Genomic DNA, 112,232 nt, shown 5'->3' with positions numbered 1-112,232 from the left:
GCCTGGGGGAGCCGACTCCCAGCACTGGCTGCACCTGAACGCGAACAAGCGCAGCGTCACGGTGAATCTCGCGACCGCCGAGGGCCAGCAGCTCCTGCACCGTCTCGCGCGCACGGCCGACGTCGTCGTCGAGAACTTCGCTCCGGGCGTGACGGCCCGACTGGCGGCCGACTACCCCACCCTCGCAGACATCAACCCCCGCCTGGTCTACGCCTCGATCAAGGGCTTCGGAGCAGGTCGTTGGCAGGACTTCCCGGCGTTCGACCCCATCGGGCAGGCGGTCGGAGGTGCGCTGAGCATCACCGGCGAGCCCGACGCGGTCCCGATGAAGCCCGGGCCCAACCTCGCCGACACCGGGACCGGGCTGCACGCGGTCATCGGCATCCTGGCGGCTCTCCATCAGCGCGCCCGCACCGAGCGCGGCCAGCTCATCGAGGTCAACCTGCAGGACTCCATCGTCAACATGTCGCGGATGGCCTTCGCGAAGCAGGCCGACAGTGGCCGGCCGGCGACCCGGACGGGCAACCGCAACCTGCTGCGCAGTGCGCCTTCCGGCCTGTACCCGTGCGCGCCGGGCGGACCCAATGACTACTGCTTCATCTACACCTCGCGCGCGCCGGGGCGTGGCCACGTCCAGTGGGTCAACCTGCTCGACGTGATCGGCCGCGCAGACCTGGCCGGAGACCCGGCGTACGCCACGCCGGAGCTGCGGCGTGACCGGGCCGACGAGATCGACGCGATGATCGCGGCCTGGACGAGGACGCTTCCGAAGCTCGAGGTCATGGAGACCCTCGCCAGGCATGGTGTGCCCGCCGGCGCGGTACTGGACACCTGCGAGCTGGCCACCGATCCGGACCTGCGCGCACGGGGCATGGTGTTCGAGATCGAGCATCCCGAGCGGGGGAGCATCCAGCTGGTCGGCATGCCGATCCGGATGAGCGACTCGCCCACGACGTACGTCGCCCCGCCCCTGTTGGGCGCCCATACCGACGAGGTGCTCGGCGCCGCGCTCGGGATGTCGGGCGACGAGCTCGCGCAGCTGCGGGCGAAGGGCGTGCTGTGAGCCAGGACGAGGGGGCACGCGCGCAGGCGCCGCTGGTGGGCGTGAAGGTCATCGAGTTCAGCGCGCCCGGGCCGGTCGCGCACGCCGCGCGCACCCTGGCTCTCCTCGGAGCCGACGTGGTGCGCGTGGTGCGACCGGGCGCCGGGGCGCCCTCGGCGGCCGACTCCGGTCGCCCCTACGTGGAGCTCGACCTGAAGCAGGCTGCGGATCTCGCCCTCGCTCAAGGGCTCGCCACCCGGGCGGACGTCCTGATCGAGGGCTTCCGACCCGGCGTGATGGACCGGATCGGCCTGGGCGGACCGGAGTGCTGTGCCCTCAACCTGGGGCTGGTCTACGTCCGCGTGTCCGGCTGGGGCCGGGAGGGCGTCCTCGCCCAGTCCGCCGGACACGACCTGAACTACGTGGCCACCTCGGGGCTGCTCTCCATCATGGCGCCGGCGGGCGGGAGCGGCTTCGTCCCGCCGCCCATCCTCGCGGACATCGCGGGCGGCGCGCACCAGGTGGTGGTGGCGGCCCTGAGCGGTCTGGTACGCCGGGCGCACGGCGCCGGCGGCGTCGTCGACGTCGCGCTGATCGACGGCGCGGTCGCCCTCACCGCCCCCTTCTGGGCGCGCCGCGAGCGGCCGGTCGACCAGCAGCCGCTCGAGCGCCCCTTCTACCGGACCTATCCCACGGCGGACGGCTCCGACATCGCCGTGGCCTGCATCGAGGACAAGTTCTATGCGCGCTTCCTCGAGGGCCTCGGGCTCGCCGGCGAGGACGTCCCGGATCGGCGGGACAGCGCGAACTGGCCGCGGCTGACCGCTCTCTTCGGCGAGATCATCGCCGGACGCTCGCGTGCGGAGTGGATCACCGTGTTCGGCGCGCTGGACGCCTGCGTCTCGCCGGTCCTGAGCCCCGAGGAGGCGCGGCGAGATCCGCACCTCGTGGGCCGGGGCCTCCTGCCGACGACGCTGTCCGGGCGGGTCGAGCCCCCGCTGCCCATCCGGTACGACGGCGCCCCGCCCACGGGCGTCGACAGCGCCGCGGCGCGTGCGCTGGATCCGGGCGCCGTACTGAGCGCCTGGTCGCACGAGCAGGACCCGGCCTGACCGACCCCGCACCGCGGGCTTCCGCGGTGCGTCGACAGAAGGAGAATGAGCAGTGGAACCAGGCACCGAGCGCGCGTTGTCCGGAGTTCGCGTGGTGGACCTGTCGCAGTTCGAGGCGGGCCCCGCGGCCACCCAGCTCCTGGGCTGGCTCGGCGCCGAGGTCATCAAGGTCGAACGACCTGGCGGTGGCGAGCAGGGCAGGCGCGCGCGCCGCCGTCCCGACGGGAGCGACGGACTTCGCTGGATGCTGCTCAACGCGAACAAGTCGTCGCTCACCTTGGACATGAAGGAGCCGCGCGGCCGCGAGGTCCTGGAGGCCCTGCTGCGCAAGGCGGACGTGCTGGTCGAGAACTTCGGTCCAGGGGCGATGGAGCGACTCGGGTTCTCGGAGGAGCGGGTCGCCGAGCTCAACCCGGCGCTGGTCTATGCGCGGGTGAAGGGCTTCGGAGCGGGCGAGTTCGAGGGCTTCGTCTCGGTGGACCCGATCGCGCAGGCCACGGCCGGGGCGATGAGTCTCACCGGTCCGCCGGACGGCCCGCCCACGAAGGTCGGCATGAACGTGGCGGACGCGGGCACCGCCCTGCACGCGGCGGTGGGGATCCTGGCCGCGCTGCACCACCGCACCCGAACCGGGCTGGGCCAGGTGGTCAGGGTCAATCTCCAGGACTCGGTCGCGAACATGTGCCGGGTCGCGTTCGCTCAGCCGCTCGAGACCCAGGTCGCCTCGGCGCGCACCGGGAACTCCTACAACCAGAGCGCTCCCTCGGGCCTGTATCCCTGCGCTCCCGGCGGCGCGAACGACTACTGCCTCATCTACACCATCATCACCGAGCCCGAGGGCACTCGTCAGTGGCACGGCATCTTGCGCGCGATGGAACGCGAGGATCTGCGCGACGATGCCCGCTTCGCGACGGCCGCCGCCCGCCGGCAGCACTCCGACCTCGTCGATGAGCTCGTCTCCGCCTGGACCCGCGGCCGGACCAAGCGCGAGGTGATGCGGGAGCTGCTGGCGCAGGGCGTTCCCGCCGGAGCCGTGAACGACACGCTCGAGGTGATCCGCGATCCCGACTTCATCGCCCGTGACATGGTCGTCGAGGTCGAGCATCCGACGCAGGGACCCCTGACGACCGTCGGCATGCCGATCACGCTGACAGCGTCGCCGGCGCCGACCGCGCCCGCCCCTGAGCTGGGCGCGCAGACCGAGGCCGTGCTGGCCGGTCTCCTCGGGCTCGCGGCAGCGGACATCGAGAGCCTGCGGGCCGCAGGAGTCGTCTGATCGGCGTCGCGCTCCTTCGGCGAGCCGGCGGTCACCTCTGGGTGGCCGCCGGCTCGTTCGTCTGCGGGCCATGAAAGTTCGCGTTTCGTTGAACAACGAGATGGACGCGAGCGCAGATGGCGCTCATTATGAGATTTTCTCCAGTTATTGTTGAACGATCGGGTGACTGAACGCTACTCTCCTGTGAGTAAGGACACGGGTTAGGGAGTGCAAATGGCTCACCAGTCAGGACAGCGGCGGGGCACCGGCCGGCACGCGTGCGAGGACCACGCGAGGTCGTCCTCGTGAACCCGCGCGACGCCGTCGCCGAGCCGGCCGGACTACGGGTGATCGACGGGGCGGGCGCCCCGGTCGCGCCGCTGCTCGACGTCCGAGGCCTGACCGTCACGCTCAACCCGGACTCGCACCCGGTCACCGTCGTTCGCGATGTCAGCTTCGCCATCAACCCCGGCGAGATCGTCGGCATGGTGGGGGAGAGCGGCAGTGGCAAGAGCATGACCTCGCTGGCCCTGCTCAAGCTGCTGCCCGGCATCCCGCACCGCGTCGAGGGACAGGCGATGTTCGAGGGCGTCGACCTGGTGGGTGCCAGGCCCAAGACCATGAACCGGCTGCGCGGCAACCGGATCAGCATGGTCTTCCAAGAGCCGATGACCGCGCTCGACCCCGTGTTCACGGTGGGCTACCAGCTGGCGGAGACGGTCCGGGCGCACCGCGACATCTCCAAGAAGCAGGCACGCCAGCTGGCGATCGAGATGCTCGACGCCGTCGGCATCCCGCTGCCGGCCCGACGGGCCGATGAGTACCCCCACCAGCTGTCGGGAGGAATGCGGCAGCGGGTCATGGTCGCCATCGCCCTCATCTGCGAGCCGAGGCTGTTGATCGCCGACGAGCCGACGACGGCGGTCGATGTCACGATCCAGGCTCAGATCCTCGAGCTGATCAGGCGGCTGAGCCGAGAGATGGGCACTGCCGTCCTCTTCATCACCCACGATCTCGGTGTCGTCGCCGAGCTGTGCGAGAAGGTCGTCACCCTCTATTGCGGGGAGGCCGTCGAGGCCGGGCGAGCCGCCGACGTCCTCGCCTCGCCCCGACATCCGTACACCTCGGCGCTGCTGCAGTCGATCCCCAGGATGGAGGCACGCCATGCCACCCTGCAGCTGATCCCGGGCCGCGTGCCGCAGCTCGGGCATCTGCCGGAGGGCTGTCTGTTCCACCCGCGCTGTGCCTTCGCCACCGACGAATGTCGTTCCTCGGCCCAGGTGCTGCACGCCGCCGGTGACGCGGACCGGCTGGTGCGCTGCTGCCGCGCCGAGGAGCTCGACCTCCCCGGGAGTGAGGCACATGCGTGACGAGACCAGCCCCGCGCTCGTCGTCCAGGATCTCGAGGTCCAGTACAAGCCGCGTGGCGGCGGGCAGCCGATCCGGGCCGTCGACGGCGTCTCCTTCACGCTCAACCGTGGGGAGACCCTGGGCCTGATCGGTGAGTCCGGATCCGGCAAGACCAGCCTGGCGCGGGCGCTGATGCAGCTCGTCCCGGTCTCCCGCGGCCATGCGAGGGTGGGCGGCACCGACTTCGCGACCCTCAAGGGCGCGGCCCTGCGCGCCGCGCGGCCCAAGCTGCAGATGGTGTTCCAGGACCCGACGGCCTCCCTGGACCCGCGGATGAGGATCGGTGACAGCATCGCCGAGCCGCTCGTCGTCCAGCGCCGCGGCTCCAGGGCGGACCAGCGCGAGCGGCTCGCCACCGCTCTGTCCCTGGTCGGCCTCCACCCGGACCACGCCGAGCGGTACCCGCACGAGCTCTCCGGCGGCCAGAAGCAGCGCGCCGGCATCGCGCGCGCGCTGATCCTCGAGCCGGAGGTCATCATCTGCGACGAGGCCGTCTCCGCGCTCGATGTCGCGCTGCAGGCCGAGATCCTCGAGCTGCTCAAGCGCCTGCAGCGCGAGCTCGGCCTGTCCTACCTGTTCATCACCCACGATCTGGGTGTCGTCGCGAACGTGGCCGACCGCGTCGCCGTCATGTACCTCGGTCGACTGGCCGAGCTGGCGGACGTCGGATCGCTGATCGACCGGCCGCGACACCCCTACAGCGAAGCACTGATCTCCGCCCAGCCGCGGTTCGTCCCTGAGCCCGGCTGGGAGCGGATCGTGCTCAACGGCGACCTCCCGAGCCCTGCTGACCCACCCTCAGGATGCAGGTTCCGGACGCGTTGTCGCTACGTCGTCGAGAGGTGCGCAGCGGAGGAACCCCCGCTGCGTGAACTCTCCTCGGGCCAGTCCGCCGCCTGCCATCTGGGCGGAGAGCTGCACCTCCAAGGGCTCAAGGGCAACGGGACGGCTGCCACCCACGGCTCCGAGGAGCCGCCGCACCACCACGTCGCACCGACATTCGGGATAGCTCCCCAGAAAGGCTGATCAGTTCATGTTCAAGCGAGCAAGGAAGGGCACGGTCGCGGCTGCGGCTGCCGTCGCCCTCGTCGGCGCCCTCGCTGCCTGTGGCAGTGACGGCGACAGCGGTGGATCGGACGCCAGTGTGTTGAGGATCGCCTGGGAGAACCCAGGCTCCCTCGACCCGGTCAAGTCGATCTCCGGCGCCGACCTTCCCGTGCAGTACACGATCTACGACGCGCTTCTCGACTACGACCCCGAGACACTCGAGCTGAAGCCGGCTCTCGCCGAGTCCTGGGAGTTCACCACGCCCACGACCCTGGACCTGACGCTCCGCGACGACGTGAAGTTCCAGGACGGCACGGACTTCGACGCCGAAGCGGTCAAGTTCAACATCGAGCGCTCCCAGCAGGAGGGCTCGACCTCGGCCGCGGAGCTCAAGGGCGTTGTCGGCGTCGAGGTCGTCGACACCCACGAGGTGGTGCTCGACCTCGACAAGCCCAATGCGGAGCTGCTGGCCACCCTGGCCGGCAAGCCCGGCCTGATGGTCTCGCCGAAGGCGGCACAGGCCGACACCCTCGGTGAGCACCCGGTCGGCGCCGGACCGTTCGAGTTCGTCTCGGCCCGCAATGGCGCGGAGATCGTCGTGAAGAAGTACGACGGCTACTGGAACTCGGACCTGAAGCGGGCCGACCGCATCGAATTCAAGATCATGGCGCTCGGGGCCACGCCCGTGAACGCCCTGCTCACCGGCCAGGTCGACCTCATCTTCAAGCCTCCCTTCCAGGACCTGAAGACGATCAAGGCGGACTCGCGTTTCCAGGTTTCCGAGCCGCTGACCATGCAGTCGGACCGGATCTACATCAACGCCAAGCTGGCGCCCTTCGACGACGTTCGGGTGCGCCAGGCGCTCAACTACGCCGTAGATCGCGATGCTCTCCTGAAGACGATCTACGGCGGTACCGGAGAGACCGCATGGACGATCTTCTCCAGCAACCACTGGGCCGACAACGCCGACATCGTCCCCGACCAGACCCACGACGTCGCCAAGGCGAAGCAGTTGCTGGCCGAGGCCGGACACGCGGGTGGGATCAAGGTCAAGATGATCACGCGCAATGACCCGGTCGCCTCCCGGATGGCGGAGGTGCTGCAGGCTCAGCTCGCCGAGGCGGGCATCGACCTCGAGCTGGTTCCTCTCGACAAGTCCGAGGCCACGACGAAGTTCATCGAGGAGCAGAAGGTCCCACTCAGCCTTTCGGCCGCCTCGGGTCGCGTCGGTGCCGCGGACACGTTGACGGCTTACTACGGGGCGGATGCCTACCTGAACGCCGGCAAGTACGACATCCCCGGGCTGCAGGCCGCACTCGACGGTGCTCGTGCGAGCGACGACCGCGACGCGCAGCTTCCCTACCTGCTCGAGGCGCAGCGGCTGATCGCCGATGCCGCGATCGGCGTCGAGCTCGTGCATCCGCCGTACGCCGCCGCGATGACCAAGGAAGTCAAGGGATACACGCCCAGCATCGTCACCATCCCGAAGTTCGCGACGATCTACCGCGAGCAGTAGGAAGCAGCACGGACATGACCACCCCACAGATCACGGTGGCGCTGCCTCGGGGCAGCGCCACCCGGCGGGCCGCGTTGGCGCGGGCCACGAGCATCGGCCGCGGCATCGCACTGCGCCTCGTCCAGATCGTGCCGACCTTGCTCCTGGCGAGCATCATCATCTTCGGGCTCCAGGCGCTCATCCCCGGTGACGTGGCGACGGCGATGGCCGGCGACGACGCCTCACCCGAGACGATCTCCGCGCTGCGTGAGCAGCTCGGGCTCAACGACCCGATCTACGTCCAGTTCTGGCACTGGTTCGGCAACGTGCTGCAGGGCGATCTCGGGACCTCCGCCGTCAGCGGCATCTCGGTGAACCAGATCATGGCCGAGCGGCTTCCCGTCACGCTCACCATCACGGCGGCGTCGATGATCGTGATGGCGGTGGTCGGCGTTCCTCTGGGCGTGCTGGCGGCCCTGCGCAGGAACAGCCGGATCGACGGCTTCGTCACCGGTCTGTCCACCCTGGGACTCGCGATCCCCAGCTTCTGGCTCGGCATGATGCTGATCCTCGCCTTCTCGATCAGCCTGGCCTGGTTCCCCGCGACCGGCTACGTCTCGCCCTTCGACGATCCCGTCGCCGGGCTGAAGTCGATCGCCCTGCCCGCGTTGGCCCTGGGCGCGGCGGGCGCCGCCGAGGCCTGCCAGCAGACCCGGAGCGCGATGATCGAGGTGCTCGAGTCGGATGCCATGCGCACCCACCGCGCGAAGGGGCTCTCGACCGTGTCGATCGTGTTCAAGCACGCGTTGAAGAACGCCGGCATCCCCATCGTGACCATCATGGGCCTGCGCCTGAGCGAGGTGATCGGCGGATCCGTCGTGGTGGAGACGCTGTTCGCGCTGCCCGGGCTCGGCTCCGCGGTGATGCTCGCCATCACCCAGCGTGACTACATCGTGGTCCAGGCGGTGGTCCTCGTCACCGTGCTCCTCGTCATGGCGACCAACCTCCTCGTCGACCTGGTGTATCTGGTCGTCGACCCACGCATGTCCTCCGGAAAGCGGTGAGCCCGATGCCTCGTCGAGACAGGCTGCGTCTTCCCGCGGTGCTGGGCCGGATTCTCCAGGACCGGCGCGGCAAGCTCTGCGTCGCGTTCCTGGTGTTCATGGCCTTGGTGATGGTGGCCGCACCCCTCCTCGCGCCGTACCACCCGAACCAGCAGAGTCCGGACGCCCTGCTGGGTCCGTTCACCTCCGGTCACATCCTGGGGACCGACGACCTCGGCCGCGACGTGCTGAGCCGCCTCATCTACGGATCGCGGGTGTCCGTCACGGCAGCTGTGATCGCGCTGGCGTCGGCGCTCGTCGTCGGCTTCCCCATGGGCCTCGCCTCGGGATATCTGGGCGGCTGGGTCGATGCCGCGCTGATGAGGCTGGCGGACACCCTGCTGTCCTTCCCCGGTCTCATCTTCGCGATCGCCATCGCGGCTGTGATGGGGCCGAGCCTGCTGAACTCCATGGTCGCGATCGGCATCGTGTTCTCGCCGACGGTCGCCCGCCTGATCCGGGCGCAGCTGATGAGCCTGAAGAGCGAGCCGTACATGGACGCCGCGCGCACCTTCGGCAGCACCGACCGCCATCTGATCGTGCGCCACGCGATCCCCAACTCGATCCAGCCGCTGCTGGTCCAGTCGTCGATCCTGCTGGCTCGCGGCCTCATCGCCGAGGGCAGCCTGAGCTTCCTCGGCCTGGGGGCCCAGCTCCCCACGGCCAGCTGGGGCTCGATGCTCTCCCGGGCGTACGCCTTCATCAGGGAGGAGCCCGTGCAGATGGTGGTTCCAGGACTGGCGATCGTGCTGACCGCGCTCGCCTTCACCGTCCTCGGCGATGTCGTCCAGACCGCGCTCGACCCGAAGCGGCGCCGCTCCCGCCGAGCGACCCCGGCCGCACGACGACCCGCCGAGACGGCCAGCTGAGCCGGCAGCACTACTCGTCCTTCCACCGCCATCCACCACCAGGAGATGTTTCCCGTGCTCGACCTGCCCCGTCGATCCGTCGACGTCGACGGCGTCCAGACCTCGTACGTCGATCAGGGCGACGGTTCGCCGATCGTCCTCATCCACGGCGGTGACCCCGGTCGCGGGTCGACCGGAGCCTCGATCTGGCATCGCAACATCCCCGGCCTGGCCCGCACTCACCGGGTGGTCGCGCCCGACCGGCTCGGCATCGGCTGGACCGACAACCCCGCGTGCATCGATGACTACCGGATGTCCCGCATCTGCGCACATGTCGAGCGGTTCCTCGATGTCGTCGAGGTGTCCGGCGCGACCGTCGTCGGACAGTCCCGCGGTGCCTTCGTCGCGGCCCACCTGGCCCGCGTCCGGCCCGATCTCGTCGACCGGCTCGTCGTCGTCAACAGTGCCTCCTTCGCGCCCAAGCGAGCCGCCAAGCGCAAGGTCACCATCCAGAACTTCCAGGGCCTGCCCGAGACGGTCGAGGACGACGAGCGCTGGCTGTCGGTAGGACACGGGCACATCACCGCGGCCTGGGTCGCGGAGGCCCGGGCCATGCTCAGCACCGACAAGGCGACTCGCGCCCGTCGGCAGTTCGCCGAGGCGGCCGAGGCCTACTACGCCGAGATGGAGACGCTGAAGAGCGACCTGCTCGACTGGTACCGCGCCGGCAACGGGCATCAGTCGCGGCTCATCGTCTGGGGCGTCGGCGATCCGTCTGTGGGCATCCAGGACGGGCTCGACAGCTTCGAGGTGCTGCGCCGCAGCGAGGCCACGACCCGGATGTACGTCATCGACCGGGCCGGCCATCACTGCTTCGCGGAGCAGCCGGAGGAGTTCAACCGTCAGGTCCTCGACTTCATCCGGCACGACCGGGCGACGGTGCGGAGCAGGCGATGAGCGCCCTCGCCGCGACCGCGTCCGGTGAGGCGGTGCGGGCCATCGACCTCAACTGCGACGTCGGCGAGGGGTACGGCGCCTGGGCCTTCGGCAATGACGAGGCGCTGCTCGACATCGTCACGAGTGCCAACATCGCGTGCGGCGCGCATGCGGGGGATCCGTCGACGATGCGGCGTACGACCGAGCTCGCGGTCGAGCGCGGCGTCGCCATCGGCGCCCACGTCGGCTACCCCGACAGGCAGGGCTTCGGCCGGCGATCACTCGGTATCGACCACCGGGAGCTGGCCGACGAGGTGCTCGCCCAGCTGGGCGCCCTCCAGGTGTTCGCCCGCGCGGCGGGCGGGCGGGTCGCGTACGTGAAGCCGCACGGAGCTCTCTACCACGCCGACGCGGCGCACGCGGGCGCGGTCCTCGACGCCATGGAGGTCTTCGACCCCACCCTCTCGCTGCTCGCGGCCCCCGGCTCGGCGCTGCACCGCCAAGCGGGGGAGCGGGGGCTCGAGGTGGTGCCCGAAGGATTCGCGGACCGGCGCTATCTCGCCGATGGCCGCCTGGCCCCGCGCGGTGAGCCCGGTGCGGTCATCGATGATCCGCGTGAAGCGGCGAGCCAGGCGCTCCAGATCTGTTGCGAGCGCGGTGTCCGCGACATCGGCGGTGACTGGCTTCCCCTCGCCGTGGCCAGCATCTGCGTCCACAGCGACACCCCGGGAGCGGTGCGGATCGCGAGCTCGGTCGTCGCGGCGCTCACCGAGATGGGCATCGCATGCCGGACCATGGGGTGATGCGCGTGCTTCCCTACGGCGACCGAGCCTTCCTGCTGGAGTTCGACGACGTCCACCAGGTCATCGCGCACCACGCCGCGATCGTGGCCGCCGCCCCACCGGGCATCGTCGAGCTGGTCCCTGCGGCGCGGACCATCCTGGTCGAGGTCGATGTCTCGCTGCGCACCCTGGACGACGTCGTCCGCGAGGTCACCGCGCTCGACCCCCTCCCGCCGGACGCCGACAGAGTGACCCCGTTGGTCGAGGTCCCGATCAAGTACGACGGCCCCGACCTCGCCGACGCCGCGTCCGCCGTCGGGCTCAGCGTCGAGAGCTTCGTGCGCCGTCACGCCGACCAGGCCTGGGTCGCCGCGTTCACCGGCTTCGCGCCCGGCTTCGCCTACCTGGTCGGTGAGGACGAGTGGGAGATCCCGCGCCGGGCGTCGCCGCGGGTCGCCGTGCCCACGGGCGCGGTCGCCATGGCCGGGCCGTTCACCGGCATCTACCCCCGCGAGTCGCCGGGAGGCTGGCAGATCATCGGGCACACCGACGTCGTGCTCTGGGATCTCGACCGGGAGTCGCCGGCGCTGATCCCCGCGGGCCACCGGGTCCGGTTCCGGGAGCGCACGTGAGCGAGCACGCCCTGGAGATCATCGAGGCGGGCCCGTTGGCCACCACCCAGGACCTGGGCCGGCCCGGCCTGATGAGCATGGGCGTGCCGCGCTCCGGCGCCGCCGACCGCGACAGCCTGCGGCTCGCGAACCGGCTGGTCGGCAACCCGGAGGCGTCGGTCGGCATCGAGGCGACCTTCGGCGGCCTCAAGGTGCGGGCGCGTGGCCTGCTGACCGTCGCGCTGACCGGTGCCCCCGCCCAGGCGCGGCGCAACGGACAGCGGGTCGCCCACAACAGCGTGGTGCGGCTGAGGGACGGCGACGTGCTGGCGCTCGGCGCCCCGCGGGCCGGGGCCCGCACCTACCTGGCCGTACGCGGTGGGCTGCTGCCAGGGCTGGTGCTGGGCTCCGGCGCCACGGACGTGCTGTCCGGACTCGGCCCGCCGCCCCTGACGATCGGCGTGGTGCTCCGGGTCGGCACCTCCCCGAACGCCCTGCCCGACATCGACCTGGCGCCGCGGCCGCGACTGACGAACAGTGCGATCGAGCTGCCCCTCACCTGGGGCCCCCGGGCCGACTGGCTGACGACGGAGTCGCGTCAGCGGCTGCTGGACACCGCGTGGACGGTCACGCCGACCTCCAACCGGATCGGGCTGCGGCTCTCGGGAGACCCCCTCGACACCCACGCGGACCGCGAGCTGCTGAGCGAGGGACTGGGCCAGGGCGCGATCCAGGTGCCGCGCGAGGGTCGGCCCATCCTGTTCCTGTCCGACCATCCCGTCACCGGCGGCTATCCGGTGGTCGCCGTCGTCGACTCCACCGCGATCGACGCGGCAGGACAGGCCGTGCCGGGGCAGACCATCCGCTTCCGGCTCTCGCGGGGGCGGGCGACCCGGTGACCCGGCGCGCTCACGCCTGGTGGTGACGCAGCACCTCGTCGAGCCGCAGCCGGCCGGTGGGGATCGCGCTGGGGCCGGTCCGCGCCGGCCTCGGCCCGGGGCGACCGAGGGCGATGGCGTGGTCGGCGCGCCAGCCCGGGTCGGCGCCGACGAGGTCGGCGGCGGCCCGGCCGTTGGCCTCGGGGAAGAAGGTCACCGGGCAGCTGCCGAGACCCTCGCGGGCGGCGAGCAGGCAGACGGTCTGGGTGATCCGGCCGAGGTCGAAGGGGGTGTCGCGGCGGGCGGTGGGCTCGTGGTGCAGCTGGACGAGCAGGCTCGGCGCACCGGCCGCCGGTCCGGCGTAACCGCCCAGCCGGGCCAGGGCCGCGCGGGTGGCGGGGTCGGTGACGTGCACGAAGCGCCACGGCTGGGCGTTGCGGGCCGAGCCGGTCCACCGCGCGCCGTCGACGATCCGCTCGACGACCTCGCGGGGGACGGCGTCCGGCTGCCACCAGCGGCTCGCTCGCAGCGCCGCCCGGCCGAGGGGATCCTGGTCGTCCACCCGGCCATTGTCCCGTCGTACGCCGTCGCCGGTCTTCATCCGGCCTTCATCCACGCCGGCCTACGGTCCCGCCATGACCGCGCTCGTCGAGCACCTCCTCGCCGTCCCCGCCTGGCTGGCCGTGGTGGTGGTCTTCCTGCTGCCCGCCCTGGAGTCCTCGGTGTTCCTCGGCTTCGTCTTCCCCGGCGAGCTGGCGCTGCTGCTCGGCGGCGTGGTCGCGGGACAGGGACACGTGCCCGTCGCCGCGGTGGCGGCGGCGGGCATCGCCGGCGCCGCCGTCGGAGACAGCGTCGGCTACGTCGTCGGCAAGCGGTGGGGCCGGCGGATCCTGGGCTCGACGGTGGGTCGCTTCGTGCGCGCCGACCGGCTGGACAAGGCCGAGCACGCGCTGTCGCGCCGGGGTGGCTGGGCGGTCCTGATCGGCCGGTTCACGGTCGCGTTGCGAGTGCTGGTGCCGGGCCTGGCCGGGATGAGCCGGATGCCGTACCGCCGCTTCCTGCTCGCCAACCTCACCGGCGCGGTGCTGTGGGGTGGCGCGATGGTCGCGGCCGGGTACCTGGCCGGCAGCAGCTGGCAGCAGGTCGCCCACCAGATCTCCGACGCCGGGCTGGTGCTCACCGGCGCGGTCCTCGCGTTCCTGGTCGGACGCCACCTGATCGGTCGCCTCCGCCGCGGCCACACCACTACCGTGGAGTCGTGATGCGCGTGCTGGTCGCCGAGGACGACGTCCGCCTCGCCGACCTGCTCGACGAGTCGCTGAGTGAGGCGGGCTGGGACGTCGACGTGGTCCACGACGGGCGCACGGCGTACGAACGGCTCCTCGCCGGCACCGAGTACGACGTCGCGCTGCTCGACTGGATGCTGCCCGGCAAGGACGGGTTGAGCGTGGCGCGGCAGCTGCGCGGCCTCGGCCTGCTGACGCCGATCCTGATGCTCACCGCGCGCGGCGAGGTGCGCGACCGGATCGACGGACTCGACGCGGGCGCCGACGACTACCTGCCCAAGCCGTTCGACCTCGACGAGCTGCTGGCCCGGCTGCGCGCGCTGTACCGCCGCAACAGCCTCACCGGCGTGGCGCCGGTCCAGGTGGGCGACCTGGTCGTCGATCCCGGGGCGCGGCGGGTGACTCGCGCCGGCCGGGAGGTCACCCTGTCGGCCCGCGAGTTCGACATCCTCTTCCTGCTCGCCACCCACGCCGGCCAGGTGGTCACCCGGCTCACCATCCTCGACGAGGTCTGGGACGGCGAGACGGACCTGCGCAGCAACGTGATCGACGTCCACCTGGCCGCTATCCGCGCCAAGATCGACCGGCCCTTCGGCACCCGCACCATCACCACCCTGCGCGGCGTCGGCTACCGGCTCGACCCGCCGGACCGCGCTCCATGAGCCGGGGGCGACCACGCACCTGGCCGCTGCGGACCCGCCTGGTCGCGGGCTTCTCCGTCGCGACCTTCGTGGTGCTGGTGGCCGCGGGGGCGTTCGTCTTCTGGCGCGTCGACTTCGCTCTCGACCGCGCCCTCGACACCGAGCTGGCCCACGGCGTCAGCACTCTGGGGCCGCTCGTCGGCGACGACGGGCGCCTGAGTGACCGCGACGCGGCCGAGGCGGTCGGACTGGCCTGGCAGGTGCTGGACGCCGACGGTGCCGTCGTCGACCGCGGCGGCCCGGCCGGCACGACGCCGATGCTGGCCACCCACGGTTACGGCGAGCGCGACGTCGACGTGCGGCTGGTGACCGGGCGGGCGTCGTACCGGGTCCGGGTGGTGGGTCTGCCCCACCAGCGCCGGCTGCTGGTGGGCGTGCGGCGCGACCACGAGGACGAGGCGCTGCGCGAGCTGCTGGTCCAGCTGGTCCTCGCCGGCCTCGGGACCCTGCTGGTCACCGCCTTCGTGGGGGACCGGCTGGCTCGCGCGGCGCTGCGCCCGGTGGAGCGCTACCGCCAACAGGCCGCCGCGATCGCGGCCGGCGCGGCCGACCTGCGGCTGGAGGTGCCGGCCGGGCGCGACGACGAGGTGACCCGGCTCGGCCACACCTTCAACGACATGCTGGCCGGGCTGGAGCGGGCCCTGGAACGCGAGCGCCAGTTCGTCGCCGAGGCCAGCCACGAGCTGCGCACGCCGGTCACCCTGCTCACCGGCCGGATCCAGCTCGCGCGGCGCCGCCGACGGACCGTCGAGGAGCACGAGCGGATCCTCGGGGAGCTGGCGATCGACCTCGACCGGCTGGCGCGACTGGCCGACCAGCTGCTGCACGTGGGCGCCGGCCGGGCCGAGGGCACGAGCGACCTGGTCCAGGTGGTCGCGCGCGTGGTCGAGGAGCGCCGGGTCGCCGACCCGGCCGGCGCGACGACCTGGGAGGTCGAGCTGCTCGCGGACGCGGCGCCGGTCGCGGTCGCCGACCACGACCTCGAGCGGCTGCTCACCAACCTTCTCGACAACGCCGTCCGCCATGGCGCGCCACCGGTACGGCTCACGGTCGACCGCCCGGTGCCCGCGTTGACCCGGCTCCGGGTCGCCGACGCCGGGGCCGGGATGCCGCCCGAGCTGCTCGCCACCGCCACCCAGCGCTTCACCCGAGCCGAGGAGGCGCGGTCCCGGGTCGGGGCCGGGCTCGGGCTGGCCCTGGTCGCCGGACTGGTCGAGCGGGCCCGCGGCCAGCTGCGGCTGTGCCAGGCCGGGCAGCACGTCGCCCGGCCGGCGGGCGTGGTCGACCTCGCCTGTGACCACGGCCCCGAGCTGACGGTCACCGTGCTGCTGCCCCTGGCGGACGGCGACACCGCCGAGGTCACGGATTGATCACACTTCCCCTGCTCCGCGGGCCGGTCCTGGGGCCGAGGCGACACGGAGAGCGCGGATCGGCCTATTCTCCGGCCCATGCCGGAGACCGCTGAATCAGACGTCCGTCACCGCCGTCGCCGGATGACCGGTCGCGACCCCCACGAGAGCCACCGGGTCTCCAGCCCGCTGGAGCTGCTGTTCGACCTCACCTTCGCCGTCGCCTTCGGCACGGCGGCCAACGAGCTCGCGCACGCCCTCGCGGCGGACCACATCGTGCCGGGCATCGTCGCGTTCTGCTTCGCGACCTTCGCGATCTCGTGGGCGTGGATCAACTTCAGCTGGTTCGCCTCGGCGTACGACACCGACGACTGGGTCTACCGCCTGACCACGATGCTGCAGATGGTCGGCGTCCTGGTGCTCGCGCTCGGCCTCAAGCCGATGTTCGAGTCGGTCACCAAGCACGAGGACACGCTCGACAACGACGTGATGGTCTGGGGCTACGTCCTGATGCGGGTCGCGATGGTGCTGCAGTGGCTGCGGGCCGGCTCCCACGACACGGCCCGCCGCGACGTGGTGCGCGTCTACCTGATCTCGATCCTGGTGGCGCAGGTGCTGTGGATCGTCTTCGCGCTGACCGACCTCCCCGTCGGCCTCACCTTCGCGCTGCTGGTCATCCCGTTCCTCATCGAGATCGGCGGTCCGGTGTACGCCGAGACCCGCCTCGCCGGCACCCCCTGGCACGCCCACCACATCGCCGAGCGCTACGGCCTGATGGTGATCATCGCGCTCGGTGAGGGACTGATCGGGACCATGGCCTCGATCAACGTCCTCGCCGAGGGTGGCCTGACCTGGGAGATCGGGCTGCTCGCGCTGGCCGGCACCGCGCTGACCTTCGGCATCTGGTGGAGCTACTTCGTCGTCCCGGCCGGCGAGATCCTGCACGTCCACCGGGAGCGCTCGTTCGGCTTCGGCTACGGCCACCTGCTGGTGTTCGGCAGCATCGTCGCGGTCGGCGCCGGCCTGCACGGCGGCGCCACCTATCTCGAGCACCACACCCACCTGAGCCTGGTCGGCACCGTGCTCACGGTCGCCGTCCCGGTCGGGATCTATCTCCTGGTCTTCTACGCCGGCTACTCCTCGCTGACCCGGACCTTCGACGGGCTGCACGTCGCGCTGCTCGTCCTCAGCGCGGTCGTGATCGCGGCCTCGCTGGCGATGGCGGCCGCCGACGTCGAGCTGGTCTGGTGCCTGCTCGTGCTGTCCCTCGCGCCCTGGGTGACGGTGGTCGGCTACGAGGCGGCCGGGTTCCGGCACAACGCCGCCGTGCTGGAGGAGCTCGCCGAGTGACCCCCGTTCGGGGGGCAAATTGGTCGGTATCTGGCATCCTGGGGTCCGGTGGCCGGGACGACCGGCCTACCGTGAAGTGGGACAGGTACACCCAACGCTGACGAGTGGCTCCCCGCGGGCAGCACTGGTTGAGCCTGTCAGTTCGTCGATTCATCCGGCCGGTGGGGCCGATCAGGGTGGGGCGGTGGACCGTGCCGTGAGAGCGGCCGGGCGCCGGCTTTTTGGGGGAGCAATGGAGTTTCAGTCCGAGGAAGAGCTGCTGGAGCAGGTCCGGCAGGGGGACGAGGCCGCGTACGGCGTCCTGTTCGTCCGGCACCGCGCGTACGCCCTCGCCGTCGCGCGACGGGTCGTCGGGCAGCGCGACGCGGAGGACGTGGTCGCCGAGGCGTTCGAGCGGATCTTCGCGATCCTCAAGGGCGGCCGCGGGCCGACGACGACCTTCCGGCCCTACCTCAGCGTCACGGTCCACAACGTGGCGGTCAACCGGCTGCGCGGGCGCAGCCGCGAGGTCACCACCGAGCCGGCCGACCTGATCCCGCTGCTCGTCTCGGACGACACCTCGGGCAAGCACCTCACCAACCGGGTCGTGCGCGACGCGTTCACGACGCTGCCCGCCCGGTGGCAGCAGGTGCTGTGGCTCTGCGAGGTCGACCGGGTGCCCCACGACGAGGTCGGCGAGCTGCTCGGCATCAAGCCCAACGCCGTCGCGGCGCTGGCCCTGCGCGCCCGGCGCGGCCTGGCCGACGCCTACCTCGCGCAGTACGCCCGGTCCGCCGACTCGCTCGAGTGCAAGAAGGTGATCGGCTACCTGCCCGGGTACGTCAACGGCCACCTCACCCGGGCCCGCCAGGAGGCCGTCGACCGCCACCTGCGCACCTGCAACACCTGCCCGATCGCCATCCTCGAGCTCGGTGAGGCCCGTCGCGACGTGGGTGCGCTGCTCGCGCCGCTCGTCGTCTCGGTCGCCGCGACCGGCGCGGTCGGCGCCACCGCCGTGGGCGGGTTCGGCGCGGTCCTCAGCAGCACCTTCGGCAAGGCGGCCACCGGTGTCCTCGCTTCGACGGCGGTCGCCGGCGTGGTCGCGGGCGTCGCGCTGATGGCGATCCGCGCTCCCGAGCCGAGCGAGACGGCGGCCCCCGCGCCGTCGGTCCCGGCCCGCTCGAGCGCGGCCGTCGAGCCGGTCACGCCCGCCCCCACGCACCGGGCGAAGCAGAGGAAGCCGGCGCCGCCCGTAGCGACGCCCGTGGTGGTGGACACGCCGACGCCGAGCGCGGCCACGCCGCCGGTCCGCAAGCGTCCCACCGACCGACTCGAGTACGCCGACCCGACCAAGCCGGCCGGCACCTCCACGCCGCCGCGAGCCGAGTCCGCGCCGAACCAGCCGGCCGTGGAGCCGAGTCCGACCGACCCGACCTCGCCGACGGAGACCCCGACCCCGGTGCTCGGCGACCCGCGGCTCGGCACGCCGGCCGTGGCGAGCTCGCCGTCGGGCCCGGCCTGGCGCCGGGTCACCGTCCAGGTCGACGGCGACGGTCAGGCCGTCCAGGTCGCGCTCGGCGGCGTCGGCGCCATCAGCTACTGCGTCAGCGTCGGCGGCAGGACCGCCGACTGCGCGTCGCGGACCCAGCACAGCCCGTGGGCCGACGTGGTCGTCGCCGGGTCCGGGATCACCCAGCTGACCATCGACGTGAAGGCCGCGCACGCGACCTACCTCACCTTCGCGATCACCGGCGTCGACGGAAGCGACGCCGACCTCGGCAACAACAAACGGTCGGTCGCCGTGCCGTCGCAGGCCGGGTAGGCCGAGGGCTACTGAGGCCAGCGGGCCGAGGCGTCCAGCCACGCGCGGGCGGCCTCGGCCCGGACGCCACGGGCGGCGGCCTCGGCGAGCCGAGCCCCGGCGCACCCGCGCCGGAGCTGGTCCAGCAGATCGGCGTGTACCCGCAGCAGCGCGTGCCGGCGCTGTCGAGTGAGGCTGGGACTGAGCAGCGCGGCCGTGGTCCGCGGGTGGGTGAGCCCCAGGGCGTGCGCCAGCACGACGTCGTCGAGGAGTCGCGGCGCCTCGACGAGGCGTCGCAGCTGCAGGGCCGCGGGATGGAGGGCCAACATCTCGGCCGTCGCCGCGGCCTGCTGCGCCCAGCGTGGGAGGACGACGGTCGTCTCGGCCTGCTGCATCACGTCTCGTAGACAGTCCGCGAGCCGGGATCTGACGCGATCTGGTTTTTCGAGTTTTTCCTTGCTGGGCGCGTCATTCGCGGCATGGACGGGTGTCACCCAGGCATGGAAGCCGTCACCACGCACCACGGGTCGGACGACTCGTCACCCGATCGGGTGACAGGCCGTCCGACCGGAGAGACGCTGCAGCTGCTGCTCGACCATGTCGTCAGCGAGAGCGTCGCCGACCTCGACCGGCCACACGTCCTCACCATCACCGAGGGCGGCCTGACGTACGTCTCCGGGCCGTACGTCGATGCACAGGCCGCGCTGTGCGCGCTCGAGGACGACCGTCGGGTCAATGCCGACTTCGCCGCCGACAGGAGCTATCGCGTCTCGCCGCTCCTGCCGCCGTTCTGCCCCCACCTGGTGCCGCCGCCCGGCGGCAGCGGTGGGTGACGTCGGCGTGTCACCTGAACGGGTGTCATTCCGCCGGGATGCCAGCGCATTTGGTGGCCCGGCTCGTTTCGACTCCTACAGGATGCCCGCAACTGGGGTGGGGCCCCAGTCCGGGCCGGGAGACGTGCGGATCCATGTTGAACGACCCGCCGGCGCAGGGAGCGCCGTGGACATGAAGGGGACAAACCAGTGAGCAAGTGGAGTTGGAGCCACCGTGGGTGGCCGACGTGGGTGGTGGGCCTGGTGCTGGCCCTCGGCGCCACGCTGATGCCGTCGATGACGCCTTCGGCGTCGGCAGACGTCGTCCCGGGAGACACGCTGTGGGTCGGACCGAAGATGCAGGGATACGGCGGCAGTGGCATCCACGGCATCTTCAAGCAGACGCCCGCCGACACCAGCAACCCCGGAACCCCGGACTACTGGGGCTACTGCATCGAGCACGACGTCTCTGCCAAGTCGTACCGCGACGGCGAGGTCGTGGCTGACTCCGAGTACCTCGGTGCCAACCTCTTCAGCGACCCGGCCGTGCAGCAGAAGGTGCTGTGGGTGCTGGCGCACAGCTACCCGTACCTGAGCCTGGCGGACTTCCGCGCGGCCGCGGGCACGCCGAACCTGACGGTCAACGACGCGATCGAGGCGACCCAGTACGCCATCTGGCGTTACACCGACCTCGGCTTCGACGCCAACTGGAACTTCTCGAGCCCGGACGGTGGCACGGCCTACTGGTATCTCGTCAACGGCGCCAACGCCAGCAACGGCACGACCACCTTCCCGTCCGTGACCGCGTCGGTGACCGCTCCCGCGGGCGCGCAGCAGGCCGGCACCCTGGTCGGTCCGTTCACCGTGCACACCAACCAGCCGACCGTCGCCGTGACCGTCGCTCCCGGCGTCGCGGTGACCGATGCCTCCGGCACCGCGATCAACACCTCGGCCGTCGTCGACGGCCAGCAGCTCTACCTCGACCTGCGCGGCTCGACGACCGCCGGCTCCGCCACGGTCACCGTGACCGCCCAGGGCGCCGGTGGCAGCGGCAACATCATCTCGGTGCCGAACACCGCGGGGGGCACCCCGACGGCGGCGGACCACGCGCAGACGCTCATCCTGATCGAGCCGAGCGACGCCACGACCACCGGCTCGGCCGCGGTCACCTGGACCGCCGCGCCGACGCCGTCGATCGGCACCACGCTGGTCGACCAGGCCGACGGTGACCACACCATCCCCGCGGGCGGTGGCACGGTCGTCGACACGATCGCGTACCAGAACCTGACCCCGGGCACGTCGTACACGGTGACGGGTGAGCTGCGGAAGAAGTCGGACGGCTCGGCGACCGGGATCACCGGCACCCAGACCTTCACCCCGACCCAGGCCAATGGCACGGTGGACGTGACGTTCACGGTCCCGTCGGGCTACGCCGGCCAGCAGCTGGTGGCGTTCGAGGAGCTGAAGGTCACCGGGCAGAGCGCGGTGGTCGCGGAGCACAAGGACATCAACGACGCGGCGCAGACCGTCTCGGTCACGCCCAACCCGTCGATCGGGACCACGCTGGTCGACCAGGCCGACGGTGACCATGTGATCCCCGCCGGTGGCGGCACCGTGGTCGACACCATCGCCTACCAGAACCTGGTGGTCGGAACGTCGTACACCGTGACCGGTGAGCTGCGGAAGAAGTCTGACGGCTCGGCGACCGGGATCACCGGCACCAAGACCTTCACCCCGACCACGGCCAGCGGCACGGTGGACGTGACGTTCACGGTCCCGTCGGGCTACGCCGGCCAGCAGCTGGTCGCGTTCGAGGAACTGAAGGTCACCGGCCAGTCGGCCGTCGTCGCGGAGCACAAGGACATCAACGACACGGCGCAGACCGTGACCGTCTCGCCGGCCCCGGCGATCGGCACCACGCTGGTCGACGACGCCGACGGTGACCACACCATCCCCGCCGCGGGCGGGGTCGTGGTCGACACGATCGCGTACCAGAACCTCGTTCCGGGCACGTCCTACACGGTCACCGGTGAGCTGCGGCGCAAGTCGGACGGCTCGGCGACCGGGATCACCGGCACCACGACCTTCACCCCGACCCAGGCCAATGGCACCGTCGAGGTGGAGTTCACGGTCCCGGCCGGGTACGCCGGTCAGTCGCTGGTGGCGTTCGAGGAGCTGAAGGTCACCGGTCAGAGCGCTGTCGTCGCGGAGCACAAGGACATCGACGACGCCGCGCAGACCGTCTCGGTCGCCAAGAGCGTCCCGACGGTGAACACCCAGGCCTCCGCTGCTGCGGTGACCATGGACGGAGCCAGCGTCGCTCTGCACGACGTCGTGACCATCACCGGGTTCGTCGCTGGTGCGACGCCGGCCAGCACGGGCACCGCGACCCTGTACGGGCCGCTCGCCTCGGTCAACGACGAGGTGTGCACACCGGCCAACGCCGTGGGCACGGTGAGCTTCACTCCGGCCAACGGGACGATCACCACGCCGAGCATCACCGTCACCCAGGCAGGCACCTACACCTGGCAGGTCAACCTGAGCGCGGACGACCGCAACCAGGCGGCCGGCCACGCCTGCGGCATGGCCGAGGAGACCACCAAGGTCACCAAGTCCGAGGTCGGCGCGGGGGAGAGGTCCAAGGTCACCTTGACCACCGAGACCTCGCACGCAACGGTGACGCCCGGCTCGCGGCTCTCCGACAAGGTCACCATCACCGGCTTCATCGCCGGTCACGGCGCCACCGGATCGGCCACGCTGTACGGTCCCTTCGCGACCCGCGGCAAGATCGCCTGCACGCCGGCCCACGCCGTCGGCACGGTGACCTTCACGCCGGCCAACGGCACGGTCGAGACGCCCAAGGTGGAGGTGAACCGCACCGGGTACTACACCTGGGTCGCCTCGACCACCGCGGACAGCCACAACACGGCCGCGACGCACGCCTGTGGCCTGGAGTCGGAGACCACTCTGGTCCGCAAGGAGCAGTACGCGGCGCCGGTCGTCAGCACGGGCTACAGCAACGACGGCTGGACCCCGGCGCGGCGTACCGTCGACCGGATCCGGATCCCGTCGCTGGGCGTCAACGCTCGGACGTCGCCGGTCGGCATCAAGCGGGGCACCATGCAGGTGCCGGGCAATGTCGCCCGGACCGGTCAGCTCAGCCAGTCCGCGGCGGCCGGTGACCTGATCGGCACGACGGTCATCGCGGGCCACGTGTCCGACCGCCACGACCGGCCGGGTGCGTTCTGGAAGCTGACCAAGATCCGCAAGGGCAAGGTCGTGACCGTCTGGCAGGGCGGCAAGAAGCTGCGCTACCGGGTGACCGCGGTCGAGAGGTTCTCGCGCAAGGCGAAGCTGCCCGACCGGTTCTTCTCGACCACCGGTGAGCACAAGCTGGTCCTGATCAGCTGCGCCGACAAGGTGACGACCTCGGGTGGTGGCTTCCACTACCGCCAGAACGTGGTGGTCACGGCAGTACCGCTGGGCTGAGCCCGGCACAGACTCCGGCGGCGGTGGCGGTGGTGGGCATCATCCGCCACCGCCGCCGGACTCGCATTCGCTCCCAGCTTCATCTCCAAGAGAGAAGGAACAGACCATGCCACCACGTCCAGAGTTGGGGTATCTGGCCACCGTCTCGGGTGTCATGACCTTGAGCGTGCTGGCCGTGGGCTCCCAGGCCCAGGCCCAGCCCGAACCCGCCGCCGCGGCCCAGGACGGCGTCACCTGCGTGCTGCCGAGCGCGCCGGACGGCAAGGCCGGCGCCACCGGTGCAGCCGGCCCGGCAGGCGACCCGGGACCGGCCGGTGTCGCCGGCGCGGATGGTCCGCGCGGACCAGCCGGTCCCGACGGCGCGGCGGGCGAGCAGGGTGCACCGGGCACGCCGGGGGAGCCCGGTCCGATGGGTGCGCCGGGTGCGCCGGGTGAGCCAGGTCCTCCCGGGGCTCCCGGGCCCGGCGCGGCACGGCTGGTCCATGCTGCACCCGGCCCGATCGACTGTGCCGCCGTACCCGGAGTCTGTGTCGTGGTGCTCCCCGGCCCCGATGGCGCTCCCGGCGCGACCGGAACGAAGGGCGAGACCGGACCGGCCGGTCCCGACGGCGCCGTGGGGCCAGCTGGACCCGTCGGCGCCCCGGGCGTGCCCGGCATCCCCGGTCAGAAGGGCGACGCCGGCGAGCCCGGGCCCCAGGGCTCGGATGGGCCTCCCGGACCTCCTGGGCCTCCGGGCCCCCCGGGAGCCGGCTCGGCGCGCGTCGTTCATGCGGTGGTCGCGACCGACTGCGCCGCCTTCGACCCTGCCTGCGTCACGACCGTCACCGGCGCGCCCGGTCCCGACGGCGGGTCGGGGCCCCAGGGTCCGACCGGTGCGGCCGGTGCCGCGGGTCAGGTCGGGGCACCCGGCGCTGCCGGTCCGCGCGGCGCGGACGGCGCTCCGGGCGCCGACGGCACCAAGGGACCCGCCGGAGAGCCGGGGCCGGCCGGTCCGCCCGGAGAGCTCGGTCCGGCTGGGCCGCCTGGACCGTCGGGGGGCGGTCCGTCGCGGGTGGTGCACGCGGCGGCCGCGACCGACGGGACCGTGCACACCTTCCCGTCGTCCTGCGCTCCAGCGGTCGGCGGCCAGGTCGGCGGCCAGGATGACGGCGCGAGTGGGAGCAAGGGCGGCGGCAAGAAGGACGACGGCGACGTCGACGCGGCCGCGGCGGGCAACGGCTCGGGTGGCCTTCCGGCGACCGGCGCGGCGGGCAGCACGCTCGGCATGCTCGCGCTCGGCACCGCCATGACCGCCGCGGGCGTGGTCGTGATCCGGCGCTCCCGCCCCGCCCGGACCGCCGATGAGTGAGCTTCCGGTGGAGACGGGGGACGCCGCGGCGCCCCCGTCTCCGGCTCCCTCTCCCCGGAGCATCGTCTACCGGCTCTGGAACGGCGTGATCCCGCCGGCGGTGTGCCAGGCGGTGATCGACTCGTTCTCCGACGACGAGCTGTACCCCGCCACGATCCAGCTCGCAGACCGTCCCGTGGAGGTCATCTCCGAGTCGCGCAAGACGAAGCACACCTTCATCGAGCCCGGCCACTGGGCCGGGGCGCTGGTGTCGCACTTCGCCAACCTGGCCAACCTGCTGTGGCGGTTCGACGTGACCGGACTCGGCACGCTGAGCATCCTGCGCTACGACGTCGGCGACCAGTTCACCTGGCACGTCGACGCGCTGAGCTACGACCAGTCCGACTACGGCGAGCTCGGCACCGGGCTCGAGCGCAAGGTGAGCGTGACCGTCAACCTCTCGGACCCGAGCGGCTACGAGGGCGGCGACCTGGAGTTCATGAACGGCATCGGGCAGCTGCTGGCCCAGCCGCAGCTGCGCGACCAGGGCTCGGTCGTGGTCTTCCCGTCGACGGTCGGCCACCAGGTCACGCAGGTCACCTCGGGCACGCGGTACTCACTGGTGGGCTGGATGGTCGGGCCGCCTCTGCGGTGACGGCGGACACGAGACACCGGGGACGGTGGGTCCTGGCGGTGCTGGCGGCGATCGGCCTGCTGGCGCTGCCAGGACCGCTCCCCGGGAGCGCCGACCTCTCGGCACCCACGGGTGACCAGGACGTCATCGAGGTCTGGGTCTGCACGGTCCCGCTCGACACCCGCGCTCACGCCTACCAGCCCTCGCCGCTGCGGCTGGACCTCGACCCGGCCGCCATCGCGGGCCAGCTCGAGGCGCACGTCCGGCCCTGGTTCGCGACGCTGTCGAACGGCCGATACGCCCCGCGCTTCGTCGCGGGCGGCGTGCTGGCCCTGCGCACCGACGAGGGCGGCGAGGACTGCCTGGCGCGCGCCCAGGACCGATCGCGGCGCACCACGGACGCCGTCCTCGCCGTCGCGAACGCCGAGCACCGGGCCGATGCCCACGGCGGGCTCGGGAACCCCGGCGCCGGCTGCGCTTCGGAGGCCACCTCGTGCCCGGCGAGCGTCTCCCGGCGCGGCGCGTACGTCGGCGCCAGCGACTTCCATCCCGACTGGGGACCGCTGCCGGCCTTCGACCTGATCGAGCACGAGCTCGGACACACCCTGGGCTGGCCGCACTCCGGCGGCCCGGCGGGGGAGTACGACAGCGCGCTGGACGTGATGAGCGACAGCACCGCACCCCGGTCCGTGTTCCCCGACGAGCACCACGCCGGCGGCACCATCGGCATCAACCTGGTCGACGCGGGCTGGATCCCGGCCCGCGACGTGGTGCGGTCGCCTCGCGACGGCGGCAGGGCGACGTACCGGATCCACCGGTCGGCCGGCCCGAGCGGGACGCGCCTGCTCGAGCTGCCGCTCGCCGCGGACCGCTTCCTCACCGTCGAGCTGCTGACCGCCGACGGCCTCGACCGCCACCTCCCCGAGTCGGGCATCGCGATCACCCTGGTCGATGCGTCACCGGCGGCGTGCGGCACGCCCTGCGACCCGCTGCGGCGCCGGCACGTCGTACAGCGGAGCACGCCGCCGTACACCGACCTGCTGCAGCCCGGCGAGGTGCCCTGGTCGGGGCACGGGTGGCGGGTCCAGGTCGACAGCATCGCCGGCGGGACGGCGACCGTGTCGGTCACCGGTCCGGATCGGCGGTCCTGAGGAGCGTCAGAGAAGGCCGGGTGGCGTGTCTTACCACCGTGAGTGTCTTTCGCGACGTCGCCGCCTGGGACGAGCCCGACGAGTCCGACCGCCGGCTCGACGTGGTCCTCGACCGCTGGGCCCAGGAACTGCTGACCCGGATGGAGCAGCCGTACGTACTGATGGTCCGCAGCACCTGGCAGACCGAGTATCTCGGGCCCTTCCCACACGCGATGGCCGCGGCCGCCGCCGCCGAGGACGAGCTGGCCGGGAACCGCGTGCTGCCCCCGGAGGAGCACGTCGCAGTACGCCTGATCCCGCTCGTGCCGCCGATCGCGGACGAGTCCTGACCCAGCCTCGACCCAGGCTCAGGCGGGGATGTCGAGCAGGATCTCCGCGACGTCCTGATTGCCCACCGACAACACCTCGGCGCGCGCGGCGAGCGACCCCGGCGCCGACCGTACGCCGGTCGCGACGTGCGGGTGCGCGCCGACCAGGGTCATCCGGGCGCCGACGGGGTCCGGAAAGAGGGTGACGGTCAGGTCCGCGCCGGTGGGCGTCTCGGCCACGGCCGACAGCACGACGTCGCCGAGATCGGCCGCCAGGTCGGCCGGCAGGTCGGTGCCGCCGGCGCGCACCACCAGCCGCACCCCGCTGTCGTGGGCGTCGTTGAGCGCCCGCGCGAACCACTGGCCCACGTGGACCAGGTCGGGGTGGAGCAGGGTGAGCTGGCGCAGGTAGGCCTCCTCGACCGCGCACTGCTCGCGCAATGCCGGGTCACCGGGATCGCTCGCCGTGCGGACCGCCTCGAGCAGCTGGAGCGAGCGGTTCAGTCCGGCGTCGCGCCAGCGGGCCCGGGCCCGGTCGGCGGCCCGGCGCTCGGCGATCCGGGTCCGCGCGGTCCAGCGGGCCTGCTGGTCGGACGCGGCCCGGGTGCCGATCGCGCCGAGCGCGTTCTGGAAGCGGCGCCAGGCCGCCACCAGGCCGAGTCCGGTGCCGCCGGCGATCAGGGTGATCGTCTCGGCCTCCCCGGAGGACCGGCCGACGGCGACGGCGACCGCGACCACGGTGCCGGCGTAAAGCGCACCGGCCCACAGTACGGCCGACGGCCGCGGGCCCAGCTCGGCGATGACGAGGAGCAGGCCGACGGCACCGATCGCCTGCCAGAGCACCGGGTCTTCGCGTCCGTAGTCGACCGCGGCGGCCGAGAGCACGAAGGCCGTCGCCGCGGCCACGGACAGCGTGACCGCCACCCAGGCCGGCATCGTGTCGCGGTGCCGGGTGGTCTGCCAGCCGAGGGCTGCGCCGAGAGCCGCGAGCGTGGCCATCAGGTACTCCGGCGTGGCCTCCCCGGGGTGGTTGGCGATCGCGAGGTAGAAGCCGACGATGGCGATCCCGGCGCTGAGCAGCAGGCAGGCGTTGCGGCGCAGCACCCGGACCACGCGGGCGATGTCGTCGCCGGTGCTCGGCCCGCTGCTCGCCCGGCGGGTCAGCGGCACGGTGAGCGTGGCCCGAGTCCCGGCGCCCGGCGCGGTGTCGAGGTCCACCTCGATCCCGGCCTCCCGGGCGCGCGCGAGGACGGACGTCGCCAGGCCGCCCGCCTGAGCGACCCGCCCGTCGAAGCCGACGCCGTCGTCGGCGACGGTGACCACCAGCCGGCCGGCGCGCTCCTCGGCGCGCACCTCGACCTCGTCGACCCCGGCGTGCTTGGCGGCGTTCTGGACCAGCTCGGTGGTCGCCCGGCGCAGCGCGCGGAGCCGGGCCGGAGGCAGGCCGGCCTCGAGCCGGCTCAGCTCGTCCGACGGGAGGCCGTGGTGGTGCACCCGCACCCGGCCGTCGTACGCCGCCGCGCGGAGGCCGCCGTCGTCGGCGACGGGCTCGGCGCCGTGCTGCAGCGCGGCGACCGTCGCGATGTCGCGGGCGCAACGCTGGCGCACCGCGTCGACGTCGCTCACCGCGGCGCCACCGCTGGCCAGTGCGGCGAGGGTGTTGATGACGGTGTCGTGCAGCACCCGGGCGTCCTCCGCGGACGCCCGGCTGGCGGCCTCCTGGCTGGCGGCCTCCGCCCGCTCGCGCTGGGCGGCGGCGGCCTCCTCGTCGGCCCGCCCCGCGAAGTCGTAGAGATAGGTCTGGCCGATCCGGGTGCCCAGCATGATCGCCCAGTGGGTGACGAAGACGGCGACCGGGAGCGTGGCCGGCAGGTCGGGGCGGAGCAGCACCATCGCGGTCGGCACGACAACCGAGCCGATCGCGGGGAGCAGCAGCGCCAAGCGTCCGCGGAGCACGAAGGACGGGGTCGCGCCGCCGAGGTTCATCATCCAGCAGGAAGCGAACAGCAGCGGGTCGTTCATCGACTCCGACGCCGTCCAGTCGGCCACGAACAGCACGTAGACGCCCACGACGGGCACCCACGTCGGCAGCCGACCGGACTGGACCACGAGCGTCGCGACGAGCAGTGTCGCGTGGGCCGCGAGGAGCGGCAGCAGCGGCGCCAGCGGGCCGGAGGAGGCGAGGACGCCGCCGAGCATGACCAGCTGAGCCACGATCGTCGCGGTCAGGAAGACGCGCCGCACCGCGTCGGCGAGGGTCCGCGTCGCCCAGCCCTTGTCGGCGGGGGTGAAGGGTGCGGCCCGGCGCACCAGGTCGCGGGCCAGGGCGCCGACGCGGCGTGCCACCGCCGGTCGTCGAGACGTCGTCACGGGTACAGCCTCCCCTATCGGCGGCCGCGGGTTGCGACCAACCGTGAACAGGAGCGCGGCCGGCTGCCAGAATGAGAGCCGTGGGAGTGGGCGTGGAGGAAGACGCAGGGGTCTGGCAGGTCGCACTCGTCGAGGATCACCTGCTGCAACGTCGTCGGACCGAGGAGATCCTCGGCCGCGAGTCGGGGCTGGTGGTGGTGGCGAGCTGCAGCACCCTGCCCGAGTTCCTGGCCTGGCTGCAGCGTGCGCCGGCCAGCTCACGCCCTCAGCTGCTCGTCCTGGACCTCAGCGTCGACCGTGGCCCCAATGTCGACCCCGACATCGTCGCCCGGCTGGTCGACGCCGGACTGCGGGTGCTGGTGCTCTCGGCGCTCGCCTCGCCCGCGCTGGTCCGCTCGGTCATCAAGGCAGGGGTCGCCGGGATCGTCGGCAAGCGCGACTCCGAGCAGGACGTCATCGACGCGGTGTGGACCGTGCTGCGCCGCGGCGAGTGGATGACCCCCGAGCTCGCCGCCGTGATCGCCTCCGACGCCGAGCGTCCCCAGCTCAGCGACCAGGAGGAGCGCGCGCTGGTGCTCTATGCGTCGGGGCTCACTCTCAGCGCGGTGGCCGAGGCGCTCATGGTCAAGCAGGACACCGCGAAGACCTACATCGCGCGGGTGAAGTCGAAGTACGCCGCGGCCGGCCGGCCGGTGCGCTCGAAGGTGGAGCTGAGCCGGATCGCCATCGACGACGGCTACGTCGACGCGGGCTGAGCAGACTGTGCCTCTTCCGTCCGGCTGACCCCCGAACAGAGGACAATGCGGCACTACGCGGGCGAGGGAGCACCGCCCGGACCCGTCGGTGCCGCAACCTTCACCTGTGCTTCTCGGTGGTGATGTCACGCGGGCCCGCGACCTGCTCCGGGCCGCGTACGACGCCGAGGGCGCCGAGGGCGCCGTTCGTCATGAGCTCGCCGCTCGACTGGCGCTCGCCGACGCGGTCGCCGGCGACCACGCCGCCGCCGTCGAGACGATGGTCGCCATCGCCTCCGACGCGCCCGGACCCCGCCGGCTCGCGACCGCCGACGCCACCCGGCTGACCCGGGCGATCCTGCTGCTCGACCGGGGGCTGCCCGAGGCGGCCGGCCGACTCGTCGGCGAGCGCGCCGCATCGACGTACGGGAGCCTCGCGCCGATCGCGCTGTGGCTGCAGGTCCAGCTCCGGCTCTGCGCGGATCAGCCCAGGGACGGCCTGGCCCTGCTCGACCGGGCCGTGACCGAGCACGCCGTGGAGGAGGGCGCCGTGATCGCCCGGGCGGTCCGCGCGGAGGTCAACGTCGCGCTCGGCGATCTCCGGGCGGCCTGGGACGCCGTCGATCCGGGTGGCCCCCGGGCCGCGTGGACCGCCGTGGCCGAGGCGACGGTGCTCTACGTGGCGGGCGAGTTCGAGACGGTTCGGTACGCCGCCCGCGTGGCCCGCGCCGGTCACGCGCTCACCCCCCGCGAGTCGACGCGGCTGCGGATGCTCGAGGCGGGGTCCTTCGTCGCGACCGGGGACCAGGACGGCGCGGTCCGGCTGCTCGGTGCCGTGCTCGGCGAGTCCCGCGACGACGGCTGGCATCCGCTCGGGCTCGGGCTGCCGCGTCCGCTGGTGAGCTTCGCGCTGGACCATGGTCTGCTGCCCGCCGAGCTCTCCGAGCCGCTCGGGTGGATCCCGGGGCCGGTGTTCACGGCGCCGCTGTCGCCGCGGGAGCGCGCCGTGCTGCGGCTGCTCATCGAGGGCGCCGACCGGACCGGCATCGCCGTGCGCCTGGGGGTCTCGCTCAACACCGTCAAGACCCAGCTCCGCGGCCTCTACGCGAAGTTCGGCGTCACCAGCCGCAGTGAGGTGCTGCGCAAGATCGAGCTGCTGCCGGCGACCTGGGCCTCGGGCCTCCCCGACCACGCCGCGCCGTGATCGGCTCCGGAAGTGGGCTCAGCCGGCGCGGCTCGGGCCGAGGCAGACCGCGACCAGCTCGCCCTCGACCTCGCCGCTGAACACCGCCCAGCCCCGGTCGAAGCTGACCAGCTCGGTGCTGCCCTGGGGGGTGCGGACGATGGCCTTGCTCGGGATCACCCCGCGCTCGAAGCCGGTGACCGAGCAGCGGTTGTGCTGCATCATCGCGTCGAGCGGACCCGACGACATGTCGAGGCGCCGGGTCGGGTCGACCGGCTGCAGCGGCGACACCGTGGAGGCCGCGCCGAGACCGACCAGCAGGGTGAGCGCGGCCACCGTGGTCGACGTACGCAGGGCGTGGGCGGTGATCCGCAGCCAGGCCGGGGACATCGCCGAAGCACTCATGACGCCCCCCTCTCCACGTTCCGATCACCCGTTCGCCGGGCCTGTCCACTGCCCGTCTCAACGACGGCGGGGCGGCCGGGTCACGACCGCGTGACGTGGCCGACACCCCGCACGGCAGGATGGGTCCATGACCTGGTTCGACGCTCCGGCCGACGCGGCCGCCCGGCTCGCGACGGCGGGCTACCTCGCGGATGCCGCCACGGCGACCACCACCTATCTCGCCGGTGCGCTCGAGAAGCCGCTGCTGTTGGAGGGCCCGGCGGGCGTCGGCAAGACCGAGCTGGCCAAGGCGGTGTCCCGTGCCACCGGGGCCGACCTGGTCCGGCTGCAGTGCTACGAGGGGCTCGACGAGGCACGCGCGCTCTACGAGTGGAACTACAAGAAGCAGCTGCTCCGGATCCAGGCCGCGAACGCCGGCTCCACCAGCGGTGTCGACTGGGACGCCACCCACGACGACATCTTCAGCGAGGAGTTCCTGCTCACCCGGCCATTGCTGACCGCGATCCGACGCGAGGAGCCGACGGTGCTGCTCATCGACGAGGTCGACAAGACCGACATCGAGGTCGAGGGCCTGCTGCTGGAGGTGCTCAGCGACTTCCAGGTCACCATCCCCGAGCTCGGCACCGTCGCCGCCACCCGCCGGCCGTTCGTCGTCCTCACCTCCAACGCCAGCCGGGAGCTGTCCGAGGCGGTCAAGCGCCGCTGCCTGTACCTCCACATCGACTACCCCGACGCCGAGCGCGAGCGACAGATCCTGCAGCAGCAGGTCCCCGGCCTCGACGACCGGATCGCCGAGCAGCTCGTCGCCACCGTCGGGAGGCTGCGGGAGCTGGAGCTGAAGAAGGCGCCGTCCATCGCCGAGTCCGTCGACTGGGCCCGCACCCTGATCGCGCTGGAGATCCGCGACCTCGACGCGAAGGCGATCACCGACACCCTCGGCGCGGTGCTCAAGCACCAGTCCGACCACGAGCGCGCGGTCAAGGAGCTCAAGCTCGCCCGGGCTTGAGGCCGTGATGACCGAGTACGCCGACCAGTCGGGTCTCCTCGAGCGCCACCTGGCGTTCGTCGAGGCACTGCGCGGCGCCGGGCTGTCGGTGTCGCTCGCCGAGGACCTCGACTCGCTGGCCGCGCTCGGCGCGGTGCGCTGGGGCGAGCGGGCGATGGTGCGCGACGCGTTCGCCGCGACCATGGTCAAGAAGCAGGCGCAGCGCACCACCTTCGACGCGCTCTTCGACGTCTACTTCCCCGCGATGGTCGGCGACGGCGCCGCCGCCGAGCAGGACGTCGCGGCCGGCGACTCCCAGGTCCGCGACAACGCCTCCGCGCTCGTCGACTTCCGCGACCGCCTCGCCGAGGCGCTCGAGGCGGCCCAGCTCGACGAGGCCGAGCTGCGCCGGATGGCCGCCGAGATGGTCGGGGTCTTCGGGTCGATGCCCGGCCGCGGGCCCGGCCTGTCGTCGTGGTCGGCGTACACCGCACTCCAGCGGGTCGCGCCGCAGGAGCTGGTCGACAAGCTCATCGCCGGGCTGATGGGCCAGGGCGTCGACGAGGACGACGCCCGACGCCAGGCCAACCGGCGGATCGGCTCGTTCACCGCGCTGGTCGAGGACGACGCCCGGCGCCGGATCGCCGAGGAGAAGGGGCCCGACCATGTCGCCGACGTCGCGGTCCGGCCCAGCATCGACAAGCTCGCGTTCATGGCCGCCCGGCGTACCGACCTCGACGAGATGCGCAAGGAGATCTTCCCGCTCGCCCGCCGGCTCGCGACCCGGCTCGCGAAGGAGCAGCACTCCCGGCACGCGCGGACCGCGCCCCTCGACTTCCGGCGCACCGTCCGCGCCTCGATCGCCACCGGCGGCGTGCCCATCACCACCCACCACCGCCCCAAGCGGCCGCATCGCACCGACCTGGTCGTGCTCTGCGACGTCAGCGGCTCGGTGGCCAACTTCGCCCAGTTCACGCTGCTCTTCGTGTTCGCACTGCGCGAGGTCTTCCAGAGCATGCGGGCGTTCACGTTCATCGACCACGTCCACGAGGTCACCGGCCACTTCCGACCCGGCGCCGACCCCGTCGACGTCCTCACCGACCTCGCGGCCGCCACCTCCCACGCCGCGCTGTGGGGCCGCACCAACTACGGCCGGGCGTTCACCAAGTTCGAGGAGAACCACCTCGACGCGCTCACCCCGAAGACCACGCTGCTGATCCTCGGCGACGCCCGCTCCAACTACAGCGACCTCCACGAGGACGCGCTGCGCCGGCTCGCCGGCTCGGTGAAGCGGACCTTCTGGCTCAACCCCGAGCACCAGCGCAACTGGGGGACCGGCGACTCCGCCGCCCCGGCGTACGGCGAGATCGTGCGGATGATCGAGTGCAGGAATCTCACCCAGCTCAGTGAGTTCGTGCACGACCTGGCCTGGTGAGGGCGCAGGAATCGCCGGTCGACCGGCGATTCCGTCACTTGACGGGTGTTGCAACGCCCGTCAAGTGACAGTTCTGCGCGTCAAGTGCCGACCTGGCCCGATGAGTACGACGAACGCCGACCACCCCCCATGGTGGTCGGCGTCCGTCGGATCAGGTCCGGTCGATCAGGGCCGGTTGGGTCCCGAGAGGGTCCGGGTCGGGTCCGCCTTCTTGGCGACCTCGCGGCCGTCGGAGGCGCCACCCCGGTCGGTGTCGAAGTCGACCGGGCTGCTCTTGCGCTTGCCGAACCGCTTGGTCGGGTTGCCCTTCAGCTCGTTGCTGTCGGACAGGCCGTCACCGTCGGTGTCCGGGTTGACCGGGTTGGTGATGAAGGAGCCGATCTTGAAGACCTTGACGACCTTGCCCTTCTTGGCGATGTAGACCTTGGTCTTGAGGTTGTAGCCCTTCAGCTCGGCGTCATCGCGCAGGCCGTCGCCGTCGGTGTCGGCGGCGCAGGGGTTGGTCGACACATGGCCGATCGCCAGGCCCTTGCCCTTGCGGTTCTTGCTGGTCCGCACCTTCTGGGTCAGGTCCCAGCCCTTGACCTCGGCGCCGTCGGACAGGCCGTCGCCGTCGGTGTCGGCCTTCAGCGGGTTGGTGCCCGCCTTGCAGGAGCCGACGTTGCCCGCGACCTCGACGCCGTCGGACAGGCCGTCGCCGTCGGTGTCGGCCTTGTTCGGGTCGGTGCCGAGCGCGGCCTCCTGGGCGTCGGTGAGACCGTCGCCGTCACTGTCGGTGGCGTTGGTGATCTCGGCGCGGCCGGAGTACTGCGACACGTAGCCGCTCGCACCGCCCTCGGTCTGGACCCGGATGAAGCCGTCGGTGTGCGTGGTCGGGATCGAGACCCGGCCGGCGGCGGTGACGTCCTCGATAGTGCCGAGGTACTCCTCCGCGTGCTCGCCGGCGGTCCAGTAGACGTGCAGGGTCAGCGGCGGCGTCGGCTGCTGGTTGGCTCCCTCGGCCGGGTCCACCTTCGCGATGTCGAAGGAGACCTTGCCGCCCGCGAAGGAGGCGTTGGCCGGCCGCCAGGTCTGCAGCTTGGCGTTCGAGAGCCCGTTGTTCCACACGAACCACTGTCGTCCGGCCTCGGACTCGGCCGCGACGGCGGTACCGTCGGTCCGCGTCCCGAAGGTGTTGCCCCAGACCTTGGTGCGGGCATAGCCCTCACCGATGACGATCGGCGCGTCCGTGGTGCCGTCGTAGCCGTCGATGTCGTTGCGGGTGATCGCCCATCCGGAGTCGTCGCCGTTCGCGGCGACGGCCACCTCGAAGAACACCGCCCAGCGGTCGGCGTCCTCACCCTCGTTCTGGAGGAAGGTGTTGCCGTCGATCACGTTGCCGGCGTCCGTCCGGGCGGCTTGCCGGGTGAGCCAGATGGTCGCCTGCGCGTTGCCCCGCTGGTCGACGAACTCGTTGCCCGAGATGACGTTGTCGATGTGGTTGGCCTGGCGCATCACCAGGGCGTGCAGCAGCTGACCCGTGAACACGTTGTCGATGATCTGGGTCCCGGTGTGGGTCGTGCGACCGGCCTCCTCCCAGGCGTAGCCGGTGCCGGTGAAGGTGCTGTTCTTCACCACGAGGCCGTTGGTGAAGGAGTCGTTCCCGAGGTACATCGCCCGGTTGTCGGCGCCGTCGAAGGTGGAGTCGTCGATGACCAGGTCGTCGACGTCGGTGAAGAAGTCCAGCGCGACGTTGCCGACGGACTGGCCGGTGCTGCTGAACGTCGAGCCGGTGATGTCGAGCCCGTTGATCTCGGTCGGGTCGGCGGTGCTGCAGCCCTGCTCGGCGTAGACGTCGCCATAGGCGCCGGGGTTGTCGAACGTGGAGTCGGAGATGGTGGTGTCAGCGACGGTGGTGCAGTCGTCGAAGTAGACGCCGAAGCCGTGCATGCCCTCGAAGGTGACGTTGTCGATGGTGGCGCCGGTCGCGCCGTCCGTCAGGCCGACACCTACCTCCGCGATGATGGAGTCCGGGTCGCTGAAGGCGCCATTGCTGACTGTCGCGTTGGCCGCGCCGATCGTGACCCCGCCCTCGCCCGCGCGGATGTTCGTGAAGTTGGTGATCGTGACGTCCGCGGACTTGATCGCGAACGCGCCGTAGGCCGCGTCGCCCTGGGACACCACCCCGACCTTGTTGCCGAAGTCGATGGTCACCGGGTTCGCGGCGTCGACGTAGAAGAACGACCCGTTCGGGTCGAGGTAGTCCTGGATCGGCGTGCTCGACGGCGTGATCGAGCTGTTGTGCATCACCGGACCGGCGTTGGGGAGCTCGATGTCACCGGCCAGGCCAGCGTCGAAGTTGATCAGGATCGGATCACCGGCCGGCAGCGCATTGGCCTGGGCGATCGCGTCCTGCAGGTCGGTCACGTCGAGCGAGTCGACCGTGATCGTGGTCGTGGCCGCGTGCGCGGCGGTCGCCGACAGCACGGTCGCGGACCCGGCGACGAGCGCCGCCGCGACGGCCCGGCTCGCGTGGCGGCCGAGCGCGGCCCTCCACAGCGGGATGTGTGAGCTCATGTCCCCTGTACCTCAGTCCTGGGTTCGGTGCCGCGCTCCGCGCGGCGTCGTGGACGAGGCCCCCATCGGCCTCGGCCGTCGCGCCCGGACGGCGACGGCGGGCCAAGAATGCTGAGGATCGTGAGGGTGACGGGCCGGAACCGGGCCCGACGGCCCGATTTGTCACCCGAACGGGGGCGGGGCCGGGGTGACATCTCATCACCCCGGCCGGACGGCTCAGGCCGTGAACTCCAAGGTCTCGTCCTCGACCGGCTTGCGGAACACGAGCAAGTCCTTGAAGTAGTTCATCTTCAGCCGCCACGGGAACGTCGCGCCCTGCTTCGGCAGCGAGTCGATCGAGCGCATGACGTAGCCCGCCTCGAAGTCGAGGAAGGGCTCCTCGGCGACCGCCGGGTCGCGGCGGGGGACGACCGTCCGGGTGCCGGTCTCGTCCATGCGCCGCAGCAGCTTGACGACGTACTCGCACACCAGGTCGGCCTTCAGCGTCCAGGAGGCGTTGGTGTAGCCGATGATGAACGCGAAGTTGGGGATGTCGCTGAGCATCAGGCCCTTGTACGCCATGGTGTCGGCGGGCTTCACCGCGGCGCCGTCGACGCCGAGGGTGGCGCCGCCGAAGATCTGCAGGTTGAGGCCGGTGGCGGTGATGATGATGTCGGCCTCGAGCTCCTTGCCCGACTTCAGCAGGATGCCCTTCGGCGTGAACCGGTCGATGTGGTCGGTGACGATGTCGACGGTGTGCTGGCGCAGCGCCTTGAACAGGTCGCCGCCGGGGACGGCGCACAGCCGCTGGTCCCACGGGTCGTACGGCGGCTTGAAGTGCTCGTCGAAGCTCACGTCGTCGGGCAGCTGGCGCTCGAGCAGCTTGCGCAGCAGCGCGCGCGACTCCTTGGGCCGGGCCTGGCAGAACTCGTAGAACGCGATCCGGCTGGTGAGGTAGCGGGTGCGGACCAGCTTCTGGGCCAGCTTGTCGGGCAGCCGGCGGTACATCTGCGCCGAGACCTTGTCGTACGCCGGCTGGCTGATGATGTAGGTCGGCGTGCGCTGCAGCATCGTGACGTGCCCGGCGCCGGAGTCGGCGAGCGCGGGGATCAGGGTGACGGCGGTGGCGCCGGATCCGATCACGACCACGCGCTTGCCGGCGTAGTCGAGGTCCTCGGGCCAGTGCTGCGGGTGCACGATCCGGCCCTCGAAGTCCTCGGCGCCGGCGAAGGCGGGGGTGAAGCCCTCGTCGTAGCGGTAGTAGCCGGAGGTGGACCACAGGAAGCCGGCGGTCAGCTCGACGGTCTCGCCGGTGTCGGTGCGCTCGACGGTGACGGTCCAGCGCGCGTCCTCGGTCGAGAACTCGGCGTGCACCAGCCTGTGGTGGTAGCGGATGTGCTGGTCGATGCCGTTCTCGGCCGCCGCCTCCTTGAGATAGGCCAGGATGTCGGGCCCGTCGACGATGGCCTTGCTGCCCTTCCACGGCTTCCAGCCGAAGCCGAGGGTGTGCATGTCGGAGTCGGAGCGTATGCCGGGGTAGCGGAACAGGTCCCAGGTGCCGCCGAGCGAGTCGCGCATCTCCAGCACCGCATAGGTCTTGTCCGGGAACGCCTTCGAGACGTGGTACGCCGCGTCGATGCCGGACAGCCCGGCGCCGATGATCAGCACGTCGAGGTGCGTGGTGTCGCTCATTCAGGCTTCCTTGAAGTTGAGGAGCTGCTCGACGGGGAGGTCGGGCACCTCGATCCTGCGGGACGCTGCGAGACCTTCGATCTGCAGCCAGGTCACGTCGGCGAGCAGCCGGGTGAACACGGGGGCCGGGGGGAGCAGCCGCTCGCGCGAGCTCCAGCTGCGGACGGCGGCGATGACGCCGCCGACGAGCAGGTGGACGTACGGCGTGAGGGCGTCGCGGTCGTCGTCGTCGACCTCGGCGTCGAGGATGGCGAGGAAGCCACCGATGACCAGCTCGATCTGCTCGGCGATCTGGCCGATCGCGACGTCGAGCGGCTTGGACGCGGCGCCGGGGATGTCGCGCTCGGCGAAGCGCATCAGCGCGACGTTCTCGGCGCCCCAGCCGACGTACGCGTCGATGATGCGGTGCACGATGTCGCGCGGCGTGCCCTCGAGCGTGACGGCGGCGAGGAGCAGGGCACCGGCGCGGTTGCAGATCTCCTGCTGGATGGCGACGTCGAGGTCGGTGCGGTCCTCGAAGTAGCGGTAGAGCACGGTGCGGTGCACGGACGCCTCGTCGGCGATCTGCTGGACGCTGAGCTCGGCGCCGGGTTCGAGGTCGCGCGCCAGCACGGTGAGCGCGGCGTCGATCACGGCCTGCCGGCGGTCGGCGTTGTGCTGTTGCCAGCGGCGCTTGCGACCGTCGGTCTGGTCCCGCTTCGGCGTCCCCATGCCGACACCTCCTGCGATCCTCACGATGTGAGCGACACGGTACGCCGCAGCAGCCCGCGACGGCGTACGCCGGCCGGCGGGGCGGCGAGCGTGCGCTGTTCGGCGACATCGGTGATCTTGGCGCGGGGCCGGCCGGCGCGGGCGCCCCGCTCGCGCTCCGCGGCGTCGAGGCGCTGCCAGGCGGCGAGGTCGGCGGACCCGGGGTGTCGCTCGGAGACCAGCGCGCCGATGGCGCCCGCGCTCCCGGTGGGGGCGGGCAGACCGGCGTCGAGGTCGTCGAGGATGGTCTCGACCGTCTCCTGGGCGTCGGTCTTGTTGGTGCCGATGAAGCCGACCGGGCCGCGCTTGATCCAGCCCACGACGTAGATGCCGGGCTCGACCCGGCCCTGGTGGTGGGGGACGGTGGCGGTGCGCTCGTCGAACGGCAGGTCGGCGACGGGGGTACCGCGGTGGCCGACCGAGCGGACGACCAGGCCGGCGGCGAGGGTGCGGATGTCGTCGGTGGCGACGGCGCGCACGCTGCCGTCGGCGTCGGTGACCAGCTCGTTGCGGGCCACCCGGACGCCGGTGACCCGGCCGCCGTTGCCGAGGATCTCGACCGGGGAGGCCGCGAAGGCCAGCACGATCCGGCGCCGGGTGGAGGCCGGGTCGACGGGTCGCTCGGCCAGCTCGCGGAGCAGGACGCTGCGCTGGTCGTCGCCGCTGAGCAGTGCGGGGTCGGCCTCGACCACCACGTCGACGTCGTCGAGCGCGGCCAGGCCGATCAGCTCGGGCACGGTGAACGCGGCCTGCGCCGGGCCGCGCCGGCCGAGGACGACGACCTCGCGGACCTTGCTCGCGCGCAGCTGGTCGAGCGGTCCGGGCGCCAGGTCGGTGCGCTCGAGGACGTCGAGCGGCCGGGACAGGATGCGGGCGACGTCGAGCGCCACGTTGCCGTTGCCGACCACGACGGCCCGCTCGTGGTCGAGGGGTACGTCGAGCGCCTGCTGGTCGGGGTGGCCGTTGTACCAGCCCACGAGCGCGGTCGCGGCGACCGAGCCGGCGAGCTCCTCGCCGGGGATGCCGAGGCTGCGGTCGGACGACGCGCCGACGGCGTAGACCACGGCGTCGTAGTGGGCGCGCAGGTCGGCGAGCGTGATGGCGCCGGGCGCACCGACCTCGACGTCGAGGAAGTAGCGGAAGCGCGGCTGCCGCTCGATCGCCTCGAACAGCCGGGTGACCAGCTTGGTCGACGCGTGGTCGGGGGCGACGCCGTGGCGGACCAGGCCGTACGGCGTGCGCAGCCGGTCGTAGACGTCGACGCCGGCGACCTCGGGGTGCTTCAGCAGCTCGTCGGCGGTGTAGAGCCCCGCCGGACCGGCCCCCACCACGGCGACCCGGAACGGTCCGGGGCGGGTGAGCCGGCGCTGCTGCGGCACCAGCGCGACCGGGGTGCGGTCGGCGTGGGGGAAGGCGTCGTAGTAGGCGGCGTTGAGGTCGAGGAAGGGCAGCTGCTTCGTCGTCAGCGCGGCATCCGGCACCATCGCCCCGACCGGGCAGGCCGTGGCGCAGGCGCCGCAGCCGACGCAGGCGGTCGCGTCGACGTACACCATCTCGGTGGTGCCGAAGCCGGGCTCACCCGGCGCGGGGTGGATGCAGTTGACCGGGCAGGCGACGACGCACGAGGCGTCGGCGCAGCACGACTGCGTGACGACGTACGCCATCGCTCAGACCGCGGCGGACTTGGGCTCGCTGCGGAAGCGCGACGGGCTGCCGTGGATGCCGAGCGCGCGCCACACCAGGCGCGAGACCCGGTTCATCAGGCCGAGCTCCTCGGCGAGCATCCGCACGTCGCCGAAGGTGTCGCGCAGCAGCTTCTGGGACTTCTCCGACTTCCAGTAGACCTCGCGCATGACGTCCTTGGGGATGTCGAGGTCCTTCTGCATCTGCTTGGTCGGCTTCATGATCACGTCGCACAGCACCCGCATGATCAGCGGGTAGGCGAGCGACAGGCCGAAGCGCTGGATGCGGCCGTAGTCCTTGGAGCGCTCGACGAGGTAGGTGTGGGCGAAGCCGATGTGGCGGGCCTCCTCGGCCACGTGGATCTGCATCACCCGGGTGACGATCGGGTGCAGCTCGTGTCCCGAGCGCAGCACCGACTTCTGCAGGTAGTCGATCGGCTCCTCGCCGGCGAGGATGCCGAAGAAGAAGATGTTGGGCAGCGGGCCGCCGGCCAGGCACAGGAACGGCGCGACCTTGATGAACCAGCCGGGGCCGCCCTTCACGTCGACGCCGATCCGGTTCACACCCTCCTGGAACATCTGGGTGTGGTGGCACTCCTCGGTCACTTCGTGGGTGGAGTAGCGGAACTCCGCACGGTTGTTGCCCATCGGGATGAGGTGGCTCATGATGCCGCCGATCAGCACCTGCTCGAACTGCAGGCCGACCTTCATGATGTTGGCGAGGCGGTACTGGCCGATCTCGATCTGCCGCTCCAGGGGCAGCGACCGGTACCAGTCGGTGCCGCCCAGCGAGTCGATCTCCGGCAGCACCCAGCGCGGGTCGTCGGGGACGACCTCGAACTCCGGGCTGTCCCACGCGATGTCCAAGAAGGCGTCGAAGTGCTGGTGGACCGACGCCTCGGAGAGCACGCGGAGCGTCTCCTGGTAGCTCAGCCCGTCGAGCTCGTGGGCGGCGGGGGTGTCGATCGGGGCGTCAGCGGTCGCAGTCATGGTCCAGTCCGTTCTCGTCATCGAAATCGGGAGCGTGCACGTTGTTAGCGCAACACCATGTTGCGTACATTGACCCCGGTTTTGTCAAGCAGTTCGGCCGAAGACGGACCGATCGGCGGGAGGGGAGCCCGCTCGGATGTGACCTGGATCGCTCGGTGGTGCCGCCCGCGCGCCCGCGCGACGTCAGGCCCCGCGCAGGAAGCCCTCGGCGCGCCAGCGGGCGAGCGCCGCGACCAGCTCGGGATGCTCGGCCCGGTCCGCGGCCCGGCCGCCGGCCACCAGGGCGGGTACGTCGGGGTCGCAGCCGGCGTCGTACACGACGGTCAGGCGGTTGGCCGCGCCGGCGTTGATCAGCGAGCCGAGCAGCGCGACCGGGTCGCTGCGGTCCTCGAGCGAGAGCAGCCGGACGCCGTCGGGCAGCACCGCGAGCTGGGTCGCGGGGGCGTCGGCGGTGACCACCTGGTCGACGACGAAGCCGGGCAGATCGGCGCGGGTCGCCAGCTCGAGCGCGGCGGTCCCGCCGCTGCCCCGGCCGACCAGCATCACCCGGGCCGGCTCGCCGCCGGGCTCGATCGCGGCGCCGAGCGCGCGGATCGCGGCCGAGGCCCCGCTCGACACGTCGCCGGTGACCAGCCGCAGCCGGCCGGCGGGCGCGGCGACCGGGGTGGCGTCGGGCAGGAAGGCGAGCAGGCGGCCGGGCGCGGTGCGCAGCACCCGGACCGTGCCGTCCTCGGCGAGCATCGTCATCAGGTCGCCGAGGCCCGCGGGCAGCGCGGCGCCCTCGTCGACGCTCGCGGCGGGGGCCGGCGTGGTCGGCGCGGCCGGCGCCGCCTCGGTCAGGCCCACGGCGACATCGCGCAGCGCGGCACCCCAGTCGTCGGCCAGCGGCGCGATGCCGGTGGCGCGCAGCCCGCCGACCCGTGCGGACCGTCCGGACTCACCGGCGAGCACGCCCGCGGTGAGCAGGCCCCGCATCTGCAGGCTGTCGAGCACGCCGCCACCGGTGGTGACGTGCTCCATCAGCTCGGGGTTCGCCTCGGCCAGCTCGCCGAGGTAGGCCGCCACGCCGTCGCGGTCGAGTGCATCGGTCTCGATCAGCCCGGCCGCGACGATCGCGCCGCCGAGGTTGACCTCCGGGGCGAGATAGCCGATCGCCTTCCCGGCGATCGAGCCGAGGGTCTCGTACGCCGCCGCCTGGAGCTCGTCGATCCAGCGGTACGTCATCACGGTCGCGCGCAGCACGAGCGCATCGGCGTCGAGCTCGATGGACCGGCTCAGCAGCCCGCCCTTGCCCGTGGTCGCGGCCCGCACCTCCTCTTCGGCGGTGCTCCACGTCGTCGGCGAGAGCGGCGCGGAGTCGGCCACGTCCGGGTCGGCCAGCACGTCGCTGCCGAGCTGCGACCACTCCCGCATCTGGGCGCCGGCGTCGTCGAACAGGTCGGCCAGGCGCAGCATCTGGTCGTACTTGTCGGCCAGGTCCGCCGCCTCGACCGCGGTCAGCGGCCGCTCGTCGGTGCTCATCGGGCCGCCTCCCCGAGGACGGGGGCGACGACCGCGCCCAGCTCGTCGGGCGCGACGGCGCGCAGCTCCAGCCGGAGCACGCCGTCGTCGTGGTGGGGGCGCAGCGCCCGCCAGCCGTCGGCGAGCAGGGTCCAGGACACGACGCCGACCGTGTCGACCTCGGCGCCGGAGACGTCGGCGACCAGCGCCCGCAGCCGGCCCCGGGCCTCGCTCGCCAGGGCGGCGAGCAGCCCGACGACCGAGGCGTCGTCGAGCGGGCCGTCCGGTCCACGCACGGCTCCGCGATGCCGGGCCGCGAGCACCGGCAGCAGGTCGCCACGGCCCGAGCCGCCGGCCTCGGCGGCGGCGTCGGCGAGCTCGTACGGCAGGTCGACGTACGCCGGCACGTCGGTCGGACCGAGCACGACCTCCTCCGAGATCGCGGCGACCCGGGCGAGCTCGGCGGCCCAGGCGTCGGAGCCGAACCAGCCCAGCTCGAAGACGATCCCGTCGACCGTCGCCAGCGAGGCGACGGCGCCGCCGCCCTGGCGGTGCCAGACCTTGGCCTGGACGCCACCCATGGCGACGTCGACGTCGAGTGCGAAGCGCGGGGAGGCGAGCAGGCCGATCGCGCCGGCGAGGCCGGCGTCGGGCACCCCGTCGACGGTCAGGCCGCGGCGCTCCAGCGCGTCGGCCGGATCGTGGAGGGCGGCGACGGCGGCCCGGAAGGCCTGGTCGTCGAGGGTCGCGGGGCTCTGGCCGAGCCGGGCCTGCATCGCGTCGGCCGTGGGCGGCGCGGCGACCTCGAAGGGCAGGGGAGCGTCGCCGGCGAGGCGGGCGGCGTACTGGAGCTCGGCGAGGTTGAGCCCGATCCGTCGGGGCGCCGCGGCCAGCGCGTCGCCGCCGCGGGAGGAGGGCGCGGGCGTGATCGAGGTCAGGTCGATGGTCGGCATCAGCGCTCCAGCCCGGGTACGTCGACCGCGAGCCAGTCGCGGTGGCCCGGCGGTGGCGGCGAGAAGGCGGCGAGCGTCTCGTCGAGCGGGTCGGGCGTGACCTGCAGGCCGTCGCCGGCCTCGTTGCGCGCCGCGATGGCGGCGATCCGGGCCCGGGCGTCGGCCACCAGCGCGCTCACCCGCGCCTCGGTGGTGGCGATCTCCTCCCGGACGGCGTCGACGCTCTCGGCGTGGTCGGCCAGCGCGTCGGCGGCGCCGGTGTGGCGCTCGGCCGCGACCCGGAGATGGCTGGCGCGGTCGGTCACCCGCTCCCGCATCGCCTCCGCCGCCCGCCCGGTCCAGCCCAGGCCCTCGACCCGCGCGACCAGCTCGTCGGCGAGCGCGCGGACGTCGGCCCCCTGGTCCCGCAGCTGGGTGGCACGACGCCGGATGATCTCGCTGTCGCCGTACATGAGTCGATGGCCTCCCGGATGGTCGATGCCCAACCTATGCGATCGACCGCCTGATCCGCGTGTGATGATCACCGGGTGTCCGGCCTCCATGTGACGTTGCGTGACCTCGTGGCCGTCTCGGGGCCACGGCTTCTCGACGACGTCGAGTCGTTCCGTGCCGCGCTCGACGACTACCTGGACGAGCGGGCGGTGACGCGGGGCGAGCTCAACCTGCTCGTCGACGCCGTGCGGCTGGGCGCGGTGAGCCGGCTCGGCGACCAGATCGGGCACGGCGCGCCGCCGTCGTCGGCACTCGACGCCCAGGCGGCACTCCTGGCGCGCGACCGCGGCACCGGCGAGAGTGCCAGCGCCGCCTGGGCGCTGGCCGCGCTGGGACATGCGCTGGGGCTGGTCGGGGCCGAGGAGGTGCTGCGTCGACGTGACGCCGCGGTACGACAGGGTGCCTTGCCCGCCTTCCCGTCGGGCGCGCCGGCGCCCACGCCGCCGCCGACGCCCCCGGTGCCCCGGCCCGCCACGCTGCCGCTCGCCGCGCCGCCGCCCGTGCCCCGGCCGCCCGCACCCCCGCCGCCCACGGCTGCCCACCGGGCCCCGGCACTCCCGCCCGCTGCGCCGCGTGGGCGCTGGCTGCTGAACCTGCTGCTCGTGCTCGGCGGCGTGGCTCTCGTCGTCGCCTACGTCGTCATCGTGCCGCGGTAGCCGTTCCCGCCCGCCGGACCCGTCGTACCGCCAGGGCCAGCGGCAGCCCGACCGTCAGCGCCAGACCGATGCCGGTGGTGACCAGCACCGACCCGGTGTCGCCGTCGGGCTCGAGGAGGGTGCCGACCACGCCGAGGACCAGGAGGCCCGCGAGCACGCCGCGTACGACGACCCACCACCACGGCCGCTTGCGCCACCGGCCGGCCCGCGGATGCGGGGCCCGGGGCCGCGGCTCGGGCGCGGGATCGCGCCAGCGGTGGGGCACCGGGGCGTCGCTCGGCTCGGGGGCGCCACGGCGGCGGCGGACGGCGCGGGCGCGGTACTGCTCCCGGGCGAGCAGGAGGGTCCACCCGCCGAGGGCGCCGCTCAGCGCCGTGAGCGCCAGGCCGCCCCAATAGGGCGGGTCACCGTCGCGGACCACCGGTCCGAGGATGACCAGCCAGGACGCGACGAAGAGCGCGCCGAACAGCGTCGTCATGATCGCCAGGCCCCACCAGCTGGTCACCTCGCGGCCGGTGCCGCGCGGCTCGAGGCCGATCTCGTCGGGCAGGTAGCTGTGCAGCTCGCCGGTCCTCGTCAGCCGCAGCACCCGCTCCTCGCCGCGGGCGAGGGCGGCCCGGTGCTCCGCGTGGGTCGTGTCGTTGCGCCGCTCCAGCTCCCCGCGGTCGGTCACAGTCGGCCCTCGAGGCGGTCCAGTGCCGTGAGGATGTCGTCGGCGGTGCCGGCGAAGCTGAACCGCAGGAAGCGGCCGCCGTCGACGGTGTCGAAGTCGATGCCGGTCGCGACGGCGACGCCGGTGCGGGCCAGCAGGTCGCGGCAGTAGGCCATCGAGTCGGTGGTGAGGTGACCGACGTCGGCGTAGGCGTAGAACGCGCCGTCGGCGGGCGCCAGCCGCTCGATGCCGAGCCGCTGCAGGCCGTCCAGGAGCAGGCCCCGGTTGCGGGCGTAGCGCTGCACGTGGGCGTCGAGCTCGGCGTACGCCGCGTCCTCGAAGGCGCCGAGCGCGGCATGCTGGGCGAGCACGGGCGGGCAGATCGAGAAGTTGCCGGTCAGCACGTCGACCGGGCGGCGCAGCCGCTCCGGCGCGAGCATCCACCCCAGCCGCCAGCCGGTCATCGAGAAGTACTTCGAGAACGAGCCGAACACGACCGCCTCGCGCGAGGTCTCCCAGGCACAGCTCGCCCGGGCGCCGGCGTACTGGATGCCGTGGTAGATCTCGTCGGACACCAGCTGCACGCCGTTGTCGTCGCACCAGCGCGCGATCGCGGCGAGCTCCTCCGGCGACAGCATGGTGCCGGTCGGGTTCGCGGGGCTGGCGACGACCAGGCCGTCGAGCGGCTCCTTCGCGTGCGCCTCGGCGAGCTGCGCCACGCTCGGCTGGAACCGGGTCCCGGGGCCGGTGGGGATCTCGACCACCGCGCAGCCCAGGGCCGCCAGCACGTTGCGGTAGCAGGGGTATCCCGGTCGCGCGATCGCCACCCGCGCCCCGGCGTCGAACGCCGCGAGGAAGGCGAGCAGGAAGCCGCCGCTGGAGCCGGTGGTGACGACCACGTCCTCGGCGTCGACCGCGAGACCGTAGCTGCGGGCGTAGTGGCCCGCGATCGCCGTACGGAGCTCGAGGATGCCGGTGGCGGTCGTGTACCCCAGCGGGTCGCCGCTGCCGAGCAGCCGCACCGCCGCCGCGTTGACCGTCGCCGGCGCGCCCGTGCTGGGCTGCCCGGCGACCAGGTTGACCAGGTCGCCGTGGGTGCGCTGCCGCTCCGCTGCCGCGGCGAGCAGGTCCATCACGTAGAACGGCGGGACGTTCGCCCGGGTGGCGGCACTGAGGCGGTCGGTCACGTGGGTCCCTCCAGTCACATGAATCACCGGTTGACCGGCGAAACTGTCACTTGTCGGGCGTTGCAACGGCCGACAAGTGAGGGAATCGCCGGTCGACCGGCGATTCTGTCACCCCGCCGCGTGCCGCCCCGCCCGGCGGCCGAAGAACGAGCCCTCGCCGAGCTGGGTGCCCGAGCAGTAGCCGTTGCCGTCCTGGGCGATGTTCGAGGCGCAGGCGCCGGCGGCGTACAGGCCGGGGATCACCGAGCCGTCGGTACGCCGGACCTGGCCGTCGACCGTGGTGGCCATCCCGCCGATGGTGAACCCGGCGTACAGCGCGACGCCGAGCGACAGATCGAGCACCGCCCACGGTCCGGTGGTCTGCGGCGCGATCCAGTCGGGGTGCTTGTGGAAGTCGGGGTCCTTGCCGTCGGCGGCGTTCTCGTTGTAGCGGGTGACGGTCGCGACCAGCGCCCCGGCGGGCATGCCGAGTCCGGCCTCCATCTCCTCGAGCGTCTCGAAGCCGTCCTTGAGCGGCACCAGCGGCATGTGGTCCTCGCCGAGGTGCTCGCTGTCGACGATGAGGTACGCGACCGCGTCGGGCTGCTGCATCACGTGGTACGACGTCCGCGCGTGGTAGCTGTCCTCGGCCACGAACCGTTCGCCGGCCCGGTTGACGATGATCCCCTTGCACCGCGACGACGGCGGGTAGAAGGGCGCGGTGATGAACGGCTCCTCCATGTTCTCCAGGGCCGCGCCGACGGACTCGCCGAGGCGGATGCCCAGCCCGTCGTCGTACGTCGACCCGAGGGTGAACAGCTTGGACCCGAGTGCGGGGGTGTAGCGGGCGACCATGTCGGCGTTCATCACGAACCCGCCGGCGGCGATGACCACGCCCCGCGCCGCGATGACGCCGGTCCGGTCGAAGGAGCGCCAGGCCAGCCCGACCACGGCGTCGCCGTCGCCGTCGACGACCAGGTTGGTCGCACCGGTCTCGTAGCGGACCTCGACGCCGGCCTCCTCGACCTGGGTGCGCAGCAGGTCCATCACGATCCGGGTGCCCTCGGTGTCGCCGGGGACGGGCACCTTGTGGCCGCGCGGTGCGGGCGCGACCTGCTCGCGGAAGGGCCACACCTTCTCGTTGCCGGTGAACATCAGGCCCTCGGTGCCGGGCTGGATGACCGCCTTGCCGGGGAAGTACGAGCGCTCGAACGCGAAGCCCAGCGACTCCAGCCAGTCGAAGTGCGCGACCGACCCCTCGCAGTAGGCGCGGATCTTCTCCTCGTCGGGGTCCTTCGTCGACGCCATGAGGTACGCCGTCATCGCCTCGACCGAGTCGTCGTGCCCGGTGGCCTGCTGGACCGCCGTACCGCCGCCGAGGTAGAAGTGCCCGCCCGACATCGAGGAGGTGCCGCCGTGGACCGCCGCCTTCTCGAGCAGCAGCACCCGCGCGCCGGCACGCGCGGCCTCCAGGGCGGCGCAGCCGCCGGCGATGCCGAAGCCCACCACGACCACGTCGAAGCGCTCGGCGTCCGCGCCGAGCACGCTCGCCGGGAGTACGTCGGGAAGAGCCAGGCCGGCCGGGACGTTGGGGATCGCAGATGCCACGAGGGAAATCTAGAACATGTTCTACCGATAGACTAGATCCCCGCCACCCGACGAGAGCCGAGTGCCAACTTCATGACCTTCGACGTCCACCAGCTCGACACCTTCCTGCTGATCGGCGCCGGAGTCACCTTCCTCGCGGTGCTGGCGGTCCGGATGTCGTCCGGCGTCGGCCTCCCCAGCCTCCTGGTCTACCTGCTGATGGGCGTCGCCCTCGGCGACTCCGGGCTCGGGATCGACTTCGACAACGCCGAGCTGGCGCACGCGATCGGCTTCGGCGCGCTCGCCATCATCCTCGCCGAGGGCGGTCTCACGACGAACTGGCGCGACGCCCGACCGGCCATGCGGATGGGCCTGTCGCTGGCCACCCTGGGCGTACTCGTGTCGATCGGCATCGTCGCCGTCGGCGCGCACTTCCTGCTCGGCCTGTCCTGGCAGCTCTCCATCCTGCTCGGCGCCGTCTGCTCGCCGACCGACGCCGCCGCGGTGTTCTCGGTGCTGCGCGTGGTGCCGCTGCCGAAGCGGATCACCGGCACCCTCGAGGCCGAGTCCGGTCTCAACGACGCCCCGACCGTCGTCCTGGTCACCCTCGTCTCCTCCGGCGCGGTCGGCGAGCACGGCCTGCTCGGCACCACCGGGATCGTGCTCTACGAGCTGGTCGCCGGCGTCGCCTTCGGTCTCGCCGCGGGCTTCGGGGGCGCCTGGGTGATGCGCCGCGCGGCGCTGCCGTCGTCCGGCCTGTACCCGATCGCCGTGCTCTGCCTGACCCTGATCGGGTACGGCGGCGCCGCGGCCGTGCACGCCAGCGGGTTCGCCGCGGTCTACGTCGCCGCGCTGGTCCTCGGCAACACCGAGCTCCCGCACCGCGTCGCCACCCGCTCCTTCGTCGAAGGTCTCGCCTGGCTCGCCCAGATCGGGCTGTTCGTGATGCTCGGCCTGCTGCTCTCGCCGGACCGGCTGTCGTGGGAGGTGATCGGGATGGCGGTCGTCGCCGGCAGCCTGCTCACCTTCGTCGCCCGGCCGGTGTCGGTCGTGGTGAGTGCCGTCGTACGGCCGATGAAGTGGGCGGAGCTGGCCTTCATCTCCTGGGCCGGACTGCGTGGCGCGGTGCCGATCGTGCTCGCCACCATCCCGCTCGCCGAGGGGGTCGACGGCGCGACCCGGCTCTTCGACATCGTCTTCGTCCTCGTCGTGCTCGACACCTTGATCACCGCGCCCTCGCTGCCCCTGACCGCGCGCATCCTGCGGGTCGCCCGGCGCTCGGAGCCGCGCGGCATCGAGGTCGAGGCCGCGCCCCTGGACCGGGTGGCCGCCGACCTGCTGCAGATCACGATCAGTCCGGTCTCGAAGCTGCACGGCGTCGAGGTCGGCGAGCTGCGGCTGCCGCTGGGCGCGAACGTGTCGATGGTCGTCCGGGAGGGCCGGACCCTGGTGCCGGAGCGGCGTACCGTCCTGCGCCACGGCGACGACCTCATCGTGGTCACGCCCCGCAAGCTGCGCGAGGCGACCGAGCAGCGGCTGCGCCAGGTCAGCCAGGGCGGCCGGCTCGCGCAGTGGCTCGAGGAATGACGCGGGGAGCGATCAGCTCGGCGCGTCGGGCTGGCTGCTGAGCGGGGGCGTGCAGACGTAGGCGTCCTTGCGCGCGGTGACCGTCGGGTGCCCCTCGACGACGCCCTGGAACCTCTTGCCGACCACGATCGTCACGCCCGGGTACCCGGACGGCTGGTCGACGATGTCGACGTCCGCGCCGAGGTACGACGCCAGCAGGATCGCCGCCGGGTCGCCGGGGTCGTCGGCCCACACCTGCGCCGACACCGGACCGCCGGTGTCGGGTGCGTTGCCGGTGTCGCCCTGGGCGAAGCCGTAGCCGATCAGGTCGTCCATGGTCTTGCTCGCCAGCCCGTTGGCGCCGCCGCCGTTGAGGACCGTGACCATCACCTGCGGCGGGGCGAGGTCGTCGCCCTCCGAGATCAGGGTGTCGGTGCACGGAGCAGCCTCGACCTTCTCGGGGAAGGGCTGGGTCACCTTGGCCCAGCCCCAGGCCGCGCTGGCCACGAAGACCACCGCCAGCGCCCCCAGGGTCACCGCCGACCGACTGCCCGCCTTGACGTCGAGGCCTTCCATCGCGCTCAGCCCTCCATCCGGATCACACGGGCGTGCAGCACGTTGCGCTGCTGCAGCGCGGCCCGCAGCGCCCGGTGCAGCCCGTCCTCGAGGTAGTAGTCGCCGCGCCACAGCACGACGTGGGCGAACAGGTCGCCGAAGAAGGTGGAGTCCTCGTCGAGCAGGGAGGAGAGCTGCAGCGTGTCCTTGGTCGTGACCAGCTGGTCGAGGCGGACCTGGCGCGGGGGCACGGCGGCCCACCCCTTGGAGGTGAGGCCGTGGTCGGGGTAGGGACGCCCGTCCCCCACGCGCTTGAAGATCACGGCTTCGGAGTCTACGGGGCGGGGCCGCGCCTGACTGCGACGGCGTGTTCGGCCTAGAGTTCCGGGCATGACGCAGGAGCAGACGCCCACTCCCGACGCAGCACCTGACACCACGGCCCCGGCGGTCCCCGCCGAGGCCCCCGCCGCCGAGGCCCCCGCCGCCGAGGCCCCCGCCGCCGAGGCCCCCGCCGCCGAGGCCCCCGCCGCCGAGGCCCCCGCCGCCGTGCCGACCGACCCCATCGAGCAGGCGATCGCCCCCGGGTACGCCTTCGAGGGCCCGGCGCTCGAGCTCGGCGGCCTGATGACCGGCCCCGACCAGCTCTCGGCCAGCACCATCCGGATCCCGCTGGCGATGCTCAACCGGCACGGCCTGGTGGCCGGTGCGACCGGTACCGGCAAGACCAAGACCCTCCAGCTGCTCGCCGAGCAGCTCAGCGCGGCCGGCGTACCCGTCTTCGCGGCGGACATCAAGGGCGACCTGTCCGGCATCGCCACCGCCGGCGAGGCCAACGACAAGCTGCTGGCCCGGACCAAGTCGGTGGGCCAGGAGTGGACGGCGACGGCCTTCCCGGTGGAGTACTACGCGCTCGGCGGCCAGGGCATCGGCATCCCGATCCGGGTGACCGTGTCGTCGTTCGGGCCGATCCTGCTCAGCCGGGTGCTCGGGCTCAACGACACCCAGGAGTCCAGCCTGGGCCTGGTCTTCCACTACGCCGACAAGCAGGGCCTGCCGCTGCTCGACCTGCAGGACCTGCGTGCCGTCGTCCAGCACCTCACCAGCGACGAGGGCAAGCCCGACCTCAAGGACCTTGGCGGGCTGTCCTCGGCGACCGCGGGCGTGATCCTGCGCGAGCTGATCGCGTTCGCCGACCAGGGCGCCGAGGCGTTCTTCGGCGAGCCGGAGTTCGACTCCGCCGACCTGCTCCAGCAGGCATCCGACGGGCGCGGGCTGGTCAACCTGGTCGAGCTGCCCAACCTGCAGGACCGGCCGGCGATCTTCTCGACCTTCCTGATGTGGCTGCTCGCCGACCTGTTCCACGACCTGCCCGAGGTCGGCGACATCGACCAGCCCAAGCTGGTGTTCTTCTTCGACGAGGCGCACCTGCTGTTCAAGGACGCCTCGAAGCCGTTCCTGGAGTCGATCGCCCAGACGGTGCGGCTGATCCGGTCGAAGGGGGTGGGCGTCTTCTTCGTGACGCAGAGCCCGACCGACGTACCGGACGACGTGCTGGCCCAGCTCGGCTCCCGGATCCAGCACCAGCTGCGCGCCCACACCCCCAATGACGCGAAGGCGCTCAAGGCGACCGTCAACACCTACCCCAAGAGCGCGTACGCCGATCTCGGCGAGGTGATCACCACGCTCGGCATCGGCGAGGCGATCGTGACCGTGATGGGCGAGAAGGGCGCGCCGACGCCGGTCGCCTGGACCCGGCTGCGCGCGCCGGAGTCGCTGATGGCGCCGTCCAGCGCGGAGTCGATGGAGGCGACGGTCAAGGCCAGCCCCCGGCAGGCGAAGTACGCCGAGGTGGTCGACCGGGAGTCGGCCCGCGAGATCCTCGCCAAGAAGCTGGAGGAGGGCGCGAAGGCGAAGGCCGGGGAGCAGGCCGACAAGGCCGAGAAGCCCGCCGCCAAGGGCAAGGCCGCGCCGAGGAAGAAGGACGACGGCAACGCCGCGGGCGAGATCGTCAAGGACGTGGTGAAGTCCTCGGCGTTCAAGCAGTTCATGCGCACCGCCGCCGCCGAGATCGCCCGCGGGATGTTCGGCACCGCCCGCCGGCGCCGCTAGGAACGACGCCGCCGGGCGGCTCCTGCGTGAGGAGCCGCCCGGCGGCACTGGGGGGATGGGCAGGTCAGGCGGACCAGCGGATGGCGTCGTCGACGAAGTCGGCGAGCGGGTGGACGCCGCGCAGGTCGGTGCGCTCGTCCATCAGGCGCGAGAGGCCCTGTGCGTGGCGATCACGCAGGGCGGTACGGCGGGCGAGGGAGCGGTCCACGGCGTCGAGGTCCTCGACGGACTCGAGGTGACGCCCTGCGGTCTGGGTCTCAGGAGAGGTCGTCTTCTTCATGGCTCAAGCCTCCAACCGGGAGGTTTCGAGCCGACCGCGCGTCGGTTACGAGTCGATGACCTGGCCTGTGAGCCGCGCGACACTCGCGACACTCCCGGCGGCGCTCAGGCGCCGTCGACGCCGTTGAGCAGTAGGAAGAACACCCCGACGCCGACCGCCGCGCCGAGTACGCCGAGCCCGGCGCCGGTGAGCGCCCGGCGCCGCGACGAGGACGCGAGCAGCCGACTGCCGAGGACGGCGCCCACCGCCGCGGTGACCAGCACCTGGACGGGGACGATCAGGTTCTCCCCGGTGTCGGTGCCGTCGAGGAGGAAGGCGCTGACGGGCAGCGCGACGCACCCGACCACGACCAGGGCGAGGAGCAGCAGCAGGATCCGCACACGGTCAGCGTGACAGAGTCTCGTGCGCCTCCACCATCGCCGGGCCGTACCAGGTCAGCAGCCGGCCCGACACCAGCCGGGTCGGCACCCGCGTGAACGCCTCCGGCCCGTCGTCGGCCGTGAACACATAGGGCTCGTCGGGCAGCAGGACCAGGTCGAGGTCGGCACGGTCCAGCTCGGCCAGGTCGACCTTCGGGTAACGGTCCGTGCCGGTGTCGTGGGCATTGCTCCAGCCGAGCCGGTGCAGCAGGTCGCCGGTGTAGGTCCGCGGCCCGACGACCAGCCACGGATCGCGCCACACGGGTACGGCGACCCGCCCGCGCGGCTCCGCGGGCGGCCCCGACCAGAGCTGGTGGGCCCGGGTCAGCCACGGGGGAGCGGCCAGGCCCAGCGCCTCGTCGTACAGGCGGGTGAGGGAGGCCAGGGCCTGCGGCACGGTCTCGATCGCGGTGACCCAGACGGCGACGCCGTCCGCGCGCAGGCGGCGTACGTCGAGCTCCCGGTTCTCCTCCTGGTTGGCCACCACCAGGTCGGGCGCGAGCGCGCGGATGGCGGCGAGATCGGGGTTCTTGGTGCCGCGGACCCGGGTGACGTCGAGGTCGCCGGGATGGGTGCACCAGTCGGTGGCGCCGACCAGCCGGTCCGGTACGTCGCTCGCGAGGGCCTCGGTGATCGAGGGGACGAGGGAGACGATCCGGCGCGCCGGGCCGTCGAGCGGGACCTCGGCGCCGAGGTCGTCGACGGGAAGGCTGGCCACGGGCCCACCGTAGTCCGTTCGGGCCACCCCGTTCGAACCATCGCCCCTAGCCAGTAACACGTTCCATGGGCCAAGATCGGGTCCGACCTCGCGATCCGGCCATGGGAAGCCGCCGGCTGAGCCGGATCGCATCGGGGGAGAGAAAGGTCCGTCATGCTCCGAGTCCGACTCCTGTGCGCCCTGGGGGCGGCTCTCGCCGCCGGCACCGCACTCGCTCCGGTGACCGCCGGCCCGACCGTCGCGGCCCCCACGGCCGGCGTGTCCGGGCTGAGCAAGGGGGCCTGCGGCGGTGAGCGGCCGGCCAAGCCCGGCGGCGGCCGCTACACCTGCACCTTCGAGGACGACTTCGACGGCACCTCGCTGGACCGCTCGAAGTGGGTGGTCCAGGACACCTCGCTCAGCGGCTTCCACGCCGGCCAGAGCGGCTGCTACGTCGACGACCCCGACAACGTCCGGGTCGACTCCGGCCTGGTCTACCTCACCTCCCGCAAGGAGGCGGAGCCGTTCGTCTGCCGCAGCCCGTACGGTGACTACACGACCGACCGCACCGCCGCGACCATCGCCAGCTGGGGGCTGTTCACCCAGGCCTACGGTCGCTTCGAGTTCCGCGCCAAGCTGCCGGACACCACGATCCAGGGCGTGCACTCCGCGCTGTGGCTCTACCCCCAGAAGCACACCTACGGCGCCTGGCCGAGCTCCGGCGAGATCGACGTGGCGGAGTGGTTCAGCGGCGGCGCGGAGAAGGTCTATCCCTCGGTGCACTACGCCGGCGAGAACCCGATGCTGAGCACCGGCTTCAACTGCCCCGTCGCCGACTCCGGCACCCGCTTCCACCGCTACGCCGTGGAGTGGACGCGCACCTCGATGCGCTTCCTCTACGACGACAAGGTCTGCTTCACCCACTCCTGGACGCCGTCCGCGCCGCTGGTCGCACCCCAGCCGTTCGACCAGCCGTTCTACGTCGTGCTCACCCAGGTCTTCGGCGGTGGCTGGAACGCGATCACCGACCAGACGCCCACCTCGGCCACGACCACCGTGGACTGGGTGCGGGTCTGGAAGTAGCCGTCCGGCGGCGGCCGTCAGGCCGGCGTACGGGCCACGACGTAGAGCCGCTCGGTGGTCTCGCCGCGGGCGGCGACGGGGCCGCGCCGGTACCACTCGACGTCGACCAGGCCCGCCCGCTCGACGAGGGCGACGACCTCGGCCGGCTCGTGCAGCACCACGTCGAGGTCGACCTCGTGGTCGAACCACCGGTCGTGGTGGCGGACCTCCGCGCCGGCATGGAGCGCCAGCACCAGCAGGCCGCCGGGGCGCATCGGCCGGGCCAGCGCGACGAGCGCACCGTGAAGCTCGGACGCGGCGAGGTGGATCAGCGAGTACCAGGCCAGGACGGCCGCCCAGCCCGAGCCGTTGACGGGGCGCATCAGCGCGCGCAGGTCGCCGACCTCGTAGACCCCGTCGGGGTAGCGCTCCCGCGCCTGCTCGACCATCTCGGGGGTCAGGTCGAGACCGGTCGCGTCCGCGCCCGCCTCGGCGAGGTACGCCGTGACGTGGCCCGGCCCGCACCCGACCTCGACGACGGGCTCGGCGCCGGCGTGCGCCGCGACCCGGTCGAGCAGCCAGCGCTCGAACGGCAGGTCCTCGAGCTCGCCGCCCAGCGCGTCGGCGTACGGTCGCGCGATGGCGGCATAGGCCGCGCGCACCTTCGCGTCCCGCGCCTCGGCACCCTCCGCGAGCACGGCGTCGCGGTCGACCGCCGGCGCCGGTGAGCCGGCCCCGGCCGCCGGCAGGTCGAGGGGGCCGAGGAGATGGACCCAGCGGGCATCCTGCTCGCGCGGCTGCCTCGGCAGCACCTGGACGAGCGGCTGCTCGCGCTCGGCGAGCCGCTGCAGGCAGGCCTCGACCGCGCCCCGGTCGGGGAACGCGAACAGCCGCTCGGTGCGGGTGCGGAGCGCGCCCGGCGGCTGCGGGCCACGCAGCAGCAGCACGGTCAACAGCGCCCGCTCGTCGTCGGCGAGGCCGAGCCGCACCGAGAGCGTCTGGACGTACTTGAGCGTGCGCCGCCCGTGGTCCTCCCAGGTCACCCCGACCAGGTCGAGCCGCTTCAGCTCACGCAGCGCGTGGTGCACGAGGTCGTCGTCGTAGTCGACGACCGGCTCCCGGCTGCTCTGCTGGTTGCAGGCGGTGCGCACGGCGGTGACGGTCATCGGGTACGACGCCGGCACCGTCACCTCCTTCTCCAGGAGGCTCCCCAGGACGCGCTGCTCCTCGGCCGTCAGGACGGGCAGGTCGCTCACGGCAGGGAGCCTAGCGACAGCCGACCAGCCCGACAGGTGAGGCCGAAGGGTTTCCGTCGCGCCGAAGCCGGCGTGATCACGCAGCCATGCCGCCGAGGGGGGTTTGTCGTTGGGCGCGCCGCGTGGTCTGGACTGAGTGGAGCGAGCGACCGAGCGCTAGCGAGGAAGCGAGCGGAGCGACGGAAGACCACGCGTCAAAGCGCGCCCAACATGCGAGCGAAGCGAGCCAAAATCACACAACTAGCGCAGCTTGAGACACCCCGAGGTCACCGGCTCCCACCCGATGGCGGCGTGCTCCGCGACCCGCTGGTCCAGCCCCGCGGCGATCTCAGCGGGCCAGGGCGCGGTCTTGCGGTCGGCGATCTCGACGCAGAGGAAGATCTCCTCGAAGACGCAGGCGACCCGCTGGTTGGTGTCGTCGAGGACGAACACGAGGGCGTGCGCCGCGCGCTCGGAGCGGCCGAGCAGGCGCACCCGCACGGACATCTGGTCGCCGGTCTTGAGCTCGTGCAGGTAGGTGAGGTGGTGCTCGGCCGAGAGGCACGCGAAGCCGCTGAGCACGGGCCAGTTGAACGGGATCCCGATGTCGTAGAGGGACTCGTCGAGGCCCTCGCTGCCGATGCCGAGGTAGTGGCGCACGTTGAGGAAGCCGTTGCTGTCCTCGAACGCGCTGGGGACCGGCTGGACCGCGTAGGCGGGCAGGGTGACGAGCTGGTCGTAGGTCGGCTGCGTGCTCATGCTCGGACCCTACTGAACCCCGTCGGGATTGGTGAGCAGCCCACCCCGCGGCGTATCCTGGGCCGACAGATCCACTGCGTGTATCTACCTCGCGTCGGCTCGCCCGGCGGTCCAAGGCGGCACCTCGACCCCTTGGACGAAGGACATGCCTGATCACTCCCCGACGCTGGTGCGGGCCGCCGGTGCGTCGTACTTCCCGATCGCGCTGGTCGCGCGGCTGCCCTACGCGATGATGGTGGTCGGCGTGCTGACCCTGGTCGTCGCCGGCCGTGACTCGCTCGCCTTCGGCGGCCTCAACTCCGCGGTCGTCGGCCTCGGCGCGGCGACCGTCGGGCCGCTGCTGGGTGCGGCGGCCGACCGGTTCGGGCAGCGCCGGGTGCTGCTGGTCAGCGGTGTCGCGTCGACGACGGCGCTGGGCCTGATGGCGTGGGTCGTCTACAGCCCGTTGCCGGCGGTGGCCGTGCTGGCGGTGGCGTACGTCGTGGGGGCCAGTGCGCCGCAGATCGCGCCGATGTCGCGCAGCCGTCTGGTGCAGATCATCGGCGCCCGGATCGCGCCGGGCCGCCGGTCGCGCACCTTCGACGCGACCATGGCCCACGAGTCCGCGGCCGACGAGCTGGTGTTCATCGTCGGCCCGTTCGTGGTCGGCCTGCTCGGCACCATGCTCGACCCGTGGGCGCCGGTCGCCGGCGCGGCGGTGCTCACCCTGGTCTTCGTGACGGCCTTCGCGCTGCACCCCTCGGCCCTGGCCGCGGCGGGTGCGGACGAGCGGGCCACCCGGCCGGCGCCGGCTCGGGAGATCGCGCGCCCGCCGCTGCTCGCGGTGGTCGCCGGGATCTTCGGGGTGGGGCTGTTCTTCGGCTCGATGCTGACCTCGCTGACGGCGTTCATGGCCGACCACGGCGAGCCGGCCTCCGCCGGCCTGGTGTACGGCGTGATGGGCATCGGCTCCGCGACCCTGGCCCTCGGCGTCGCCCTGTTCCCGGCCGCCTTCTCGCTGCGGGCCCGGTGGCTGGTGTTCGGCGGCACCATGCTCGCCGGGGCGGCGCTGCTGCCGCTGGTGTCGTCGGTCGCGGCGATGTGCGGGGTGCTGCTGCTCATCGGCTGCGGCATCGGCCCGACCATGGTGACCCAGTACAGCCTCGGCGCGCTGCGCAGCCCGGCCGGCCGGTCCGCGACCGTGATGACGATCCTCGGCTCGGCCGTGATCGTCGGCCAGTCGCTCGCCTCGGCGGTGACCGGGGAGGTCGCCGACCGGTTCGGCACCTCCGCCGCGCTCTTCCTGCCGGTCGTCGCGGCCCTGGTGGTCGTCGCGGCGGGGGTGCTGAACGCCGTCCTCAGCCCGGTGCCGCCTCAGTCGCCCTCGACCAGGATGGTCACCCCGCCGCTGGCGAACGCCGGCACGTCGGCCTGAGCCGCCTGGCCCTCGGGCGACGCGAGCGCCGCGTCGAGCGCCTCCCGGGTCGGGAACTCCGCGTGGAAGCTGGCGAAGACGGGGTGCTCGCCGGCGAGCGTCTCCACGGCGAGCGAGTACCGCAGCGCGGTCGCGCCCGGCAGCGCCCTCGCGAGCGGGACGTGCACCTCGTCGTAGTGGCGGCGGAAGGCGTCAGGGTCACTCGGGATCCCGTAGAGGACGGTCAACGTGGGCATCTCAGGCCTCCTGGGCACTGTCGGCGGGGGTGAACTTCTCGCGGTGGATCAGCCGCGGCGCCATCCGGCGCCGCTTGAACGCTCGCACACCGGCCTCGACCATCGGCGGCGGGCCGCACAGCCAGCCGGACCAGCCGCGGGCGCTGGCCACGTCGTCGACGAAGACGTCGGTCGGGAAGCCGTGGCGGTACGACGTGCCGTCGCCGCCGGTCCCGGTGGGCTCGTCGGAGAGGACGGGGACGAACCGGAAGCCCGGGTACACCGCCGCGAGCTCCTCGAACCGGGTCAGGTCGTAGAGGTCGGCGCGGCCACGGACCCCGTGGTAGAGCACCACCTCCCGCTCGGGGTGGCGGGCGAGCGCCGTCCGGACGATGCCGACCAGGGGCGCCAGTCCGGTGCCGCCGCCGATCAGCACCATCGGCTCGCCCTCGTCGGCGTCCGCGGCGGGCACGTGGAAGTCGCCCAGCGGGCCGATCGCCTCGACCCGGTCGCCGACGGCGACGGTGCCGAACAGCCAGCGGTCGCTGGCGATCCCGCCCGGCACCCGGCGGACGTGGAGCTCGAGGACCTTGTCCTCCTCGGCCGTGTTGGCCAACGAGTACTGACGGCGCTCGCCGCTGCCGGGGACCACCAGCTCGACGTACTGTCCGGCGCTGAAGGCCAGCGGCTCGTCGAGCCCCAGCAGGATCCGCCGGGTGTCGCGGGCGATGTCCTCGACGGCGATCACGGTGGCGGTCAGGTCCCGCAGCGGGTGCGTGGTCCGGCCGCTGTCCGCGCCGCGCAGCGCCACCTCGGTGTCGCCGCAGGGGCGGGCCTGGCACGCCAGCGCCAAGCCGGCGGCGCGCTCGTCGGGGGTGAGGGTGTCGAGCGGGGAGTCGCGGTGGTCCACCTCGCCGGACACCACCTGCAGCTTGCAGGTGCCGCAGGTGCCCTGGTTGCAGGAGTTCGGCATCCACACCCCGGCGCGCAGCAGCGCCTCGAGGACCGTCTGGTCGGCGGCGGCCTCCACCCGGCGCTCGCCGACGGTGATCGTCACCTCACACCTCCCAGGTGCAGTGCAGCGAGGTCGGGCCCCGGAAGCCCCAGCCCCAGAACTCGACGTCCTCGGACGTGTCGCGCTCCAGGTTCGGGATCGCCTCGAGCAGCTCCTCCATCGCGATCCGCATCACCTGGTTGGCGTAGTAGATCCCCGCGCAGGCGTGGTTGCCGGCGCCGAACGCGAGGTGCGGGAGCGGCGGACGGTGCAGGTCGTACTCGGTCGGGGCGTCGTAGCGGCCGGTGTCGTGGTTGGCGGCGCCGTACGACAGGATCACGGGCGTCCCGGCCGGCAGGTCGACGCCGGCGACGGTGACCTCGCGGGTCGAGATGCGCGCGGTGGCCGACCAGATCGGCGAGGTCCAGCGCATCCCCTCCGAGATCGCGCGGGGGATCAGGGTCGGGTCGTCGACGACCTCCTCGAGCTGCTCGGGCCGGCTGAACAGGCCGACCAGGGTCGAGGCCAGGCCGTGGCCGGGCTCCTGCATGGCGCCGAGCAGGTAGACGTAGATCGTGGGGTAGATGTACTCGCGCTCGCGGGTCTGGCCGGGCGGCATCCCGTCGTGCAGCCAGTGCGAGATCGCGGTGTCCGCGGGCTCGGCGATCCACCGGTCGATCAGCGGGTCGACGGTCGCGCGGATCTCCGCCTTCGCCTCGTCGCCCTCGCGAAAGCCCTCGGGGTCGAGGAACTCGCCGTTCTCGTCGACGCCGGCGTTCGTGAACGAGCGGCTCAGCTTGTGGAACCAGTCGCGCAGCTGGTCGGACGACACCGACTGCAGGCCCAGCAGATCGCCGAGCGAGCGCACGCTGACCGGCTCGCAGTACTCGCCCACCAGCTCGGCGCGGCCGGCGTCCTCGAAGGACTCGAGATAGCGGCGCGCGATCGGGCGGACCAGGTCGTCGACCCAGCGGTCCACCTCGACCGGCTGCAGCTGCGGCTCGACCATGCCGCGCAGGTCGGCGTGGATGTCGCCGTTGACGCCGATGATCGCGGGATGGCCGAAGGTGCGCCCGCCCGCCGGGGTGATCACGGCCTCGAAGTCGGGACTCGTGGCGACCTCGCGGCAGACCTCGGCGGTCGAGGCGACGTACGAGCCGAGGACGGGGACGAAGGCCAGCGGGGCCTCGCGGCGCAGTCGCTCGTAGGTCGGGTAGGGGTTGCGCTCGAGCTGGGACATCGAGACCGACTCCAGCCAGGAGAGGTCCGGCGTGGTCGGCTGCTGTACGGCGGTCATCGGGTGCTCCTCGGGAGGGTGCGGGTGCTGCGGAAGTGCGACGAAGGTAGGTCGGCGGGCGGACGGCGGCGACACGGATCGCGCGGTCCCGGCACGGATCGCGCGGGCGATTTGTGACCTCCGTCTCAGGTAGATTGCGCAGCGTGTCCGAGCGGGTCCGGGGCCGGTCGCCGCGTGACTGGGGGAGTGCCTCCCGGGTCGTCGCGGCGGCCTACTTCCCCCACGAGCTCCGGCTCGTCGGCGGAGTCCACGAGCCGCGGCTGACGCTGCGCACCCTCGACCTCGGGCCGGTCATGATCGGCCAGGTCGGCTGGGGCGCCGACGTCGCGATCGACTGCGACTACCCCGGCGCCTACGAGGTCAACCTGCCGATCACCGGACACCTCGAGAGCCGGGGGCGGCACGGCCCGATCACCTCGGTCGCCAGGCAGGGCACGGTGTTCCGCGCCGACGCCCCGTCGCTGATCAGCCACTGGGACGCGACCTGCACGGTGCTCGGCGTGAAGTTCGACAGCGCCTGGTTCGACGTGGAGGCCGAGCGGCTGCTCGGCACCGACCGGGTCGGCGTACGAGAGCTGTTGCCCGACCAGCTGCGCCTCGACGAGGGGCGCGGCCGGGCCTGGCGCCAGCTGGTCACCAGCCTCGCCACCAACCTGCACGATCCCCACCTGTTCGCCGACAGCGACCTGGTGCGCCAGCAGCTCGCCGGCGCGCTGGTCGCCGGCCTGGTCGACCTGTGCCGCGCCCCCGAAGTCGCCAGCCCGCCGGCCCGACCGTGGCACGTCCGCCGCGTCGTCGAGCAGCTCCACGACGACCCCGCCCGGGCCTGGACCGCCGCCGAGATGGCCGCCCTGGCCGGCACGAGCGTGCGGCGGCTGCAGGAGGCATTCCAGCAGTGGCTCGGCTGCACCCCGTCGGCGTACCTCCTCGACATCCGGCTGCGCCGGGCCCGCGCCGACCTCGCCGCCCAGCCGCCGCCGACCGTCGGGGAGGTCGCGGCTCGCTGGGGCTTCTCCAGCGCCAGCCGGTTCGCCGCGGCGTACCGCCGGCGCTACGGCGAGCCACCCTCCGCCCACCGCTGACCCGGCAGAAAGTCGCGCTGGTCTTGCGCCGACCCGGCAGAAAGTCGCGCTGGTGTTGCGCCGACCCGGCAGAAAGTCGCGCTGGTGTTGCGCCGACCCGGCAGAAAAGTGCGCCGAAATGACGCCGACCCGGCGCGAAGTTCGCGCCGGGTCGGCGGGTTTGGCGTGCATTTTCGAGCCGGGTCGGCGCAAATCCGGAGCACTTTCGAGCCGGGTCGGCGGAAAACACGCGCACTTTCGAGCCGGGTCGGTCAGAACAGGTCGGGGACGGTCCAGCCGTCGAGGTCGTACTCGCCGAGGAACTCGTCGGCGAAGCCCTTCATCTGGTCGACGATGCCGCGGTTCTGGGCGGCGAAGAGCAGCTCGGCCTTCACGTTCTCGTGGTTGCCGGAGTAGTTGCGCTCGTAGAGCTCGTGCCGGCCGCCGAACTCGGTGCCGATGGAGTCCCACAGCGCCTTCATCACCTTGACCCGGTCGACGGCGGTGATGCCGTTGGAGCCGCGGACGTACTTGTCGAGGTACGGGCGCACCTCGGCGGACTTGAAGTCGGCGGAGCCGGACGGCAGGTAGATCAGGCCGGAGGCGACGTCCTGCTCGATGATCTCCTTGACCCGCGGGTAGCCGTGGATCATGAACATCCGGTAGGTCAGCCCGTACTCCAGCTTCGGGATGACCGCGTCGCCGACCCACGGCTCGGGGTCGCGGGCCATGGACTCGGTGAGCGACCAGAACAGGTTGCGCCAGCCGATGACCTCGCCGACCCGGGTCTGTACGCCGCGGAAGTCGCCGGAGCCGGTGGTGTCGAGCGCCTTCATCAGAAGGCCGGCGATGAAGTCGAGCTTGACCGCGAGCCGGGTGCAGCCCTGGAAGGTGAACCGGGGCAGGAAGCCGGACTGGGGGAAGAACGCGTTGATCCGGTCGACGTCGCCGTACATGAAGACGTTCTCCCAGGGCACCAGCACCTTGTCGAACACGAAGATGGTGTCGTTCTCGTCCATCCGGCTCGACAGCGGGTAGTCGAACGGGGTGCCGTTCTGCGCCGCCTGCTGGGTGTACGACGTCCGGCAGATCAGCTTCACGCCCGGCGCGTCCATGGGGACGGTGCAGATCAGCGCGAACTGCTTCTTGCGGATCGGCAGGCCGTAGTGGGCGATGAAGTTGTAGTTGGTGATCGCCGAGCCGGTGGCGACCACCTTGGCGCCCGAGACGACGAGACCGGCGTCGGTCTCCTTCTCGACCTTCATGTAGACGTCGCCGACCTCGTCGGGCGGCAGGTTGCGGTCGACCGGCGGGTTGATGATCGCGTGGTTCCAGTAGAGGACCTTCTCCTGGGACTCGCGGTACCAGCGCTCGGCGTTGGCCTCGAACGGCGCGTACAGCTCCTTGTTGGCGTGGAGGGTGCCGAGGAAGCTGGCCTTGTAGTCGGGGCTGCGGCCCATCCAGCCCCAGGTCATCTTGGCCCAGCGCGCGATCGCGTCGCGCTCCTTGAGCAGGTCGGCCGACGAGGTGGGCGTCTTGAAGAACGGCATGGTGACGCCGCCGTTGCCGGTGTCGGTGGGCACGGTGAGCTCGTCGACGTGCGGGCCGGTGTGGAGGGCGTCGTACAGGCGGGCGGTCATCCGGATCGGGTTGCGGAACGCCGGGTGCGTGGTGACGTCCTCGACCCGCTCGCCCTGTAGGTAGATCTCGCGACCGTCGCGGAGGCTCTCGATGTACTCGTCGCCGGTCATCGGCCGGGAGGCGAAGTTGGCCTGCTGGTTGGCCGGCGAGCCGGCGGCCGGGTTGACGGTCGGCGGCCCGTCGTCGTGGGCGGGCGCGGACTCGGGCGCGAGGGTGTCGGTCATCGGAATCTCCTCAGTAGTGGGTGTCGGCCGGCACGAGCGCGCCGAACCAGCTGGTGTGGGGGTCGTCCTGGCAGCCGAGCCAGACGACGTCGGACGAACGGCGGCCGATCTGGTGGAAGGCGCTGTCATGGAAGAGCAGCGGACGCCGGTCGGTGCTGACCACGTCGACCACCTCGCCGAGGAACAGCAGGTGGTCGCCGCCGTCGTCGGTGCGGTGCGCGCGGCAGGTGAGGGTGGCCGCCGTGCCGCGCAGGGAGGGGGCGACCGTGCCGTCGCACCAGGGCAGCGGGTCCGCGCTCGGACGGCCCGCGAAGTGCATCGCCACGTCGACCTGGTCGGCTGCGAGCACGTTGACGGCGAAGGACGCACCGTCCAGGTACGCCGCCGCCTTCGACGTGCGGGTCAGCGCGACCTGGACCAGCGGCGGGTCCAGGGAGATCGGCGTGAAGGCGGTGACGGTCGCGCCGTGGTGGGCGCCGTCGGGGGTGCGGCAGGTGATGACGGTGACGCCGGTCGCGAAGCGACCGAAGGTCGAGCGCAGCGTGCGCGGGTCCATGGCTCCTCCTCGTCGTCGCGACCCCGTCGGTGCCGGGGTCGGGTCGGGTGGTGGACGGGGACGCTAGGCCGGTGCGGGAGCCGCGGCGATCCGCTCCGCGCACCGACTGTCCGGAATGCGCAGCGGGGTGGATCGAGTGCGTTTTCCGGACAGCGTCGCGCCGGTAGTGTGATGGGCGTCACCGAGAAGGGGGTGAGTGGCGTGACGGGAACGCTGACGGCGTCGTCCCACGAGCTCGACGACTTCTCCGAGGCCGTCGCGCGGGCCTACTTCCCCCACGACCTGGCGATCAAGCGGCGTCCGGCCGGACCGGCCGACCTGCGCGCGGTCGACCTCGGCCCGGTGCGGCTGGCCCGGATCGGCTGGGGCTCGGAGGTCGCCGTCGAGTCCGACCACCCCGGCGCGTGGGCGGTCAACGTGCCGCGCAGCGGCGTGCTGGAGGCCAACGTCGGCGGCCACCACGTGCTCTCCCTCGACGGGCAGGCGACGGTCTGCCCGCCCGACGAGCAGACCCGGATGACCCGCTGGTCGGCTGACTGCTCGATCGTCGGGATGCGGGTCGAGCGCGCCTATCTCGCCGAGGAGGTCACCGCGCTCGTCGGCCTCACCACCGACCGGCTGCCCGCCCAGGTCGACCTGCGCACCGACGGCGGCCGCGCCTGGATCGGCCTGCTCGGCTCGATCGGCACCGAGGCCCTGCGCAATCCCGCCCTCGCCCGCGACGAGCGGGTGGGCCGCCGCCTCGCCGGCACCCTCACCGCCGCGTTCGTCGCCGCCTGCTTCCCCGAGGAGCCGGGCTGCGGCACGATCCGGCCGCGGATCGTCTCCCGCGTCGTCGAGGCGATGGAGGCCGACCCGGCCCGCGACTGGACCGCCGCCGAGCTGGCCGCCGCGTCCGGCGTCGGGATCCGCCGGCTGCAGCAGGGCTTCCAGCGTTACCTGGGCCGCACCCCCACCCAGCAGCTGCTCTCCATCCGGCTCGAGCGGGTCCACGCCGACCTGCTCGCCGGTGGCGTCGACAGCGTGTCCGAGGTCGCGATGCGCTGGGGCTTCGCCCACCTCGGCCGGTTCGCGGCCTCCTATCGCGAGCGGTACGGCGTCGCGCCGTCGGTCACCCTGCGCGGGCGGTAGGCCAGCGCGGCCGCGACGAGGCAGATCCCGGCCATGCTGAGCGCGGTCGCCCGGAATGCCGCCGCATCGCCGCCGAAGCCCTCCAGCAGGGCCACGGTCAGCGCCGAGCCCATCGAGAAGCCGAGATAGCGCAGCAGCTGGTTGAACGCCAGTGCGCTGCCGGTCTCCTCCGCGGCGACATGGGGGACGATCAGGACGGCCATCGAGGAGAAGGTGAAGCCGCCGCCCAGCCCACACACGGCCATCGCCAGGAACGCCTGCCACAACGCGTCGTGCCAACAGGTGAGCAGCAGCAGGCCCGAGCCGAAGACCAGGCAGCCGGTCGGCAGCAGCGGACGGGGTCCGAACCGGCGTGCGGTGCGCAGGGCCAGCCGGTTGGAGACGATGCCGGCGAGTGCGTAGGGCACCAGGACCAGCCCGCTCACCGCGAGCCCGGCGTTCAGGCCGAAGCCGCGGCTCCCGTCGGCCTGGACCAGGACGACGACCAGGGAGAACAGCCCGTAGAGGCTGACCCCGATGGCGACGGTCACCAGGTTCGGAGCACGTACGCCGGGGCGCAGGGCGAGTCGCAGGTCGACCAGCACCGGGCGGTCGCGCCGTGGCGCACGCATGCTCCAGGCGATCCAGGCGGCCAGCAGGGCCAGGCCGCCGAGGCCGGCGCCCAGGGTCCGCGGCTGCGCCCAGCCCCAGCGCTCGCCCTGGCTGACGGCGAGCAGGAAGCCGAGGGTGCCGGTGCACAGCAGCACCGCACCGGTCACGTCGACAGGTTGCGGCGCGCCGTCGGCGGAGGCGGGCAGGTGGCGCAGCGCGAGGGCCGTCGTACCGGCGACGAGGAGGGCGCCGAAGAGGTAGGCGCCGGTGATGCCGAGGTGCTCGGCGACCAGCGAGGACGCCGGGTAGCCGAGGCCCGCGCTGCTGACCGACGCCACGGAGAGGGCGGCCAGCTTCGCGAGCAGCTCCTGGCCGGACCACAGCTCACGGGCCACCGCGAACGCGAGCGGCGCCAGCGCCATCCCGACCCCCTGCAGGGCGCGGCCCGCGATCATGGTGCCGATCCCGAGGGGGAGGGCGGTCAGCAGGGTGCCGCCCAGCACGGTGCCCAGGCCGGCCAGCAGCACGGGGCGGCGCAGCCGGCCGGTGGCCAGTCGGCCGAGGACGGGGGTCACGACCGCGCCGGCGAGCAGGGTGGCGGTGAGCATCCACTGCGCGGTCGCCAGCGACACGTGCTGCTCGACCGCGATCGTCGGAACCAGCGGCGCGCCCAGGCTGCTCACGATGCCGGTGATCACCGTGATCGCCGCGAGGGTCGTGAACTGAGCGCGGGTCCCCTCGGTCGTGGTGGTGGACGGCATGCCTGATGCTCTCAGTCGCTCGGTGGCCGCGGGGTCCCGCTTCCGCAGGGCAGGACCGCCGTGCGGAACCGCGGCTGGCGGGAGGGTGCGGCGGCCACGGACGGTGGGGTCATGGAGCTCGAGGGCAGGCGGGTGCTGGTGGTGGGCGGTGCGTCGGGGATCGGCGCCGGCGTGGTGGCGGTTGCCCGGCGGGAGGGGGCCGAGGTGCTCGTCGCCGACCGGTCCGCCGGCACCGACGCCGAGGTGGACGTGACCGACGAGTGGTCCTGCGCGCGGCTGGCGGACGTCGTACGGGCGTGCTGGGGTGGGCTCGACGGGCTGGTGCTCACCGCCGGCGCCGCCCACATGCAGCGCGTCGGCGAGGTCGACGCCGAGGCCTGGCAGCGGCTCCTCGCGGTCAACGTCGTGGGCGCGAGCAACCTGGTCACGGCGCTGCTTCCACTCCTGGGGCCGGACGCCTCGGTGGTGACGGTCGCGTCGTCCACGGCGCACCGCAGCTATCCGGGGATGGGCGCCTACGCCGCCTCCAAGGCGGCGCTGGTGCGGTGGAGCCTGGTCTGCGCGCGTGAGCTCGCCGGTCGGGGGATCCGGGTCAACTGCGTGAGCCCCGGGCCGGTGGACACCCCGATGCTGCGCGGTGACGCCCCGCCGGGCGTCCCGGCCGACGAGTTCGTCGCGATGGTCGGGCGGCTCACCGCGCTGGGCCGGGTGGGGCGGCCCGAGGAGGTGGCCGAGCCGATCGCCTTCCTGCTCTCGGCGCGCGCCGCGTTCGTCACCGGCACGGTGGTGCACGTCGACGGAGGCGAGACGGCGTACGACGGGCCGGGCGCGGACCTGCACTGACTCAGCCGTGCCGGCGCAGCAGGTACTGCCAGGCGTGCTCCCGGTTGGCCGGTCCCCAGACCCGGTCCCGCTTGGCACGGGCCTCGGCCGCGTCCGAGCAGACCGGGGCGCGCCCGCCCGCGGCGGCCAGGACCGCGAGCTGCAGTCGGCAGGCCTCCTCGAGGACGACCGCGCGGAGCACCGCGTCCGCGAGGGAGGCGCCCACCGTGACGACGCCGTGGTTGACGAGCAGACAGGCCTCGGCGCCGGCCACGGCTGCGGCGACCGCGGCCCCCAGCTCGGCGGAGTCGATGAGGTCGCCGGTGCGGTCGAAGCGACCGACGGGCCGGCCCGCGAACAGCGTCGCGGCGTGCGAGAGCGGCAGCAGGTCGACACCCAGCGTGGCGAAGGCGACCGCCGCCCGTGGATGCACGTGAGCCACGGCGTCGAGGTCGGGTCGCGCGGCCAGCACCTCGGTGTGGATCGGGTACTCCACGTGGCGTGGGCCCTCGCCCACGAGCACCGCGCCGTCCCAGCCGACGAGCAGGACGTCGTCGGCGCTCAGCTCGGAGAGACCGATGCCGTTGCGCTTCATCCACACGCCGCGGCCGTCGGGGTCGCGCAGCGACGCGTGTCCCCAGACGTAGTCGTCGCCGACCTCGCGGCCGAGGACCCGGCTGGCGAGGGCGACCTCCTCGCGCAGTGCTGCGGTGCTCACGACGACATCGCACCATCACCTTCGAGCACATCGCGCCAGTGGGTTCCGCGTCACGGAACGTCTTTGAGCGCTCAGGACACGGTCCCGAGAGTCGGTTCCACGACGCGGCACCCGCGCTTGGAGCGCGCGGCAAGCGATCGGCACCATCCACCGCACAACGTGACCGGCGCCACAGAGGGCGGCGGCGGCGCGACCGGGCGACACAGCGCGCACGGGGATGAGGAGAGATCGTGGACTACCGAGCTGGAACCGACGTGGGTGGCACGTTCACCGACGCGGTGCTGATCGGGTCGGACGGGTCACTGCACGTGCAGAAGGCCCCGACCACCCCCGACGACCGCACGAGGGGCGTGCTCGACGCGCTCGCGGTGGCCGCGCCCGACGCAGACCTCGCCGGCCTGCTGAAGCAGGTCGGCTACTTCGCCCACGGGACGACGGCCGCCACCAACGCCTTCATCGAGCGCCAGGGCGCGCCGACGGCCCTGCTGACCACGCGTGGCTTCGCGGACATCCTGCGCCTGCAGCGATCGATGGCGAGCTGGACCGGCCTCACCGTCGCGGAGGGCTCGCACTACTCGCGACGCTCGCTCCCGGCGCCGATCATCGAGCCCGACCGGGTCGGCGAGGTCAACGAGCGGGTCGACTACACCGGCACGGTGATCGTGCCGCTCGACGAGGAGCGGACCCGCGCCACCATCCGGGCGTACGCCGACGCGGGCGTCACCGCCTTCGCGGTGAGCCTGCTCTGGTCCTTCCGCAACGACAGCCACGAGCAGCGGGTCCGCGAGCTCATCCGGGAGGAGGCGCCCCAGGCATATGTCACGCTCTCCTCCGAGCTGATCCCGGTGCTGGGGGAGTACGAGCGGACCTCGACCACGGCGATCAACGCCTACCTGGGCCCGGTCATCCACGACTACGTCTCCCGGCTCGACGAGGCCGTCCAGGCCGCCGGCCTGCCCGACACCGCGACCATCCTGGACTCCGCGGGCGGCGTGCTGACCGCCGCCGAGGCGGCCGAGCGCTCCGCCGGACTGCTCACCTCCGGCCCGGCCGGCGGGGTGCTCGCCTCGGCGAAGCTGGCTCGCCGGATGGGACTGGACAAGGTCGTCACCACCGACATGGGCGGCACCAGCTTCGACGTCGGCATGGTGCTCGACGGCGAGCCGGTGCTCGAGGCGAGCCGCTCGGTCGGCCGCTACCACGTGGCGCTGACCAGCATCCGGGTCGAGGCGATCGGCGCCGGTGGCGGCTCCATCGCCCGGGTCCGCGACGGCCACCTCAGTGTGGGCCCCGAGAGCGCGGGCGCGCAGCCCGGACCGGCCTGCTACCGCCGCGGCGGCACGCTGCCGACCGTCACCGACGCCGACGTCGTGCTCGGCGTCATCGACCCCGACTACTTCCTCGGCGGCCGGATGCCGCTCGACCGGGCGCTCGCCGAGCAGGCGATCGAGGAGCACGTCGCGCGCCCGCTCGGCCTCGGCGTGCTCGAGGCCGCGGCCGGCATCCGCGAGGTCGCCGACAACCAGATGGCCGACGTGCTGCGCAGCACCACGCTGCGGGCCGGCTACGACCCGCGTGAGTTCGCGCTCTTCGCCTTCGGCGGAGCGGGCCCGGTCCACGCCTACCGCTTCGCCGCGACCGCCGGCATCGGGCACGTCGTCGTGCCGAGCACGGCGACGGCGCACTCCGCGCTCGGCTGCGCGCTGGCCGACCGCCGCCGCTCCTTCTCGGCCGCCTTCGGCCGGCACACCCCGGCCGGCTTCGAGCACCTCGCCGACCATGTCGAGCCCGGCCTGCTCGGCGAGGCCGTCGGCCTGCTCGAGGGCCGGGCCCGGGCGGCGCTCGGCGACGACGTCGAGATCACCCGGTACGTCGGGATGCGCTTCCGGCTCCAGGTCCACGAGCTCTACGTGCCGATCGGCGCCGGCGAGTTCACGCCCGAGGGCCTCGACGCGCTGGTCGAGCGCTTCCAGGCGCAGTACGAGGGCATCTACGGCGCGGGCACCGCGCTCAAGGGCTCCGGCGTCGAGGTGACGACGGTCCGGGTCGACGGGATGATCCCGACCCCGGCCGTCGCGTGGCGCCGGCCCGCCTGGGAGAGCGCGGACGCGGTCAAGACCCGCGAGGTCTACTTCTTCGAGGCCGGTGGCACGGTGTCCACCCCGATCTACCTGGCCGGCCAGGTGCCGCTCGACGAGGAGATCGTCGGGCCCGCGATCGTCGAGTACCCCGGCACCACCGCCGTGGTCGGTCCCGGCCAGTCCTTCCTCATGCACGCCTCCGGCGACCTCTCGATCCACATCCCCACCGACCCGAGCGCCGAGGAGGCTGTCCGATGAGCGCCCCGCAGCAGACCGACCCGACCGAGGTCGACCCGATCACCTTCGAGGTCATCCGGCACCGCCTGGAGTCCATCAACACCGAGCAGGCCGTCGCCCTCAAGGCGGTCTCCGGCTCGCCCATCGTCAGCGAGGCCGACGACTTCAACGTCGGTCTCTACCGGGCCGACGGCCAGCTGGTCGCGATGGGACGCACGGTGATCTACCACGCCTCGTCGATGTCGGAGATGGTCAAGCACGTCATCGCCGACTGCGCCGAGGACCCGGGCATCAACGAGGGCGACTGCTTCGTCCTCAACAGCCCCCACAAGGGCGCGCTCCACGCGCCCGACATCGGCATCCTGCAGCCGATCTTCCACGACGGGCGGCTGGTCGCCTGGGCCGGTGCGTGCAGCCACCAGCTCGACATCGGCGGCATGGAGCACGGCGGGTTCATGCCGCAGGCCCGCGACATCTACCAGGAGGGGCTGCAGATCCCGCCGGTCAAGCTGGTCGACGGCGGCAAGGTGCGCAGCGACGTCTGGTCGATGATCACGGGGATGAGCCGGCTGCCCGACGCGCTCAGCCTGAACCTGCGCGGCCTGATCGCCGCCAACCGGGTCGGTACGACGGAGCTCGGCAAGCTGGTCGCCCGCTACGGCCTCGACACCGTCCTGTCGGTGATGGACCGCCTGCTCGACCTGAGCGAGACCCGGGTGCGCGAGCGGCTGCGAGAGCTGCCCGACGGCGTCTTCCGGGCGCGCTCCTATCTCGACCATGACGGCCACACCAACACGCTGCACCGGGTCGAGCTCGAGCTGACCAAGACCGGCGACGCGCTGCGCTTCGACTTCACCGGCACCGATCCCGAGGCCCACGGCTTCGTCAACTGCACCCGCACCGGCCTGCTGGCCGGCGTCTACGCCGGAGTGCTGCCGCTGCTCGCGTTCGACATCCCGTGGAACTCCGGGGCGCTGCGGGCCATCGAGATCGTCTGCCCCGACCGCACCCTGTTGACCTCGCTCCCGCCCGCCGCGTGCAGCCAGGGTCCGCTCGGCGGCATCTGGATGGCCGAGATGACCACGACGGAGGCGGTGTCCAAGCTGATGGCCACGCACCCGACGTACATCGACGAGGCGCAGGCCTCGCCGGCCGGCGGCACCGACCTGTTCTGCCCCAACGGCATCGACCAGTACGGCGACTACTCGGGCTGGATCGTCCTCGATGCCATGCAGACCGGCGGCGGTGCCTACGCCCACCGCGACGGGCTGAGTCCCCAGGGACACCGGTGCATCAGCCACTGCCAGGTGCCCAACGTCGAGGCCCAGGAGATGATCATGCCGCTGCTGTGGCTCTACCGGCGGCTGCTGCCCGATTCGGGCGGCCCCGGACGTCAGCGGGGCGGGCAGAGCGCGTCGGCGGCGATGACGCTGCACCACGCCCACTGGCTGCGCGCGGCGGTCGGCGGGCACGGCTTCGAGGTGCCGACGGCGTCCGGGATCTTCGGCGGCTACCCGGCTCGCTGCAACGCGCGGGTCGTCGTCCGGGGGAGCGACTTCTGGTCCCACGTCGAAGGCGGCGAGGTGCCGCTCGAGATGGACGTCCTGGCCGGCACGGTCGAGGAGACCGCGGCCAAGACCGCCGACTTCATGCTCCAGGCCGGCGACGTCTTCTTCTGGTACCCCCAGGCCGGCGGCGGCTGGGGCGACCCGATCGAGCGCGACCCCGCCGACGTCCAGGCCGACCTCGCCCAGCAGGTCATCAGCGCGGAGACCGCCACCCAGATCTACGGCGTGGTGCTCACCGACGGCCGGGTCGACGAGGAGCGCACCCGGACCCGTCGTGACGAGGTGCGCGCCCTGCGCCGCGCCTGGCCACGGGCCAAGGAGGGGCCGGTCGCCGCCGCGGGCGAGCCGCGCCCGACGCTCGCGCTGCTCGGTGACGCGCTGCGGATCGAGGGCACGGTCGACGACGCCGTCGTGGTCTGCCGGTGCGGGCACGCGCTGGCGCCCGCCGCCGAGAGCTGGAAGGAGTACGCCGGCGTGCTGGCGATCGACGCTCCCGACCTCGGCACCGAGATCCGGCTGCACCGCGACCTGCGCTCGCAGATGTACGCCTGCCCGGCCTGCGGCCGGCTCCTCGAGATCGAGACCTCCCGCCCCGACGACCCGCCGCTGGTCGGCGCCGAGGTCGACCTGACCACCGTCGGCGTGCTGACCGAGGCGTTCGCGGCCCGCGGGTAGCGACAGAGAACGGAGACAACGAGCATGTTCGCCCAGGATGTGATGGACCAGCTGATCCGGACCGGGCCGCAGGACCCCTGCGGCCGGCTGATGCGGCGCTACTGGCAGCCGGTCGCGCTGTCCGAGGAGGTCGACAACCAGGCACCGCTGCCGTTGACGATCCTCGGTGAGGACTACGTCGCCTTCCGCAACGCGGACGGCGTACCAGGGCTGATGGCGCGGCTGTGCGCCCACCGCGGCGCGGACCTGAGCTATGGCGTGTGCGAGCCGGAGGGCTTGCGCTGTCTCTACCATGGCTGGAAGTACGACGTGACCGGACAGTGCGTCGAGCAGCCGCCGGAGCCCGAGGGCCGCGGCTTCGCCGACCGGATCAGGCTGCACGCGCCGCCGGTCGTCGAGCGGGCCGGGCTGCTGTTCGCCTATCTCGGCGACGACGAGCCGCCGGAGTTCCCCGACTACGAGTTCCTGCGCCACGGCGAGGCGAACACCTACGTCACCAAGGTGTTCCACGCCTGCAACCACCTGCAGGCCAACGAGGGCAACCTCGACCAGTCGCACCTCGGCTTCCTCCACGTCTTCTATCCCGAGGAGGCGGACAGCCACCGGGAGCTCGAGCGCAGCGCGCCCGGCGGGTCCAAGAACGCCGTCGAGCTGATCAACGAGGACAAGGCGCCCGAGATGGAGGTGGAGTACACCGACTACGGGTTCACCGAGTTCACCACCCGGAAGGCGCCCGAAGGCAAGTACCTCAAGATCCAGTCGTTCCTGTTGCCCAATGTCGCGGTCTTCCCGGGCGCCGTCCAGGGGATCGACGGGCACCAGGTGCACTGGCACGTCCCGATCGACGACGAGAGCCACTGGAAGTTCGTGCTGGTCTTCCGCCGCAGCGAGGCGGTCGACAAGGCGCGCCTGGCCAAGGCGCTCCTCGGCGTCGACGAGCTGCTGCCCGGCTACCGGATGAAGCGCACCCGCGAGAACCACCACCTCCAGAACCGTGCCCAGATGGCCTCCCGGCTCCCCACCAACGGGCTCGGCCTCGGCTTCGAGATCCACGACGCCGTGATCTGCGAGTCCGGCGGCGCGATCCAGGACCGGCTCCAGGAGAACCTCGGCTACAGCGACCGGTCGGTCATCGCGCTGCGTCGCTCGATGCTCGACGCGATCAAGCGGATCGACGCCGGCGAGCCGGCGCCCGGCACGGTGCACCGGCCCGAGGACAACGGCTTCCCCGAGATCAACGTGATCGCCCGGGTGATCGCCGAGGGCGAGGACCCGCGCCGGATCGCGGCCGAGGTCGCCGACCGGCGCCGGGCCCAGGAAGCCGCCCGTGGGTGAGCTGGTCGCCCGGTCGCTCATCGCGCTGCTGTTCGTCCTCAACGGCGCGGCGACCGCCCGCGACCCGGAGCCGCGCCGCGCCAAGGCGGCGTGGTTCGGCAACCCGCCGCTGCTCGCCGTACGCGCCAACGGGGCGGCGATGGTCGTGCTCGGTCTGCTCCTGGTCACCGGCTGGCAGCGCACCTGGGTGGCCTCCGGCCTGGGCGTCCTGCTGGTGCTCACCACGATCGGCGGTCATGCCTTCTGGCGGGCCGCCGACCGGGCCGAGCGCGGCCGCGAGCTCACCCAGCTCGTCAAGAACACCGCCGTCCTGGGCGGCCTGCTGCTGCTCGCCATGCCCTGACCATTACCACCAAGAGGAACGAGTGAGATGTCCAACCTGACCAAGGCGATGGTGTCGTCGCACGCCTACGCCTTCTTGGCCCCCGACGACTGGGATCGCCGGCGCCAGGCCACCCGGCGCAACTACGAGCGGCTCAACGGCGTACCGGCGCCGGCCGAGCAGCCCGAGGCGCTCGCCGAGACCCTGGCCGAGAACCTGGTCCGGCACGCGCCGATCAAGGCCGGCTTCGAGGCCCTGCGCGCGTCCGTGCGCACCGACCGGCCCGACGTCCTGGTGCTCGTCGGTGACGACCAGGACGAGAACTTCACCGACCCGCTGCGCCCGCAGTTCGCGGTCTACACCGGCGCGGAGTTCACCATCACGGGGGAGTCCGGCGAACCGGTGACCTATCGCTCCGACCAGGAGCTGTCGCGCCGGATCCTCGAGACGTGCGTCGAGGCCGACGTCGACATGGCGTGGACCGAGGGCTTCGAGGACGGCCGGCTGCGCGACCACGCGCACTACGAGCCGCTGCGCTACCTCGACCCCGAGGGGGAGACCACCGTCGTGCTGGTGTTCCTCAACTCCATCCATCACCCCGGGCCCAACCCCAGCCGCTGCTACCGCGTCGGCCAGCTGATCCGGGAGGCCATCGAGTCCTACGCCCCCGACCGCAAGGTGATGCTCTACTCCTCGGGCGGCTTCTCGCACTTCACGGCCGGCTATCCGTGGAAGCACTACGACGGGCCCTTCACGCTCGGCTCGATCAGCGCCGACTTCGACCGCCAGGTCGTCGCCGACCTCCGGGCCGGCCGGGGCTCGCGGCTGGCCGAGCTCACGTCGGACGACCTGCTGGCCCACGGCCAGGTCGAGCTGCGCCAGACCGTCGTCCTGGCCGGCGCGGTCGGCGACGGCGTGGAGCCGGACTTCTTGGAGTACGAGCCGTTCTACCGGGCCGTCCTCGGCATGGCCGTGGGCCAGTGGACGCTGTCGTGAGCACGGTCGAGGGCTGGAGCAGCCGGTTCGTGCGGCTCGCCGACGGGCGTCGTACCCACTACCTCGAGGCGGGCGAGGGCACGCCCCTCGTCCTGGTCCACGGCGGAGGACCGGGCGCCGCCGCCCGGTTCTCCTGGCCCGCCACGATCCCGGCGCTGGCCGAGCGCTACCGGGTGCTGGCGCCCGACCTCTACGGCTACGGCTGGTCCGACCGCCCCAAGGGCGCGGACTTCTCACACGAGGCGCACGCCCGTCAGCTGCGCGACTTCGTCGACACCGTCTGCGGCGAGGCGGTGGGCCTGGTCGGCAACTCGGCCGGGGCGTACGTCGCCACGAAGTTCGCGCTCGACAACCCCGACGAGGTGCTCGGCCTGTTCACGATCTCGTCGGGGACGGTGGCCTACGCGATGGGGATCGCGAACCCCGACCACCTGCCGGCCCGGCAGGCGCTCAAGGCGTTCGACGGCACCGAGGAGCCGCTGCGCGCGTTCCTCGAGGGCCTGCTGCACACGCCGCCGAGCGACGAGCTCGTGAAGGCCCGGGTCAAGATCGCGGCCGAGCCGGCCGCGATGGACGCCTGGCGATCGATGGGCGCCTACCAGCGGCGACTGGCGAGCGACCCCAACCTGTGGCAGCGGTTCGCGCTGAAGGGGCGGCTCGAGCTGGCGACCTTCCCCCAGCACGTGCTGTGGGGCGTGGACGACAAGTTCGCGCCGATCAGCCAGGCGCGCGAGCTCGCCGCGATGTTGCCGAACGCCACCTACGAGGAGCTCGAGGACTGCGGCCACCAGTGCCAGAACGACCGGCCGGAGGCCGTCAACGAGAGGATCCTGGCGTTCTTCGACCGGGTCGTCGCGGGTGGGACGGTCGCTGCCGCGCCGTGACCTCCACCGACGGCGCGGACTCCTACCTGGACCGGCTGTTCGTGGTCCTCGACGCCTTCGGGCACGACCAGGACAGCCTCACCCTGGGCCAGCTGGTGACCCGCACGGGACTGCCCAAGACGACGGTCTACCGGCTCGCCCAGGCGCTGGTCCGGCACCGCGTGCTGGAGCACGCCGACCGTGCCTACCAGCTGGGCCCGCGGCTCTTCGAGCTCGGTGAGCTGGTGCCGCGGGTGCGGGTGGTCCGCCGCCAGATCAAGCCCTTCCTGCGGATCCTGCGGGACCAGACCCAGGGCACCGTGGCCCTCGGGATGCTCGACGGCGACGAGGTGCTCTACCTCCTGGAGGCCTCGACCGACGTCCACGCGGAGAACCCGTTGCGCGACGGCCAGCGCATCCCGGTGCACTGCACGGCGATGGGCAAGGCGATCCTGGCGTTCTCGCCACCCGAGCTCGTCGACCGGATCGTCGACCTGCGGCTGCCGCGCTACACCCCGCAGACCATCATCGATCCCAGGAAGCTGCGGGCCGAGCTCAGCCTGATCCGGGCCCAGGGCTACGCCACCGAGGTGGCGGAGTACCGGCTCGACCACTACGCCATCGCCGCGCCCGTGCTCGACCCCCTCGGTCGGGTGGTCGCGGCGATGACGGTCGAGCGGGAGAATGCGCCCCGCGACTTCACCCGCCACGTGCGCGAGCTGCGCCTGCTCGCGCACAACGCATCGGTCGCCCTGGCGCATCGCCGCCGCCCGCGACCCTGACCGAGAGAGAAGCAGCATGCGCATCGCCAACCTCGAGGGCCGTGCGGTCCTCGTCAACACCGACGGCACGCTCGGAGCCGACCTGGCCGCCTCCAGCGACGGCCTCTTCGCCGCCGACCCCGCCCTGCTCTACCCGCGCTGGGGCGAGCTCGTCGCCTGGTACGACGGCTGGGAGCCCGCCTGGGACCTCCCCCTGCGCCCCGACGCCCTCGGCTGCCCGTCGCCGCGGCCACGCCAGATCTTCGCGATCGGGCTCAACTACGCGGCGCACGCCGACGAGACGGGTCTCGGCCGGCCCGACGGCCTGCCGCCCGTCTTCACCAAGTTCGCGAGCAGCCTGACCGGCGCGGACGTCGTCGTCGACCTGCCCGAGGGGGACGTCGACTGGGAGGTCGAGGTGGTCGCGATCCTCGGCTCCGGCGGCCGGGACCTGGCCGAGGCGGACGCCTGGTCGGCCGTCGCCGGCCTGAGCGTCGGCCAGGACCTCTCCGAGCGGGCCCGCCAGCTCGCCGGGCCCGCGCCGCAGTTCAGCCTCTGGAAGTCGTTCGCGGGCTTCTCGCCGGTCGGCCCGTGGTTGGTCACGCCCGACGAGCTGGACGACCCCGACGACCTGCGGCTCAGCTGCACCGTCAACGGCGAGGTGGTGCAGGACGGCCGCACCCGGCACCTGATCTCGAGCATCCCGCACACCATCGCCGAGCTCTCCCGCGTGGTCGAGCTCTACCCGGGCGACGTCGTCTTCACCGGGACGCCCGACGGCGTCGGCATGGGCCGGACGCCCCCGCGCTACCTGAGCGCGGGCGACGTCCTCGTGTCGCGGGTCGAGGGGATCGGCGAGATCCGCCAGGTCCTGCGCTGAGCCCCGTCGCTCAGAGCCAGGGGCCCAGCGGCTCGGCGTCGAGGCCGTGCGGGCGCCCGGCGAGGTACGCCGCCACGTCCGCCAGCGGCCCGGCCGGGACGTCGTCGAGCCCGCGCCGGGCCGCGATCTCGTCGACGAGCCGGGTGAGGAAGTCCGTGGGCAGGTCCGCGAACGTGATGCCGGTGTCGAGGTCGACGGCGTGGATCCACACCTCGCGCGAGCGCATCCAGAGGATCTCGGTGGCGGGCACCGTGCGCCCCTGGGCGGTGACCACGGACGCCTGCCACCGGGACTCGTCGAGGCCGCCCAGGTCGCCGGCCAGGGCGGCCGCGGACGAGTGCGCCCAGAACCGCAGGTCGGCCGGTGCGCGCAGGGCGCCGGCCGCGATGTCGTCGGCGCGTTGCCGCGGCGAGGCGTACATCGGGGTCTCGACGCCGGTGGCCGCCCAGTGGACGAGGTTGCGCAGCGCGTCGGCGTTGGCGGCGACATGGGCGACCAGGTGGGCGCGGGTCCACCCGGGCAGCCCGCTCGGCGCGGCGTAGTCGTCGTCGCCGAGGTGGTCGACGGCGTCGAGGAAGAGCGAGGTGCCGTCCCGCATCCAGGTCAGCGACATCAGCCCGCCTCGACCAGCGTGGTGCACGCGCCGAGACCGTCGATCGCGGCCACCACGGTCTGGCCCGGGCGCAGGTAGACCTTCGGGTCGCGGGCGTGCCCGACGCCGCCCGGGGTGCCGGTGGCGATCAGGTCGCCGGGGCGCAGCGTGGTGATCGTCGAGATGTACCGCACGAGCGTGACCGGGTCGAAGAGCAGGGTGCCGGTGTCGTCGGACTGCACGATCTCACCGTCGACCGTGGTCGAGACGCGGAGTGCGGGCCGGACGCCGCCGACCTCGTCGGGCGAGACCAGGTAGGGACCGACCGGCGTGGACGCCTCCCAGATCTTGCCCTGGGTCCACTCGACGGTGCGGAACTGCCAGTCGCGCATCGAGATGTCGTTCATGACCGTGAAGCCGGCGATCGCGGCCTCGGCCTGGCTCTCGGTGGCGCGGCGCACCTCCTGGCCGATCACGATGACCAGCTCGACCTCCCAGTCGATGTCGGGCGCCTCGGCCGGAGCCCGCAGCGGGTCGTCGGCGCCGATCAGGCTGTCGGCGAACTTGGTGAAGAGCGTCGGGTACGACGGCAGCTCGCGTCCCATCTCCCTGATGTGGTTGGTGTAGTTGTGGCCCACACAGATCACCTTGGCGGGGTGGGGCACGACGGGCGCGAAGTCGGCCCCGGCGACCGGCCAGGTCGTCGCGCCGGCCGGCGCCGCGGGCGAGCCGGCGGCCAGCCAGGCGCCGAGGTCGGCGTACCCGAGGTCGACGAGGAGGTCGCCGTCGCGGCGGACCGCGCGGGTGCCGGAGGAGGTGCGGAGGGTGGCGAGCTTCATCAGTCGTCCTTGCTGTGGGTCTGGGTGCGGTGGAGCCGGAGCGCCTCGAAGAGGGGCGCGTCGGAGAAGCGGAACAGGTCGAGGGCGCCGGAGTCGGAGTCGGACGCACCGGCCTCGGAACGGGCCGAGAACGGCAGCCACGAGGGCACGACGAACAGGTCGCCGCGGGAGACGGTCCAGGTCGCGTCGCCGACCATGACGGTGCCCGAGCCGTCGAACACCTGGTAGACCGACGACCCGGTCTCGCGCACCGGCGCGGTCTCGGTGCCGCGGGTGATCCGGTGCATCTCGGCCCGGATCGTGGGCAGCACGTCGGAGCCGGTGGCGGGATCGGAGTAGCGGACGGCCGCGTGACCGGGCGCGACGCAGCCCTGGTGCCCGTCGGCCGCCAGCGCGAGCTGGTCGGCGAGGGCCCGGTCGGTGTGTGCCCACTTGTAGGACAGGAGAGGCGTCCCCGGCCCGGTCGGGGTCGCGGCGAGCGGTCGCAGGCCGGGGTGAGCCCACAGTCGCTCGGAGCGCGAGCGCTCCGGGGTGGTCCGCTCCTCCTCGTCGAGGGTGTCGCGGCCGAACTCGAAGAACTGGGCGTCCACCGCGTACTGCAGCGGGATGTCGAGGCCGTCGATCCACGCCATCGGCTCGCGGGTGGCGTTGTGGTGGGCGTGCCAGTTCCAGCCGGCCTGGGGCAGGAGGTCGCCGCGGTTCATCGGTACGGCGTCGCCGCCGACGACCGTCCAGACCCCGGCGCCCTCGACCACGAACCGGAAGGCGTGCTGGGTGTGGCGGTGCTCGGGGGCGTCCTCGCCGGGCATCAGGTACTGGATCGCGGCCCAGAGGGTCGGGGTCGCGAACGGACGTCCGCCGAGGGCCGGGTTGGCCAGCGCGATCGCGCGCCGCTCACCGCCGCGGCCGACCGGTACCAGGTCGCCGGCCCGCTCGGCCAGCGCGCGCAGCGCCTGCCAGCGCCACAGGTGCGGTACCGCGCGCGGGCGCGGGTGGGCGGGCATGAGGTCGCCGATCTCGGTCCAGAGCGGGACGAGCAGCTCGTCCTCGAAGCCGCGGTAGAGCGCGACGAGCTCGGGGCTGACGACCGGCTGGTCGGGGGCGTCGACGGCGGTGAGGTGGAGGGGCGAGGGCGCGGTGCTCATGCGTACCTCTGGACGTAGGTCTTGATCTCCTGGAACTCGCCCAGGGCCGCGACGCCGTTCAGCCGGCCGACTCCGGACTGCTTGAAGCCACCCTCCTCGAAGAAGTCGGTCACCACCGCCCACGCGTTGGTCCACACGGTGCCGGCCCGGAGCCGGCTCGCGACCCGCGCCGGGAGGTCGACGTCGCGGCTCCAGACCGACGCGGCCAGGCCGTAGTCGGTGGCATTGGCCCGCGCCACCGCGTCGTCCTCGTCGGTGAACGTCTCGAACGTCGCGACCGGACCGAACACCTCGTCCTGGACGATCGGCGCGGTGACGTCGGCGACGACCAGCAGGCTGGGCTCGTAGAAGGCGGTGCCGGCGCGCTGTCCGCCCCGCAGCAGCGCGGTGGCCGAGCCGTCGTCCAATGCGGCCTGGACGGTCGCGTCGACCCGTGCGGCGTTGGCGGCATCGATCATCGCGCCCATCTGGCTGGCCGGGTCGCCTCCGGGGCCGACCTCGACCGCGGCGAGCGAGGCGACCAGACGCTCCGCGAGCTCCTCGGCGATGTCGGCGTGGGCGAGGATCCGGCTGCCGGTCATGCAGAACTGACCGGCGAAGGTCGTCACCGCGGCGGTGAGGGTCGGGATGACGGCGTCGAGGTCGGCGTCGGGGAAGACGATCATCGGTGACTTGCCGCCCAGCTCGAGGGAGACCCGCTTCAGCCGGGCGGCGGCGCCGGCCATGATGATCCGGCCGACCCGGGTGCTGCCGGTGTAGCTCACGACGTCGACGTCGGGCGACGACACCAGCAGCTCGGCGAGCGCGGAGCCGGACTCGGTGACGGAGTTGACCACGCCGGCGGGCAGGTCGGGGGTGTCGGCGAACAGCTGGTGCAGCATGCCGTTGACCAGCCCGGTCTGCGCCGGCATCTTCATCGCGACCGTGCAGCCGGCGGCCAACGCCGGAGCGAACGAGCGGACGGCCAGCACGACCGGGGAGTTCCACGGGACGATCACGCCGGCGACGCCCGCCGCCTCGGGCACGCTGCGCTGGATCAGCCCGGGCGCCACCTCGCCCGCTCGGCCGGCCTCGGTCAGCGCGAGCGCGGCGTAGTAGCGCAGCTTGGGGATGGTCAGGCTGATCTCGAAGCCGGCCTCGCCGAGCGTCTTGCCGTTCTCGCGGGCCAGCGCCTCGACGAACAGTCCGGACCGCTCTTCGAGCAGGTCGGCCATCTGGAGCAGGACGCGGTGGCGGAGCGCACGGTCGCGGGACCAGTCGGTGCGGTCGAAGGCCGCGCGGGCCGCGGCGACGGCGGCCGCCGCGTCCTCCGCGCCGCCGTCGGCGAAGCTGCCGATGCTCGTCCCGGTCGCGGGATCGGTCGCCTCGGCGGTCGCGGCGGAGCCGACGAGCTCGCCGTCGAGGTACTGCAGTGCGGGGTCCGGTGCGTGGTCAGCCATGCCGTGGAAGGTACGGACGCGTCACGGGGACGCTCCCGGACCTTCCGTCACGCGGAATCCGGTTGAGAGCCCGCGTCGAGGTCGCGAGCCAGCCGGAGGGCCACCTCCCAGAGCGCGGCGTGCAGGCGAGGGTCGCGCACGGCATCGCCCTCGACCGCGGGCAGCGACACGGCGAGGCCGAGCCACGGGGCGCGGGCGCGGGTGGGTACGGCGCAGCCCACCGCGACCAGGTCGGCCTCCGTGCGGCGCAGGTTGTAGGCCACCCCCTCCTCGCGCACCCGCGCCAGCTCGGCCTCCAGGGCCTCGAGCCGGCCGGGGGTGATGCCCTCGCCCTGGAGGGCGGCGTGGCGGCCGGTGAGCAGGGCATGGAGATCGGCGCGGGACAGGTGGGCGAGCAGCGCCTTGCCCGCGGACGCCTCGACCGCCGGCAGCGTCGTACCGGTCCGCTCGGAGATGTGGTGGCCGCGGGTGGCGACGACGGTGTGCAGGATGCGTGCCGAGCGGCCCTCGAGCGCCAGCGCGCTGACCGTCGCGCCCGTCTCGTCGCGCAGCGTCGTCAGATGGCTGCGGAGCAGCACGTCGAGCTGGTCGGCGTCACGCCGCGAGCCCTGGAGCCGCGGACCGAGCCGGTACCGGTGGGACGAGTCCTGCTCGGCGAAGCCCCGGTAGACCAGCGTCGACAGGATGCGATGGGCCGTCGACGGGGACGCCCCGAGCAGGTCGGCCACCTCGGCGAGCCGGACGTCGTCGCGCTCCTGCAGCAGCATGATCACGCGCAGCGCTCGGTCCACCGAGCCCACGGCGTAGGGAGGCTGCTTGACGACTCTGACCTGCCGCACGTTCGCACCCTATGTCAGGCGATCCGCATCGTCCTGGGTCGCGCGGTTCGCCCGGGCCCGGCGCTCGAGCAGGCTGCGCTCGTCCCCGTTGCGGGTGCGCCGGGCCGCCTCGTCGAACGCGGCGGCCGCCTCGGCGCGCCGGCCGGCCCGCTCCAGCAGGTCGCCCCGCACGCTCGGCAGCAGCGGCGAGTCGCGCAGCGCGTCGGGCGGGAGCGCCGCGAGGACCGCGAGACCGGCGTCCGGGCCGCCCGCACGGCCGTGGGCGACGGCCCGGTTGACCTCGACGACCGGGCCGGGCGCGGCCTGGGCCAGGACGTCGTACAGGCGGGCGATGCGGGGCCAGTCGGTGGCCGCCGCGGAGGTGGCCCTGGCGTGCTCGGCGGCGATCGCGGCCTGCAGGTAGTAGCGGCCCACCGGGACGCCACGCGCCGCGATCTCCTCCGCCCGGCGCAGCGCGGCGAGGCCGCGGCGGATCAGCAGCTGGTCCCAGCGGGAGCGGTCCTGATCGTCGAGCAGCACCGGCGCGCCGTCGGCGTCGGTGCGCGCCGGCAGCCGGGAGCCCTGCAGCTCCAGCAGCGCCTGCAGGCCGTGGACCTCCGGCTCCTCAGGCGCGAAGTCCGCGAGCAGGCGAGCCAGCCGGATGCCCTCCTGGGCCAGGTCGGGGCGGGTCCAGTCGTCGCCCGCCGTGGCGACGTAGCCCTCCGTGAAGACGAGGTAGACCACCGCCATCACGTCGTCGATGCGCTGGGTGCGCTCGGCGCCGGTCGGCAGCTCGATCTCGGCGCCCGCCTCGGCGAGGGTCTTCTTGGCGCGCGAGATCCGCTGGCCCATGGTGGTACTCGGCACCAGGAAGCCGCGCGCGATCTCGTCGGTCGTCAGCCCGCCGACCAGGCGCAGGGTGAGCGCGGCGCGGGACTCCGGCGTGAGCGCGGGATGGCAGCACAGGAAGACCAGCCGCAGGACGTCGTCCTCGATGTGGTCGACCTGGGACTCCAGGTCGGGCATCGCGCTCACCTCCTCCGCCGCGTGTCCGAGCTCCTCGGTCTTGCGCCGCAGGCTCTCGGCGCGCCGGAAGGTGTCGACGGCGCGTCGCTTCGCCGTCGTCATCAGCCAGGCGGCCGGGTTGTCGGGTACGCCGTCCTCGGGCCAGCGCTCCAGCGCGGCGACCAGCGCGTCCTGGGCGAGATCCTCGGCCAGCTCCACGTCGCGCGTCATCCGCACGAGCGCGCCGACCAGGCGGGCCGACTCGGCCCGCCAGGTGGCGGTGATCGCGTCGGCGGTGGTGGCGTCGGCCATGCGGCCAGCCTAGGGCCGGCCGCACGGACGGCGGATCAGGCTCCAGCGGCCTCGGCGGTCTCGGGTGCCTCGTCGGAGATCTGACGCAGAGTGGCGACCATCGAGCACTCGGGCCAGTACTTGGCGTGGAGGGCGGCGAACTCCTCCTGGTTGGCGATCGCCTCCTCGAGGCTGTCGTACTGCAGCAGCGCCCAGCCGCCGACGGCCTCCCGGGCCTCGGCGTACGGGCCGTCGACGCGGGTGACCTCGCCGGTGCGGACCACGAAGTTCACGGCGTCCTCGAGGCCGAACAGGCCGCCGCCGTCGAGGAAGTGGCCCTTCTGCGCCTGCTCGCCGATGTAGGCGTCCATCGCCTCGAACAGCGCCTGCGGCGGGTTGCCCTGTCCGTCTTCCATCCGGACGAGTCCCATGAAACGCGGCATCTCGATCAGTCCTTCGGTTCGTTGGTGAGTGACTTACGAACCTACGTCGAACGGGCGACGGCTACTTCGACATGGACCCCGAAAAGATTTTCGTGGCGGTGTGGCGTGGCGGTGTTGCGAGGCGCTGTAACACGCAGTTCGCCGCTCTGCCCGACCCTGGACGTCGCGGAACGGCGTCCGTACGGGTCCGCAACATGAGGCTCGGGTCGGGAAGACCGGCGCACCGCGTGTTACAGCCCGAGTGGGTCCGGAACACCCGCGAACCCCGTGTTACAGCCCGAGCGGGTCCGGAACACCAGCGAACCCCGTGTTACAGCCCGACCGATCACACGTTGCGCCGGTACTGCCCGCCCACCTCGAAGAACGCCTCGGTGACCTGGCCGAGCGAGCAGACCCGGGCGGCGTCCATGAGCGCGGCGAAGATGTTCTCGCCGGTCGTGGCCACCTCCTTGAGGCGGGCGATGGCGGCGGTGGCCTCGTCGGCGTGGCGGGCCTGGAAGTCGCGCAGGCGTACCAGCTGCGACTCCTTCTCCTCGGTCGTGGCGCGGGCCAGCTCGATCTCGTCGGGGGTGCCGTCGCCGGACTCGGGCGCCCGGAAGGTGTTGACGCCGATGATCGGCAGGGTGCCGTCGTGCTTGCGGTGCTCGTAGAGCATCGACTCGTCCTGGATCCGGCCGCGCTGGTAGCCGGTCTCCATCGCGCCGAGGACGCCGCCGCGCTCGGAGATGCGGTCGAACTCGGTCAGTACGGCGGCCTCGACCAGGTCGGTGAGCTCGTCGACGACGTACGAGCCCTGGAGCGGGTTCTCGTTGGAGGCCAGGCCCCACTCGCGGTTGATGATCAGCTGGATCGCCAGCGCCCGGCGCACCGACTCCGCCGACGGGGTGGTGACGGCCTCGTCGTAGGCGTTGGTGTGCAGCGAGTTCGCGTTGTCGTAGATCGCGATCAGCGCCTGCAGGGTGGTGCGGATGTCGTTGAAGTCCATCTCCTGCGCGTGCAGCGAGCGGCCGGACGTCTGGACGTGGTACTTCAGCTTCTGGGAGCGCTCGTTGGCGCCGTACCGGTCGCGCATCGCGATCGCCCAGATCCGACGGGCGACCCGGCCGATGACGGTGTACTCCGGGTCCATGCCGTTGGAGAAGAAGAACGACAGGTTGGGGGCGAAGTCGTCGATGTCCATGCCGCGGGCGAGGTACGACTCGACGTAGGTGAAGCCGTTGGCGAGGGTGAACGCGAGCTGGCTGATCGGGTTCGCCCCGGCCTCGGCGATGTGGTAGCCCGAGATGGAGACCGAGTAGAAGTTGCGGACCTGCTGCTGGATGAACCACTCCTGGATGTCGGCCATGCAGCGCAGCGAGAACTCCGTGGAGAACAGGCAGGTGTTCTGGCCCTGGTCCTCCTTGAGGATGTCGGCCTGGACCGTGCCGCGGATCGACTTGATCGCCTCGTAGGGGTCGATGCCGCGCTCGCGGGCCTGGTCCATCGCGGTGTTGAGGTAGAACGCCAGCACCGTCGGCGCGGGGCCGTTGATCGTCATCGACACCGACGTCGTGGGGGAGAGCAGGTCGAAGCCGTCGTAGAGGGCCTTCATGTCGTCGAGCGTCGCGACGGAGACGCCGGAGGTGCCGACCTTGCCGTAGATGTCGGGGCGCTCGTCGGGGTCGCGGCCGTAGAGCGTGACCGAGTCGAAGGCGGTCGAGAGCCGGGTGGCCGGCTGGCCCTCGGACAGCATCCGGAACCGCTTGTTGGTGCGGAACGGGTCGCCCTCGCCGGCGAACATCCGGGCCGGGTCCTCGTCGGCGCGCTTGAACGGGAAGACGCCGGCCGTGAACGGGAAGTGGCCCGGCAGGTTCTCGCGGCGCCAGTAGCGGACCAGCTCGCCGTGGTCGGCGAAGCGGGGTACGGCGACCCGCGGCACGCGGTTGCCGGAGAGCGACTCTCGGCCCTTGGTCGCGGTGTCCTCGTCGTACTGCGCGACGACGTCGGGCCACGCCCTCAGCTGGTCGCGTACGTCGAGCGGCAGGTCGTCGTTGGCGCGGGCCGCGGCGGCGGCGAGGTCCTCGATCTCGGCGAGCTCCTCGGCGACGGCGGCGAAGCGCTGCGCGCGGCGGGCCTTCTCGACGAGCACCTCGGTGTCGGCGTGGTAGCCGCGCACGGTCTCGGCGATCTCGGCGAGGTAGCGCACCCGGTCGGCCGGCAGCACCTGCTGGATCCGGGTGGACTTCTTGCCCTCGACCGGCGCGAGCATGCCCTCGGAGACGGCCAGGCCCTTGCCGACGAGCAGGCCGCGCAGGTGCTGGTAGAGCGCGGTGACGCCGTCGTCGTCGAAGGTGGCGGCCGACGTGCCGAACACGGGCATCTCGGCGGGCTGCTTGCCGAACGCCTCGCGGTTGCGGACCATCTGGCGGCCCACGTCGCGCAGCGCGTCCTCGGCGCCACGGCGCTCGAACTTGTTGATCGCGACCGCGTCGGCGAAGTCGAGCATGTCGATCTTCTCCAGCTGCGACGCGGCGCCGAACTCGGGCGTCATCACGTAGAGCGAGGTGTCGACGAAGGGCACGATCGCGGCGTCGCCCTGGCCGATGCCGGGGGTCTCGACGATGACCAGGTCGAAGCCGGCGGCCTTGATCACGGTGAGCACGTCGGTGAGGTGCTCGGGGACCTCGTGCGCGCCGCGGGTGGCCAGGCTTCGGAAGTAGACCTGGTTGCGGTCCAGGCCGTGGCCGGTCAGGTCGAGGCTGTTCATCCGGATCCGGTCGCCGAGCAGCGCGCCGCCGCCCTTGCGCCGGGTCGGGTCGACCGCCAGCACCGCGACCCGGACCTTGTCCTGCTGGTCGACTCGCAGTCGTCGGACGAGCTCGTCGGTGAGGCTGGACTTGCCGGAGCCGCCGGTGCCGGTGATGCCGAGGACGGGGACGGCGTGGGCGGCCGCCGCCTCGGACAGGCGCTCGAGCAGGGCCTGGTCGAGCCGGCCGAGCTCGGCGCCGGTGATGGCGCGGGCGAGCGCGGTGCGGTCGCCGCTGAGGACCTGCTCGGCGGTGACGCTGCCGGTCTCCCACAGGTCGGTGTCGCACGCCTCTACGACGGTGTTGACCATGCCCGGGAGGCCGAGCCGCTGTCCGTCCTCGGGGGAGAAGATGGTGACGCCGGAGTTGCGCAGCCGGTTGATCTCGTCGTGGACGATGACGCCGCCACCGCCGCCGACGACCTTGATGTGCCCGGCGCCGCGTTCGCGGAGCAGCTCGGTGAGGTACTCGAAGTACTCCACGTGCCCGCCCTGGTACGACGACACGGCGATGCCCTGCACGTCCTCCTCGATGGCGGCCTCGACGACCTCGGCCACCGAGCGGTTGTGCCCGAGGTGGATCACCTCGCAGCCCTGGCTCTGGAAGATCCGGCGCATGATGTTGATCGAGGCGTCGTGGCCGTCGAACAGGCTGGACGCCGTCACCAGGCGGACGGGGTGCTGCGGGACGTGCAGGGTGTGCTCGGGCATCGGTCCTCCAAACTCCTTGGATCTCCGATAGTAGGACGTCCAAGTAATCTGGAAAAGCCCAGGGATGTCATAGGGTTCGGCGCATGCCCGCGTCCCGCCTGCCGTTCGACCCGATCGACCGTGCCGGCGACCTGTGGGAGGAGCACTTCGGCGACGCGACGGCGATGCGCCTGGCCACCTCGGTGATGCGGGTCCAGCAGCTGATGATCGGGGCGCTGGACGCCGCGCTGAAGCCGTTCGGGCTGACCTTCTCCCGCTACGAGGTGCTCGTGCTGCTCCTGTTCAGCAAGCGCGGCTCGCTGCCCCTGAGCAAGATCGGGGAGCGGCTGATGGTGCACCCGACCTCGGTCACCAGCGCCATCGACCGCCTCGAGGCCCAGGGCTACGTCGTCCGGGTGCCCGACGAGGAGGACCGCCGTCGCACCCTCGCCCGGCTCACGCCCGAGGGCCGGGCCACGGTCCGCAAGGCGACCACGGCGGTGACCGCGATCGACTTCGCCGTCACCGGGCTCAGCGGCGACCAGCAGAGCGACGCCTACGACCTGCTGCGGCGGGTGCGGCAGGCGTCGGGAGACTTCGCGGACTGACGGGCTCGGCCTACTTCTTCGACCTGCTCTGGCTCACCTGGGTCGTCACGGTCACCTGCGGTGCGCCGGAGCCGGCAGCGGTGTTCATCACCTTGAACCTCAGCTTGCCCGGGGTCAGCCTGGTCACCTTGATCACCAGATAGGTCGAGCCGTGCTTCGTCCTCACCTTGAGGTGGCGGCCCTTGACGGCGACGACCCTGCCGTGGCGCACGATCCGCAGCTTCTTGACCTTGAAGGCGTCGAGCGGGCTGGTCCAGGTCAGCGTGAGCTGCGCGGAGCGGGACTTGCGCTTGATCTTCACCGCGTGGTTCTTCGACTTACCGACGGCGATGTTGTCGACGAAGGTCTTCGGCGGCGTCTGGCACGTGAGCCGGGTCTGGATGTCGTTCATCACCGACTGCAGCGCCTGCGCGTCGGGGAGCGCGTAGTAGACGCCGCCGGTCTCGTTGGCGATCTGCTGCAGCCGCGCCTGATCCGCGACGCCGGCCAGGCCGGGGCTGAAGCCGATGACGTACGTCGGTGTCTGCGGTGGAGCGGGGTTGAGATGGGTGTTCAGGTAGGTCCCGCTGTTGTGCCCACCATCGGTCAGGAAGATCCGCACGCTCGCGCCCGGGTTGACCGTGCGGGCCGCGTCGAAGGCGAGGTTGTAGTCGGTGCCGCCGTTGTCGGCCTGGATCGCCGCGTCGAGTGCCGCCTTCATCGCCGCGGCACTGGGTCCGACGGCAGCCGGCGCGAAGACGTCGGCCGGAGAGGAGCCGAACTCCGTAGCGCCCAGGACCTGCGCCGGGGCGAGGGCGTCGATGAGCAGGTTCATCGCCTGGACCCGCAGCCGCCCCGGGTCGGTCGACGACATCGAGCCCGAGTCGTCGACGATCGCCTGGATGTCGGCGGCCGGCGCGCACGCCGCTGCCGCCGCGGCGCCGGCCGGGGCGCTCGTCGGCGCCACCAGTGCGGTCGCGACGAGCCCTCCCGCCACTGTCCATGCCAGCCCTGAGCCTGTCGTCCGCATGATGGTCCCCCTCGCTCGGCGTCAGGGCATCGTCCATCGCGTCGGAGGGCTAGAACATCACCGAAATGCGGGGTATCCGGGACTCAGTACACCGTGATCCGCAGCGCCCGCATCTTCGCGTAGAGCGTCGTCCGCGAGATCCCGAGCGCCTGCGCGGCCTTGACCTTGTTGCCGTCGTGCTCGCGCAGCGCCGCGACGATGACGGTCCTCTCGGCCCGGTCGATGGGGGCGAGCGGGCGGGCCGGCTCCTGGGTGCGGTAGGCCTCGGGGAGCTCGTCGACGACGACGGCGCCGGTGCGCCGCCGGCGTACGACGTGCTCGACGACGGCCCGCAGCTCGCGCAGGTTTCCGGGCCAGGGCTGGGAGGACAGCGCGCCGAGGGCGCCGGGGGTGAAGTGGAGCGAGGGGTCGGCGCCGAGGTCGACCAGCATGGCGCGGACCAGCTCGGGGATCTCCTGGGGCCGGCTGGCGAGCGGGGTGAGCAGGCGGCGCTCGGTGCACTCGCCGGCGAGGGCGGCGGCCCGCCCGGACAGGCCGTCGACGGGGCCGCTGACGAGCACCAGGCGCGGGGCGCGGCGCTCGGCGAGGTGGGAGGCGACCAGGTCGACCAGGTCGTCGGGCAGCAGGTCGATGCCGTCGATGCAGACCGAGCCCTGGCCGGCCCGGACCAGGGCGCCGAAGTTGCGGGCCCAGGCGTCGGTGCCGTCGAGCAGCGCCGAGGCCGCGTTGAGGACGGCGACCGGCTGGGGGTCGGCGAGCCGGCGGGCCTCGGCGGAGCGGCCCGAGCCGGGTGGGCCGGCGACGAGCAGGGGAGCGTGGGTGGAGGGGGCGTCGGTGGCCGGGCGCGGGCGCTTGGGCTCGCGGTGCGGCTCGACGTGGAGCAGCGCGCCGCCGCGGGCGCCGCCGACCCGCGCCGCCTCGACCCGGACCTCGAGGCCGGACTCGAGGGTGAGGTCGATCGACGCCTCGCCGCGGACGTCGGAGGCCAGCATCCGCAGCAGCGCCACGTCGGTCGAGCCGAGCAGGTCCGCGGCGGCCTGGTTCGACATCAGCAGGTCGTTGCCGATCGCGACCACCGCCCGCCGCCGGCTGGCGGCGGCCTGGAAGGCGGCGAGCAGCTGCTTCTCCGAGACCCGGCTGCCGTCGAGCAGCCGCTGCTCGATGTCGGCGACGGCGCGGGCGACCAGCGGCGGCAGCAGGGGGCTGGCCTCCTCCATCAGCGCCGTGATGTCGAGGACCCCCTCGATCCGGCGGGTCGTGGGATGGAAGATCGGGTGGCCGTAGCAGCTGAAGCGGCGCAGCGCGACCGCGAAGTGCTCCCGGCCGTTGACCGAGATGCTGGTCCGGGTCTCCAGCACGGTGCCGAGCGCGTTGGTGCCGACCGCCTCCTCCAGCAGCGAGGCCCCGACGTCGACGCCGAGGTTGTCGAACGCCCGGCGGGCGCCGGTGTCGCCGCACCAGCGCTGCGCGATCCGGCCCTCCCGGTCGACGAGCAGGGTGCCGAACATGGTGCCCTCGAGCTGCTCGTTGAGCTCGTCGAGCACCGGCGACGCGGCGATCTGCAGCGGCGTGGTGTGGTCGACGTCGCCGTAGGTCAGGTGGTCGAGGGCCGAGCCCGGGGTCAGCCCGGCCAGCTCGGCGCGCCGCCAGGACTCCGCGATGGGATCCCGGAGGTCCTGCGCTCGGGTCGTCACGGTTTCCTCCCTGGGTCGCTCGTCGTGGCGGCCGTCACAGTATGCGGAGGAGGGTTGGGAGGCGGTTGTCCAGTTTCTGAACACTCACGCGCGGCCGGTCTTGCGAGTGTGGCGGGCGTCACCCCAGCCGTCCCCGGCGCGAGATCAGGAGAACCCTCATGAAGACCAAGGCCGCAGTCGTCTACGAGACCGGCAAGCCGATCGTGATCGAGGAGCTGACCCTCGACAAGCCCCGCGAGGGCGAGGTCCTGATCCGCTACACCCACGCCGGCCTGTGCCACTCCGACGTGCACATCGCCCACGGCGACCTGGAGGCCCGGCTGCCGATGGTCCTCGGGCACGAGGGCGCCGGGATCATCGAGGAGGTCGGCCCCGGCGTCACCCGGGTCAAGGTCGGTGACCACGTGGTCTGCTCGTTCATCCCCAACTGCGGCACCTGTCGCTACTGCGCCAACGGCCAGCAGTCGATCTGCGACATGGGTGCGACCATCCTCGACGGCTACCTGCCCGGCGAGCGGTTCCCGATCACCGGCCCCGCCGGCGAGTACGGCGCGATGTGCATGCTCGGCACCTTCAGCCAGTACGGCGTCATCCACCAGAACTCCTGCGTCAAGGTGGACGACGACCTCCCGCTCGAGAAGGCCGTCCTGGTCGGCTGCGGCGTGCCCACCGGCTGGGGCGCCGCCGTCAACACCGCCGAGGTCAAGGCGGGCGAGACGGTCGTGATCATGGGCATCGGCGGCATCGGCATCAACGCGGTCCAGGGCGCGGCGCTGGCCGGCGCGAAGAACGTGATCGCGATCGACCCGCTCGCCAACAAGCGCGAGAAGGCGATGGAGCTCGGCGCCACCCACGCCTTCGAGTCCGCCGAGCTCGCGATGGAGACGATCACCAACCTGACCCGCGGCCAGATGGCCGACTCGGCGATCCTCACGCCCGGCCTGATGACGTCGGAGATCGTCTCCGACGGCTTCAACGCCGTCGGCAAGGGCGGCAAGGTGGTGCTGACCGGCCTCAACAAGCTGGAGGAGACCAACATCCAGCTGCCCGGCTCGGTGCTCACGCTCTACCGCAAGGAGCTGCGCGGCAGCCTCTTCGGCGACTGCAACCCGACCGTCGACATCCCGCGGATCCTCGGCCTCTACCAGTCCGGCGACCTCAAGCTCGACGAGATCATCACCCGCACGTACACGCTCGACGAGGTCAACGAGGGCTACGACGACCTCCTCAACGGCAAGAACGTCCGGGGCGTCGTCGTCCACGAGCACTGATGACCGCTGTGCTCGCGGCGCTCGCGGTCGTCGACCGGGCGCGGGAGACCGAGCTCCTCGAGGCGGCGCTGGCCAGTGGCGCCCACGTCGTCCTCGAGGGGCCTCCCGGGACCGGCAAGACCACCCTGCTGCGCCGGGTCGCCGCCGGCCGGGACCGCTCGTTCGCCCTCGTCGAGGGCAACGCCGAGCTGACCCCGGCCCGGCTGGTCGGCCACTTCGACCCCGCCCTGGTGCTCAGCCGGGGCTACCAGCCGGACGTCTTCGTCGACGGGCCGCTGCTCACCGCGATGCGCGAGGGCGGCCTGCTGTACGTCGAGGAGCTCAACCGGGTGCCCGAGGAGACCCTCAACACCCTGCTCACGGTCATGTCGGAGCGGGAGATCGTGGTGCCACGGCTCGGGGCGGTGCGCGCGGCCCCGGGCTTCGCCGTCGTCGCCGCGATGAACCCGTACGACGCCGTCGGCACCGCCCGGGTCTCCTCGGCCGTCTACGACCGGACCTGCCGGATCGCGATGGGCTACCAGTCCGCCGACTCGGAGGCGCGGATCCTCGCGCAGCGCGCGCCGGTGCCCTCCGACGACTGGCGGGACCGTGCCGTGGCCCTGGTCCGGGCGACCCGCGAGCACCCCGAGCTGCGGGTCGGCTCCTCGGTGCGCGGCACCATCGACCTGGCGGGCATCAACCACCAGCTGGCCCGCTCCCGCGGCGTCGCCGAGGACGACTGGCACGCCGGTCTCGACGCCGCTCTCGTCGCCCTGAGCGGCCGGGTCCGGGTCGACGAGGCCTCCACCCGCTCGCCCGAGGAGATCATCACCGAGCTCTACCGCACCCATTTCGCCGACCCGGCAGAAAGTGGCTCGGAAGATGGTGCCGACCCGGCGCGAAGTGGCGCGCAGGAGGAGCCGAGCCCGGGGGGAGCCTGAGCCCGCCCCCGGCCGGGGCGGGCGAACCACCACCGGCATCCCGGCGCGGCCGTCCGGACCGCACCCACGGCCGCGCCGAGCTGGCGCGCAACCCGCGCTTCCAGGAGCTCTCGCCCGAGGTCGGCGAGCTCGACGTCGAGGCCGTGGAGGCGGCCGTCGCCGAGGACCCGGACGACGTGCTGCCGCTGCTCGCGCTGATGAGCCGGGCCACCGATCCCGCGCTGCGGGCGCGGGTGCAGGCCCTGGTGCCGCGGCTGGTCATCGAGCGGGCGCGCAGCGGCCCGCACGGCCGGATCGGTGCCGGCCGACTGCGCCCCGCCCGCGCCGACCGCGGCGGCGACCTCGACCTGGACGCCTCCCTGGAGGCGGTCGCCGTGGCCCGGGGCGAGGGCCGTCCACCGGCCCTCGACGAGCTGACCTCGTCGCTCTGGGAGCGGCCCGCGAGCGCGCTGTGCCTGCTCGTCGACCGCTCCGGCTCGATGGACGGCCGGCGGCTCGCGACCGCCGCCATGGCCGCCGCGGCGTGCGCGCTGCGCTCGGCCGAGTCCGGCGGCGAGCTCGCGGTCGTCGCCTTCGACCGGCGCGCCGAGACCGTCCTCGCCCTCGGTACGACGAGCCCGGCCCGGCGCACCGTCGAGCGGGTGCTCGGCCTGCGCGGGCACGGCATGACCTCGCTCGACGCCGCGCTGCGGGCCGCGCGCGAGCAGCTCGCCGGCGCCCGGGCCCGGCGCCGGATCACGGTGCTGCTCTCCGACTGCCGGGTCACTGACGACGTCGACCCGCTGCCCGCGGCGCGCGGCCTCGACGAGCTGCTGGTCGTCGCGCCCGCCTCGGACGACGACGAGGCGCGCCGCTTCGCCCGCGCGGCCGGGGCCCGGATGGCCTCGCTCGACCGGCTGGCCGAGCTGCCCGGCGTCCTCGACCGGCTGCTCGCGCCCTGAGCGCGCCCCGCGGCAGCGCCGATTGTCCAGAAGCTGAACACCGCCGCTCCCCGGGCCGGACGACGCTCGCACCGCACCGAACGCCCACCCCGCAACGGAGGAACCATGACCGACCTGCTCGTCCCCACCGACCACGCCGTGCTGCCGGAGGTGCGCGACTGGCTCGCCCGCCCCAAGCGCCTGTTCATCGGCGGCGCCTGGGTGGATGCGGCGACCGGCCGCACCTTCGAGACCCGCGACCCCGCCACCGGTCAGGTCCTCACCGAGGTCGCGTACGGCGCCGCCGAGGACGTCGACCGCGCCGTCCGGGCCGCCCGCACCGCGTTCGAGGGGGAGTGGTCGCTGTGGACGCCGGCCCAGCGGCAGCGGCTGCTGTTCAGGATCGGCGAGGCGATCTACGACCACGCCGAGGAGCTCGCCCAGCTCGAGTCGCTCGACAACGGCAAGTCGGCCGCGGTCGCGCAGGCCGTCGACATCACCTGGGTCGCGGAGCTGTTCCAGTACTACGCCGGCTGGGCGACCAAGATCGAGGGCCGCACCATCCCGGTCTCGGTCCCGTGGGCGCCCGGCACCCAGTGGCACGCCTACACGCTGCGCGAGCCGGTCGGCGTCTGCGGCGCGATCGTGCCGTGGAACTTCCCGCTCCTCATGGCCGCCTTCAAGATCCCCGTCGCGCTCACCTGCGGCAACACGGTGGTGCTCAAGCCCGCCGAGGACACCCCGCTCACCGCGCTGCGGCTCGCCGAGATCATGGCCGAGTGCGGCCTGCCGGACGGCGTGTTCAACGTCGTGACCGGGTACGGCGACGCGGGCGCCGCGCTCGCCGCGCACGACGACGTCGACAAGATCGCGTTCACCGGCTCCACCGAGGTCGGCAAGCTGATCGTCGACGCGGCCAAGGGCAACCTGAAGAAGGTCTCGCTGGAGCTGGGCGGCAAGAGCCCCCAGGTCGTGTACGCCGACGCCGACCTCGACCTCGCCGTCCCCGGCACCGCGTCGGGCTTCCTGTTCAACCACGGCCAGACCTGCACCAGCGGCACCCGGCTGCTCGTGGAGGACCGGATCTTCGACGAGTTCACCGAGAAGGTCGCGGAGGTCGCGGCCGCCAGCAAGCTCGGTCCCGGCCTCGACCCCACCGCCACCGTCGGCCCGCTCGTCTCGCAGACCCAGCTGGACCGGGTCCTCGGGTACGTCGACGCCGGCCTGCGCGACGGGGCCCGGGCGCTCACCGGCGGCCGGCGCCACGGCGACACCGGCTACTACGTCGAGCCGACCGTCCTGGTCGACGTCGACTCCTCGTTCAGCGTCTACCGCGAGGAGATCTTCGGTCCCGTGGTCGTCGCCACCCCGTTCAACGCGGAGCGGGGCGTGGCCGCGGCGGCCAATGACACGCCGTACGGGCTCGCGGCGTCGGTGTGGACCCGCGATGTCACGAAGGCGCACCGCACGGCCCGCCAGATCAAGGCCGGCACGGTGTGGATCAACTGCCACAACGCCTTCGACGCGGCGATGCCGTTCGGCGGCTACAAGCAGTCCGGCTGGGGCCGCGAGCTCGGTGCGTCGGCGATCGACGCCTACACCGAGCAGAAGTCGGTCAACGCGCTGCTGGCGTGAGCTCCGCGTTCCCGGGCCGGGTGTCGTCGTACGTCCGGCCCGGGGAGTCGACCCGCCACCGGCGGCGCAGCTCGGCCGGCGAGCTCCCGAACCGCTTCTTGAACATCCGGCTGAAGTGCGCCGGGTCGGTGATCCCCCAGCGCTCCGCGATCTGGGCGACCGGCTGCTGCACCGCGGCCTCGAGGAGGTCGCGGTGGGCGGCCTGGAGGCGCTGCTCGCGCACGTAGCCGGCGACGGTGCTGCCGTCGTTGGCGAACAGGCGGTGCAGATAGCTCAGGGAGAGGCTGCACGCGGCGGCGACGTCGGCGGGGGAGAGCCGGGGATCACCGAGGTTGCGGGCGATATAGGACTTCGCCAGCGAGAGGTTGACCGCCGGCGGACGCCCCTCGACGCCGGTCTCGGAGAGCAGTGCGACGTACATGCTCACCATGGCCTGCTGGAGCGCGAGCTGCTGGGCCGCGTCGGCGGTGGAGCCGTGGCGGGCGAGCGAGGCGAGCAGCGGGGCGACCGCGGCCGCCACGCCGTGCGCGCTGGGAAGAGCCCGGGCCGTCCAGGTGCGCTGGACCCGCTCGGGGACGGGAAGCAGCCGCTTGGGCATCAGGCAGATCGTGAACTGGAACTCGCCGGCCGTGCGGAACCGGAACGGGCGTGAGCTGTCGTAGAGCAGCAGGTCGCCCGGCGTCATCGAGGTGGCGCGGTCGTCCTGCTCGACCAGCGTCTCGCCGTGGTCGAGCAGCAGCAGGTGCAGCACCTCCGGGTCGGCCGCGCTGATGTCGCGCTGCCGGCGCTCGAACCCGTGCTGGGTTGCGCGGATCCGGCGCAGGCGCAGCTCGGCGACGTCGCCGCCCGCGACCCGGCCGCGCAGCATGCCGCCGCCCGGCTCGACCGCCAGCGGCACGAACTGGTCGCACACCGCGCTGCGCCAGTACTCCGGGCGCTGAGGAGCCGGCCGATCCGCGGCGTTGATCTCGAACCACCCTGGCATGGACCAACCCTGCGCCCCGGCCCGGGGCCGGTCAACCCTCTTCCGTGGGTACCGGCGTCCGGCATGGACCTGGCTCGCCTGCCCTTGACTCTCCCTATCCATCCCGCTCCTCGACCCCGCACGGCCATTGACCCGGCCGGTGCGCCGGGCGTTCGCTCTGCCGCCAGGAACGACGAAGAGGAGGAACTGCCATGGAGCTGCCGTCCCGAACGGCGATCAGGGACCTGGCGGGCGAGCTGCGGCTCGGCATCGCCGACGGGGACCTGGACTTCTACCACGCCGCGGCCACCGGCCTGCTGGGCTCGTGGGCGGTCGTCGAGGAGCTGTACGACGCCGAGGTGGCGCCGAGCGCGCCCGACCGGGACTGGGCGGAGCCGGCCGACGACCCGCTCGGCGCCTGGTACGTCACGACCGAGCTGACCGGCGCGGACAGCGGTCCACTGGCGGGGCGGCGGGTGGCGGTCAAGGACAACATCGCCGTGGCCGGGGTGCCGATGATGAACGGCTCGGAGACGGTGCGCGGCTTCGTGCCGGCCCGGGACGCCACCGTGGTCACCCGGCTGCTGGACGCCGGCGCCACGATCGCCGGGAAGGCGGTCTGCGAGGACCTGTGCTTCTCCGGCGCCTCGCACACCGCGAAGACCGGCCCGGTCCGCAACCCGTGGGACCTCGACCGCACCACCGGCGGCTCGTCCAGCGGCAGCGCGGCCCTCGTCGCGGCCGGCGAGGTGGACCTCGCGGTGGGTGGCGACCAGGGTGGCTCGATCCGGATCCCGGCGGCCTTCTGCGGCGTCGTGGGACACAAGCCCAGCTTCGGCCTGGTGCCCTACACCGGCGCCTTCCCGATCGAGCAGTCGATCGACCACCTCGGCCCGATCGCGCCGACGGTGGCCGACGCCGCGGCGCTGCTCAGCGTGCTCGCCGGCGCCGACGGGGCCGACCCGCGCCAGCCCACCGGCGTCGCCGGCGAGGACTACGTCGCCGCGCTCGGCCGGCTCGACCGCGGCCTGCGGATCGGCGTCGTGAGCGAGGGCTTCGACCAGGCCAACTCCGACCCCGGCGTCAACGCGGTGGTCCGGGACGCGATCGAGCGGCTGACCGCCGCCGGTCACGTCGCCGAGGAGGTCGCGATCCCCTGGCACAAGCACGGCGCCGCGCTGTGGGACGTGATCTCGGTCGAGGGCGCGACCTGGCAGATGGTCCAGGGCAACGCCTACGGGCTGAACTGGAAGGGCGGCTACGACCCCGAGCAGATGGCGTTCTACGGCGAGCGCTGGCGTCGCGACCCGGCCGCCTTCTCCGAGACCGTCAAGCTGGTCGCCCTCGGTGGCACCTGGTCGCTGCGCGAGGGCTACGGCGCGGCGTACGGCAAGGCGCGCAACCTCGAGCGGCGCCTCGCGGCGGCGTACGACGCCCCGCTGGCGACCCACGACGTGCTGGTCATGCCCACCCTGCCCATCACCGCGAGCCTGATCCCGCCGGCCGACGCCCCCGTCGAGGAGGTGGTCACCCGGGCCCTGGAGATGGTCGCCAACACCGCGCCCCTCGACGTTACCGGGCACCCGGCCTGCAGCATCCCGGCCGGCCTCTCGGACGGTCTCCCGGTCGGCCTGATGGTCGTCGGCCGGATGTTCGACGACGCGGGCGTGCTCCGCGCCGCCCACGCCTTCGAGCAGACGCTCGGCACACTCACCGCACCCCACCACCGCACCACCCACCGCACCACCCACGACAAGGAGCTCACCGCATGAACGGAGTCTTCGACCTCGCCGGCACCGACGGCATCGGACCCGTGGTCGTCCCCGAGGAGGAGCCGGTCTTCCGCGCCGACTGGGAGCGCGCCGTCTTTCCGATGTTCGCGATGTGCTTCCGCGCCGGCTTCTTCGGCGTCGACCAGTTCCGCCACGGTATCGAGCTGATCGACCCCGCCGTCTACCTGAAGTCGCCCTACTACGAGCACTGGATCCACACCGTCGAGCACTTCGGGGAGCAGCTGGGCAAGCTCGACCTCGCCGAGCTCGACCGGCGCACCGAGCACTACCTGGCCCACCCCGACGCCCCGCTGCCCGAGCACGAGGACGACCCGGAGCTGCTCGCCTTCGTCGAGGCCGTCGTACCGGCCGGCGCCCCCGCCAAGCGCGAGTCCGACAAGGTCGCCCGATTCCGCGTCGGCGACGTCGTCCGGGTGATCCGGTCCGCCCCGAAGGGACACACCCGCCGGGCCCGCTACATCCGGGGTGCGGTCGGCGAGGTGGTGCTGCACCACGGCCCGATGATCTACCCCGACAGCGCGGGCAACGGGCTCGGCGAGAACCCAGAGCACGTCTACACCGTGCGCTTCCGCGCCGACGAGCTCTGGGGCGCCGAGTACGCCGAGCCCAACCAGGTCGTCAACTTCGACGTCTTCGACCCCTATCTCGAGCACGTCACCGTCACCCACGTCACCACCGAAGGAGCATCCGCATGAGCGCCGTCACCCGTACCCAGGAGGAGATCGCCGCGCGCGTCAAGGCGCTGGAGTCGATGCTCATCGAGCAGGGCGTGATGACCACCCAGGCCATCGACCGGATGGTCGAGCTCTACGAGAACGAGGTCGGGCCGCGCCTCGGCGCCCGCGTCGTCGTCCGGGCCTGGACCGACCCGGAGTTCAAGGCCCGCCTCGTCGCGGACGCCACCGACGCCTGCAAGGAGCTCGGGATCGGCGGCCTGCAGGGCGAGGACATGGTGGTCCTGGAGAACACCGACACCGTCCACAACGTCATCGTCTGCACGCTCTGCTCGTGCTACCCGTGGCCGGTGCTCGGCCTGCCGCCGAACTGGTACAAGGACCCGCAGTACCGCGCCGCGATCACCCGCGAGCCCCGCAAGGTGCTGCGCGAGGCGTTCGGCTTCGACGTCCCCGACGAGGTCGAGGTCCGCGTGTGGGACACCAGCAGCGAGATGCGCTACTGGGTGCTCCCACAGCGGCCCGCCGGCACCGACGACTGGACCGAGGAGCAGCTCCTCGCGCTGGTCAACCGCGACGCCATGATCGGCGTCGGCCCGGTCGGGGCGGTGGCCTGATGCTGCCGGCGCCCTACGCCGACCCGGCGGACGTGGCTGCCGACCGCAGCCGCGTCGAGGAGCTGGTCTGCGGCCTGCCCGCCGCCGACCCGGAGCAGCGCTCCTTCGAGCACCCGTGGGAGATCCGGGCCTTCGCGATGGCGGTCTCCGCGCACCGGGAGCTCGGCTTCGACTGGACCGAGTTCCAGCAGGCGCTGGTCGCGTCGATCGACGGCTGGGAGGAGAGCACCGGCACCAGCGACCGGGGCTGGTCCTACTACGAGCACTGGGTCGCCGCGCTCGAGTCCGTGCTCGCCGGTCTCGGCCTGCTCGGTGCCGACGAGCTGGCCCGCCAGACCCGCGCGGTCCTCGCCGTCCCGGCGAACCGCAACCACCACGAGGCGCACACCGAGCCGATCGCGATCGACCCGGCCCGCGCCGCCCACCACTGAACGGAGTCCGTCATGGCATCGAGCACCACCACTTCCGTCCCGGGTCGCGTCGCGACCACCGCGCTCGGCCTCGCCCTGGCCGCGGTCATGTTGCTGGGCGTGCTGTTCCTGCTGCAGGAGAACGGCCTGCTGCTGTCCGCGGACGCGGCCGCCTACCTGCACGAGGCCACCCACGACGCCCGGCACGCCCTCGGCGTGCCCTGCCACTGAGCGGGGCGGACCCGTGTCCGCCCCGACCCTCGGCCGGACCGTCGGCAACGGTGCCCTCGCGGGCGCCGTGGCCGGCGGGCTCGGCGCCGCCGCGCTGAACTGGCTCGTCGAGCCGTCGATCCGGGCCGCGATCGCCATCGAGGAGGCCGGCAGCGTCCACGAGCACGCCGGCGGCGCCACCCACGACCACGGCTCGGACGCCCTGGTCTCCCGACCCGAGCAGGTCGTCCTCGGCCTGGTGACGGTGCTGGTCGTGGGCATCCTGGTCGGCATCGCGTTCGCCCTGGTGCACCGCTTCCTCGGCGCGCGGCTGCCCGGGCGCACCCCCGCCGGGACCACGATGACCCTGGCCGGGCTGGGCTTCGTGACCTTCACCCTCGCTCCGGCCCTCGTGGTTCCGGCCAACCCGCCGGCCGTGGGCGACCCGGCCACGGTGGACCTGCGCACCGTGACCTATCTCGGCACCATCGTCTGCGCCGTCGCGCTCGCGGCGCTGGTGATCGGCGTGGCCCGCTCCGCCGCGCTCCGGCCCGGCCCCCGCGCGGCCGCGGCGGTCGCCCTCGGCGTCGTCGGCACGGCGCTCCTGGTCGCCGTCCTGCCGCATGCCGCCGATCCGATCCCCGGCAACGTGCCGGCCGACCTGGTCTGGGAGTTCCGGGTCGCCTCGCTCGCGCAGATCGGCCTGATGTGGCTGGCGATCGGCGCGACCTGTGCCTGGCTCGACCAGCCGCGGGCCGACGTACCGGACCGGGCGCGGCAGCTCGTCTCGGCGTGAGCACGACCGGCGAGCGCGGGCCCCGGGTCCGGATGTGCCGCGGCTGCTGCTGCGGCACCCCGCGCAAGCTCCCCGACGTCGACCACGACGCGGTCGCGGCCGCGCTCGGAGCCGACCTGGGACCCGGCGCCGAACTGATCACCGTCGACTGCCTCTGGGCCTGCGACCTGGCCAACGTCGTGGTCGTCAACCCCGCCGCCTCGGCGCGGGCGGCCGGGGCCCGGCCGGCCTGGGTCACCGAGGTCAACACGCTCGACCGCGCCCGCGCCGTCGCCGACTGGGTACGCCGCGGCGGACCCGGCCTCGCCGAGCCGCCGGCCGAGCTCGGCGAGATCCGCACCGCCGCCGGGCTGCGTCGTACCACCGCCTGACCGGCAACCCACCCACCACCAGAACCAGTGAGGAACCCATGGAATCAGCGATCGACACCCACCTGAAGTGCCCGCGCACCCTGTCCCGGCGGGTCTCCGACGACTACACCCCGCCCTTCCCGATGTTCGTCGGGCGCGGTCCGAAGGAGCTGCAGCAGGTCGTGATGGCGTCCTTCGGCGTGCAGTACGCCGACGACGAGCGGCGGCCGCAGGCCCTCGCCGCGCTGCGCCACATCGTGGGCACGCTCGGCCTGGCCGACGGGCCGGTCCACCACGACCTCACCCAGCACGTCGACAACCAGGACCACCACAACCTGATGGTGCTCGCCTACTGGGCCGACCCGGCGGCGTACTGCCGGTGGCTGCGCTCCGAGGAGGTCGCCGGCTGGTGGGCCTCGCCGGACCGCCTCGACGAGGGCATCGGCTACTTCCGCGAGATCGTCGCCCCCCGGGTGGACCAGCTGGAGACCCTCTACGCGTTCACCGAGGACTTCCCCGGCGTCGGCCAGCTGATGCCCGAGGCCAGCGGGGAGATCGAGGAGCACGGCTACTGGGGCTCGGCGCGCGACCGGTTCCCGATCTCCCAGACCGACTGGATGGAGGCCACCGGCGAGCTGACCGTCGTCGAGGGCGATCCCGAACGTGGTGGACGGGTCGTGGTCCGGGGGCACGACAACATCTGCCTGATCCGCTCCGGCCAGGACTGGCGCGCCGCCGGCGAGGAGGAGCGCGACCTCTACCTCGACGAGATCCTGCCGACCCTGCAGGACGGGATGGACTTCCTCCGCGACGAGGGCCAGGCCCACGGCTGCTACAGCAACCGCTTCGTCCGCAGCATCGACCTCGACGGCAACGAGCTCGACGAGAGCTACAACCTCGGTCACTGGCGCTCCCTCGACCAGCTCGAGCGGTGGGCGGAGTCGCACCCCACCCACCTGCGGATCTTCGTCACCTTCTTCCGGGTGGTGGCCGGCCTGGACAAGCTCCGGCTGTACCACGAGGTCTCCGTCTCCGACGCCCGGGACCAGACCTTCGAGTACCTCAACTGCCACCCGGCCACCGGCATGCTGCGCGACGCGCGGGTGCCGGCCGCCCGCTGATCCCTAAGCCGACCGATGCCGTCCCGTCGCCGCGCGGCGCCCACTTTCGAGGGTGCCGTGCGGCGACTGCTGCGAGGAGAGTGGAACCATGAGCACCGCCCTGCGTACCGCCCGTGACCTGCTGCGCGACCTGCGCACCGACCACGCCGAGGCGGTGGCCCGGTTCGCCTGGCCCGAGGTCGGGTCGAGCTTCAACTTCGTGCACGACTGGTTCGACGGGTACGCCCGCGAAAACGACCGGCCCGGGCTGGTCATCGTCGAGGAGGACGGCCGGCGCGCGTCGTACGCCTTCGGCGAGCTGGTCACCCGCTCCGAGCAGGTCGCCGCGCACCTCGCCGCGCAGGGCATCGGGCGCGGCGACAGCGTGGTGGTGATGCTCGGCAACCAGGTCGAGCTGTGGGAGTCGATGCTCGCGCTGATCCGGCTCGGCGCGGTGATCATGCCGACCACCACCGCCGTCGGGCCCGCCGAGCTCGTCGACCGACTGGAGCGGGGGGGCGCGCGTGCGGTGATCTGCAATGCCGCCGACAGCACCAAGTTCGACGAGGTGCCGGGCTCGTACGTGCGGATCGCCGTGGGCGACGCGGTCGCGGGCTGGACGTCCTACGCCGCGGCGTACGACCGGCCGGCCGCGCCGCTGCCCCACCCGGGCAACGCGAGCGAGGACCGGCTGCTCCTCTACTTCACCTCCGGCACCACCTCGCGCCCGAAGCTGGTCGAGCACACCCACGTGTCGTATCCCGTCGGCCACCTCTCGACGATGTACTGGCTGGGCCTGCGGCCCGGCGACGTGCACCTCAACATCTCCAGCCCCGGCTGGGCGAAGCACGCGTGGTCGAACTTCTTCGCGCCGTGGCTCGCCGAGGCGACCGTCTTCGTCTACAACTACGCCCGCTTCGACCCGGTCGCCCTGCTCGGACAGCTCCGCACCGAGGGCGTCACCACCTTCTGCGCGCCGCCCACGGTGTGGCGGATGCTCATCAACGCCGACCTCACCGGCGGACCCGGCGTGCTGCGCGAGGCGATCGCCGCCGGCGAGCCGCTCAACCCCGAGGTGATCAGCCAGGTCGAGAGGCACTGGGGACTCACCATCCGCGACGGCTTCGGCCAGACCGAGATGACCGCCGCGATCGCCAACACCCCCGGCCAGCCCGTCGTGCCGGGTTCGATGGGGCGGCCGCTGCCCGGCGTACCCGTGGTGCTGGTCGACCCGCTCACCGGTGAGGTCGTCCACGGCGTGGGGGAGGGCGAGATCTGCCTCGACCTGTCCGCCGGGCCGCTGACCCTGATGACCGGCTACCAGGGCGACCCCGCGAAGAACGCCGAGGCGATGGCCGGCGGCTTCTACCACACGGGCGACGTCGCCTCCCGGGACGCCGACGGCGTGATCACCTACATCGGCCGCACCGACGACGTCTTCAAGGCCTCCGACTACAAGATCAGCCCCTTCGAGCTCGAGTCGGTCCTGATCGAGCACCCCGCCGTCGCCGAGGCGGCCGTCGTACCGGCTCCGGACCCGGTGCGCCTGGCGGTGCCCAAGGCGTACGTCGCGCTGGTGCCGGGCTTCGAGCCCACCGCCGAGACGGCGGAGGCGATCCTGGGCTACGCCCGCGAGCACCTCGCGCCGTACCTGCGGGTGCGCCGGCTGGAGTTCTTCGAGCTGCCCAAGACGATCTCCGGCAAGATCCGGCGGGTCGAGCTGCGGCAGCGCGAGGCCGAGGTCGAGGGCGCCCGGCCGGCGGGGGAGTTCCGCGACGAGGACTTCTCTTTCTGATTGGCGCTCGCTGCGCTCGCGCATGTCGCGCCGCCTGCCAACGCCGTTTCTTCCTCCCCCGCTCGCTCGTTCCTCGCTCGCTCCTCCGTCCAGAAACGGCGGGCGGCGCGACGAGAATCAGCCGGATGTCGTGCGCAATGCATGACATCCGGCTGAGTGCTTTCCGTCGGGCGCGCCGCGTTGCCTGGACGGAGCGGAGCGAGGAACGAGCGGAGCGGAGGAAGGCGACGCGTCGAAGCGCGCCCGACATGCCGGAGCGAAGCGACGGCCAAACTAGTACGTTTCTTCCTCCCCCGCTCGCTCGTTCCTCGCTCGCTCCTCCGTCCAGAAACGGCGGGCGGCGCGACGAGAATCAGCCGGATGTCGTGCGCAATGCATGACATCCGGCTGAGTGCTTTCCGTCGGGCGCGCCGCGTTGCCTGGACGGAGCGGAGCGAGGAACGAGCGGAGCGGAGGAAGGCGACGCGTCGAAGCGCGCCCGACATGCCGGAGCGAAGCGACGGCCAAACTAGTACGTGTAGAAGCCCCGGCCGGTCTTGCGTCCGAGCAGCCGTGCCTCGACCATCCGGGCGAGCAGCGGCGGGGCGGCGTAGAGGGGCTCCTTGAACTCCTCGTAGAGCGACTCGGCGACGGCCTTGACGGTGTCGAGGCCGATCAGGTCGGCCAGGGCGAGCGGGCCCTGGGGGTGGGCGGCGCCGAGGACCAGGCCCTGGTCGATGTCCTCGGCGGAGGCGAAGCCGGACTCGAACATCCGGATGGCCGACAGGATGAAGGGGATCAGCAGCGCGTTGACGACGAAGCCGGCCCGGTCCTGGCAGTCGATCGCGTTCTTGCCGAGGTCGTCCTGGACGAAGGCGCGGGCCCGCTCGGTGGTCTCCTCGGCGGTCATCAGCGAGGGGACCAGCTCGACCAGCTTGAGGACCGGGACCGGGTTGAAGAAGTGGACGCCGAGGACGTGGCTGGGGCGCTTGGTGGCGACGGCCAGCTTCATGATCGGGATGGACGAGGTGTTCGAGGCGAGGATCGCGTCGGGGCTGGTGACGATCTCGTCGAGACGGCGGAACAGCTCGGTCTTGGCCTGCTCGTCCTCGACGATCGCCTCGACGACGAGGTCGCGGTCGGCGAGGGTGGCGAGGTCGTCGACGACCCGGATCCGCTCGAGCACGGCGGCCGCGGACTCGATCTTGCCGCGGCTCTCGGCGCGCTTGAGCGAGCTCTCGAGACGCTGGCGGGCGGCCTCGACGGCGTCAGCCGAGGACTCGACGACGATGACGTCCTTGCCGGCGCGGGCGTTGACCTCCGCGATGCCCGATCCCATCAGGCCGCCGCCGACCACTCCCACACGCTCGATGCTCGTCATCAGGTTCCCCTCGCTCGTTTACTAGGACGTCCTAGTAAACGTACGGGTGACCGGCGAGTAGGGCCAGTTCAGGACAGTACGCCGGCCACCGCGGTCACCAGTGCGGCCGAGGTGCGCTCCACCATGGCGAGCACGGTGCCGAAGCCCTCGTCGCCGCCGAAGAAGGGATCGGGGACCTCGCCGCCCGGCTCGGCGGGGTCGAAGTCGCGGAACAGCCGGACCCGGTCGGGGTCGGCATCGCCGAGCGCGCGCAGGTCGCGCAGGTTGTCGCGGTCCATCGCCAGCACCAGGTCCTGCTCGTCGAGCCAGGAGGCGAGGACCTGCTGGGCACGGTGCCGGCTGGCGTCATAGCCCTCCGTGGTGAGCAGGGCGGCGGCGCGGCGGTCCATCGGCTCGCCGACGTGCCAGGTGCCGGTGCCGGCGCTGACCACCTCGACCCGGTCGTCGAGACCGGCCTCGGCGACCCGGGCGGCGAGGACGACGTCGGCCATCGGCGAGCGGCAGATGTTGCCGAGGCAGACGAGCGCGACCCGGTAGCGCCCCGGGGTGCGGGGCGGCGGTACGGCGAGCATCAGTCGCCGAAGCCGATGATCGCGTCGAGGAACCAGGTGGTGATGCTGATGATGATCGAGCCCCACACGGCCGGCCAGAAGCCGGAGACGTGGAAGCCGAGGTCGACCACGTCGGCCAGCCAGGCGGTGAGCCGCAGCAGGAGCGCGTTGAGCACGATCAGGAACAGGCCCAGGGTGACCAGGATGAACGGGATCGACAGCAAGGTGAGCAGCGGCTTGACCCACGCGGTCACGACGCACGAGATCAGCGCGACCAGCACCAACGGCAGGATCTTGTCGTCGAACTCCGCGCGGCCCTCGGTCGCGCCCTCGAACCAGATGCCGTCGATCAGCTGGGCGGCGAGCGCGAGCGCCGCGGCCGTGATCACCCAACGGGACAGGAAGGCCAGCATGCGGCCAGTGTGTCATTCCAGCCCGAGCGCCTCGATGATCTCCACCTCGGCGTCGGCGATGTGCCGGCGCAGGAAGGCGTGCGCGCCGTCGTCGCCGTCGATCCGGTCGGCCTCGAGCAGGGCGACCAGGCCCTCGTGGGAGCCGGCCTCGTCGTGGGCGTTGCGGTTGATCCGCTCGACCTGTGCGAGGGCGAGCCGGAGCTCGTCCATCAGCGCCTCGGCCATCTGCACCAGCCGGGCAACGCCCGTCAGCTCGACCAGGGAGACGTGGAAGGACAGGTGGCGCTCGTTGAGCTCCTCGTACGTCGCCTCGCCGCTGCGCACCGCGGCGGTGTAGGCGTCGAGAGTGGCGCGCACCCGCGCCCGTCGTACGTCGTCGGCCGCCGGCCAGGCCCGCACCCCCGCTCCCTCGAGCACCAGCCGCGCACGGCACACGTCGCGCACCGACTCGGCCCGCGGCGTCGCCACCATCACCCCGCGGTGCGGCTCCCGGGTCGCGAGCCCCTCGGCGACCAGGACCGTCAGGGCCTCGCGCACCGTCGGCCGCGAGACGCCGAGCGACTCGGCGAGCGCCACCTCGCGCAGCGGCGTACCGCTCTCCAGGTCGCCCTCGAAGATCGCCCGCCGCACCTCCGCCGCCACCCGGGACACCGTCGACTCGTGCTCGATGCTGAGCGGGGTGAAGGGGTTCGGGGGTGGCGTGGACGGTCCGGCCATGCGCCCCATTCTGCAAGCCCGGTTGCTTAGGGACGCAGCTCGCCGGCCGGCGCGGTCGCGAAATGTCGCATCGCGGACGAGGGCCGGGCGAACGTCCTAGGGTGAGGGCGTGCCCCCCGAGCTCCCCACCGACGGCCCGTCCCTCGAGGTGGCCGGCGGCCGTGGCCTGCGGGCGGTCGTCGCGGTCGGCGGCGTCGTCCTCGCGATCGCGGTCGTGGCGGTCGCCGCGTTCCTGCTCGTCGGCCGCGACGACGGCGACGCCGACCCGGCCGGCAGCACCACCACCGGCAGTACGACGCCCGGTGCGCCCGCCACGAAGCCCACCCTCGACCTGCCCACGATCGATCCCTCGGACTTCCCGAGCGACCTGCCGACGACGAGCCTGCCGGACCTGCCCAGCGGCATCCCGAGCGGGCCCGACCGCCCGACGCGGGTTCCGAGCGGGGTCCCGTCGGGTATGCCCACGAGCATCCCCGACTTCCCCACCGACCCGGCCGACCTGGAGTCGTGGTTCTCCGACTATCTCGAGCAGGTGCACCCCTGATGAGCCAGCAGCCCCCGCCGCCGCCCTCGTTCCCGCCGCCCCCGGCGGGACCGCCCCCGGCGGGACCGCCCCCGTTCCCGCCCCCTCCCGCCGGGCCGCCTCCGTTCCCGCCGGCACCGGGGGGCAGGAGCCGGGTGCCGTGGATCGTGCTGGGTGTCGTCGGGGTGGTCCTGCTGGTCGCCGTCGCGGTCGGCCTGGTCCTCGCGCTCACCGGTGACGACGACGGTGACGACGGCGGTCGTGCCGAGGACTCCTCGGCGAGGACGCCCGAGGACGTCGTCGAGCAGCTGGTCGACGCCGCCGAGGACGGGGACTGCGCGGCGGCCGAGAAGCTGCTTACCGAGGACGCGAAGGCGACCGACCCGTGCCGGTCGGAGGCCTTCCAGCTGCTCGCCACCGAGGACGTCGAGTCCGACGTCCACGACGCCAGCATCGACGGCTCGACCGCGAGCGTGCCGGCCGACTTCACCAGCCAGTACGGCAGCTCGACCTACACCTTCGTGCTCGAGAAGGTCGACGGGCAGTGGCTGGTCGCGTCGTACGACGCGTCCCGCAGCTCCGAGAGCCCCAACAGCACCGACAGCACCGACAGCACCGACGCCCCGAGCAGCCCCGGCAGCCCGCCCGCGGACCCGACCGGTACGGGCGGTCCGTCGGCGCGGGGCTCGAGCACCGCGGACGCCGTCCCCGACGAGCCGGCCGCGGTCGTGGCGGCCTTCCTCGACGCCGCGTTCGCCGGCGACTGCGCGACCGCCGAGGACCTGGTCACCTCCGCCTACCTCGCCGACGAGGGCAGCTGCGACGCGGCCCAGATCCCGACCGAGCTGGGCGACAAGGTGACCTGGGACGTCGGCGCGGCCACCATCGACCCGACGGGGGAGAAGGCGAGCGTTCCGGTCGAGCTCGACATCTACGGTGCGAAGGACACCTCGGTCTTCCACCTGGTCCGCGAGGACGGCCGGTGGAAGCTCAGCGACGCCGGCTGAACCGCCCCGCGCGGGCCGGTTCCTGACTAACCTCGTCCCATGAGCCAGCCGCCCTACGGTGCTCCGCCGCCGCCCCCGGGTCCGCCGCCCCCGCCGTACCTCGGTGGGCCGCCGGCCTACGGCGGACCCGCGCTCCCGCCCCCGCCCGCCACGGTCAAGCGCACCATCGGCTTCACCGTCGGACTGCTGACCGCGATCGCGCTGGTCCTGTTCGTCGCGCTGGTGGCGGTCATCACCACCACCAACTGAAGACATCGCGATCTCCGAGCCGCCGGGGTTGAACCGGCCGGCCGCGTGGCATGATGCCCGCCGACCTGCCCGCGTGCCCAGGAGAGTGTGATGTCCGACCCGAACCAGCCCACCGTCCCCGCCGGTTGGTATCCCGACGGACAGGGCGGGCAGCGCTGGTGGGACGGCACCGGATGGACCGAGCACACCCAGCCGCCCGCGTCCGCGCCGGCCGCCGACGCCACGGTCATCGCCCCGCAGCCCCCGGCCCCACAGCAGCCGCCCGCTCAGCCCTACGGCCAGCCGCAGCAGCCCTACGGCCAGCAGGCCCAGCAGCCCTACGGCCAGCAGGCGCAGCAGTTCGGCCAGCAGCCCCAGCAGTTCGGCCAGCCCCAGCAGTTCGGCCAGCCCTCCTGGGCCCCGCCGCCCGCGGGCGGCTCCGGCAAGAGGCTCGGCCTGATCCTCGGCGGAGCGGCGGTCGCGGTCGTCGTCCTGCTGCTCCTCGTGGTGGTCCTGGTGAAGGCGGTCGGCGGCAACGGCCCCGGCGACGTGGCGCAGGAGTACCTGCTGGCCAGCTTCGACGGCGACGTCGAGAAGGTCTGCGAGCTGAGCTCGGAGGACCAGCGCGACACCCTGCTCGAGGCGGCGGACGCCGACGACTGCGGCGAGTACGGCGACAACCGCAAGGACGAGGAGGACGACCAGCGCGCGGAGTTCGAGGACAGGTACGGCCGCTCGGTCGACGAGATCCGCGACAACTACGACGTGGAGTTCGAGGTCAAGGACGTCGACGAGGACGGCGACGACGCGACCGTCGAGATCCGCCAGACCGCCGAGTACACCGCCGACGACGACTTCCTCGACGAGGAGCTCGACGGCGACCGGACCAGCTCGCGCACCCTCACCATGAAGCTGGTCAAGGAAGACGGGGACTGGAAGGTCGCGGAGCCGTACAGCGGCTGAGCCGACCGCCCGGATGCGCACCCTCGCCCTGACCGTCACGGTCCTGCTCGCGACCCTGGTCGCGCCCTTCGCCATCGCCGGCAGCTGGCTGACCGCGCGGGTCGACGACCGTGCGGCGTACGTCGACACGGTCGGCGGTCTCGCCGACGACCCGACCGTGCGCCGGGTGCTCGCCGACGCCGCCGCGGACGGGGCGGTCGAGGCGCTGCAGGAGAACATCCCCTTCGGACTGCCCTCGGGCGTGCGGACGTGGGCCGACCAGGCGGCCAGGGCGGCGGTGGAGAGTCCGGAATTCCCGGCCTTCTGGCGCACCGCCAACGGTGACGTGCACGACCAGGTGCTCGCGGTGCTGAAGGACCCGGACGCCCCCGCCGACGGCTCGATCACCGTCGACGCCGGGCCGCTGGTCGACCTGGTGCTGGCCCGGCTCGAGGACCGCGGCATCCCGGTCGGGCTGCTGCCCGACGTCGAGGTGCGGGTCCCGGTGGAGCGCGAGTCGAAGGTCGCGGAGGCGGGGCCGGCGTACCGCGCCGTCGACGGGGTCAGCCGGCTGCTGCCCTTCGTGTGGATCGGCCTGGTCGTGATCGCCCTGATCGTGGCGCGCGGTTGGCGGGCCGAGGTCCGGGCCCTCGGGTTCGCCCTGCTCGGCGTCGCCCTCGCCGCGGCGGGGCTGCTCGCGGCCGCGAACCCGCTGGGCACCGCCGTCCTGGACCGGGTCCAGGTCGAGCGCCGCGAGCTCGCCGGCGTCCTGGTGGACACCGTGATCGACTCGCTCGAGCCGTACGCGCGCGGCTTCCTGCTGGCGGCGGTCCCCGGCCTGGTCCTGGTGCTGGTCGGCCTGTGGTCGGGCCGCCGTGCCGAATCGCCCGTCCCGGAGCCCGACTGGCACTAGGCTCACGCGCGTGAGCGACCAGTTCCCCCCACCTGGGCAGCCGGGCGAGCAGCCCCCGACCCAGATCGCGCCGCCCGCCGGCGGGGCGCCGGTGCCGCCGTACGGCGCGCCGGGCCAGCAGCCGCCGCAGCAGGGCTACCCCGCGCCGCCCCCGGCGGCCGGCTACCCGCCGCAGCCCGGCTATCCGCAACCGGGCTATCCCCAGCAGCCGGGCTACCCGGGCGGCGGCTACCCCGGCGGGCCGGGCGGGCCGGGCGGTCCCGGCTTCCCCGCGCCACCGAGCAGCGGGGGCGGCAAGAAGGGCCTGATCATCGGCCTCGTGGCCGGTGCGGTGGTCCTGGTGCTCGGCATCGTGGCGGTGCTCGCCCTCACCGTGTTCAACGGCGACGACGACAAGCCGGCGGCCAAGGACGACACCTCCGAGAGCGCCTCGGACGAGCCCAGCGACGAGCCGACCGACGAGC

Annotated in this window: 107 protein-coding genes (2 of these 107 cut by a window edge); 63 read left to right on the top strand and 44 right to left on the bottom strand. The window is 72.7% G+C overall.

The window, feature by feature from the left end; all coding sequences use genetic code 11:
* From JOD66_RS09645 to JOD66_RS09590, 12 genes are all read left to right on the top strand, one after another.
* Positions 1–1,063 carry the 3' portion of a CaiB/BaiF CoA transferase family protein gene (locus JOD66_RS09645; protein ID WP_204836663.1) on the top strand. It extends 155 nt beyond the left edge of the window, so only the last 1,063 of its 1,218 coding nucleotides appear in the window; the start codon falls outside the window, past its left edge; its stop codon occupies positions 1,061–1,063.
* Positions 1,060–2,154 (top strand): CaiB/BaiF CoA transferase family protein, encoded by a 1,095-nt coding sequence (locus tag JOD66_RS09640; RefSeq protein WP_204836662.1) that lies wholly within the window; start codon positions 1,060–1,062, stop codon positions 2,152–2,154. Before JOD66_RS09645 ends, JOD66_RS09640 begins: the two co-directional genes overlap by 4 nt.
* Positions 2,155–2,206: 52 nt before the next feature.
* Complete coding sequence (locus tag JOD66_RS09635; RefSeq protein WP_307823413.1) at positions 2,207–3,430, top strand: CaiB/BaiF CoA transferase family protein; 1,224 nt, start codon at positions 2,207–2,209, stop codon at positions 3,428–3,430.
* Between the two features lie 284 nt (positions 3,431–3,714).
* A complete protein-coding gene (locus tag JOD66_RS09630) occupies positions 3,715–4,779 on the top strand; it encodes an ABC transporter ATP-binding protein (RefSeq protein WP_204836660.1) in 1,065 nt (354 codons plus the stop codon).
* Entirely contained in the window at positions 4,772–5,845 is a 1,074-nt protein-coding gene (locus JOD66_RS09625) for an ABC transporter ATP-binding protein (RefSeq protein ID WP_204836659.1), read from the top strand. Before JOD66_RS09630 ends, JOD66_RS09625 begins: the two co-directional genes overlap by 8 nt.
* A gap of 7 nt (positions 5,846–5,852) precedes the next feature.
* Positions 5,853–7,382, top strand: a complete 1,530-nt coding sequence (locus JOD66_RS09620) for an ABC transporter substrate-binding protein (RefSeq protein WP_204836658.1) — start codon at positions 5,853–5,855, stop codon at positions 7,380–7,382.
* A gap of 14 nt (positions 7,383–7,396) precedes the next feature.
* A complete protein-coding gene (locus tag JOD66_RS09615) occupies positions 7,397–8,425 on the top strand; it encodes an ABC transporter permease (RefSeq protein ID WP_204836657.1) in 1,029 nt (342 codons plus the stop codon).
* 5 nt (positions 8,426–8,430) lie between these two features.
* The gene (locus JOD66_RS09610) at positions 8,431–9,333 is read left to right on the top strand and encodes an ABC transporter permease (RefSeq protein ID WP_204836656.1); all 903 of its coding nucleotides are present in this window, start codon (positions 8,431–8,433) and stop codon (positions 9,331–9,333) included.
* A 54-nt stretch (positions 9,334–9,387) separates the two neighbouring features.
* Positions 9,388–10,269 carry an alpha/beta fold hydrolase gene (locus JOD66_RS09605; RefSeq protein WP_204836655.1) on the top strand — a complete coding sequence of 294 codons (882 nt, stop codon included), beginning with the start codon at positions 9,388–9,390 and terminating at the stop codon, positions 10,267–10,269.
* The gene (locus tag JOD66_RS09600; protein ID WP_239545161.1) at positions 10,266–11,051 is read left to right on the top strand and encodes a LamB/YcsF family protein; all 786 of its coding nucleotides are present in this window, start codon (positions 10,266–10,268) and stop codon (positions 11,049–11,051) included. The genes JOD66_RS09605 and JOD66_RS09600 overlap by 4 nt, the downstream gene beginning before the upstream one ends.
* A complete protein-coding gene (locus JOD66_RS09595) occupies positions 11,051–11,662 on the top strand; it encodes a 5-oxoprolinase subunit B family protein (protein WP_204836654.1) in 612 nt (203 codons plus the stop codon). Before JOD66_RS09600 ends, JOD66_RS09595 begins: the two co-directional genes overlap by 1 nt.
* Positions 11,659–12,540, top strand: coding sequence for a 5-oxoprolinase subunit C family protein (locus JOD66_RS09590; protein WP_204836653.1), 882 nt, complete (start codon positions 11,659–11,661; stop codon positions 12,538–12,540). Before JOD66_RS09595 ends, JOD66_RS09590 begins: the two co-directional genes overlap by 4 nt.
* Positions 12,541–12,550: 10 nt before the next feature.
* On the opposite strand, the gene JOD66_RS09585 is transcribed toward JOD66_RS09590, so the two are convergent.
* Complete coding sequence (locus JOD66_RS09585; protein WP_204836652.1) at positions 12,551–13,120, bottom strand: nitroreductase family protein; 570 nt, start codon at positions 13,118–13,120, stop codon at positions 12,551–12,553.
* Positions 13,121–13,154: 34 nt separating this feature from the next.
* Between JOD66_RS09585 and JOD66_RS09580 the strand changes: the two genes are divergently transcribed.
* From JOD66_RS09580 to JOD66_RS09560, 5 genes are all read left to right on the top strand, one after another.
* The gene (locus JOD66_RS09580; protein WP_204836651.1) at positions 13,155–13,781 is read left to right on the top strand and encodes a DedA family protein; all 627 of its coding nucleotides are present in this window, start codon (positions 13,155–13,157) and stop codon (positions 13,779–13,781) included.
* Positions 13,781–14,467: a response regulator transcription factor gene (locus tag JOD66_RS09575; protein WP_205126313.1), complete on the top strand. Its 687-nt coding sequence runs from the start codon at positions 13,781–13,783 to the stop codon at positions 14,465–14,467. The genes JOD66_RS09580 and JOD66_RS09575 overlap by 1 nt, the downstream gene beginning before the upstream one ends.
* Positions 14,464–15,876, top strand: a complete 1,413-nt coding sequence (locus tag JOD66_RS09570; RefSeq protein ID WP_204836650.1) for a sensor histidine kinase — start codon at positions 14,464–14,466, stop codon at positions 15,874–15,876. The genes JOD66_RS09575 and JOD66_RS09570 overlap by 4 nt, the downstream gene beginning before the upstream one ends.
* Positions 15,877–15,999: 123 nt before the next feature.
* Entirely contained in the window at positions 16,000–17,205 is a 1,206-nt protein-coding gene (locus tag JOD66_RS09565; RefSeq protein WP_204836649.1) for a low temperature requirement protein A, read from the top strand.
* 232 nt (positions 17,206–17,437) lie between these two features.
* Positions 17,438–19,006, top strand: coding sequence for an RNA polymerase sigma factor (locus tag JOD66_RS09560; protein ID WP_204836648.1), 1,569 nt, complete (start codon positions 17,438–17,440; stop codon positions 19,004–19,006).
* A gap of 8 nt (positions 19,007–19,014) precedes the next feature.
* On the opposite strand, the gene JOD66_RS09555 is transcribed toward JOD66_RS09560, so the two are convergent.
* On the bottom strand, positions 19,015–19,380 hold the full coding sequence (locus tag JOD66_RS09555; protein ID WP_204836647.1) for a hypothetical protein: 366 nt from the start codon (positions 19,378–19,380) through the stop codon (positions 19,015–19,017).
* A 156-nt stretch (positions 19,381–19,536) separates the two neighbouring features.
* Between JOD66_RS09555 and JOD66_RS09550 the strand changes: the two genes are divergently transcribed.
* From JOD66_RS09550 to JOD66_RS09525, 6 genes are all read left to right on the top strand, one after another.
* Positions 19,537–19,818: a hypothetical protein gene (locus JOD66_RS09550; protein ID WP_204836646.1), complete on the top strand. Its 282-nt coding sequence runs from the start codon at positions 19,537–19,539 to the stop codon at positions 19,816–19,818.
* A 189-nt stretch (positions 19,819–20,007) separates the two neighbouring features.
* Positions 20,008–23,286, top strand: a complete 3,279-nt coding sequence (locus JOD66_RS09545) for a VaFE repeat-containing surface-anchored protein (protein WP_204836645.1) — start codon at positions 20,008–20,010, stop codon at positions 23,284–23,286.
* Positions 23,287–24,058: 772 nt separating this feature from the next.
* Complete coding sequence (locus tag JOD66_RS28305) at positions 24,059–24,634, top strand: hypothetical protein (RefSeq protein ID WP_239545159.1); 576 nt, start codon at positions 24,059–24,061, stop codon at positions 24,632–24,634.
* Entirely contained in the window at positions 24,627–25,268 is a 642-nt protein-coding gene (locus JOD66_RS09535; RefSeq protein ID WP_204836643.1) for a 2OG-Fe(II) oxygenase, read from the top strand. Before JOD66_RS28305 ends, JOD66_RS09535 begins: the two co-directional genes overlap by 8 nt.
* Positions 25,269–25,306: 38 nt before the next feature.
* The gene (locus tag JOD66_RS09530; protein WP_204836642.1) at positions 25,307–26,398 is read left to right on the top strand and encodes a metallopeptidase domain-containing protein; all 1,092 of its coding nucleotides are present in this window, start codon (positions 25,307–25,309) and stop codon (positions 26,396–26,398) included.
* A gap of 38 nt (positions 26,399–26,436) precedes the next feature.
* Entirely contained in the window at positions 26,437–26,727 is a 291-nt protein-coding gene (locus JOD66_RS09525) for a hypothetical protein (protein ID WP_204836641.1), read from the top strand.
* A gap of 18 nt (positions 26,728–26,745) precedes the next feature.
* Here the strand turns inward: JOD66_RS09525 and JOD66_RS09520 are convergent, their stop codons facing one another.
* Entirely contained in the window at positions 26,746–29,076 is a 2,331-nt protein-coding gene (locus JOD66_RS09520) for an ATP-binding protein (protein ID WP_204836640.1), read from the bottom strand.
* Positions 29,077–29,168: 92 nt separating this feature from the next.
* Between JOD66_RS09520 and JOD66_RS09515 the strand changes: the two genes are divergently transcribed.
* Both JOD66_RS09515 and JOD66_RS29450 read left to right on the top strand, forming a co-directional pair.
* Positions 29,169–29,831, top strand: a complete 663-nt coding sequence (locus JOD66_RS09515; protein ID WP_204836639.1) for a response regulator transcription factor — start codon at positions 29,169–29,171, stop codon at positions 29,829–29,831.
* A gap of 106 nt (positions 29,832–29,937) precedes the next feature.
* The gene (locus tag JOD66_RS29450) at positions 29,938–31,014 is read left to right on the top strand and encodes a helix-turn-helix transcriptional regulator (protein ID WP_204836638.1); all 1,077 of its coding nucleotides are present in this window, start codon (positions 29,938–29,940) and stop codon (positions 31,012–31,014) included.
* A gap of 18 nt (positions 31,015–31,032) precedes the next feature.
* Here JOD66_RS29450 and JOD66_RS09505 read toward each other — a convergent pair whose 3' ends face one another.
* The gene (locus JOD66_RS09505; RefSeq protein WP_204836637.1) at positions 31,033–31,398 is read right to left on the bottom strand and encodes a hypothetical protein; all 366 of its coding nucleotides are present in this window, start codon (positions 31,396–31,398) and stop codon (positions 31,033–31,035) included.
* Between the two features lie 127 nt (positions 31,399–31,525).
* Here JOD66_RS09505 and JOD66_RS09500 point away from each other — a divergent pair, with 127 nt between their 5' ends.
* Positions 31,526–32,404 carry an AAA family ATPase gene (locus tag JOD66_RS09500; protein ID WP_204836636.1) on the top strand — a complete coding sequence of 293 codons (879 nt, stop codon included), beginning with the start codon at positions 31,526–31,528 and terminating at the stop codon, positions 32,402–32,404.
* A 7-nt stretch (positions 32,405–32,411) separates the two neighbouring features.
* A complete protein-coding gene (locus JOD66_RS09495) occupies positions 32,412–33,818 on the top strand; it encodes a vWA domain-containing protein (protein ID WP_204836635.1) in 1,407 nt (468 codons plus the stop codon).
* 165 nt (positions 33,819–33,983) lie between these two features.
* Here JOD66_RS09495 and JOD66_RS09490 read toward each other — a convergent pair whose 3' ends face one another.
* From JOD66_RS09490 to JOD66_RS09455, 8 genes are all read right to left on the bottom strand, one after another.
* On the bottom strand, positions 33,984–36,374 hold the full coding sequence (locus tag JOD66_RS09490; RefSeq protein ID WP_204836634.1) for a right-handed parallel beta-helix repeat-containing protein: 2,391 nt from the start codon (positions 36,372–36,374) through the stop codon (positions 33,984–33,986).
* A gap of 216 nt (positions 36,375–36,590) precedes the next feature.
* Positions 36,591–38,045 carry a flavin-containing monooxygenase gene (locus tag JOD66_RS09485; protein WP_204836633.1) on the bottom strand — a complete coding sequence of 485 codons (1,455 nt, stop codon included), beginning with the start codon at positions 38,043–38,045 and terminating at the stop codon, positions 36,591–36,593.
* Complete coding sequence (locus tag JOD66_RS09480; protein ID WP_204836632.1) at positions 38,046–38,756, bottom strand: TetR/AcrR family transcriptional regulator; 711 nt, start codon at positions 38,754–38,756, stop codon at positions 38,046–38,048.
* Between the two features lie 20 nt (positions 38,757–38,776).
* Positions 38,777–40,459, bottom strand: coding sequence for an FAD-dependent oxidoreductase (locus tag JOD66_RS09475; RefSeq protein ID WP_204836631.1), 1,683 nt, complete (start codon positions 40,457–40,459; stop codon positions 38,777–38,779).
* Between the two features lie 3 nt (positions 40,460–40,462).
* Positions 40,463–41,467, bottom strand: a complete 1,005-nt coding sequence (locus tag JOD66_RS09470; RefSeq protein ID WP_204836630.1) for an AurF N-oxygenase family protein — start codon at positions 41,465–41,467, stop codon at positions 40,463–40,465.
* A gap of 183 nt (positions 41,468–41,650) precedes the next feature.
* Positions 41,651–42,988 carry a hypothetical protein gene (locus JOD66_RS09465; protein ID WP_204836629.1) on the bottom strand — a complete coding sequence of 446 codons (1,338 nt, stop codon included), beginning with the start codon at positions 42,986–42,988 and terminating at the stop codon, positions 41,651–41,653.
* Complete coding sequence (locus JOD66_RS09460) at positions 42,985–43,920, bottom strand: hypothetical protein (protein ID WP_204836628.1); 936 nt, start codon at positions 43,918–43,920, stop codon at positions 42,985–42,987. The genes JOD66_RS09465 and JOD66_RS09460 overlap by 4 nt, the downstream gene beginning before the upstream one ends.
* Positions 43,920–44,372 (bottom strand): WXG100 family type VII secretion target, encoded by a 453-nt coding sequence (locus JOD66_RS09455; RefSeq protein WP_204836627.1) that lies wholly within the window; start codon positions 44,370–44,372, stop codon positions 43,920–43,922. Before JOD66_RS09455 ends, JOD66_RS09460 begins: the two co-directional genes overlap by 1 nt.
* Before the next feature lie 75 nt (positions 44,373–44,447).
* Between JOD66_RS09455 and JOD66_RS09450 the strand changes: the two genes are divergently transcribed.
* A complete protein-coding gene (locus tag JOD66_RS09450; protein ID WP_204836626.1) occupies positions 44,448–45,068 on the top strand; it encodes a hypothetical protein in 621 nt (206 codons plus the stop codon).
* Here JOD66_RS09450 and JOD66_RS09445 read toward each other — a convergent pair.
* The 3 genes from JOD66_RS09445 to JOD66_RS09435 form a co-directional block, all read right to left on the bottom strand.
* Entirely contained in the window at positions 45,052–45,741 is a 690-nt protein-coding gene (locus JOD66_RS09445) for a hypothetical protein (protein ID WP_204836625.1), read from the bottom strand. The two genes, JOD66_RS09450 and JOD66_RS09445, sit on opposite strands and share 17 nt — an antisense overlap.
* Complete coding sequence (locus JOD66_RS09440) at positions 45,738–46,907, bottom strand: pyridoxal phosphate-dependent aminotransferase (RefSeq protein ID WP_307823410.1); 1,170 nt, start codon at positions 46,905–46,907, stop codon at positions 45,738–45,740. Before JOD66_RS09440 ends, JOD66_RS09445 begins: the two co-directional genes overlap by 4 nt.
* A gap of 108 nt (positions 46,908–47,015) precedes the next feature.
* Positions 47,016–48,494 carry an FAD-binding protein gene (locus JOD66_RS09435; RefSeq protein ID WP_307823409.1) on the bottom strand — a complete coding sequence of 493 codons (1,479 nt, stop codon included), beginning with the start codon at positions 48,492–48,494 and terminating at the stop codon, positions 47,016–47,018.
* A gap of 72 nt (positions 48,495–48,566) precedes the next feature.
* Between JOD66_RS09435 and JOD66_RS09430 the strand changes: the two genes are divergently transcribed.
* Positions 48,567–50,060 carry a potassium/proton antiporter gene (locus tag JOD66_RS09430; protein WP_204836624.1) on the top strand — a complete coding sequence of 498 codons (1,494 nt, stop codon included), beginning with the start codon at positions 48,567–48,569 and terminating at the stop codon, positions 50,058–50,060.
* A 12-nt stretch (positions 50,061–50,072) separates the two neighbouring features.
* Here the strand turns inward: JOD66_RS09430 and JOD66_RS09425 are convergent, their stop codons facing one another.
* Entirely contained in the window at positions 50,073–50,615 is a 543-nt protein-coding gene (locus JOD66_RS09425; RefSeq protein WP_204836623.1) for a LytR C-terminal domain-containing protein, read from the bottom strand.
* Between the two features lie 5 nt (positions 50,616–50,620).
* Entirely contained in the window at positions 50,621–50,917 is a 297-nt protein-coding gene (locus JOD66_RS09420) for a type II toxin-antitoxin system VapB family antitoxin (RefSeq protein WP_204836622.1), read from the bottom strand.
* A 67-nt stretch (positions 50,918–50,984) separates the two neighbouring features.
* Here JOD66_RS09420 and JOD66_RS09415 point away from each other — a divergent pair, with 67 nt between their 5' ends.
* Positions 50,985–52,703, top strand: coding sequence for a helicase HerA-like domain-containing protein (locus JOD66_RS09415; RefSeq protein WP_239545155.1), 1,719 nt, complete (start codon positions 50,985–50,987; stop codon positions 52,701–52,703).
* Between the two features lie 64 nt (positions 52,704–52,767).
* Here the strand turns inward: JOD66_RS09415 and JOD66_RS09410 are convergent, their stop codons facing one another.
* From JOD66_RS09410 to JOD66_RS09400, 3 genes are all read right to left on the bottom strand, one after another.
* Entirely contained in the window at positions 52,768–52,983 is a 216-nt protein-coding gene (locus JOD66_RS09410) for a hypothetical protein (RefSeq protein ID WP_205126607.1), read from the bottom strand.
* Between the two features lie 104 nt (positions 52,984–53,087).
* Entirely contained in the window at positions 53,088–53,363 is a 276-nt protein-coding gene (locus JOD66_RS09405; protein ID WP_204836621.1) for a hypothetical protein, read from the bottom strand.
* A 4-nt stretch (positions 53,364–53,367) separates the two neighbouring features.
* Entirely contained in the window at positions 53,368–54,120 is a 753-nt protein-coding gene (locus JOD66_RS09400; RefSeq protein WP_204836620.1) for a helical backbone metal receptor, read from the bottom strand.
* Positions 54,121–54,273: 153 nt separating this feature from the next.
* On the opposite strand from JOD66_RS09400, the gene JOD66_RS09395 reads away from it, so the two are divergent.
* On the top strand, positions 54,274–55,182 hold the full coding sequence (locus tag JOD66_RS09395; RefSeq protein WP_204836619.1) for a glycoside hydrolase family 16 protein: 909 nt from the start codon (positions 54,274–54,276) through the stop codon (positions 55,180–55,182).
* Positions 55,183–55,199: 17 nt separating this feature from the next.
* On the opposite strand, the gene JOD66_RS09390 is transcribed toward JOD66_RS09395, so the two are convergent.
* Positions 55,200–56,417, bottom strand: a complete 1,218-nt coding sequence (locus JOD66_RS09390) for a DUF480 domain-containing protein (RefSeq protein WP_204836618.1) — start codon at positions 56,415–56,417, stop codon at positions 55,200–55,202.
* Positions 56,418–56,657: 240 nt separating this feature from the next.
* Entirely contained in the window at positions 56,658–57,155 is a 498-nt protein-coding gene (locus JOD66_RS09385) for a thioesterase family protein (RefSeq protein ID WP_204836617.1), read from the bottom strand.
* A 145-nt stretch (positions 57,156–57,300) separates the two neighbouring features.
* Between JOD66_RS09385 and JOD66_RS09380 the strand changes: the two genes are divergently transcribed.
* Positions 57,301–58,569, top strand: a complete 1,269-nt coding sequence (locus tag JOD66_RS09380) for an MFS transporter (RefSeq protein WP_204836616.1) — start codon at positions 57,301–57,303, stop codon at positions 58,567–58,569.
* On the opposite strand, the gene JOD66_RS09375 is transcribed toward JOD66_RS09380, so the two are convergent.
* The 3 genes from JOD66_RS09375 to JOD66_RS09365 are packed head-to-tail and all read right to left on the bottom strand — an operon-like array spanning position 58,509 to position 61,075.
* On the bottom strand, positions 58,509–58,805 hold the full coding sequence (locus tag JOD66_RS09375; protein WP_204836615.1) for an EthD family reductase: 297 nt from the start codon (positions 58,803–58,805) through the stop codon (positions 58,509–58,511). The genes JOD66_RS09380 and JOD66_RS09375 overlap by 61 nt on opposite strands.
* Position 58,806: 1 nt before the next feature.
* Positions 58,807–59,841: a 2Fe-2S iron-sulfur cluster-binding protein gene (locus tag JOD66_RS29445; RefSeq protein WP_307823408.1), complete on the bottom strand. Its 1,035-nt coding sequence runs from the start codon at positions 59,839–59,841 to the stop codon at positions 58,807–58,809.
* A 1-nt stretch (position 59,842) separates the two neighbouring features.
* Positions 59,843–61,075 (bottom strand): cytochrome P450, encoded by a 1,233-nt coding sequence (locus JOD66_RS09365; protein WP_204836614.1) that lies wholly within the window; start codon positions 61,073–61,075, stop codon positions 59,843–59,845.
* 143 nt (positions 61,076–61,218) lie between these two features.
* Between JOD66_RS09365 and JOD66_RS09360 the strand changes: the two genes are divergently transcribed.
* A complete protein-coding gene (locus JOD66_RS09360; RefSeq protein ID WP_204836613.1) occupies positions 61,219–62,157 on the top strand; it encodes a helix-turn-helix transcriptional regulator in 939 nt (312 codons plus the stop codon).
* 251 nt (positions 62,158–62,408) lie between these two features.
* On the opposite strand, the gene JOD66_RS09355 is transcribed toward JOD66_RS09360, so the two are convergent.
* Together JOD66_RS09355 and JOD66_RS09350 are read right to left on the bottom strand one after the other, a co-directional pair.
* Positions 62,409–64,001 carry a 4-hydroxyphenylacetate 3-hydroxylase family protein gene (locus JOD66_RS09355; protein WP_204836612.1) on the bottom strand — a complete coding sequence of 531 codons (1,593 nt, stop codon included), beginning with the start codon at positions 63,999–64,001 and terminating at the stop codon, positions 62,409–62,411.
* Positions 64,002–64,011: 10 nt separating this feature from the next.
* Positions 64,012–64,557, bottom strand: a complete 546-nt coding sequence (locus JOD66_RS09350) for a flavin reductase family protein (protein ID WP_204836611.1) — start codon at positions 64,555–64,557, stop codon at positions 64,012–64,014.
* A gap of 201 nt (positions 64,558–64,758) precedes the next feature.
* On the opposite strand from JOD66_RS09350, the gene JOD66_RS09345 reads away from it, so the two are divergent.
* Positions 64,759–65,688 carry an AraC family transcriptional regulator gene (locus tag JOD66_RS09345; RefSeq protein ID WP_307823407.1) on the top strand — a complete coding sequence of 310 codons (930 nt, stop codon included), beginning with the start codon at positions 64,759–64,761 and terminating at the stop codon, positions 65,686–65,688.
* Here the strand turns inward: JOD66_RS09345 and JOD66_RS09340 are convergent.
* The gene (locus JOD66_RS09340) at positions 65,637–67,040 is read right to left on the bottom strand and encodes an MFS transporter (protein WP_204836609.1); all 1,404 of its coding nucleotides are present in this window, start codon (positions 67,038–67,040) and stop codon (positions 65,637–65,639) included. The genes JOD66_RS09345 and JOD66_RS09340 overlap by 52 nt on opposite strands.
* 111 nt (positions 67,041–67,151) lie before the next feature.
* On the opposite strand from JOD66_RS09340, the gene JOD66_RS09335 reads away from it, so the two are divergent.
* Positions 67,152–67,883 carry an SDR family NAD(P)-dependent oxidoreductase gene (locus JOD66_RS09335; RefSeq protein WP_204836608.1) on the top strand — a complete coding sequence of 244 codons (732 nt, stop codon included), beginning with the start codon at positions 67,152–67,154 and terminating at the stop codon, positions 67,881–67,883.
* 1 nt (position 67,884) lies between these two features.
* On the opposite strand, the gene JOD66_RS09330 is transcribed toward JOD66_RS09335, so the two are convergent.
* The gene (locus JOD66_RS09330; RefSeq protein WP_204836607.1) at positions 67,885–68,580 is read right to left on the bottom strand and encodes a class II aldolase/adducin family protein; all 696 of its coding nucleotides are present in this window, start codon (positions 68,578–68,580) and stop codon (positions 67,885–67,887) included.
* Positions 68,581–68,810: 230 nt separating this feature from the next.
* Here JOD66_RS09330 and JOD66_RS09325 point away from each other — a divergent pair, with 230 nt between their 5' ends.
* From JOD66_RS09325 to JOD66_RS09290, 8 genes are read left to right on the top strand one after another with little or no spacing between them, the layout of a single operon-like run.
* Positions 68,811–70,919, top strand: coding sequence for a hydantoinase/oxoprolinase family protein (locus JOD66_RS09325; protein WP_204836606.1), 2,109 nt, complete (start codon positions 68,811–68,813; stop codon positions 70,917–70,919).
* A complete protein-coding gene (locus tag JOD66_RS09320; protein WP_204836605.1) occupies positions 70,916–73,141 on the top strand; it encodes a hydantoinase B/oxoprolinase family protein in 2,226 nt (741 codons plus the stop codon). Before JOD66_RS09325 ends, JOD66_RS09320 begins: the two co-directional genes overlap by 4 nt.
* A gap of 24 nt (positions 73,142–73,165) precedes the next feature.
* The gene (locus tag JOD66_RS09315; protein ID WP_204836604.1) at positions 73,166–74,476 is read left to right on the top strand and encodes a Rieske 2Fe-2S domain-containing protein; all 1,311 of its coding nucleotides are present in this window, start codon (positions 73,166–73,168) and stop codon (positions 74,474–74,476) included.
* Positions 74,469–74,819 carry a DoxX family membrane protein gene (locus JOD66_RS09310; protein WP_204836603.1) on the top strand — a complete coding sequence of 117 codons (351 nt, stop codon included), beginning with the start codon at positions 74,469–74,471 and terminating at the stop codon, positions 74,817–74,819. Before JOD66_RS09315 ends, JOD66_RS09310 begins: the two co-directional genes overlap by 8 nt.
* A gap of 27 nt (positions 74,820–74,846) precedes the next feature.
* Positions 74,847–75,794, top strand: a complete 948-nt coding sequence (locus JOD66_RS09305) for a DODA-type extradiol aromatic ring-opening family dioxygenase (protein WP_204836602.1) — start codon at positions 74,847–74,849, stop codon at positions 75,792–75,794.
* Positions 75,791–76,678 carry an alpha/beta fold hydrolase gene (locus JOD66_RS09300; protein WP_204836601.1) on the top strand — a complete coding sequence of 296 codons (888 nt, stop codon included), beginning with the start codon at positions 75,791–75,793 and terminating at the stop codon, positions 76,676–76,678. Before JOD66_RS09305 ends, JOD66_RS09300 begins: the two co-directional genes overlap by 4 nt.
* Positions 76,675–77,439, top strand: a complete 765-nt coding sequence (locus JOD66_RS09295) for an IclR family transcriptional regulator (protein ID WP_204836600.1) — start codon at positions 76,675–76,677, stop codon at positions 77,437–77,439. Before JOD66_RS09300 ends, JOD66_RS09295 begins: the two co-directional genes overlap by 4 nt.
* A 16-nt stretch (positions 77,440–77,455) precedes the next feature.
* Entirely contained in the window at positions 77,456–78,298 is an 843-nt protein-coding gene (locus JOD66_RS09290) for a fumarylacetoacetate hydrolase family protein (RefSeq protein WP_204836599.1), read from the top strand.
* 10 nt (positions 78,299–78,308) lie between these two features.
* Here JOD66_RS09290 and JOD66_RS09285 read toward each other — a convergent pair whose 3' ends face one another.
* From JOD66_RS09285 to icmF, 8 genes are all read right to left on the bottom strand, one after another.
* Positions 78,309–78,911: a maleylpyruvate isomerase family mycothiol-dependent enzyme gene (locus tag JOD66_RS09285; protein WP_239545151.1), complete on the bottom strand. Its 603-nt coding sequence runs from the start codon at positions 78,909–78,911 to the stop codon at positions 78,309–78,311.
* Positions 78,911–79,729, bottom strand: a complete 819-nt coding sequence (locus JOD66_RS09280) for a fumarylacetoacetate hydrolase family protein (protein WP_204836598.1) — start codon at positions 79,727–79,729, stop codon at positions 78,911–78,913. Before JOD66_RS09280 ends, JOD66_RS09285 begins: the two co-directional genes overlap by 1 nt.
* Positions 79,729–80,874: a cupin domain-containing protein gene (locus JOD66_RS09275; protein WP_204836597.1), complete on the bottom strand. Its 1,146-nt coding sequence runs from the start codon at positions 80,872–80,874 to the stop codon at positions 79,729–79,731. Before JOD66_RS09275 ends, JOD66_RS09280 begins: the two co-directional genes overlap by 1 nt.
* The gene (locus tag JOD66_RS09270) at positions 80,871–82,313 is read right to left on the bottom strand and encodes an aldehyde dehydrogenase family protein (protein ID WP_204836596.1); all 1,443 of its coding nucleotides are present in this window, start codon (positions 82,311–82,313) and stop codon (positions 80,871–80,873) included. Before JOD66_RS09270 ends, JOD66_RS09275 begins: the two co-directional genes overlap by 4 nt.
* A 47-nt stretch (positions 82,314–82,360) precedes the next feature.
* Positions 82,361–83,152 (bottom strand): IclR family transcriptional regulator, encoded by a 792-nt coding sequence (locus JOD66_RS29440; protein WP_204836595.1) that lies wholly within the window; start codon positions 83,150–83,152, stop codon positions 82,361–82,363.
* A gap of 9 nt (positions 83,153–83,161) precedes the next feature.
* Positions 83,162–84,448 carry an RNA polymerase sigma factor gene (locus tag JOD66_RS09260; protein ID WP_204836594.1) on the bottom strand — a complete coding sequence of 429 codons (1,287 nt, stop codon included), beginning with the start codon at positions 84,446–84,448 and terminating at the stop codon, positions 83,162–83,164.
* A 35-nt stretch (positions 84,449–84,483) separates the two neighbouring features.
* On the bottom strand, positions 84,484–84,870 hold the full coding sequence (locus tag JOD66_RS09255) for a YciI family protein (protein WP_204836593.1): 387 nt from the start codon (positions 84,868–84,870) through the stop codon (positions 84,484–84,486).
* 325 nt (positions 84,871–85,195) lie between these two features.
* On the bottom strand, positions 85,196–88,366 hold the full coding sequence (gene icmF / locus JOD66_RS09250) for a fused isobutyryl-CoA mutase/GTPase IcmF (protein ID WP_204836592.1): 3,171 nt from the start codon (positions 88,364–88,366) through the stop codon (positions 85,196–85,198).
* 83 nt (positions 88,367–88,449) lie between these two features.
* Between icmF and JOD66_RS09245 the strand changes: the two genes are divergently transcribed.
* Positions 88,450–88,953: a MarR family winged helix-turn-helix transcriptional regulator gene (locus JOD66_RS09245; RefSeq protein WP_204836591.1), complete on the top strand. Its 504-nt coding sequence runs from the start codon at positions 88,450–88,452 to the stop codon at positions 88,951–88,953.
* A gap of 10 nt (positions 88,954–88,963) precedes the next feature.
* Here the strand turns inward: JOD66_RS09245 and JOD66_RS09240 are convergent, their stop codons facing one another.
* Together JOD66_RS09240 and JOD66_RS29435 are read right to left on the bottom strand one after the other, a co-directional pair.
* Positions 88,964–89,929, bottom strand: coding sequence for a vWA domain-containing protein (locus tag JOD66_RS09240; RefSeq protein ID WP_204836590.1), 966 nt, complete (start codon positions 89,927–89,929; stop codon positions 88,964–88,966).
* Between the two features lie 116 nt (positions 89,930–90,045).
* Positions 90,046–91,656 carry a sigma-54-dependent Fis family transcriptional regulator gene (locus tag JOD66_RS29435; RefSeq protein ID WP_204836589.1) on the bottom strand — a complete coding sequence of 537 codons (1,611 nt, stop codon included), beginning with the start codon at positions 91,654–91,656 and terminating at the stop codon, positions 90,046–90,048.
* Positions 91,657–91,814: 158 nt separating this feature from the next.
* On the opposite strand from JOD66_RS29435, the gene JOD66_RS09230 reads away from it, so the two are divergent.
* The 4 genes from JOD66_RS09230 (at position 91,815) to JOD66_RS09215 (ending at position 96,405) form a co-directional block, all read left to right on the top strand.
* Positions 91,815–92,927, top strand: a complete 1,113-nt coding sequence (locus JOD66_RS09230; RefSeq protein ID WP_204836588.1) for an NDMA-dependent alcohol dehydrogenase — start codon at positions 91,815–91,817, stop codon at positions 92,925–92,927.
* A complete protein-coding gene (locus tag JOD66_RS09225; RefSeq protein WP_204836587.1) occupies positions 92,927–93,850 on the top strand; it encodes an AAA family ATPase in 924 nt (307 codons plus the stop codon). Before JOD66_RS09230 ends, JOD66_RS09225 begins: the two co-directional genes overlap by 1 nt.
* 143 nt (positions 93,851–93,993) lie before the next feature.
* Positions 93,994–94,791, top strand: coding sequence for a vWA domain-containing protein (locus JOD66_RS29035; protein ID WP_204836586.1), 798 nt, complete (start codon positions 93,994–93,996; stop codon positions 94,789–94,791).
* A gap of 105 nt (positions 94,792–94,896) precedes the next feature.
* Positions 94,897–96,405 carry an aldehyde dehydrogenase family protein gene (locus JOD66_RS09215; protein ID WP_204836585.1) on the top strand — a complete coding sequence of 503 codons (1,509 nt, stop codon included), beginning with the start codon at positions 94,897–94,899 and terminating at the stop codon, positions 96,403–96,405.
* On the opposite strand, the gene JOD66_RS09210 is transcribed toward JOD66_RS09215, so the two are convergent.
* Positions 96,386–97,390, bottom strand: a complete 1,005-nt coding sequence (locus JOD66_RS09210) for an AraC-like ligand-binding domain-containing protein (protein WP_204836584.1) — start codon at positions 97,388–97,390, stop codon at positions 96,386–96,388. The two genes, JOD66_RS09215 and JOD66_RS09210, sit on opposite strands and share 20 nt — an antisense overlap.
* A 191-nt stretch (positions 97,391–97,581) precedes the next feature.
* Here JOD66_RS09210 and JOD66_RS09205 point away from each other — a divergent pair, with 191 nt between their 5' ends.
* The 9 genes from JOD66_RS09205 to JOD66_RS09165 all read left to right on the top strand — a co-directional run bounded on the left by JOD66_RS09205 (position 97,582) and on the right by JOD66_RS09165 (position 105,114).
* Positions 97,582–99,141, top strand: a complete 1,560-nt coding sequence (locus JOD66_RS09205) for an amidase (protein ID WP_204836583.1) — start codon at positions 97,582–97,584, stop codon at positions 99,139–99,141.
* Positions 99,138–99,857: a nitrile hydratase subunit beta gene (nthB, locus tag JOD66_RS09200; protein WP_204836582.1), complete on the top strand. Its 720-nt coding sequence runs from the start codon at positions 99,138–99,140 to the stop codon at positions 99,855–99,857. Before JOD66_RS09205 ends, nthB begins: the two co-directional genes overlap by 4 nt.
* The gene (gene nthA / locus JOD66_RS09195; protein ID WP_204836581.1) at positions 99,854–100,453 is read left to right on the top strand and encodes a nitrile hydratase subunit alpha; all 600 of its coding nucleotides are present in this window, start codon (positions 99,854–99,856) and stop codon (positions 100,451–100,453) included. The genes nthB and nthA overlap by 4 nt, the downstream gene beginning before the upstream one ends.
* Positions 100,453–100,884: a nitrile hydratase accessory protein gene (locus tag JOD66_RS09190; protein ID WP_204836580.1), complete on the top strand. Its 432-nt coding sequence runs from the start codon at positions 100,453–100,455 to the stop codon at positions 100,882–100,884. Before nthA ends, JOD66_RS09190 begins: the two co-directional genes overlap by 1 nt.
* A gap of 12 nt (positions 100,885–100,896) precedes the next feature.
* The gene (locus JOD66_RS09185) at positions 100,897–101,094 is read left to right on the top strand and encodes a CbtB domain-containing protein (protein ID WP_204836579.1); all 198 of its coding nucleotides are present in this window, start codon (positions 100,897–100,899) and stop codon (positions 101,092–101,094) included.
* A gap of 13 nt (positions 101,095–101,107) precedes the next feature.
* On the top strand, positions 101,108–101,869 hold the full coding sequence (locus JOD66_RS09180) for a CbtA family protein (protein ID WP_204836578.1): 762 nt from the start codon (positions 101,108–101,110) through the stop codon (positions 101,867–101,869).
* On the top strand, positions 101,866–102,240 hold the full coding sequence (locus JOD66_RS09175) for a (2Fe-2S) ferredoxin domain-containing protein (RefSeq protein WP_204836577.1): 375 nt from the start codon (positions 101,866–101,868) through the stop codon (positions 102,238–102,240). Before JOD66_RS09180 ends, JOD66_RS09175 begins: the two co-directional genes overlap by 4 nt.
* Positions 102,241–102,278: 38 nt before the next feature.
* The gene (gene oxdA, locus JOD66_RS09170; protein WP_204836576.1) at positions 102,279–103,340 is read left to right on the top strand and encodes an aliphatic aldoxime dehydratase; all 1,062 of its coding nucleotides are present in this window, start codon (positions 102,279–102,281) and stop codon (positions 103,338–103,340) included.
* Positions 103,341–103,428: 88 nt separating this feature from the next.
* Positions 103,429–105,114 carry an AMP-binding protein gene (locus tag JOD66_RS09165; RefSeq protein WP_204836575.1) on the top strand — a complete coding sequence of 562 codons (1,686 nt, stop codon included), beginning with the start codon at positions 103,429–103,431 and terminating at the stop codon, positions 105,112–105,114.
* Positions 105,115–105,622: 508 nt separating this feature from the next.
* On the opposite strand, the gene JOD66_RS09160 is transcribed toward JOD66_RS09165, so the two are convergent.
* The 4 genes from JOD66_RS09160 to JOD66_RS09145 all read right to left on the bottom strand — a co-directional run bounded on the left by JOD66_RS09160 (position 105,623) and on the right by JOD66_RS09145 (position 108,155).
* Positions 105,623–106,465 (bottom strand): 3-hydroxybutyryl-CoA dehydrogenase, encoded by an 843-nt coding sequence (locus JOD66_RS09160; RefSeq protein WP_443678819.1) that lies wholly within the window; start codon positions 106,463–106,465, stop codon positions 105,623–105,625.
* Positions 106,466–106,542: 77 nt separating this feature from the next.
* Positions 106,543–107,046, bottom strand: a complete 504-nt coding sequence (locus tag JOD66_RS09155) for a low molecular weight protein-tyrosine-phosphatase (protein WP_204836574.1) — start codon at positions 107,044–107,046, stop codon at positions 106,543–106,545.
* On the bottom strand, positions 107,046–107,438 hold the full coding sequence (locus tag JOD66_RS09150) for a phage holin family protein (protein WP_204836573.1): 393 nt from the start codon (positions 107,436–107,438) through the stop codon (positions 107,046–107,048). Before JOD66_RS09150 ends, JOD66_RS09155 begins: the two co-directional genes overlap by 1 nt.
* Before the next feature lie 12 nt (positions 107,439–107,450).
* On the bottom strand, positions 107,451–108,155 hold the full coding sequence (locus tag JOD66_RS09145) for a GntR family transcriptional regulator (RefSeq protein ID WP_204836572.1): 705 nt from the start codon (positions 108,153–108,155) through the stop codon (positions 107,451–107,453).
* Positions 108,156–108,264: 109 nt separating this feature from the next.
* Here JOD66_RS09145 and JOD66_RS09140 point away from each other — a divergent pair, with 109 nt between their 5' ends.
* From JOD66_RS09140 to JOD66_RS29430, 6 genes are all read left to right on the top strand, one after another.
* The gene (locus JOD66_RS09140) at positions 108,265–108,699 is read left to right on the top strand and encodes a hypothetical protein (protein WP_204836571.1); all 435 of its coding nucleotides are present in this window, start codon (positions 108,265–108,267) and stop codon (positions 108,697–108,699) included.
* Positions 108,700–108,833: 134 nt separating this feature from the next.
* A complete protein-coding gene (locus tag JOD66_RS09135) occupies positions 108,834–109,685 on the top strand; it encodes a nuclear transport factor 2 family protein (protein ID WP_204836570.1) in 852 nt (283 codons plus the stop codon).
* Between the two features lie 39 nt (positions 109,686–109,724).
* On the top strand, positions 109,725–109,934 hold the full coding sequence (locus JOD66_RS09130; protein ID WP_204836569.1) for a hypothetical protein: 210 nt from the start codon (positions 109,725–109,727) through the stop codon (positions 109,932–109,934).
* Between the two features lie 90 nt (positions 109,935–110,024).
* The gene (locus JOD66_RS09125) at positions 110,025–110,876 is read left to right on the top strand and encodes a DUF2510 domain-containing protein (RefSeq protein WP_204836568.1); all 852 of its coding nucleotides are present in this window, start codon (positions 110,025–110,027) and stop codon (positions 110,874–110,876) included.
* 13 nt (positions 110,877–110,889) lie between these two features.
* Positions 110,890–111,768: a hypothetical protein gene (locus JOD66_RS09120; protein ID WP_204836567.1), complete on the top strand. Its 879-nt coding sequence runs from the start codon at positions 110,890–110,892 to the stop codon at positions 111,766–111,768.
* 10 nt (positions 111,769–111,778) lie between these two features.
* Positions 111,779–112,232 carry the 5' portion of a PT domain-containing protein gene (locus JOD66_RS29430; protein ID WP_204836566.1) on the top strand. Its footprint extends 389 nt past the window's final position, so the window shows 454 of its 843 coding nt (coding positions 1–454); the start codon lies at positions 111,779–111,781; its stop codon lies beyond the right edge, outside the window.

Source organism: Nocardioides nitrophenolicus, from assembly GCF_016907515.1.
In the GTDB taxonomy this organism is placed as follows: Bacteria; Actinomycetota; Actinomycetes; order Propionibacteriales; family Nocardioidaceae; genus Nocardioides; species Nocardioides nitrophenolicus.
Note: the sequence above shows the minus strand (reverse complement) of the source record. Positions and strands in the feature narration are given on the sequence as shown.

What these genes read in the sequence shown, in the direction of transcription:
- JOD66_RS09290 (WP_204836599.1), top strand. Translation starts at nt 77,456, where the DNA reads ATGCGCATCGCCAACCTCGAGGGCCGTGCGGTCCTCGTCAACACCGAC.
- JOD66_RS09315 (WP_204836604.1), top strand. Translation starts at nt 73,166, where the DNA reads ATGTTCGCCCAGGATGTGATGGACCAGCTGATCCGGACCGGGCCGCAG.
- JOD66_RS09190 (WP_204836580.1), top strand. Translation starts at nt 100,453, where the DNA reads ATGCTGCCGGCGCCCTACGCCGACCCGGCGGACGTGGCTGCCGACCGC.
- JOD66_RS09150 (WP_204836573.1), bottom strand. Translation starts at nt 107,438, where the DNA reads ATGCTGGCCTTCCTGTCCCGTTGGGTGATCACGGCCGCGGCGCTCGCG.
- JOD66_RS09380 (WP_204836616.1), top strand. Translation starts at nt 57,301, where the DNA reads ATGCCTGATCACTCCCCGACGCTGGTGCGGGCCGCCGGTGCGTCGTAC.
- JOD66_RS09480 (WP_204836632.1), bottom strand. Translation starts at nt 38,756, where the DNA reads ATGGGGACGCCGAAGCGGGACCAGACCGACGGTCGCAAGCGCCGCTGG.
- JOD66_RS09570 (WP_204836650.1), top strand. Translation starts at nt 14,464, where the DNA reads ATGAGCCGGGGGCGACCACGCACCTGGCCGCTGCGGACCCGCCTGGTC.
- JOD66_RS09580 (WP_204836651.1), top strand. Translation starts at nt 13,155, where the DNA reads ATGACCGCGCTCGTCGAGCACCTCCTCGCCGTCCCCGCCTGGCTGGCC.
- JOD66_RS09460 (WP_204836628.1), bottom strand. Translation starts at nt 43,920, where the DNA reads ATGCCGACCATCGACCTGACCTCGATCACGCCCGCGCCCTCCTCCCGC.
- JOD66_RS09385 (WP_204836617.1), bottom strand. Translation starts at nt 57,155, where the DNA reads ATGAGCACGCAGCCGACCTACGACCAGCTCGTCACCCTGCCCGCCTAC.
- JOD66_RS09575 (WP_205126313.1), top strand. Translation starts at nt 13,781, where the DNA reads ATGCGCGTGCTGGTCGCCGAGGACGACGTCCGCCTCGCCGACCTGCTC.
- JOD66_RS09285 (WP_239545151.1), bottom strand. Translation starts at nt 78,911, where the DNA reads ATGTCGCTGACCTGGATGCGGGACGGCACCTCGCTCTTCCTCGACGCC.
- JOD66_RS09210 (WP_204836584.1), bottom strand. Translation starts at nt 97,390, where the DNA reads ATGCCAGGGTGGTTCGAGATCAACGCCGCGGATCGGCCGGCTCCTCAG.
- JOD66_RS09375 (WP_204836615.1), bottom strand. Translation starts at nt 58,805, where the DNA reads ATGCCCACGTTGACCGTCCTCTACGGGATCCCGAGTGACCCTGACGCC.
- JOD66_RS09475 (WP_204836631.1), bottom strand. Translation starts at nt 40,459, where the DNA reads ATGGCGTACGTCGTCACGCAGTCGTGCTGCGCCGACGCCTCGTGCGTC.
- JOD66_RS09225 (WP_204836587.1), top strand. Translation starts at nt 92,927, where the DNA reads ATGACCGCTGTGCTCGCGGCGCTCGCGGTCGTCGACCGGGCGCGGGAG.
- JOD66_RS09205 (WP_204836583.1), top strand. Translation starts at nt 97,582, where the DNA reads ATGGAGCTGCCGTCCCGAACGGCGATCAGGGACCTGGCGGGCGAGCTG.
- JOD66_RS09215 (WP_204836585.1), top strand. Translation starts at nt 94,897, where the DNA reads ATGACCGACCTGCTCGTCCCCACCGACCACGCCGTGCTGCCGGAGGTG.
- JOD66_RS09465 (WP_204836629.1), bottom strand. Translation starts at nt 42,988, where the DNA reads ATGAGCACCGACGAGCGGCCGCTGACCGCGGTCGAGGCGGCGGACCTG.
- JOD66_RS09155 (WP_204836574.1), bottom strand. Translation starts at nt 107,046, where the DNA reads ATGCTCGCCGTACCGCCGCCCCGCACCCCGGGGCGCTACCGGGTCGCG.
- JOD66_RS09430 (WP_204836624.1), top strand. Translation starts at nt 48,567, where the DNA reads ATGACCTTCGACGTCCACCAGCTCGACACCTTCCTGCTGATCGGCGCC.
- JOD66_RS09495 (WP_204836635.1), top strand. Translation starts at nt 32,412, where the DNA reads ATGACCGAGTACGCCGACCAGTCGGGTCTCCTCGAGCGCCACCTGGCG.
- JOD66_RS09365 (WP_204836614.1), bottom strand. Translation starts at nt 61,075, where the DNA reads ATGACCGCCGTACAGCAGCCGACCACGCCGGACCTCTCCTGGCTGGAG.
- JOD66_RS09305 (WP_204836602.1), top strand. Translation starts at nt 74,847, where the DNA reads ATGTCCAACCTGACCAAGGCGATGGTGTCGTCGCACGCCTACGCCTTC.
- JOD66_RS09280 (WP_204836598.1), bottom strand. Translation starts at nt 79,729, where the DNA reads ATGAAGCTCGCCACCCTCCGCACCTCCTCCGGCACCCGCGCGGTCCGC.
- JOD66_RS09355 (WP_204836612.1), bottom strand. Translation starts at nt 64,001, where the DNA reads ATGACCGACACCCTCGCGCCCGAGTCCGCGCCCGCCCACGACGACGGG.
- nthA (WP_204836581.1), top strand. Translation starts at nt 99,854, where the DNA reads ATGAGCGCCGTCACCCGTACCCAGGAGGAGATCGCCGCGCGCGTCAAG.
- JOD66_RS09470 (WP_204836630.1), bottom strand. Translation starts at nt 41,467, where the DNA reads ATGACTGCGACCGCTGACGCCCCGATCGACACCCCCGCCGCCCACGAG.
- JOD66_RS09185 (WP_204836579.1), top strand. Translation starts at nt 100,897, where the DNA reads ATGGCATCGAGCACCACCACTTCCGTCCCGGGTCGCGTCGCGACCACC.
- JOD66_RS09500 (WP_204836636.1), top strand. Translation starts at nt 31,526, where the DNA reads ATGACCTGGTTCGACGCTCCGGCCGACGCGGCCGCCCGGCTCGCGACG.
- JOD66_RS09320 (WP_204836605.1), top strand. Translation starts at nt 70,916, where the DNA reads ATGAGCGCCCCGCAGCAGACCGACCCGACCGAGGTCGACCCGATCACC.
- JOD66_RS09505 (WP_204836637.1), bottom strand. Translation starts at nt 31,398, where the DNA reads ATGAGTGCTTCGGCGATGTCCCCGGCCTGGCTGCGGATCACCGCCCAC.
- nthB (WP_204836582.1), top strand. Translation starts at nt 99,138, where the DNA reads ATGAACGGAGTCTTCGACCTCGCCGGCACCGACGGCATCGGACCCGTG.
- JOD66_RS09340 (WP_204836609.1), bottom strand. Translation starts at nt 67,040, where the DNA reads ATGCCGTCCACCACCACGACCGAGGGGACCCGCGCTCAGTTCACGACC.
- JOD66_RS09415 (WP_239545155.1), top strand. Translation starts at nt 50,985, where the DNA reads ATGACGCAGGAGCAGACGCCCACTCCCGACGCAGCACCTGACACCACG.
- JOD66_RS09600 (WP_239545161.1), top strand. Translation starts at nt 10,266, where the DNA reads ATGAGCGCCCTCGCCGCGACCGCGTCCGGTGAGGCGGTGCGGGCCATC.
- JOD66_RS09595 (WP_204836654.1), top strand. Translation starts at nt 11,051, where the DNA reads ATGCGCGTGCTTCCCTACGGCGACCGAGCCTTCCTGCTGGAGTTCGAC.
- JOD66_RS09535 (WP_204836643.1), top strand. Translation starts at nt 24,627, where the DNA reads ATGAGTGAGCTTCCGGTGGAGACGGGGGACGCCGCGGCGCCCCCGTCT.
- JOD66_RS09425 (WP_204836623.1), bottom strand. Translation starts at nt 50,615, where the DNA reads ATGGAAGGCCTCGACGTCAAGGCGGGCAGTCGGTCGGCGGTGACCCTG.
- JOD66_RS09165 (WP_204836575.1), top strand. Translation starts at nt 103,429, where the DNA reads ATGAGCACCGCCCTGCGTACCGCCCGTGACCTGCTGCGCGACCTGCGC.
- JOD66_RS09620 (WP_204836658.1), top strand. Translation starts at nt 5,853, where the DNA reads ATGTTCAAGCGAGCAAGGAAGGGCACGGTCGCGGCTGCGGCTGCCGTC.
- JOD66_RS09485 (WP_204836633.1), bottom strand. Translation starts at nt 38,045, where the DNA reads ATGAGCGACACCACGCACCTCGACGTGCTGATCATCGGCGCCGGGCTG.
- JOD66_RS09145 (WP_204836572.1), bottom strand. Translation starts at nt 108,155, where the DNA reads ATGGCCGGACCGTCCACGCCACCCCCGAACCCCTTCACCCCGCTCAGC.
- JOD66_RS09130 (WP_204836569.1), top strand. Translation starts at nt 109,725, where the DNA reads ATGAGCCAGCCGCCCTACGGTGCTCCGCCGCCGCCCCCGGGTCCGCCG.
- JOD66_RS09610 (WP_204836656.1), top strand. Translation starts at nt 8,431, where the DNA reads ATGCCTCGTCGAGACAGGCTGCGTCTTCCCGCGGTGCTGGGCCGGATT.
- oxdA (WP_204836576.1), top strand. Translation starts at nt 102,279, where the DNA reads ATGGAATCAGCGATCGACACCCACCTGAAGTGCCCGCGCACCCTGTCC.
- JOD66_RS09395 (WP_204836619.1), top strand. Translation starts at nt 54,274, where the DNA reads ATGCTCCGAGTCCGACTCCTGTGCGCCCTGGGGGCGGCTCTCGCCGCC.
- JOD66_RS09335 (WP_204836608.1), top strand. Translation starts at nt 67,152, where the DNA reads ATGGAGCTCGAGGGCAGGCGGGTGCTGGTGGTGGGCGGTGCGTCGGGG.
- JOD66_RS09625 (WP_204836659.1), top strand. Translation starts at nt 4,772, where the DNA reads ATGCGTGACGAGACCAGCCCCGCGCTCGTCGTCCAGGATCTCGAGGTC.
- JOD66_RS09275 (WP_204836597.1), bottom strand. Translation starts at nt 80,874, where the DNA reads ATGAGCACCGCGCCCTCGCCCCTCCACCTCACCGCCGTCGACGCCCCC.
- JOD66_RS09350 (WP_204836611.1), bottom strand. Translation starts at nt 64,557, where the DNA reads ATGGACCCGCGCACGCTGCGCTCGACCTTCGGTCGCTTCGCGACCGGC.
- JOD66_RS09120 (WP_204836567.1), top strand. Translation starts at nt 110,890, where the DNA reads ATGCGCACCCTCGCCCTGACCGTCACGGTCCTGCTCGCGACCCTGGTC.
- JOD66_RS09230 (WP_204836588.1), top strand. Translation starts at nt 91,815, where the DNA reads ATGAAGACCAAGGCCGCAGTCGTCTACGAGACCGGCAAGCCGATCGTG.
- JOD66_RS09585 (WP_204836652.1), bottom strand. Translation starts at nt 13,120, where the DNA reads ATGAAGACCGGCGACGGCGTACGACGGGACAATGGCCGGGTGGACGAC.
- JOD66_RS09560 (WP_204836648.1), top strand. Translation starts at nt 17,438, where the DNA reads ATGGAGTTTCAGTCCGAGGAAGAGCTGCTGGAGCAGGTCCGGCAGGGG.
- JOD66_RS09260 (WP_204836594.1), bottom strand. Translation starts at nt 84,448, where the DNA reads ATGGCCGACGCCACCACCGCCGACGCGATCACCGCCACCTGGCGGGCC.
- JOD66_RS09615 (WP_204836657.1), top strand. Translation starts at nt 7,397, where the DNA reads ATGACCACCCCACAGATCACGGTGGCGCTGCCTCGGGGCAGCGCCACC.
- JOD66_RS09490 (WP_204836634.1), bottom strand. Translation starts at nt 36,374, where the DNA reads ATGAGCTCACACATCCCGCTGTGGAGGGCCGCGCTCGGCCGCCACGCG.
- JOD66_RS09555 (WP_204836647.1), bottom strand. Translation starts at nt 19,380, where the DNA reads ATGCAGCAGGCCGAGACGACCGTCGTCCTCCCACGCTGGGCGCAGCAG.
- JOD66_RS09410 (WP_205126607.1), bottom strand. Translation starts at nt 52,983, where the DNA reads ATGAAGAAGACGACCTCTCCTGAGACCCAGACCGCAGGGCGTCACCTC.
- JOD66_RS09270 (WP_204836596.1), bottom strand. Translation starts at nt 82,313, where the DNA reads ATGGCTGACCACGCACCGGACCCCGCACTGCAGTACCTCGACGGCGAG.
- JOD66_RS09125 (WP_204836568.1), top strand. Translation starts at nt 110,025, where the DNA reads ATGTCCGACCCGAACCAGCCCACCGTCCCCGCCGGTTGGTATCCCGAC.
- icmF (WP_204836592.1), bottom strand. Translation starts at nt 88,366, where the DNA reads ATGCCCGAGCACACCCTGCACGTCCCGCAGCACCCCGTCCGCCTGGTG.
- JOD66_RS09455 (WP_204836627.1), bottom strand. Translation starts at nt 44,372, where the DNA reads ATGTACGGCGACAGCGAGATCATCCGGCGTCGTGCCACCCAGCTGCGG.
- JOD66_RS09255 (WP_204836593.1), bottom strand. Translation starts at nt 84,870, where the DNA reads ATGCCGCGTTTCATGGGACTCGTCCGGATGGAAGACGGACAGGGCAAC.
- JOD66_RS09245 (WP_204836591.1), top strand. Translation starts at nt 88,450, where the DNA reads ATGCCCGCGTCCCGCCTGCCGTTCGACCCGATCGACCGTGCCGGCGAC.
- JOD66_RS09565 (WP_204836649.1), top strand. Translation starts at nt 16,000, where the DNA reads ATGACCGGTCGCGACCCCCACGAGAGCCACCGGGTCTCCAGCCCGCTG.